General features: G+C 32.6%; 109 protein-coding genes, 8 tRNA genes and 1 other annotated feature (1 of these 118 running past the window's edge). Of the genes, 13 read left to right on the top strand and 104 right to left on the bottom strand.

All coding sequences use genetic code 11. The features are described from left to right. The 3 genes from PHS07_02020 to PHS07_02010 all read left to right on the top strand — a co-directional run. Positions 1–656, top strand: partial view of a [FeFe] hydrogenase, group A gene (locus tag PHS07_02020; protein ID MDD4607097.1) — the final stretch only. It extends 1060 nt beyond the left edge of the window; the window shows 656 of its 1716 coding nt (coding positions 1061–1716); the start codon falls outside the window, past its left edge; it ends in the stop codon at positions 654–656. Positions 657–739: 83 nt separating this feature from the next. Further along, entirely contained in the window at positions 740–1030 is a 291-nt protein-coding gene (locus PHS07_02015; protein MDD4607096.1) for a GIY-YIG nuclease family protein, read from the top strand. A gap of 173 nt (positions 1031–1203) precedes the next feature. Then, on the top strand, positions 1204–1716 hold the full coding sequence (locus tag PHS07_02010; protein MDD4607095.1) for an iron hydrogenase: 513 nt from the start codon (positions 1204–1206) through the stop codon (positions 1714–1716). A 67-nt stretch (positions 1717–1783) separates the two neighbouring features. Here the strand turns inward: PHS07_02010 and PHS07_02005 are convergent, their stop codons facing one another. Beyond that, on the bottom strand, positions 1784–2323 hold the full coding sequence (locus PHS07_02005) for a hypothetical protein (protein MDD4607094.1): 540 nt from the start codon (positions 2321–2323) through the stop codon (positions 1784–1786). 2 nt (positions 2324–2325) lie between these two features. Further along, a complete protein-coding gene (locus PHS07_02000) occupies positions 2326–3384 on the bottom strand; it encodes a DUF389 domain-containing protein (protein ID MDD4607093.1) in 1059 nt (352 codons plus the stop codon). Positions 3385–3688: 304 nt separating this feature from the next. Here PHS07_02000 and PHS07_01995 point away from each other — a divergent pair. Next, positions 3689–3760, top strand: a tRNA-Glu gene (locus tag PHS07_01995). Between the two features lie 11 nt (positions 3761–3771). Here the strand turns inward: PHS07_01995 and PHS07_01990 are convergent. The 7 genes from PHS07_01990 to PHS07_01960 form a co-directional block, all read right to left on the bottom strand. Then, entirely contained in the window at positions 3772–5100 is a 1329-nt protein-coding gene (locus tag PHS07_01990) for a UDP-N-acetylmuramoyl-tripeptide--D-alanyl-D-alanine ligase (protein MDD4607092.1), read from the bottom strand. Positions 5101–5104: 4 nt separating this feature from the next. Then, on the bottom strand, positions 5105–6865 hold the full coding sequence (locus PHS07_01985) for a penicillin-binding protein 2 (protein MDD4607091.1): 1761 nt from the start codon (positions 6863–6865) through the stop codon (positions 5105–5107). 9 nt (positions 6866–6874) lie between these two features. Next, positions 6875–7267: a hypothetical protein gene (locus PHS07_01980; GenBank protein ID MDD4607090.1), complete on the bottom strand. Its 393-nt coding sequence runs from the start codon at positions 7265–7267 to the stop codon at positions 6875–6877. Between the two features lie 23 nt (positions 7268–7290). Continuing rightward, positions 7291–8178: a 16S rRNA (cytosine(1402)-N(4))-methyltransferase RsmH gene (gene rsmH, locus PHS07_01975; GenBank protein MDD4607089.1), complete on the bottom strand. Its 888-nt coding sequence runs from the start codon at positions 8176–8178 to the stop codon at positions 7291–7293. A 4-nt stretch (positions 8179–8182) separates the two neighbouring features. Continuing rightward, entirely contained in the window at positions 8183–8614 is a 432-nt protein-coding gene (gene mraZ, locus PHS07_01970; protein MDD4607088.1) for a division/cell wall cluster transcriptional repressor MraZ, read from the bottom strand. Positions 8615–8819: 205 nt separating this feature from the next. Beyond that, positions 8820–9767 carry a sodium:calcium antiporter gene (locus tag PHS07_01965; protein MDD4607087.1) on the bottom strand — a complete coding sequence of 316 codons (948 nt, stop codon included), beginning with the start codon at positions 9765–9767 and terminating at the stop codon, positions 8820–8822. Beyond that, positions 9761–12448, bottom strand: a complete 2688-nt coding sequence (locus PHS07_01960; GenBank protein MDD4607086.1) for an HAD-IC family P-type ATPase — start codon at positions 12446–12448, stop codon at positions 9761–9763. Before PHS07_01960 ends, PHS07_01965 begins: the two co-directional genes overlap by 7 nt. A gap of 305 nt (positions 12449–12753) precedes the next feature. Here PHS07_01960 and PHS07_01955 point away from each other — a divergent pair, with 305 nt between their 5' ends. Continuing rightward, positions 12754–13443 (top strand): hypothetical protein, encoded by a 690-nt coding sequence (locus PHS07_01955; protein ID MDD4607085.1) that lies wholly within the window; start codon positions 12754–12756, stop codon positions 13441–13443. A gap of 63 nt (positions 13444–13506) precedes the next feature. Here the strand turns inward: PHS07_01955 and PHS07_01950 are convergent, their stop codons facing one another. The 20 genes from PHS07_01950 to PHS07_01855 form a co-directional block, all read right to left on the bottom strand. Further along, complete coding sequence (locus PHS07_01950) at positions 13507–14742, bottom strand: S1C family serine protease (GenBank protein MDD4607084.1); 1236 nt, start codon at positions 14740–14742, stop codon at positions 13507–13509. A gap of 18 nt (positions 14743–14760) precedes the next feature. Beyond that, positions 14761–15528: a hypothetical protein gene (locus tag PHS07_01945; protein ID MDD4607083.1), complete on the bottom strand. Its 768-nt coding sequence runs from the start codon at positions 15526–15528 to the stop codon at positions 14761–14763. 11 nt (positions 15529–15539) lie between these two features. Further along, on the bottom strand, positions 15540–15899 hold the full coding sequence (locus PHS07_01940; protein ID MDD4607082.1) for a hypothetical protein: 360 nt from the start codon (positions 15897–15899) through the stop codon (positions 15540–15542). Between the two features lie 12 nt (positions 15900–15911). Further along, positions 15912–16847, bottom strand: a complete 936-nt coding sequence (galE, locus tag PHS07_01935) for a UDP-glucose 4-epimerase GalE (protein ID MDD4607081.1) — start codon at positions 16845–16847, stop codon at positions 15912–15914. Positions 16848–16851: 4 nt separating this feature from the next. Continuing rightward, a complete protein-coding gene (locus PHS07_01930; GenBank protein ID MDD4607080.1) occupies positions 16852–17400 on the bottom strand; it encodes an epoxyqueuosine reductase QueH in 549 nt (182 codons plus the stop codon). Beyond that, a complete protein-coding gene (locus PHS07_01925; protein MDD4607079.1) occupies positions 17400–18251 on the bottom strand; it encodes a presenilin family intramembrane aspartyl protease in 852 nt (283 codons plus the stop codon). Before PHS07_01925 ends, PHS07_01930 begins: the two co-directional genes overlap by 1 nt. 519 nt (positions 18252–18770) lie before the next feature. Beyond that, the gene (locus PHS07_01920) at positions 18771–20018 is read right to left on the bottom strand and encodes a replication-associated recombination protein A (protein ID MDD4607078.1); all 1248 of its coding nucleotides are present in this window, start codon (positions 20016–20018) and stop codon (positions 18771–18773) included. Between the two features lie 283 nt (positions 20019–20301). After that, positions 20302–21324 (bottom strand): SPFH domain-containing protein, encoded by a 1023-nt coding sequence (locus tag PHS07_01915; GenBank protein MDD4607077.1) that lies wholly within the window; start codon positions 21322–21324, stop codon positions 20302–20304. A 96-nt stretch (positions 21325–21420) separates the two neighbouring features. Further along, a tRNA-Trp gene (locus PHS07_01910) sits at positions 21421–21494 on the bottom strand. 13 nt (positions 21495–21507) lie between these two features. Next, positions 21508–21756 carry a GIY-YIG nuclease family protein gene (locus PHS07_01905; GenBank protein ID MDD4607076.1) on the bottom strand — a complete coding sequence of 83 codons (249 nt, stop codon included), beginning with the start codon at positions 21754–21756 and terminating at the stop codon, positions 21508–21510. Between the two features lie 116 nt (positions 21757–21872). Continuing rightward, on the bottom strand, positions 21873–22028 hold the full coding sequence (gene rpmG, locus PHS07_01900; GenBank protein MDD4607075.1) for a 50S ribosomal protein L33: 156 nt from the start codon (positions 22026–22028) through the stop codon (positions 21873–21875). Positions 22029–22161: 133 nt separating this feature from the next. Beyond that, positions 22162–22237 (bottom strand) — tRNA-Thr (locus PHS07_01895). 1 nt (position 22238) lies between these two features. Then, positions 22239–22315, bottom strand: a tRNA-Val gene (locus PHS07_01890). 47 nt (positions 22316–22362) lie between these two features. Further along, positions 22363–22439, bottom strand: a tRNA-Ala gene (locus PHS07_01885). 86 nt (positions 22440–22525) lie between these two features. Further along, positions 22526–22611, bottom strand: a tRNA-Tyr gene (locus PHS07_01880). Between the two features lie 33 nt (positions 22612–22644). Further along, positions 22645–22720: transfer RNA gene (locus tag PHS07_01875), tRNA-Thr, on the bottom strand. A gap of 6 nt (positions 22721–22726) precedes the next feature. Next, positions 22727–23575 carry a hypothetical protein gene (locus PHS07_01870; protein ID MDD4607074.1) on the bottom strand — a complete coding sequence of 283 codons (849 nt, stop codon included), beginning with the start codon at positions 23573–23575 and terminating at the stop codon, positions 22727–22729. Positions 23576–23580: 5 nt separating this feature from the next. Next, positions 23581–24432 carry a class II fructose-bisphosphate aldolase family protein gene (locus PHS07_01865; protein ID MDD4607073.1) on the bottom strand — a complete coding sequence of 284 codons (852 nt, stop codon included), beginning with the start codon at positions 24430–24432 and terminating at the stop codon, positions 23581–23583. A 9-nt stretch (positions 24433–24441) separates the two neighbouring features. Beyond that, complete coding sequence (gene tpiA, locus PHS07_01860) at positions 24442–25218, bottom strand: triose-phosphate isomerase (protein MDD4607072.1); 777 nt, start codon at positions 25216–25218, stop codon at positions 24442–24444. Between the two features lie 11 nt (positions 25219–25229). Then, positions 25230–25703: a small multi-drug export protein gene (locus PHS07_01855; GenBank protein MDD4607071.1), complete on the bottom strand. Its 474-nt coding sequence runs from the start codon at positions 25701–25703 to the stop codon at positions 25230–25232. A 167-nt stretch (positions 25704–25870) separates the two neighbouring features. Here PHS07_01855 and PHS07_01850 point away from each other — a divergent pair, with 167 nt between their 5' ends. Then, complete coding sequence (locus tag PHS07_01850; GenBank protein MDD4607070.1) at positions 25871–26107, top strand: hypothetical protein; 237 nt, start codon at positions 25871–25873, stop codon at positions 26105–26107. 37 nt (positions 26108–26144) lie between these two features. On the opposite strand, the gene PHS07_01845 is transcribed toward PHS07_01850, so the two are convergent. Genes PHS07_01845 through PHS07_01835 form a run of 3 tightly spaced genes read right to left on the bottom strand, consistent with a single transcriptional unit; the run spans position 26145 to position 30181 of the window. Then, positions 26145–27068 (bottom strand): serine hydrolase, encoded by a 924-nt coding sequence (locus PHS07_01845; GenBank protein MDD4607069.1) that lies wholly within the window; start codon positions 27066–27068, stop codon positions 26145–26147. A 13-nt stretch (positions 27069–27081) separates the two neighbouring features. Continuing rightward, on the bottom strand, positions 27082–29649 hold the full coding sequence (locus PHS07_01840; protein MDD4607068.1) for a type IV secretion system DNA-binding domain-containing protein: 2568 nt from the start codon (positions 29647–29649) through the stop codon (positions 27082–27084). Positions 29650–29653: 4 nt separating this feature from the next. Next, positions 29654–30181, bottom strand: coding sequence for a hypothetical protein (locus tag PHS07_01835; protein MDD4607067.1), 528 nt, complete (start codon positions 30179–30181; stop codon positions 29654–29656). 312 nt (positions 30182–30493) lie between these two features. Here PHS07_01835 and PHS07_01830 point away from each other — a divergent pair, with 312 nt between their 5' ends. After that, entirely contained in the window at positions 30494–31435 is a 942-nt protein-coding gene (locus tag PHS07_01830) for a magnesium transporter CorA family protein (GenBank protein MDD4607066.1), read from the top strand. Continuing rightward, complete coding sequence (gene cysS / locus PHS07_01825) at positions 31426–32859, top strand: cysteine--tRNA ligase (GenBank protein ID MDD4607065.1); 1434 nt, start codon at positions 31426–31428, stop codon at positions 32857–32859. Before PHS07_01830 ends, cysS begins: the two co-directional genes overlap by 10 nt. A gap of 303 nt (positions 32860–33162) precedes the next feature. On the opposite strand, the gene PHS07_01820 is transcribed toward cysS, so the two are convergent. The 12 genes from PHS07_01820 to PHS07_01765 form a co-directional block, all read right to left on the bottom strand. Further along, complete coding sequence (locus PHS07_01820) at positions 33163–33384, bottom strand: hypothetical protein (GenBank protein ID MDD4607064.1); 222 nt, start codon at positions 33382–33384, stop codon at positions 33163–33165. 148 nt (positions 33385–33532) lie between these two features. Then, entirely contained in the window at positions 33533–34432 is a 900-nt protein-coding gene (secF, locus tag PHS07_01815; protein ID MDD4607063.1) for a protein translocase subunit SecF, read from the bottom strand. A 5-nt stretch (positions 34433–34437) separates the two neighbouring features. Continuing rightward, positions 34438–36471: a protein translocase subunit SecD gene (gene secD, locus PHS07_01810; GenBank protein ID MDD4607062.1), complete on the bottom strand. Its 2034-nt coding sequence runs from the start codon at positions 36469–36471 to the stop codon at positions 34438–34440. A 134-nt stretch (positions 36472–36605) separates the two neighbouring features. Beyond that, on the bottom strand, positions 36606–37208 hold the full coding sequence (locus PHS07_01805; protein ID MDD4607061.1) for a hypothetical protein: 603 nt from the start codon (positions 37206–37208) through the stop codon (positions 36606–36608). A gap of 113 nt (positions 37209–37321) precedes the next feature. Then, positions 37322–38419 carry a phospholipase D-like domain-containing protein gene (locus tag PHS07_01800; protein MDD4607060.1) on the bottom strand — a complete coding sequence of 366 codons (1098 nt, stop codon included), beginning with the start codon at positions 38417–38419 and terminating at the stop codon, positions 37322–37324. Positions 38420–38446: 27 nt separating this feature from the next. Then, entirely contained in the window at positions 38447–39571 is a 1125-nt protein-coding gene (gene dnaJ / locus PHS07_01795) for a molecular chaperone DnaJ (GenBank protein ID MDD4607059.1), read from the bottom strand. 18 nt (positions 39572–39589) lie between these two features. Beyond that, positions 39590–40726, bottom strand: a complete 1137-nt coding sequence (locus PHS07_01790; protein MDD4607058.1) for a hypothetical protein — start codon at positions 40724–40726, stop codon at positions 39590–39592. Positions 40727–40746: 20 nt separating this feature from the next. Then, on the bottom strand, positions 40747–41043 hold the full coding sequence (locus PHS07_01785; protein MDD4607057.1) for a DUF3467 domain-containing protein: 297 nt from the start codon (positions 41041–41043) through the stop codon (positions 40747–40749). 27 nt (positions 41044–41070) lie between these two features. Beyond that, entirely contained in the window at positions 41071–42996 is a 1926-nt protein-coding gene (dnaK, locus tag PHS07_01780; GenBank protein MDD4607056.1) for a molecular chaperone DnaK, read from the bottom strand. A gap of 110 nt (positions 42997–43106) precedes the next feature. Beyond that, positions 43107–43514, bottom strand: a complete 408-nt coding sequence (locus tag PHS07_01775; GenBank protein MDD4607055.1) for an Hsp20/alpha crystallin family protein — start codon at positions 43512–43514, stop codon at positions 43107–43109. Between the two features lie 451 nt (positions 43515–43965). Continuing rightward, on the bottom strand, positions 43966–44466 hold the full coding sequence (locus PHS07_01770) for a nucleotide exchange factor GrpE (protein ID MDD4607054.1): 501 nt from the start codon (positions 44464–44466) through the stop codon (positions 43966–43968). A 4-nt stretch (positions 44467–44470) separates the two neighbouring features. Continuing rightward, a complete protein-coding gene (locus PHS07_01765; protein ID MDD4607053.1) occupies positions 44471–45160 on the bottom strand; it encodes a hypothetical protein in 690 nt (229 codons plus the stop codon). 436 nt (positions 45161–45596) lie between these two features. Here PHS07_01765 and PHS07_01760 point away from each other — a divergent pair, with 436 nt between their 5' ends. Both PHS07_01760 and PHS07_01755 read left to right on the top strand, forming a co-directional pair. Beyond that, positions 45597–46007 carry a hypothetical protein gene (locus PHS07_01760; GenBank protein ID MDD4607052.1) on the top strand — a complete coding sequence of 137 codons (411 nt, stop codon included), beginning with the start codon at positions 45597–45599 and terminating at the stop codon, positions 46005–46007. 337 nt (positions 46008–46344) lie between these two features. Then, a complete protein-coding gene (locus PHS07_01755) occupies positions 46345–47919 on the top strand; it encodes a T9SS type A sorting domain-containing protein (protein ID MDD4607051.1) in 1575 nt (524 codons plus the stop codon). Positions 47920–47981: 62 nt separating this feature from the next. Here the strand turns inward: PHS07_01755 and PHS07_01750 are convergent, their stop codons facing one another. The 16 genes from PHS07_01750 to PHS07_01675 all read right to left on the bottom strand — a co-directional run bounded on the left by PHS07_01750 (position 47982) and on the right by PHS07_01675 (position 59608). Next, on the bottom strand, positions 47982–49022 hold the full coding sequence (locus PHS07_01750; protein ID MDD4607050.1) for a DNA recombination protein RmuC: 1041 nt from the start codon (positions 49020–49022) through the stop codon (positions 47982–47984). Between the two features lie 44 nt (positions 49023–49066). Beyond that, a complete protein-coding gene (gene pduL / locus PHS07_01745; protein MDD4607049.1) occupies positions 49067–49636 on the bottom strand; it encodes a phosphate propanoyltransferase in 570 nt (189 codons plus the stop codon). Then, on the bottom strand, positions 49633–50613 hold the full coding sequence (locus PHS07_01740) for a carbohydrate kinase family protein (protein ID MDD4607048.1): 981 nt from the start codon (positions 50611–50613) through the stop codon (positions 49633–49635). The genes pduL and PHS07_01740 overlap by 4 nt, the downstream gene beginning before the upstream one ends. A 31-nt stretch (positions 50614–50644) precedes the next feature. Next, a complete protein-coding gene (locus PHS07_01735; GenBank protein MDD4607047.1) occupies positions 50645–51148 on the bottom strand; it encodes a hypothetical protein in 504 nt (167 codons plus the stop codon). Between the two features lie 618 nt (positions 51149–51766). Then, positions 51767–51840: transfer RNA gene (locus PHS07_01730), tRNA-Gln, on the bottom strand. Between the two features lie 57 nt (positions 51841–51897). Continuing rightward, complete coding sequence (locus tag PHS07_01725) at positions 51898–52194, bottom strand: GIY-YIG nuclease family protein (protein ID MDD4607046.1); 297 nt, start codon at positions 52192–52194, stop codon at positions 51898–51900. Positions 52195–52403: 209 nt separating this feature from the next. Then, positions 52404–53492 carry a DNA polymerase III subunit gamma/tau gene (gene dnaX / locus PHS07_01720; GenBank protein MDD4607045.1) on the bottom strand — a complete coding sequence of 363 codons (1089 nt, stop codon included), beginning with the start codon at positions 53490–53492 and terminating at the stop codon, positions 52404–52406. Positions 53493–53536: 44 nt separating this feature from the next. Further along, entirely contained in the window at positions 53537–54262 is a 726-nt protein-coding gene (locus PHS07_01715; GenBank protein MDD4607044.1) for a hypothetical protein, read from the bottom strand. 32 nt (positions 54263–54294) lie between these two features. Next, positions 54295–54825: a class I SAM-dependent methyltransferase gene (locus PHS07_01710; GenBank protein ID MDD4607043.1), complete on the bottom strand. Its 531-nt coding sequence runs from the start codon at positions 54823–54825 to the stop codon at positions 54295–54297. A 4-nt stretch (positions 54826–54829) separates the two neighbouring features. Further along, the gene (gene scpB / locus PHS07_01705; protein MDD4607042.1) at positions 54830–55375 is read right to left on the bottom strand and encodes an SMC-Scp complex subunit ScpB; all 546 of its coding nucleotides are present in this window, start codon (positions 55373–55375) and stop codon (positions 54830–54832) included. 1 nt (position 55376) lies between these two features. Further along, complete coding sequence (locus tag PHS07_01700; protein ID MDD4607041.1) at positions 55377–56078, bottom strand: segregation/condensation protein A; 702 nt, start codon at positions 56076–56078, stop codon at positions 55377–55379. A gap of 1 nt (position 56079) precedes the next feature. Next, complete coding sequence (locus PHS07_01695; GenBank protein ID MDD4607040.1) at positions 56080–56727, bottom strand: YbaK/EbsC family protein; 648 nt, start codon at positions 56725–56727, stop codon at positions 56080–56082. Positions 56728–56747: 20 nt separating this feature from the next. Continuing rightward, positions 56748–57050, bottom strand: coding sequence for a hypothetical protein (locus PHS07_01690; GenBank protein MDD4607039.1), 303 nt, complete (start codon positions 57048–57050; stop codon positions 56748–56750). Between the two features lie 36 nt (positions 57051–57086). Then, positions 57087–57752, bottom strand: a complete 666-nt coding sequence (locus PHS07_01685; GenBank protein MDD4607038.1) for an HD domain-containing protein — start codon at positions 57750–57752, stop codon at positions 57087–57089. Between the two features lie 22 nt (positions 57753–57774). Beyond that, positions 57775–59163: an aspartate--tRNA ligase gene (aspS, locus tag PHS07_01680; protein MDD4607037.1), complete on the bottom strand. Its 1389-nt coding sequence runs from the start codon at positions 59161–59163 to the stop codon at positions 57775–57777. 10 nt (positions 59164–59173) lie between these two features. Further along, positions 59174–59608: an NUDIX domain-containing protein gene (locus PHS07_01675; GenBank protein ID MDD4607036.1), complete on the bottom strand. Its 435-nt coding sequence runs from the start codon at positions 59606–59608 to the stop codon at positions 59174–59176. Positions 59609–60320: 712 nt separating this feature from the next. On the opposite strand from PHS07_01675, the gene PHS07_01670 reads away from it, so the two are divergent. Together PHS07_01670 and PHS07_01665 are read left to right on the top strand one after the other, a co-directional pair. Beyond that, positions 60321–62750, top strand: coding sequence for an ATP-grasp domain-containing protein (locus PHS07_01670; GenBank protein MDD4607035.1), 2430 nt, complete (start codon positions 60321–60323; stop codon positions 62748–62750). A gap of 1 nt (position 62751) precedes the next feature. Further along, entirely contained in the window at positions 62752–63645 is an 894-nt protein-coding gene (locus tag PHS07_01665; protein MDD4607034.1) for a GNAT family N-acetyltransferase, read from the top strand. Positions 63646–64152: 507 nt separating this feature from the next. Here PHS07_01665 and asnS read toward each other — a convergent pair. From asnS to PHS07_01650, 3 genes are read right to left on the bottom strand one after another with little or no spacing between them, the layout of a single operon-like run. After that, complete coding sequence (gene asnS / locus PHS07_01660; protein ID MDD4607033.1) at positions 64153–65448, bottom strand: asparagine--tRNA ligase; 1296 nt, start codon at positions 65446–65448, stop codon at positions 64153–64155. An 11-nt stretch (positions 65449–65459) separates the two neighbouring features. Continuing rightward, entirely contained in the window at positions 65460–65870 is a 411-nt protein-coding gene (gene tsaB, locus PHS07_01655) for a tRNA (adenosine(37)-N6)-threonylcarbamoyltransferase complex dimerization subunit type 1 TsaB (protein ID MDD4607032.1), read from the bottom strand. Next, positions 65860–66438 carry a winged helix-turn-helix domain-containing protein gene (locus tag PHS07_01650; GenBank protein ID MDD4607031.1) on the bottom strand — a complete coding sequence of 193 codons (579 nt, stop codon included), beginning with the start codon at positions 66436–66438 and terminating at the stop codon, positions 65860–65862. The genes tsaB and PHS07_01650 overlap by 11 nt, the downstream gene beginning before the upstream one ends. A 57-nt stretch (positions 66439–66495) precedes the next feature. On the opposite strand from PHS07_01650, the gene PHS07_01645 reads away from it, so the two are divergent. Next, positions 66496–68655 (top strand): hypothetical protein, encoded by a 2160-nt coding sequence (locus PHS07_01645; GenBank protein ID MDD4607030.1) that lies wholly within the window; start codon positions 66496–66498, stop codon positions 68653–68655. A gap of 74 nt (positions 68656–68729) precedes the next feature. Here the strand turns inward: PHS07_01645 and rplL are convergent, their stop codons facing one another. From rplL to PHS07_01440, 41 genes are all read right to left on the bottom strand, one after another. Beyond that, on the bottom strand, positions 68730–69200 hold the full coding sequence (rplL, locus tag PHS07_01640; protein ID MDD4607029.1) for a 50S ribosomal protein L7/L12: 471 nt from the start codon (positions 69198–69200) through the stop codon (positions 68730–68732). 49 nt (positions 69201–69249) lie between these two features. Next, on the bottom strand, positions 69250–69774 hold the full coding sequence (gene rplJ, locus PHS07_01635) for a 50S ribosomal protein L10 (protein ID MDD4607028.1): 525 nt from the start codon (positions 69772–69774) through the stop codon (positions 69250–69252). A 275-nt stretch (positions 69775–70049) separates the two neighbouring features. Then, positions 70050–70180, bottom strand: a sequence feature (ribosomal protein L10 leader region). Positions 70181–70303: 123 nt separating this feature from the next. Further along, a complete protein-coding gene (locus tag PHS07_01630) occupies positions 70304–71965 on the bottom strand; it encodes a hypothetical protein (protein MDD4607027.1) in 1662 nt (553 codons plus the stop codon). 2 nt (positions 71966–71967) lie between these two features. Continuing rightward, a complete protein-coding gene (gene mltG, locus PHS07_01625) occupies positions 71968–73017 on the bottom strand; it encodes an endolytic transglycosylase MltG (protein MDD4607026.1) in 1050 nt (349 codons plus the stop codon). A gap of 7 nt (positions 73018–73024) precedes the next feature. Continuing rightward, entirely contained in the window at positions 73025–74101 is a 1077-nt protein-coding gene (locus PHS07_01620; protein MDD4607025.1) for a sugar phosphate nucleotidyltransferase, read from the bottom strand. Positions 74102–74107: 6 nt separating this feature from the next. Continuing rightward, positions 74108–74728, bottom strand: coding sequence for a protein-L-isoaspartate O-methyltransferase (gene pcm / locus PHS07_01615; GenBank protein ID MDD4607024.1), 621 nt, complete (start codon positions 74726–74728; stop codon positions 74108–74110). A gap of 32 nt (positions 74729–74760) precedes the next feature. Continuing rightward, a complete protein-coding gene (locus tag PHS07_01610; GenBank protein MDD4607023.1) occupies positions 74761–75267 on the bottom strand; it encodes a phosphatase PAP2 family protein in 507 nt (168 codons plus the stop codon). Positions 75268–75273: 6 nt separating this feature from the next. Beyond that, positions 75274–76134 (bottom strand): bifunctional DNA-formamidopyrimidine glycosylase/DNA-(apurinic or apyrimidinic site) lyase, encoded by an 861-nt coding sequence (gene mutM / locus PHS07_01605; GenBank protein MDD4607022.1) that lies wholly within the window; start codon positions 76132–76134, stop codon positions 75274–75276. Positions 76135–76142: 8 nt separating this feature from the next. Continuing rightward, a complete protein-coding gene (gene gpmI / locus PHS07_01600; GenBank protein MDD4607021.1) occupies positions 76143–77708 on the bottom strand; it encodes a 2,3-bisphosphoglycerate-independent phosphoglycerate mutase in 1566 nt (521 codons plus the stop codon). Between the two features lie 3 nt (positions 77709–77711). Next, positions 77712–79271: a 2,3-bisphosphoglycerate-independent phosphoglycerate mutase gene (gpmI, locus tag PHS07_01595; GenBank protein ID MDD4607020.1), complete on the bottom strand. Its 1560-nt coding sequence runs from the start codon at positions 79269–79271 to the stop codon at positions 77712–77714. A 10-nt stretch (positions 79272–79281) separates the two neighbouring features. Beyond that, positions 79282–80520, bottom strand: coding sequence for a phosphopyruvate hydratase (eno, locus tag PHS07_01590; protein MDD4607019.1), 1239 nt, complete (start codon positions 80518–80520; stop codon positions 79282–79284). Positions 80521–80617: 97 nt separating this feature from the next. After that, entirely contained in the window at positions 80618–81766 is a 1149-nt protein-coding gene (locus PHS07_01585) for a phosphoglycerate kinase (GenBank protein MDD4607018.1), read from the bottom strand. A gap of 15 nt (positions 81767–81781) precedes the next feature. Beyond that, a complete protein-coding gene (locus tag PHS07_01580) occupies positions 81782–83998 on the bottom strand; it encodes a hypothetical protein (GenBank protein MDD4607017.1) in 2217 nt (738 codons plus the stop codon). Positions 83999–84059: 61 nt separating this feature from the next. Next, positions 84060–85652, bottom strand: coding sequence for a 2,3-bisphosphoglycerate-independent phosphoglycerate mutase (gene gpmI, locus PHS07_01575; GenBank protein ID MDD4607016.1), 1593 nt, complete (start codon positions 85650–85652; stop codon positions 84060–84062). 295 nt (positions 85653–85947) lie between these two features. Next, entirely contained in the window at positions 85948–86367 is a 420-nt protein-coding gene (locus PHS07_01570; GenBank protein MDD4607015.1) for a response regulator, read from the bottom strand. A gap of 206 nt (positions 86368–86573) precedes the next feature. After that, complete coding sequence (locus PHS07_01565; protein MDD4607014.1) at positions 86574–88793, bottom strand: ATP-binding protein; 2220 nt, start codon at positions 88791–88793, stop codon at positions 86574–86576. A gap of 81 nt (positions 88794–88874) precedes the next feature. After that, the gene (locus tag PHS07_01560) at positions 88875–89753 is read right to left on the bottom strand and encodes a class I SAM-dependent methyltransferase (protein MDD4607013.1); all 879 of its coding nucleotides are present in this window, start codon (positions 89751–89753) and stop codon (positions 88875–88877) included. 109 nt (positions 89754–89862) lie between these two features. Beyond that, the gene (locus tag PHS07_01555; GenBank protein MDD4607012.1) at positions 89863–90465 is read right to left on the bottom strand and encodes a lysophospholipid acyltransferase family protein; all 603 of its coding nucleotides are present in this window, start codon (positions 90463–90465) and stop codon (positions 89863–89865) included. Between the two features lie 421 nt (positions 90466–90886). After that, positions 90887–91183, bottom strand: a complete 297-nt coding sequence (locus tag PHS07_01550; GenBank protein ID MDD4607011.1) for a GIY-YIG nuclease family protein — start codon at positions 91181–91183, stop codon at positions 90887–90889. A gap of 493 nt (positions 91184–91676) precedes the next feature. Next, positions 91677–93080: a L,D-transpeptidase family protein gene (locus PHS07_01545; GenBank protein MDD4607010.1), complete on the bottom strand. Its 1404-nt coding sequence runs from the start codon at positions 93078–93080 to the stop codon at positions 91677–91679. Between the two features lie 290 nt (positions 93081–93370). Then, positions 93371–96124: a preprotein translocase subunit SecA gene (gene secA / locus PHS07_01540; GenBank protein ID MDD4607009.1), complete on the bottom strand. Its 2754-nt coding sequence runs from the start codon at positions 96122–96124 to the stop codon at positions 93371–93373. Between the two features lie 408 nt (positions 96125–96532). Then, positions 96533–96883 (bottom strand): ribosome-associated translation inhibitor RaiA, encoded by a 351-nt coding sequence (gene raiA, locus PHS07_01535; protein MDD4607008.1) that lies wholly within the window; start codon positions 96881–96883, stop codon positions 96533–96535. 19 nt (positions 96884–96902) lie between these two features. Continuing rightward, a complete protein-coding gene (locus PHS07_01530) occupies positions 96903–98660 on the bottom strand; it encodes an alanine--tRNA ligase (protein MDD4607007.1) in 1758 nt (585 codons plus the stop codon). 79 nt (positions 98661–98739) lie between these two features. Continuing rightward, on the bottom strand, positions 98740–99024 hold the full coding sequence (locus PHS07_01525; protein ID MDD4607006.1) for a hypothetical protein: 285 nt from the start codon (positions 99022–99024) through the stop codon (positions 98740–98742). A 71-nt stretch (positions 99025–99095) separates the two neighbouring features. After that, positions 99096–100145: a tRNA 2-thiouridine(34) synthase MnmA gene (gene mnmA, locus PHS07_01520; protein MDD4607005.1), complete on the bottom strand. Its 1050-nt coding sequence runs from the start codon at positions 100143–100145 to the stop codon at positions 99096–99098. A gap of 6 nt (positions 100146–100151) precedes the next feature. Then, positions 100152–102104: a type IV secretion system DNA-binding domain-containing protein gene (locus PHS07_01515; protein ID MDD4607004.1), complete on the bottom strand. Its 1953-nt coding sequence runs from the start codon at positions 102102–102104 to the stop codon at positions 100152–100154. 7 nt (positions 102105–102111) lie between these two features. Continuing rightward, positions 102112–103605 carry a hypothetical protein gene (locus tag PHS07_01510; protein MDD4607003.1) on the bottom strand — a complete coding sequence of 498 codons (1494 nt, stop codon included), beginning with the start codon at positions 103603–103605 and terminating at the stop codon, positions 102112–102114. A 58-nt stretch (positions 103606–103663) separates the two neighbouring features. Continuing rightward, positions 103664–104788: a sigma factor-like helix-turn-helix DNA-binding protein gene (locus tag PHS07_01505; GenBank protein MDD4607002.1), complete on the bottom strand. Its 1125-nt coding sequence runs from the start codon at positions 104786–104788 to the stop codon at positions 103664–103666. Positions 104789–105038: 250 nt separating this feature from the next. Further along, entirely contained in the window at positions 105039–106616 is a 1578-nt protein-coding gene (gene gatB / locus PHS07_01500) for an Asp-tRNA(Asn)/Glu-tRNA(Gln) amidotransferase subunit GatB (GenBank protein MDD4607001.1), read from the bottom strand. 8 nt (positions 106617–106624) lie between these two features. Beyond that, positions 106625–107248: a dTMP kinase gene (tmk, locus tag PHS07_01495; GenBank protein MDD4607000.1), complete on the bottom strand. Its 624-nt coding sequence runs from the start codon at positions 107246–107248 to the stop codon at positions 106625–106627. Between the two features lie 11 nt (positions 107249–107259). Beyond that, a complete protein-coding gene (locus PHS07_01490; protein MDD4606999.1) occupies positions 107260–108699 on the bottom strand; it encodes an FAD-dependent thymidylate synthase in 1440 nt (479 codons plus the stop codon). A gap of 1 nt (position 108700) precedes the next feature. Then, positions 108701–109255 (bottom strand): AAA family ATPase, encoded by a 555-nt coding sequence (locus tag PHS07_01485; protein MDD4606998.1) that lies wholly within the window; start codon positions 109253–109255, stop codon positions 108701–108703. A 15-nt stretch (positions 109256–109270) separates the two neighbouring features. Further along, a complete protein-coding gene (locus PHS07_01480; protein MDD4606997.1) occupies positions 109271–109792 on the bottom strand; it encodes a deaminase in 522 nt (173 codons plus the stop codon). Between the two features lie 87 nt (positions 109793–109879). Then, the gene (locus PHS07_01475) at positions 109880–110065 is read right to left on the bottom strand and encodes a hypothetical protein (protein MDD4606996.1); all 186 of its coding nucleotides are present in this window, start codon (positions 110063–110065) and stop codon (positions 109880–109882) included. Between the two features lie 153 nt (positions 110066–110218). After that, the gene (rplA, locus tag PHS07_01470; protein MDD4606995.1) at positions 110219–110866 is read right to left on the bottom strand and encodes a 50S ribosomal protein L1; all 648 of its coding nucleotides are present in this window, start codon (positions 110864–110866) and stop codon (positions 110219–110221) included. 22 nt (positions 110867–110888) lie between these two features. Beyond that, on the bottom strand, positions 110889–111314 hold the full coding sequence (gene rplK, locus PHS07_01465; GenBank protein MDD4606994.1) for a 50S ribosomal protein L11: 426 nt from the start codon (positions 111312–111314) through the stop codon (positions 110889–110891). Positions 111315–111358: 44 nt separating this feature from the next. Next, positions 111359–111904: a transcription termination/antitermination protein NusG gene (nusG, locus tag PHS07_01460; GenBank protein ID MDD4606993.1), complete on the bottom strand. Its 546-nt coding sequence runs from the start codon at positions 111902–111904 to the stop codon at positions 111359–111361. Between the two features lie 7 nt (positions 111905–111911). Further along, a complete protein-coding gene (gene secE, locus PHS07_01455) occupies positions 111912–112097 on the bottom strand; it encodes a preprotein translocase subunit SecE (protein ID MDD4606992.1) in 186 nt (61 codons plus the stop codon). A gap of 140 nt (positions 112098–112237) precedes the next feature. Then, positions 112238–114280: a DNA topoisomerase (ATP-hydrolyzing) subunit B gene (gene gyrB / locus PHS07_01450; protein ID MDD4606991.1), complete on the bottom strand. Its 2043-nt coding sequence runs from the start codon at positions 114278–114280 to the stop codon at positions 112238–112240. Positions 114281–114427: 147 nt separating this feature from the next. Next, on the bottom strand, positions 114428–114784 hold the full coding sequence (locus PHS07_01445; GenBank protein ID MDD4606990.1) for a hypothetical protein: 357 nt from the start codon (positions 114782–114784) through the stop codon (positions 114428–114430). Between the two features lie 38 nt (positions 114785–114822). Continuing rightward, on the bottom strand, positions 114823–115343 hold a 521-nt coding region (locus tag PHS07_01440), incomplete at its 5' end, for a hypothetical protein (protein MDD4606989.1).

Below are 115343 nucleotides of genomic sequence, written 5' to 3'. Positions count from 1 at the left end.
AAAAATATGAAATTAAAAGACCAGAATTAAAAATCAATAATCTGTTCCCAGTTGATTATGTTTTAACCACCCGCGAATTAGCTTATTTATTTAAAAAACGTAATATAGATTTAACTAAATTAAAATCCCAATCAGCTGACAATCCGCTTGGCGAACCGTCTGGGGCTGGCGTGATTTATGGTGCCAGTGGTGGCGTCATGGAATCAGCCTTGCGCACAGCTTATTTTAAAGCGACCGGCCAACAACCACCTCAAATTGATTTTAAAAAAGTCCGCGGCCAAGAAGGTATTAAAAAAGCTACAGTTAAAATTGGTCAAACTAAAATCAAGATGGCAGCAGCTAATGGTATTGGCAATGCTATTAAAATTTTAGAAGAATTAAAAAAAGATCCTCAAGCTTATGCCGGAGTTGAAGTTATGGCTTGTCCGGGCGGTTGTATTGGCGGTGGTGGTCAACCAGTCCCTAGTGATGCACAGACTCGTCAAGCTCGAGCTGAAAGTTTATATAAAATTGATAAAAATAAAAAGCTCAAGTTTGCTCACGAAAATCCAGTTGTTAAACAAGTTTATCGAGATTTTCTAATTTCAGAGAAAAAAATTCATTCAATTTGTCATACTCATTATAAAACCAAAAAACGCGAGGTGAAGTTGAAATAATTTTTAACTCCTGTCATTCTGACCCGCCGAGTCGGCGGGGAAGAATCCCGTAGTCTAACGAACCAACGTCTTTAAAAACTACCATGACCAAACAATACTTTGTATATATCATGTCAAACCAAAGAAATACTACGTTGTATGTAGGCTTTACTAGTGGATTATTGAGTAGAAATTGGCAACATAAAAACAAGGTTGGTTTAAAAAGTTTTACTAAAAAGTATAATGTAGATAAATTAGTTTATTTTGAAATATACGATGATCCTAACGACGCTATTTATCGTGAAAAACAAATTAAAGGTTGGATCAGAAAAAAGAAAGAAAACTTAATTAATTCTATTAATCCAGAATGGAAAGATTTAAGCGATAATTTATAGGCAATTATTGATATTGTCGAACTGTTATCTCACGGGATCCTTCCCCGCCGACTCGGCGGGTCAGGATGACAGGGTTTAAAAATGTCATTCTGGGGACCCGCCTTGGGCGGGGACGAAGAATCCCGTAGCTTAATAAATTAACATTTAAAACTTATTAATTAAAAATAAATCATATGTCATTAACACAAATCTTAAAAATTGATAAAGTTAAAACCAACACTCTAGCGCAATTCTCTACTCTTTTAGCTTTATCTGCTATCTTACCATTGTTTCATCAACAAACCGTTACGGGCCCATTGGTTAATGCTATTTTATTCATCGCTACAATCATGTTAGGCGTACCAAGCGCCATGTTAATCGCTTTAATTCCCAGCGTAATTGCTTTAAGTGTTGGTCTTTTGCCAGCCATTTTAGCCCCGGCCATTCCATTTATTATGTTGAGCAATGTTTTGTTGGTTTTAATTTTTAATAGTTTAAAAAATAACAATTATTGGCTAGGTATTATTTCGGCTAGTTTAATTAAATTCGGTTTTCTGTTTATTTCTAGCCATTTTATTATTAAAACTTTAGTTCAAATACCGGTCGCTCAAAAAGTTTCTGCCATGCTTTCATATCCTCAACTTTTTACAGCTTTAATTGGTGGTATGTTGGCTTATATTATTTTAAAGTTAATGAAAAAAATATAATTCCTATTATAAAATCAATCAAAAAGAGACTCTAGCAAGAGTCTCTTTATTTTTATACTTTTTGTTTTTACATTCTCCTTTTTTTAATTTTTTTTACTATCTTAACTCCTCCCCAGACAATCAAGCCCAACGCGCTGATGATAATTATTGAACCAATAATTATATTGCTCGTCCTATTTTCTGCTGGTATAACTTGACCATCGTTTACCACATTGGCATTATCACTTTTTAAACTCTCAGCCGGCGAAATACACGGCTGAATTAAACACTCTTGAATCTTTTTTTCTAAACCAGTTTGAATTGATTCATCAAAACCTTCCACCATGTAATAATCGATAAAAAATGTCGGTAAGCTTTGAGCCATCCCGCCGTATTTTTCAGCCATTAAAGTAAATAATTGGGTATTCATGCTATTTTGGCTGACTTCGAAACGTCTAATTTTTAAATTCGCATATTGACTTTCCATCTCTGATAACCAAGTCTGCGCTTGAGCACAATATGGACAACTCTCTTGATAAAAAAAATAAACCTCAATCAAATTCGCTGCTGATGTATTTAAAATAGGCAATAAAATTAAAATTAATATCAATAAAAATTTAAACTTCATAATTAATTTGAAAAATGATTATTAATTATACTTGAACTTTCGTGCAATAATTGAGTTGGAATGATTGACAAACTTAGATCAACTGACTGATCTAATTCACTGGCTAAAATTTGACTTAAAATTTTAACATTCTGTTCGGTTAAATAATTTGAAGTGCGGATGACTGTTTCAATATATAAAACACCATCTTTATTTTTAATTTGATTATTAATGATCTCAACTTGATCAATGTTGTTTCTTAAAATTTGATTAACGTTTTCTTTTAATTTGTCATTGCGAATAATATCTTGTGTTAAATAACCTAAAGTCACGGTTATGATAATTAAAATAATTGTAGTCCAAATAATACCACTTCGACGACGAGTCTGAGCTTCTTTGCTGGCTGGTGGTTTAAAATTAGCTAAAATAAAAAATAAGCTCGAAGCTAAAATAATCGCGATTAAGTTAGTGATAACTAATAAAAATGCGCCGGCGGTTTGATTCAAATCGCCCTTGGCAATGGTAACGCCCATAACACAAATCGGTGGCACTATGGCCACTGCAATAGCCACACCGCCAATCGCTGAGCCTATTTTAGGATAACCAATAATAAATGCGCCAATAAAACCGGCTGCCAAAGCAATTAATAATTCAAAAATGCTTGGCTGAGTGCGCATTAAAATTTGATCACCTAACGTCTGTGCTGGTATTAATAAACCGATTAAAAAAGAAAAAAATAAAATTAATAACATAGCTTTGGCTAAAACTGTCAGGGCGTTCCATAAAAAAATCTTTTTACCCTCTACAATCGAGATGCCTAAACCCAACAAAGGCCAAACCAATGGCGCCACCAACATTCCGCCGATAACTACCGGGCCATTGTCAATAATTAAACCTAAGCTAATAATAATGGCCGAAAAAATCGATAAAGTATAAAAATCTAAATCACCCTCTGAGCCCTCTTTAAGTTGATCATAAACTTTTTGTTGGCGTTCCTGGTCTATTTTAAATAAACGTAAAAAAATTTTAGTCCCAGTTTTGATTATTGGTGCGGGATTTGATTTTGGTTTTTGAGTTGGCATAATTTTTAATTCAATACTTATATATTTATTTTAGCATAAATTTCAAAAAAATAAAAATTAAAAATGTCATTCCCACGCAGGCGGGAATCCAGGATTAATCACTTCTAACTTTTCTATAGGATTACCTTTTTAATTTAACGAAGTATATTTTAAAAATAAACTTCATCACATTAAACACTAGATCCCCGCTTCCCCGCCGAGTCGGCGGGTCGCTCCAGGATGACAACTTAAAAAATAAAAAATCACCTCTCAGTGATTTAAATCTTGTTTTTGCTTTTAAATTATGATAAACTAATAAAATCAAGGCCCCGTCATCTAATGGTTAGGATACATGGTTCTCAACCATGACACACGGGTTCGACTCCCGTCGGGGCTATTTAAAAAAATTTATAACAAAAAACCCGAAAAGGTTTTTTGTTTTTTTAACCACTTCTCTCCTTGTCTCACTAAAAGCTCTTCAGCTCGTAAGGGCTCAGCCATTAATTCTTTAACAATTTTTTCCATTCGCATACCTTGTGAACCTTTAATTAAAATCAAATCACCTTCTTTTATTTTATCTTGTAGAAATCGCCCAGCCTCTTCGGTTTTATCAAAATGAAATAAATTTTCTTCAGCCATACCAGCTTTTTTAGCTCCTAAAATTGTATCATTGGATTTTTCACCAACAGTAACTAAAATATCAACATGCGAAATAGCTACTACCCGACCAACGTCGCGATGACCTTCTTCAGTGAAAGACCCCAATTCCAACATATCACCCAAGACAGCTATTTTACGAGCTTGAACGGTTAATTCGCTTAAGGTTTCTAAACCTGCCTTGACTGAACGTGGTGATGAATTATAGGTATCATCAATGATGTAAGTATGTTTAATCCCTTCAATTAACTTCATTCTGCCGGGTGGCGACTGATAATTGCGTAAAGCCTCAGAAATTTCAACTAAATTCATATCGCGATAAATCCCCACGGCCGCGGCCGCTAATATAGAATAAATTTGGTGACGACCTAAAACTCCAGGTAGAAAAACCGGCACGACCGAACCACGATAAGTTAATTTAAAACTAATACCACCGACGACATTTTCTAGCTCTTGACTGCCATGATCTAACTCCTGACGAATAGTAATTTCTTCCGCCTTAATATCACTAATATCTGAAAAACCATAAGTTAAAATCTGTGCCTGTGTTTTTTCCCTAAACGAAAAAACATGCTCGTCATCGGCGTTTAAAATCGCTAAACCCTTTTTATCTAAAATTTCAATAATTCTTCTTTTTTCACGAGCTACTTTTTCAATAGTTTTAAAATATTCCAAATGGACTGGCGCGACCGTTGTCACAATGCTAATTTGGGGCTTACAAATTGACAATAAATAAGCAATATCACCGGGATGATCGGCTGCCATTTCTAAAACCAAAATTTCTGGAAAAGTAGAACATTTTATTAAATTTAAACTGATAGCTTTAAATAAAATTTTTAACCAAGCCAAAATTGATTTACCGGGCGCGTCTGTCCCTAAAATCGTAAAAGGCAAACCGAACTCATTGTTATAATTTTTTTCGCTCTTGCGTACGTTAAACTTGGAATTTAAAACAGTGAAAACCGCCTCCTTGGTCGAAGTTTTACCTACGCTTCCAGTAATGCCAATCACCAAAGGATGATGTTTTTTCACCACGCCCCTGGTTAAAATTTTTAAAATGTATTTAACTAATTTATTCATGTGTTTATTTGTTTATAGGTATCTGTAAATAGTTTAACAAAAATTTAGCGATTTGTCCAAAAACCGGCGCAGTTGACGAAGCTGCATATTTAACATTGGTTGGCTCGTCTAATTTTATCAACACGGCAAATTGTGGATCGTCAGCTGGACCAAATCCCACAAAAGTATGAATAGTTTTATTTGAATAACCGCCACGATTAGGATCAGGAACCTGGGCTGTGCCTGTTTTCCCGGCTAAATAATAACCTTCCACTCCAGCTTTTTCTGCATGACCATTTTCAATCACCGAGACTAACATACCCTTTAGCGTATTGGCGGTCGCTGGTGAAATAACCTGACGGACAAACTTAGGTTCATTAATTATCTCGGTTTGATCGGGATTAATTATTTTTTCGACTAAATAAGGTTGCATCATTTTCCCACCATTAGCAATTGTACTAAAAGAATTTAACATTTGGATTGGTGTAACAGAAATTCCTTGGCCAAAAGAAATTGTTGCTGTATAAATGTCTTTTTCTTCGTCTAAACGCGAAGTATTCCCCATTCCCTCACTCGGCAATTCAATCCCAGTTGATTCTCCAAAACCAAAATCTTGAATATATTGACGCATTGAGTGTGGTCCAACTTTTAAAGCTACATGTACCGAACCCGTATTTAAAGACTCTTCTAGTACCTCGGTCATGGTTTTCTGACCATGCGCTTTTAAGTCAGAATTTTTAATTGTGTAGCCGGCTATTTTAACCTCACCAGTGTCCTGATAAGTATCGTCGGGTGTAATTTTTTGAGTTTCCAATCCAATTGCCATGGTGATTGCCTTAAAAACTGAACCTGGTTCAAAAATTTTTGACACAGCTGAATTAATATACACATTAATATCATCGACTTGATTATATTCATTGGGATTAAAACTTGGCTCATTACACATAGCTAAAATTTTACCAGTTTGGGGTTGCATGATAATAATTGAACCGCTTTTAGCTCCGTAATGTTCAACTGCCTCCTTAAGTTGATTGCAAACAAAATGTTGAATTGGATAATCTAAGGTTAAAACTAAACTCATTCCATTTTTAACCTGTTGAATCGATTGAGAACCTAGGGCTATCATTTGCCCCAAAGCATCTTTTTCAGCTTCAATTGTGCCCTGTTGACCAGCCAATTCTTTCTCAAATTTTTCTTCTAAACCATAACGTCCCAAAATTTTATCATCGTCATGACCCACAAAACCCACCACCTGGCTAAACAAATCATTTTCTGGATAATAACGCTTAGTTTCTGATATAAAATGCAAACCTTCTAGATTCAAGGCCTGAATATCATCCTTTTGCTGATTGTTTAAATAATGTTGAATCGGTTCATAAATATCATCTTCCTTTTTAAGTCGCTGTAAAATAATTTCTTGATCTTCCGGAGTTAAATTTAAAACTGTGTTTAATTTTTCCAATGTCGCCGCTGGATCAATAATTGTATTCGGTACAGCATACAATAAATTTAATTCGACATTGGTAGCAATTGGATAATCCTTTTTCTGCTGACCTAAATTTAAATCATGATTATGAATATAAATCTCGCCTCGACGTGGTGAAACGTCTTGATAAAATTCATGCAAACCTGAAGCCATGGTTTTATAAAAACCACTATTAACAACTTGAAGTGAAAATAAACGGACAATAATTAAAGTTAAACAAAAAAAGATAACTATTTTAACAAAAGTTATCCGACTACAAGAATAATGTTTTTTCTTGCTATAACTCCTTTGATTTAACATAATTTAAAATTATTTAGCTGCCATCATTGAGCCAGAGATTGGTGTTAAATAATCAACGTTTTCCAAAGAAACCATTTTTAATTCTTGACTAATAGTCTTTACTCGACTAATTGATTGTAAATTCATCGCTTGTAATTCTAGCTGTTGATTATTTGTTTCTAATTTTTGAATATCTTGTTTTAATTCTTGAATTTTAAAACCGGCTGTAGCTAAAAAATTAACTTGCATTAAATAGACTACAAATAAAATTAAACTTGCCATACCAATTATAATTTTAAATTTGTGCAAATTAATTTTAAAAATGGACCAACTTTTAATTGCTTGAATTAATTTTTTAGAAAAACTTTGACACTCTAAGTTGGTTTGAAATTGATTGAATTTTGAGGCGTAAGTTTGGTACATATGTTTATTTTATATTTATGTTTTTATTTTTGTTTTTGAGCGACTCTTAATTTCGCACTGCGACTGGCTGGATTATTTTTTAATTCTTCTTCTGTCGCCTGAATTGGTTTTTTAGTTAAAATTTGTAAATCTGAATGATTTTTAAAAAAATGTTTGACTTGACGATCTTCCAGCGAATGAAAGGAAATAATTGCCAAACGTCCCTGGGGTTGTAAAATTTCAACCGCCTGCGGTAAAAACTGAATTAATTTGTTAATCTCGTCATTGACTTGAATTCTTAAAGCTTGAAAAACTTTAGTCGCTGGATGAATTCGACGTCTAAATTTGGCTGGATAAACTTGCCAAATCAAATCAGCTAACTCCTGACTGGTTTTAATTTCTTTTTCTTTTCTATTTTCAACTATTTGTTCAGCAATGCGACGGCTAAACCTTTCCTCACCATAATCTTTAAAAATTTCGATTAATTTCTGATCTGAAAAACGATTAATAATTTCTTGAGCAGTTAATTCTTGTTGTTCGGGGTTAAAACGCATATCTAATGGTTCATCTTGTTGAAAAGAAAATCCTCGGCCAGAAGTTTTAATTTGATCTAGACAAAATCCTAGGTCAACTAAAATTCCATGAATCGAAATATTTTTAAACTTGTCTGCCACTATTTTTTCTAAATTACTGAAATTATCATTGACCCACACGATTTGATTTTTAAATTCAGCTAAATTTTGCTGACTGCGTTGAATGGCTTGTGGATCATTATCAATGGCCAATAATTTTCCACTTGGACCAATCTTTTTTAAGATTTCTAAACTGTGTCCCCCATTACCGATAGTCACATCGATAAAATTTTGTCCTAATTGTGGATTCAAATATTCAATGACTTGATTTAAAAGAACTGGTTGGTGCAGAAACTCCATATTTTTAAACTCCTAACTCACCCAAAGCTTCGGCAATATCACCACTGTTTTTTTCGGTGCCTTGTTTATATTTTTCCCAAACTGTTTCATCCCAAATTTCTAAACGATTATATAAACCAGCAACAACAATCTTCTTTTTAACTTGAGCATATTTCCTTAAATATTCTGGCAAAATAACTCTCCCCAATTTATCCATTTGAACGTCCATGGCTCCAGCTAACATTAAACGACTAAAAGCCCGGGTATTCGCCTGGCTAATTGGTAAATTTGCTAATTGAGTAGCTAATTTTTCCCATTCGTTTTGTGAATATAAAAACAAACAATTATCTAAGCCACGAGTCACAACCGCTCCTTTAGATAATTCATTTCTAAACTTGACCGGAATTGCCAGTCTCCCCTTTTGATCTAGATTGTGATGATATTCACCAATAAACATAATTTTAATTAAATTGACTTATGCACACTTTAGATAACTTATCCCCACAATTATCCACATCAATCCACTATAAATATATTATAATCCATTTTTTTCCACCAGTCAAACCCATATCCCCACACACTAAAAACCTTTATTTAAGCCAAAAATAAAAAAACCAGCCGACTAATTAACGGCTGATTGTGGATAACTTTTATTTAAATTTTTAAATTGTTACATTAAAAAATAATTGAAAAATAACAAAAATTATATAAATAAAAATCAAGACTATCCCCTCTTTCCAAGAAAGCTTATTTTTGGTTTGCATTAAAATATCAAAAATAACCACAACTAAAATCATAAAACTTAGACTCAGAATATAACTATAAAAATTTTCAAAATAAATTGGTTGGATTAAAACTGTTATTCCTAAAATTAAAGTTATATTCGCTACCACACTACCCATCATATTACCTAGGGCCATATCGCCATGATCCCTTAAAGCCGCTTTGGTCTGAAAAATTAATTCTGGTAAAGAAGTCCCAATAGCTATAATTAGAATTCCAAACCAAATTGGTTTGAAGCCCACTATTGCTGTTATATTTAAACCCGATTTAACTAAAAAATTAGAACTTATTAATAGACAAACCAAACTGATCATTAAAATTAAAATTTGCTTATTGACTGTTTTTTTAGTAACACTAGAAACAACTTTATGAAAGGCACGCCGCTCACGATATAATTTAAACAAATAAATTAAAAAGAAAATAATTAAAGTCACCCCATCAAGTCGTGATAAATTACGATCTAAACTTAATATTAATGGTAAAAAACTAATCAACACTAAATATAAAGTATTGTCTTTAATAATACGACTTTCTGTTTTAATGCCACGCGCCAGAACCGCACTTAAACCAATAATTAAACTTAAAGCCACAATATTTGAACCAATCACATTACCCAAAGATAGAGTTGGAATTTTATCTAAAGCCGAAAAAACACCAATAAATAATTCTGGGATAGAAGTAGCTAGAGTAACGACAATAAAGGCGAGGGTAAATTCATTAATTTGAAAAGCAGCTGAAATTTTAGTTATAGCTTTAATTAAAAAATTAGCACTTTTGACTAGTACTAAACAACTTAAAATAAAAATTAAAATATTGAAAATTAACATTCGATTTGGTGGTGCTGTTTTTTATATTTTTTTAAAATAAAAATATACTTACCAATCTCAATTAAGATAATTTCAAATACACCCAACCCTAGAATAACTAACCAATCTTTGAAATCTAGAACAACTGTTCGTAAAATCATTTGAAAAAATGGTGCATAAATAGCTAACAATAGCATTACCAATCCAATTCCAATGCCACCGATTAAATACCAATTAGAAAAAATATTGGTTTGAAAAATCGAATAACGCAGACTCTTGCAAGAAAAAACATAAAATAAAGAATCCAAACCCAAGGTAGCAAAAATCATTGTGCGGACATATTGAATATCCAATCCTTGCTTAAATAAAACATAGAATAAAACAAATAAAATAACATTTGTTATCGTAGCAATAATTGAAATTAAAATTTTCATATCTCGATCTAAAATAGTTTTACTGTGTTCCTGAGGTTTAATTTGCATTACGTCTTTTTCAGCTGGCTCAAAGGTCATGGCAATACTCGGCAAGCCGTCAGCAACTAAATTAATCCATAAAATTTGCACAGCTAAAATCGGCAAGGGTAATTTTAATAACAAAGATCCAATCACCAAAACAACCTCCGAACTGCCATCAGAAATTAAATATAAAATAACTTTTTTGATATTATCAAAAATTACGCGACCCTGTTTGATGGCTGCCACAATTGTTTTAAAATTATCGTCAAGTAAAATTATGTCTGCCGTTTCTTTGGTTACTTCGGTTCCCGAACCAAGGCTGATACCAATATCAGCTGATTTCAAAGCTGGCGCATCATTAACCCCATCTCCAGTCATCGCTACAACATCACCTTGAGCCTGCCAGGCATCAACAATTCTTAATTTATGTCGTGGTTCAACTCGACTATAAATTATAATCTTATTAACTTTTTTCTTAAATTCTTGATCTGTTAAATTATCTAAGTCAGCCCCCTCTAAAACGTTTTCTTTTTTAACCTTAAGTCCAATTTCTTTAGCAATCGCTAAGGTAGTTAATTTATGATCACCAGTCACAATCACAATTTTAATTCCAGCTTGCTGACATAAATTAATAGTTTCTTTAATTTCTGGTCGTAAAGGATCTTTTAAAGCAATAAATCCAACAAAAACTAAACTTTGTTCTTTTTTAATTTTGTCTAAATTTAAAACATTTTTTTTACTTTCTTGATAGGCTAAGCCTAAAACTCGCAAACCCTTCTGAGTTAATTTTTCATATTCTTTTTTTAAACTTTTTAAACGCACACTAGTTAATTTAATTTTTTTATTATTAACATAAACGTAACTAACCATATCAAAAATTTTCTCTGATGCACCCTTAACGTAGATTTTAAAATTATTTTGATCTATTTGATTTAAAGTCGCCATAATTTTAGTCTCCGAAGAAAAAGGAGCTTCTTTGAGTCTTGGTTGCTGTTGATTTAATTCTGATCGATTTAAGCCCATTTGTGTGGCACCTAAAATTAAAGCTGTCTCGGTTGGACTACCAATTACCCGCCATTTTTTTAAATCATCTTGTGGATTTTCGATAACCGCATCGTTACACAAAACGGCTGTTTGAAAAATTAAATCTTTTTCTTTAGTAATCGCTGAAAAATTTTTAGTTTTAGAACTAGCAGTTAAAATTTCAGCTACTACCATTTTACCCTCCGTCAATGTGCCCGTTTTATCTGAACAAATAACTGTGGTGCTACCTAAAGTTTCAGCAGCAACCAGCTTTTTAACCAAAGCTTTATGTTTTAAAATCTTTTGCATACCAATGGCTAATACCGCTGTAATAGCTACCAATAAACCCTCTGGAATTGCCGAAACCGCCACAGCAATACTCACCATAAACATTTCAAAAAAGTTTTCACCTTCTAAAATTCCGATAATTAAAATTAAAACACAAATAGCCGATACGCTCACACTTAAAAAACGACTAAACTTGGTTAATTTAACTTGCAAGGGCGTTTGCTCTTCTTTAGTTTCCTTAATCATTAAAGTTATTTTTCCTAGCTCGCTTTCTAAGCCGGTTTGACAAACAACCGCTTGAGCTCGACCTCGAGTTACGACTGTTCCCATGTAAACCATATTTTCTCTATCAGCTAACGATGTCCCCTTGGCTAAAATTTCAATTTTTTTACTAGAAGGGACCGATTCGCCAGTTAAAGCCGCCTCATTAACTTGAAAATCATTTTCCTGAATTAAACGCGCATCAGCTGGTATTTTGTCACCAGCCTCTAAAAAAATAATATCACCAGGCACCACTTCTTGACTATTAATTTCAATCTCTCGACCATCGCGCATTACTCTAGCGGTGTGATGAACCATTTTACGCAATAGATAAACCGCTCTTTCAGCTTTATTCTCTTGTGCAAAACCCACTACTGTATTAATAATGACTGCCAATAAAATAACCCCCATATCAATATATTCTCCCAAAACCAAAGAGACTATTGCGGCAATTAATAAAATATAAACCAAGGGACTTTTAAGCTGATTAAGTAAAATTTTAAAACTACCAGAGGGTTTTTCTTCTGGCAATGTATTTAAACCATGTTTTTTTATTTTTTCCTCAGCTTGATTTGATTTAAGGCCACGTTCAGAGGTTTCTAAAATTTTAAAAGCCTGATCAATGTCTAAACTATGCCATAAATTACGCTGTGTGTTGTTTAAAAAAGAAATCATATTTAATTAATTTTGATTTAAATTTTCACTTAATTTTATTTTTATTTTACGCTCTTGTTTTATTTAAATTTAATAATCCTATACTCTTAGTATAGCAGAATAAAAGAAAATATAAAAATCAAAAATTTAAAATTTAAATAAAAAATCTAAAATTTTTTAATTCTTGAATCAAACTATAACTATATTATAAATTATCCACAATACAAAGCTTGACAAGAATTAAAATCTATGCTAAGATAAATATATAAATAAACATTGTACATTGATATTAATTATCGACAAAAAAAATATTCAAAGGAGAAAAAATGAGAAAGACAAATGTAGTTGTAGTTATTCTTCTGCTCGGGCTTCTGATTGGTAGTCTGATGGCAACCCACTACTATCTCGTGAATGGAGTAACCATGAACGAAGAGGAATATCAGAAATATAAAGCTAATAGAAAACCATACCTTGTGGATGGGGTGGCTATGAGCGAGGCTGAATATCAGGAATGGGAATCATACAAAGTCGCTGAAAACAAATCGCACATCATGCCTGATTATTGGCGAGAATTAGGAGAAGAAGAACGCATAAAAAGGATAGAAACCTTTCTCGCAACAGACAAAACAGATGAACATCGTTATACTTCCTCTGGTCAAAGACGGTCGTGTGGATGTTTTTCAGCTGAATTATATAAAGCTGGCTATGACCATGATATTCCTGTTTGTTTTGTGAAAGTAATGACAAAAGACAACAATTCGCATGAAAATCATGGCATAAACGCGGTCTTGATCGGGGAGGACTATACGCATTTTTCTTCTTGGTATTTTATTGAACCCCAAACTGACGAACGTGTTCAGATTGAAAGCTGGAGTATACCAAAAGATAGAATAGTCCACATAACTCGTATTATTGATTCACCCGGCGATAGATACGTGGCAACCGAGACTCTCATATCATACGAAATCTCTAACGATGGGGATGTCTCACTTCTTGGAGAGGCTATCGGTCGATAAATAACAACTCAAATCAAAAAGCCGGAGAAACCCCCGGCTTTTTAAAATTTAAATAATCTAATTTTATTCAACCGCGCCGAGTTTGATTTTAACTTTGCGTTCTTGCTCTTGATTAACGACAGTTAATTCAACTTCAGAGTTAGAATTATATTCATTAATTAATTTTAGAAAAGTGTGTTCATTGTTGATTGTGTCATTATTAATCTTTAGAATAATGTCTTTATTTCTTAAACCTAACGTATAAGCCAATGTTGTCTTGTCCGGATCACCATAAATTAAAACACCATCACGATATTCAACATAATCCGTGTTTTGTAAACCAGCCAACTGTGAAAATTCCAAATAATCAATTGCTATCCATGGTCGAATTAATTCGTCTCCTGAATCTAAATTTTGACCCGACTCTAAAACCTGGCCAAGAATATTTTTTAAATAACTTACCGGCACAGCTCGACCAGCCTGATCAATAATACCCAGAATTTTACTATCTAAATTAAAAATGGCCGAACCAACAAATTCTTGATTAAATTTATCACCCACCAACAAATACTCTGAAAAATCTTTTAAATTTTTAACTAAAGATTCAGTTTCTTTTAACTCTTGATAATTTAATTGTTGTAAACGACCGGTTTCCAAAAAGCCCTGTTGGCTAAAACTTAAAATAGCTTCACCCGGATTTAAATCTTCACCATTAATTAACATAGTAACTGGTAAATTCTCCGCCTGAATTTTCATAAAAACTATTTCCGTTAACGGATCAATCAAAATTTTATTCACATGGTAAATATATTTTTCCGTAGTTACCGCCACTAAATCTAAATTTTCTAAATTATACTGTTTTTCTAATTTTGGAAAAATATTCTTATGACTCACCAACCAACCATCACTAGACAAAATAAAAGCTCGACCCAAACTTTCAATTGGTAAATAAAAATTATCTAATAAATTTTGACTAGATGCTTTTTCTAAATAAATTTCAACCTGTTGTTTAATTAGACGATCAGCCAAGTCTTGAATTCTAATATCCTCGGTTACGGTGACTTTTTCGTGAGTTTGAATTGTAATTTCACGTTTAGGCAAGTGCTCCTCAATATCATATTCGCCTAGAAGTGGGATGGTAATATTTTTAGACGACAGAAAAACAAAAGTACCGACAAAACCACCAGCTAAACCTAAAATTATAGCTAATAACACTAACCAACCCCATCTAACCTTGATTGGCTGTTCAATTTTGGTGGTAGTATGTGATAAAAAAAAGTCTTTTAATTTATGTTGTCCTTTTTCTTTTTTATTTTTCATATTTTTATTTTTTAATTTTTAAAACCATTTAGCGCTAGTTAATACTAAAATTAAAATTACTAAACTAATTATAATATATTTTTTAAAATTATTTTTTTTAAGTTGATCACTCAAAAAGTCTAGACTTAAACCTGAAAATAAATAAAAAAACAAAGCCATCAACATGGCACCAGAATAAAAATTAATTGGCAATAAACTGACTATCCAAAAAAGTTCTATAAAAATTAAACCCAAAATCGGCAAAAATAAATAAGCTTTAACCGAAAAATCACACTGAATAATTAATAATTGATAAGTTAAAATAATAATTATAAAAGCTAATAAAAACTGGTTAAACCAAAATGGAACTTGTAATAAAAAGGTTATATTTAAGAACACAGCGGTGCTTAAAAAAACGCTAACTAAATTTAAAAATTGAAAATTGCCTTGCAAATAAGATTGATTAATTCTGGACCACAAAAACCAACGTTGCCAAATGCTACAATTCATACCTAAAATTATACTAATTAAAACCACCAAAGTATGTTTATAAATTGTAGCCGCCTGGGGCACAATTAAAATTAAAAATAAAAAAGAACTCACATAAAAAATAACCGGACTTAAAATTAGAATAATCTTTTTTTTAAATTCAAGTGTTTTAATTAATTGCTGATAAATAATTACTACCGCAAATACATTTAAACATAAAATCCACCAGACTAAAAATTGTTTTTTAAATAACAACTCTAAACTAACAAAAATAATTAATCCTAAAAATAAGCCTAAATATTTTTTAAAAAATTTCATTAGCTTAAAAATTAAAAAACAAACATCTCTTCTTGAATCTTAAGTTCCTGCCAGTCTTGTTGACCTTCATCCCATTGATAAACACTAAAAGACGCGACATGAGGTTGCTGAATATCATAAATATATTTAACATCAATTTGTCCGCCAATCCGTCGCGAGTAGTCAGCTTTTTTTTCTAGCAAAGGTGGATGTTGGCTAAAAACTAATTTAATTTTTCCCAAAGGCCCTTGAAATTCTATAATTTCTTTTTTAGCTTTAACGATTTGATTATGTTGATCTTGGCCAATTTCTTCTTCTACTTCTTGCTCATCTAAAATTTCAAATTTCTCTTTAATCCGTCCCTTAATGTCAATCCATTTTTCTATATTCATAAAATATATTAATTAAATTTTTAATTTTTGACTAAACCAATCAGCCGTTTCGTTCAGGCCCGCTTCCAAAGTATAATCTGGCTGCCAACCTAAAACTTTTTTGATTTTATGCGTATCGGCAATAAGTTGCTGAACATCGCCATCGCGATGAGGTAAATATTTAATTTTAGTTTCAACGCCCATAACCTTAAAAATAGTTTTTACTAAATTCAAAACTGATGTGCCCTTTTGCGAACCAATATTAAAATAATCAAATTTAATATCTGATTCCAAAACTAAAACATGTGCCTTGCTAATGTCTTTCACATAGACATAATCTCTAATTTGTAAACCATCACCATAAATTTGAATTGGTTCTTGTTTCAAAATTGCTTGGATAAATAACGGGATTGCATGAGTTTCTGGACAATGCATCTCGTTGGGGCCATAAGCATTAAAATAACGCAAGGCAATGCTATTTAAATTATAACTTTGATAGTAAGCGCTCAATAATTTTTCAAAAGCTAATTTAGATGCACCATAGGCGTGATTGGGATATTTGGCATCATCTTCTTTAATGGGAACATTATCTGGTTCACCATAAATAGAAGCTGTGGAAGAAAAAATTAATTTTTTAATTTTTTGTTTACGGCACGCTTCTAATAAATTTGCCCCTCCGGCTAAATTCTGTTCAATAGTAAATCTAGGTCGCTTAACCGAATACGGCACAACACTATGAGCGGCCAAATGAATAACCGCTTCACATCCTTCTAAGGCTTTTTTTATAAATTTAATTTGGCGTAAATCACCTTTAATAAACTCGGCCCGAGGTGAAATTAATTTTTTATAGCCAGTGCTTAAATTATCTAAAACCACGACTTTATATTGAGCGTGAATTAAATCATTAACAACATGACTCCCAATAAAACCCGCTCCGCCAGTAACTAATATTTTTTTAAACTTAGGCATAATTTTATTTATTTAAACTAAACACACAACCACAATAATTTTGACGATATAAATTATATTTTTGACTTAATTCAAGACTTTTTTTAAAACCATCTTGTTTTTTAAAGTCAGCACTATAAAATATAATATCATATTTAGATTCTAAATCCAAGCCAATTTCTTTAATTTTGGAAAAATTTTTATGGGGGCTGATACTCAAAGTGGTGGTAAAATTTTTAAATCCCAATTTCTTGGCTTGCTGAACTGTTTTTTCTAATCTAAATTTAAAACATAAATTACAACGTTCTCCACCCTCAACATCTAGCTCATGACCATTGATAAAACCTAGCCATTTTTCAATCTCATATTCGCCTTCAATTAATTTAATATTGTAAATCAAACAAATTTTACGTATATCTTGCAAACGTTTATTATATTCTTCTTTGGGTTGAATATTGGGATTGTAAAAATAAACCGTAATGTCAAAATCTGGTTTTAAAAATTCAATCACCTGACTAGCACAACCAGCACAACAAGCATGTAATAAAATTGTAGGCTTGTTTTTTTTAAACATTAAAATAATATACTTAAATTATAAACCAAATAACCCAGTACACAGCCCAAACCAATAAATGGTAAACCCGGCAAGGGACGATTATATTTTAGCAAAACATAATTGCATAAAGCTAAACCAGCCGTAGCACCTAACGCCACATAATAGCCACCCCACAAACCATAACGTGTTAAAACTGAAATGCTAAAAATAATTGGTATTGCCAAGTCACCAGTCCCTAGAAAAGAATAACGTCGATCTGGATTAACTAAATAAATCTTTAAATCTTTTAATCGATAATTTAAATTTTGCCAGCTATCCGTTATAATTAAAGCCATAATAGTTTTTTTCTCCGCCAAGCTGGTAAACATTTTAATCATTGATTTAATTTTAATTACCGCAATATAATCATAAATAGCTAAAATTAATAAAGCAATCATTAAATCTCTTGGCTGAAAATTGAAACCCAAGATACATCCGGCCATAATAATTGGCATAACTAATAAAATATTATGTAACCAAATTTTTTGATATTTAAAATATAAATAAACTCCGGCCACCGATAAAGCAATGCTGACTTCCCACGATAAAAATAACCCCGTAAATTTCATTGTTCCCCACCACAGCATAAAGCCGAAAAGAAATTTAAAAAAATGTCCGCGCTTAAAAAATTTAATAAAAACAATAATTAAAAGAGTGCCAATCGCAAAATAAATTATAAAAGTATACCAAGGTAAAGTCATCGCTTGATTGTTTCGAGTAGTAACTTTTTCTAAAATCGTTTGGCCAGAAAATAAAGCTAAAACTTGAATCAATAAAAAAGAAATTACACTAATTAAAAATAATCTAATTTTTGAACTCGCTCTTGACATATTTAAAAAATTACGCTAAACTAAAAATGAATTACTATGCTCATTACAAAAAAACATACAAAAGGAGAAAACATGGAAGAAATGAATCGTTGGGGGAAAAGGTTTCTGTTAGTTTCCACTGGAATAGCTATTCTTTTAGCTATATGTTATCACCTCTGGCCTAATCATGTAATAGGCATGAATCTACTTAAAAGGGTTCATTTAGCCTTTGGTTTCACTTTGGGCGTATTAAATGCCCTCTTTATGTGTCCCATGTTTCATTGGGGATTTTATAATAATACACCCTATATCCCCATCAAAAGATTTAAAGATCACTATCTCCTCAATCTGTATATTATTGGCGCAGGTAGCTTAATTTCTTTCGTAATCATTTGGATTGCCATAGGTAACATGCCCAAAATGATTATTATAAATATCCTAGCTGCTTTAACAACCTCTACCTTTCTGTCTGTCATAACTTCGTATATTTATTATCGAATAAAATACAGAAAATTCGGCCCGTCCTCGTGATGGGCCATTTTATTTTTTAAATTTATAATATTTTTTATTTTTTAATTTATCAGGCAAATACTGTTGATCAACTTGAGAATTTTCAAAGTTGTGCGGATATTTATAGTCCTTACCGTAGTTTAATTTTTTTAATAAATCTGTTGAGGCATTACGTAAGTGCAATGGCACGGGTAAATCTCCCTCATTTTTAACATCTTCTTTGGCAGCTAATAAGCCCAAATATGAAGAATTTGACTTAGGTGCGCTAGCTAAATATGTTGCAGCCTGAGCTAAGTTCAATTGTGCTTCTGGTAAACCTACATATTCCACCGCCTGAGCTGTAGCCGTAGCAACAACCAAAGCTGTCGGACAGGCATTTCCAATATCTTCCGAAGCTAAAATTACCATTCGGCGGGCGATGAAACGCGCATCTTCACCAGCTTCTAACATTCTGGCTAGCCAATATAAAGCTGCATCAGGATCAGAGCCACGCAATGATTTTATAAAAGCTGAAATTATATTATAATGCTGTTCGCCTTTTTTGTCATATATTAAAGCTTTATCCTGTAAGGCTTCTTTAATATTTTCTAAAGTAATTCCAACTTCACCTTGAGAGTTTTTCTGAGCTAAACTCACTGCTAAATCTAAAGCGTTCAAAGCTGTCCGAGCATCTCCCCCACTCATCTGGGCTAAAAATTCTAAAGTCTTTTTATCTATTTTAATTTTGTTTTTCCCCAAGCCCCGCTCTTTATTTTTTAAAGCTTGTTGTAAAATTTTTATAATATCTTGATCTAATAAAGGTTTAAAAACAAAAACTTTCATTCGAGACAATAAAGGACTAATAACCTCAAAAGATGGATTTTCAGTTGTAGCACCAATTAAAATAATTGTACCGTCTTCAACATACGGTAGAAAAAAATCTTGCTGAGCTTTATTAAATCGATGCAACTCATCAATAAATAGAATCGTACATTGCTGATAGGCTTTAAATTTTATCTGTGCCTGTTGAATAACTTTTTTAATATCAGCTTTATTTGAACTAACAGCTGAAAATTCAATAAAATCAGATTTGGTTAATTTAGCAATCAAGCGCGCTAAAGTTGTTTTACCACAGCCTGGCGGTCCCCAAAAAATCATTGAAAATAATTTATCATTTTCAATTGCTTGACGCAGTAAACGATTATCACCTACTATTTCGTTTTGACCTAAAAACTCGTCCAAAGATTGTGGACGCATGCGATCAGCTAAAGGTTGTTGCGAATTGATTTTTTGAGCCATATTCTTTTATTTTAGCATAGATTTAATATTTTAAAAATATGACTTAAATAAGTATCATTCTGAACTCTAGTCCGCCAAATCGGAGGATGTTTCAGAATCTAATAATACTTGTAACGTTTATTTAATAAAATGTTTATTCTAAATATAGATCCTGAAATAAATTCAGGATGACACAAATTTACAGAATTGCTTCCTTACTAAATCGGCTAGTCGCAATGACACCTTTACAAAAAACTCCCCGCACAACACGAGGAGTTTTTGATATTTAAAATTTTAATTTTTTTTAGTATCCAACATCCCTAAACATTGGCATGCCCGTGCTTGGATTAGTTGGCACATAAATTGTACCTTCGCGATTTTCTAGCTCTTTAATATATTGATAATATAAATAATTAGTGGTTAAACTTTGATTAATAATTGCCTGAGAGTCTCTCTGCCCTTCAGCTTCAATAATCTTACGTTCTTTTTCCTTTTTCTCTGTTTGCAATAAGAAATCGTATTTTTGAGCTTCCTGCTCTGCTTGAAGCTTTTCCTGAATTGAATTGGCTAAATTAGCTGGCAAAACCACATTTCTTAATAAGACCTCTTCGATAATAATCCCACATGGATTAATTTGAGTCTCTAAACTAATTTTAATGCCTTGCGTTGCCTCAGCTCTTTTTTCTGAATAAATATCTTTAGCTTCGTATTGTGCTATAACTTCACGAATGGTGCTGCGAATAGCTGGTCGAATAATTTTTTCCTCGTAATTTAAACCTACGTTTTTATAAACATCTGAAGCTTGATTTTCATTAAGACGATACAAAACTGTAATATCTAAATCAACGCTTAAACCCTCTTTGGTTAAAGCCGTAATGGCGTCTGCCCCAGTTTTTTTACCTTCGTTACTTATAATACTCATCGTATATTCTTCCGTCCGAATACCCATTTTTGTTAATTTAGCCAAGGGGATAATTAAATGGAAACCTGATGATCTTTCATTGTCGCTGACCTTGCCAAACAAAGAATAAACTCCCGTCTCGCCCGCATCGACAATTTGAATTGAAGCCAAAAACAACCATAAAACAAAAACAACCAGCACGGTTATCCATAAAATTTTCTTAGCATTTTTAAAACCCTTAAAATTGCTTATATTAATGGGTTGATTATCCATAGATTTGTTTTTTAATTTTTTAAATATTAAATAAATAATTATAATAGCAATTAACAGCCCAAGCAAAAATTTATTTTGTAAAAACATCGGCAAAAACGCCACCGCTAAAATAATCCAAATTAATTTTTTATTTTTATTGTCTAAGTTCAACATAAAATTTAAAATTTATTCTCATTACACAATGGCACGGGTGGAGGGAATCCCAGCTAGAGGCTGGTCACCCGCTGAGTGAGAACCCTTAAATAATTATGGCACGGGTGGAGGGAATCGAACCCCCGCTAGAGGTTTTGGAGACCCCTGTACTACCACTATACGACACCCGCAAATATTAACTAATTATTTTATATTTAATCTTTTAATTAATCCCCGATAAGATGAGCCAAATTGTTTTAATTTTCGTTCTCTTTCTTGTGCTAATAATTTATCATTATAAGCTTCATAATAAATTAATTCTAATGGTCTTCTATTTTTGGTTGATATCACCTTACCTTCTAAATGTTGAGTATATCTAGATTTTAAATCAAAAGTAGAACCTATATACAAATTTTTATCTTTTAAACTTCTTAATAAATAAACAGAATACATATAAACATTTTGTTTAAAATATTAAGCTGAGAATCGTCCCGCCTTTCGCGAAAGGCGGGATTGGAGACCCCTGTACTACCACTATACGACACCCGCACAAAAAGAAACTAAGCGTACTACTTAGTTTCTTTGTGTAGAGTATGTTTTTTACAATGCGTACAAAATTTATTTAGTTCCAAACGATCTTTAATTTTTTTCTTATTTTTATGAGAAAAATAATTAATTCGATGACATTCAGTACACTCCAATTTTATCAAACTTTCTTGTGACATATGTTTTATTAAATGTTAAATGTTAAATATTAAATATTAAATATTAAATATTGATTATTAATTATTAGTTGTTAGTTATTAGTTATTCTGGGGCCACCCGTCCGCCGATTTGGCGGGCGACCTACTGTTTTCTTGGAGCCACCCGTCGGACTCGAACCGACGACCTACTGTTTACAAAACAGTTGCTCTACCAGCTGAGCTAGGGTGGCATGGTGGGCATACGTGGACTCGAACCACGGACCTTCACGATGTCAACGTGACGCTCTAACCAACTGAGCTATATGCCCCAAAGAACTTTTAACCCACAGCTTAAGTTGTAAATCGTTAGTTATCTTGGTGGACCCAGGGAGACTCGAACTCCCGACCCCTTGCATGCCATGCAAGTGCTCTAGCCAACTGAGCTATGGGCCCACAATAACTTATAACCTATAACTATTAACTTACAACTTGTTTTAAACTTGAATTATGAGTTGTCAGTTGTTAATTATCGGTTAATTTGGTGGGCAGGGTAGGATTCGGACCTACGAAGGCGAAAGCCATCAGATTTACAGTCTGACCCAGTTGACCGCTTTGGTACCTGCCCCAATTAAAATAATTATTAATTAACAAAAAAATATGGAGCCCACTCGCGGACTTGAACCGCGGACCTACTCCTTACCATGGAGTTGCTCTACCAGCTGAGCTAAGTGGGCATAATTTTATTTTAATTTATTAACTTGATCTTGTAAATCCACTATTTTTTGATTATCGGGATTGACATCTTTTAAGCGAGCTAATATTTTTTGTGCCTGTTCTTTATCTTTTAAAATTATATACAAATTACATAAAAAGTCAAGGTATTTTGGGTTTTTGGGAGAAAACTCTAAAGATTTTTCCAAGTTTTTTCTAGCCAAATCGAATTTTTCTTTTAAATTATACATTTCGCCCAAGTCAAAATAAATTTTAGCTAATTCATTTTTAATTGCACTAATTGTGTCATCTTTTTTATCATTTAATGCTTTTTTAAACTCTTTCAAGTTCAAATCTAAAATATAATCAAATGTCTGCTTGGCGTGCGACAAATCTTTTTGCTTTAAATAAATTTCACCTAGATAACGATAAGCATTTAAATTGTTATTGTCTAAAGAAATAATTTCAATAAAACACTTTTCAGCTTCATTTAATTTTTCTTGCTCAATTAATTTTTTACCAGCTAAAATTAATTTATCAACTTTATATTTAAGTAATTTTGGACTCTTTTTTAAAAAATTCTTCTGACTATGACGATATTTTTTTTCTAAATTAGTTATTTTTTCATTCAATAAGCCCATTTTTTGATTCAAAAAAGAATTATTTATCTTTAAATTATCTTTAACTTTAATCCCCCATTCTTCCAAAGAACGTTTAAGTTTTTTCTGTAAAATTTCTTGCTTAACACGTTGATATTTTTCCGTCGGAATTTTATCTAAATTCACATTAGCTAAACGTGAAAATTTCTTAAAACAAATAAAAAAAATAATTATGAGACAGAAAACTATAACAGCTATCGGCAAAACATCGTAAATCATAACTTTTATTTTTTAAATAATTGAATTTTTTTACTAACTACTCGCTCAACCTCTTTGGCGCTTAAAATAAAATATTTACGCGGATCAGTTTCTTTTAAGTTACTACGCAAAGCCCGACGCAAGCCATTGGTAAATGCTATTTTTAATTCTGAATTAATATTAATGATGCGGATACCGTTTTGAATAGCAGCTTTGATATCTTTGTTGCTAATACCAGAACCACCATGTAAAACTAATGGGATTTTAATTTTATTTTTAATTTCTTTTAAACGCTGGATATCCAACTTAGGAACTTTGTGATAAAGTTTGTAAGTTCCGTGCACATTACCAATAGCCACGGCTAAAGTATCTACGCCAGTTTGTTCAACAAAATCTTGTGCTTGATCGGGATCAGTCATACCTTGATATCTTTTTTCTTGGCTAACTATACCTAAACGCCCAACAATCACTTCGCCCAATTCACCTTGTACCCAGACCCCACGCGCATGAGCAAATTGAACCAATCGTTTGGTTTTCTTAACATTTTCATTATAAGACAATAAAGAACCGTCAAACATCACCGAAGTAAAACCCGCTTGAATAGCTTGTTTAATTAAGTTTATATCCTTACCATGATCTAAATGAAAAGCTATGGGCACTTTTTGACTATTAGATTGAACAACTGTCTGAATTAAATTAGTTAATTCTGGCACACCAGTATAACGCAAAACATTTTCTGAAGTCTGAATAATTAAAGAAAAATTTTCTTTAACTGCTGCCGTCACAATAGCTTTAGTAAATTCTAAATTATAAGTATTAAAAGCTCCAATAGCATATTTATTTTTAACCGAAACAATGTTTTTAATGTGAGTTAACATAATATATTTTTATTTATTTTGACAAATAATTTTAACCATTTTTAACCATTCATCTTCTTTGACGCTCGCTCCCCCAACCAAAACACCATCAATCGTTGGTTGATCAATAAAGGCTTTAATTGTACTACTATCAATACTCCCGCCATAAATTATTCTAAAATTATTTTCTACAATTTCCATTGGATAAGTATCTATTAATTTTTGTCGAATAACTTTATGCGTATATTCAGCCTCTTCTGGGTCAACTGTTTGGCCAGAACCAATTACCCAAATCGGTTCATAACCAATGATAATATTTTGATTACTAATAACTGAAACATCTTTAATGGCTTTTTCTAGTTGTTCAATAATCACTAAATCTTTACGACCTTCGCGTCTTTCTTCAAAAGTTTCACCAATGCAAATGATCGGAGTTAAATTTTCCATCTGACAAGCAATTTTAACTTTGGAATTAACCATTTCGTTGCTTTCTAAAACATTTGCTCGTCTTTCAGAATGACCAATTATTACATATTCGCAACCGGTTTCTTCTAACATTTCTGGAGTGATTTCTCCGGTGTAGCTACCCTTGTTAGCCCAAAAAACATTTTGTGCGCCTAACTTCATGGGTGTTTTGTGAATTATTTCTTTAATTTCATCCAAAACCACAAATGGTGGGCAAATGATTAATTCTGCTTGATTGTTTTTAAAATGTTTTAATTCTTTACTGATTTTTTTAGTAAAATCTAAGCTTTCTTTTAGATTAAGTTTGGTTTTCCAGTTACCAATTAAAAATTTTTCTTGCATAATTTTAGTCTTTATTTAATTAAAAAATTTAAAAATGAAATTGTGCCAGTAGTAATCAAACTAACTATAATTCCAGCGATTAAAACGCCACTAGTAATTAAAACTAAACTTTTTTTGTACGGAATACCGAAAACAAAAGCCGCGACCGAACCTGTCCAAGCTCCAGTAATTGGCAAAGGAATGGCGACAAAACTAATTAAAGCCACAGCTCCCCAGCGTTCAAATTTCTGAGTATGTTTTAAACGAGTTCTTTCAAATAACCACTTAAAGAAACGTGCCATCAGTTTAGAGTGTTGACACAAAAATTTTGAAACTGGCTCCAATAACCATAAAATAAAAATAACGGGTATAATATTACCAATAACTGCTACAAAATAAGACTGCCAGATCGGCCAGTGATAGGCTCCGACCGCCAAAGGAATTGCTCCTCGCAATTCGCTAATTGGCGCCATGGCAGTTAATAAAACTTTAATTAATTCTGACATAGATACATTATATAAATTTAAGGTCCAAAAGTCAAAAAATTAATTTTTAAAACTAGTATTTATTTTATAATATGAACCACTAGCTCTTGACAAGAAATAAAATTTATATTAAAATGTAAGTAGTAACTTAATAACAAAAAAGAAATGAGGCGAGAAAGGAGGTGAAAATGTTAAAAATATTTACAGGAACTGGAGCAATAGGTACTATTGCCGAAGAGGTCGAAGAAAAAATAAACTTATGGATTGAAGAGGAGGGTAAAAATGAAAATACTATAATTAAAATCATTTCTGTATTACAAAGTGTGGGCACTAGTAAGCTTGGTGTCCCCATTCTCGTCATAACGATTTTCTATCAAAAAACAAAAAGGTACGTAGAAAAAGGTTCGATCATGCCCTACGAATAACTTCAACCGAAAGACCGTTGAAATATACGGTCTTTTTTTATTCCCACTCAAAATTTTCAAAGGTCCACCAAGCTAGCCCCTTCATTTCACGAAAACGTTCTGCGCTCGACCGATTTCCCAACAAAACAATTATTAAATCGTGTCCGCTGTGGTCTTGGACTTGAGTCGTTAAACAATAACCAGCTTCATTTAAAAAACCAGTTTTGCCACCAATTAATTTAAAATTTTGACCATCATTTAAAAAACTATCAATCAGTTCATCGGTATTTTTAATTGTATGTAAAACATTTTGATCGACTGTCCTGAAAGAATATTTATCTAGCAATACTGCTTGGAGAATTTTGGGTTGTTGAAAGGCATAACGCGTTAAAACTGCGATATCATAAGCTGTAGATTGGTTAGATGGATTTAAACCAGTTGGATCACTAAAATGAGTTTGATTTAAACCTAATTGTTTAGCTTTGATATTCATCCGATTAACAAATTCATCTGAGCTTAAACCGGTTGACCTAACCAAAGCTTTTACCGCATTATTGGCTGACCCCACTAAGGCACTATAAAACAAATCTTCTACTTTCAACTCTTCGCCATTATTTACAAAAACGGCCGCACCCTCAGCCTGATCTTGGGCTTGCATAGTAATAACCTGCGACCAATCAGGCTGAGTTTCTAAAAAAACAACCATGGCCATCAATTTAGTAATACTAGCTAAAGAATGTTTTTCTTGACTATTTTTTTCAAATAAAATTTTACCCGTAGTTTGATCGACAACAATAGCCGACCAAGCGTTTAATTTTAAGCCCAAGCTTTGGCTAGCTAGTTTTTGGCGGGGAAAAATTACATCTTTTTGGTTAATAGAAAAATGACCACTCTCAAGGGTGGTATTTAATTTGTCGACTGAAATTGTCGGCGAATAAATTTGAAACAGTAAAATAGCTGTTAGTAAAAAATTGACCAACATATTATTTTAAAAATTACAGAGTGCGCTCAGCAACCAGCGGTCCCTGTTGTGCGCTACTACCACCCAATTGCGAACGCTCTAAAATTTCTCTTTCAACAGTTTGGCGATCACGACCATATTTCAAGCGTGATAAATCTTTAATCGCCTGAGCTATTTTAACATTACCATCACTGGGTGGTGGAAAACAATGCATATTGAAAGCTCGCGAAGCTTGATTATCAATTAATAAACGTACGTAAGCATTATATCTTTCTAAATTTATTACATCATTTTCTGAACACACTGGCGCTAATTGCTTAGCCATAGTTTCAGCATCATCAACACCAATTCTAAAATTGACGATTGTACCAACATTACCAAAAACAGCGTCACGAATTTTTGCGTCCTGATTTTGAACTAATTGACCAATATACTGATGCGCAATGGTTAAATTTAAACGGTATTTACGCGCTTCAGCTAAAATAGTGGCAATTGAATCGGTAATAAAATTTTGGAACTCATCAATATATAAATAAAAATCTTTTCTTTCACTCTCTGATATATTAGCTCGTGCCAAAGCCGCCATTTGTAATTTTGATACAATAATTAAACCCAACAAATTACTATTAACTTCGCCGGTTGTACCTTTAGATAAATTAACCAACAAAATCTTTTGCTGATCCATAACATCTTTTAAATTAAAACCTGAGTGACTTTGACCAATAATATTTCGTATCATCGCGTTTTCTACAAACCGTCCAACTTTAGAAATTAAATAGCCCAACATTTCTGATTTATGAAAATCTGAGGTTTTAGCCATTTCTTTTTCCCAAAAAGATCGCACGACTGGATCTTTAACTTTAGCTACCCATTGTTTTTGAAAATCATTATCCGAAAACATGCGTGGAATTTCAGCAATTGTACCAGGCTGTTGTTCGTCTGACATTAAAGTCAACATGACGTTGCGCATATTATGTTCAAACATTGGCCCAATCATTTCTGGCGGGAATAATTTATAAAAAATAGCTATCATTTCTTGAGTAGCAAAATCACGCTCTTCTTCAGTTTTACCCTCTAGCATATTTAAACCTATTGGCCGTTCAATATCTGATGGATTAAAAACAATCACATCTTCAATCCGTTCTTTGGGTATGTGCGGTAAAATATCTTCAATTAAGTCACCATGTGGATCAATCACACAGACACCTTTACCATTTTGAATATCTTGAATAGCTAAATTAGAGATAAAAACAGATTTACCAACACCCGTCATACCGATAATGTATAAATGTCGACGCCGATCGGCTTCTTGTAGTTTAATTAATTTTTTTTGACCTCGATAGACACTCTCACCTAAAATCAAACCTTCATTAGGTAAATTGGCTGGTGGTGGACATTTTGTAGCTAATAGCCAACGAATGTTTGGTGTTTCGGTGGTCGGCAAAGGAAAATGATATAAACTGGTCATCTCTTCGGTGTTTAAAATCATTTTATTTTTTTCATTGAAATTTCGATAAATATAATCTTCCACTATTTGATCTAGGTTTTTACCAGAAACGTTGATGGCCTTAAAACCATTACCATATTCATAACCCGTATATTGAGAAAAAGAGTCTAAAATATTATGCAAATCAGCCTTAGCTTTTTCTAAAGTACTAGATGAAACAATCACTCGAATATTCACGTCAAAACCGGCTTTGCTAGTTTTATTTTCTAAAGCTTTAACTGTTTCTTCTTCCATGGGCGACAAACGATATTCTTTTTTAGGATCTTGCATTTTATCCTCTTTTTTCTGTGGCCATAAATAATCACTCAAATCACCAACTGTTCTTAGAATTGGATTCCCCATAACCTCTTTTTTGGCTTGTTTTAAACTTTTGCCTTGTTGAATTTTGGAAGCTAATTTAGCACCCAATTGATGCCAGGATTTATGAGCTGAACGAGCCACAATTTGAATAACTGCGCCATCTGACGGGTCAAATTTACTCATCACATTTGTTAAAGCATTTAAGGGATCTGCTCCGGTTTGAGTATAAGTTTTTAGAGGAAAAATAGAATTTTTGGTTAATTTTAAATAAGCCCCAGCCACCTGACCTTTTTCATGAAAAATATTATAGTCATCAACTTCTTCAATTTGAGCATTGTGATATTGAGCGTGAATTTGTTGTTCAAAAAATTGTTGTAAATACTTTGGCACAACCACATAGAATGAAATCAAACCTTCGCGATCAGCTACAATTTCAAAACTAAAATGATCTTGCCGTCCTAAAATTCTACTTTGGAAATTAACTGCTGGCGCCAAACCGCCCAGAGTTGAATACAAAGCCTCCGCCACCGCTAAAATATCTTGCATTTCTTTTTGCCCCTCTTCTTTATTATCTTTATCTTTTGGTACAGTTACTAATAGATAAACCCTTTTAAATATTGCCGACCAGCCATACATTCGCGTTAAAATCTTTTTTAAAATTAACCATGCTATAAACAAAACAAAAATTCCAAAAATTATTAAAAAAATAAACATCACCAAGGACGATGAGACATCTTGGCCTACACTAGGCACTTGCGTTAAATCAATTTGTACAGATGTTTGTAATAACCACATATTTTTATTTTTGCTTGTCTTTGGATGCTAAATTTAATATTTTTTCTGTTTTAATCTTGGCCTGTTTTTTAATAAAAAATTTGTTAACCCCAGGCAAAATTTTGAGCCACTCTAAAATTAATTTGATAATTTCTTTGATTTTAATTTTAACTGAACCTAAGATTTTTTCAATTTTATAAGCAGTTTCTTCTCCAGCCTGTTTAAATTTTTCTTGAGTGGGCTTATCTAATGACGCATAAATATCCTCTAAATCTTCGGATAAAATCTTTTCTATTTTGATTAAAGTCTCACTTTTGGGTGGTAAATCCGAAACCTTTGGAGTCTGAATTTGAGGCGCGCTATAGCCTGGCAAATCCTGTTCTTGACCAATAATCTCTTTTTCGAGTTGTGGTGTTTCTTTCGGAATTTCAACTTCTTCCCGGCTTTCTTTGTCTTTAGGAATTTCAGGTGTTTTATTTTTTTCTTCTTGTAAATCTAAAATAACCTCTTCTTCGGGTGATTCTTTTTTATTCTTTAAACTAGCTTCTAGCATATTTTTAAGTTTAAATTGATATGTCTATATTATACTATATTTAATGTGTATAGACAAACATTTTACAGTGTTATTGCAAACGTAGCGAAGCAATTCAGTAAATTGGTGGCCAAATACTATTTTATAAAATTACTTCATCAGTCTACCGACTAACCCACAACGATACTAATATGAATCATTTGCATTATTGGCATTAATTAGTGTATTAATATTATATTTAAATGTCTTTATGTTTAAATGTTTAAATGTTTAAATGTTTGTATATTTAAATGTTTTTATGTTATAATAAATTATTATCAATAAAATAAAAATATGTCTATTTTACCTAAAAAGGTCAAACAATTGACTAACCAAAATTTTACCTGGGTTGATATTAATTTTTGTGGCAAACCCCAAATGGAATTTCTAAAAAAAGAATTTAATTTTCATCCATTAGATTTAAAAGATTGTTTACCTCCACTTCAACGCCCTAAACTTTTAGAACGTCCTGACTACTTATTTATGATTCTACAATTTCCAGTTTACAATCGCCAAGAGCAGGCCCTCCGTGCAGCGGAAATTGACTTTTTTATCGGTAAAAATTTTATTGTGACTGTGCATAATAACGATTTAACACCAGTTATAGAATTATTTAATAATTGTCAAAAAAATACTGAATTAAAAAATAATTTATTATCCACCAACCCCGCTACCCTACTCTATGAAATTTTACATAATTTAATCGTCTATTGTTATCCAATTTTAAATCATATTAATTTAGATTTGGATGAAATTGAGAAAAACATCTTTTCCGGTCAACAAAAAACTATTTTAAATAATATTTTTAATGTCCGACGCAATACGATTAATTTTCGTAAAACCATGCAATCACACAAAACTGTAATTAAAAAATTAATCGACCGTTCAACCAACATTTTCATTATCGACCAAAAAATTGATATCTATTTCAAAAACTTAATCGAACACACCAAAGAAATTTGGGAATATTTAGAAAACTACAAAGAAACCATTGAAGCGCTCTATTCAACTAACGAATCCATGTTGTCTAATCGTCTCAACACTATCATGAAGACTTTGACTATCTTTTCAGTTATTGTTTTTCCTTTAACTTTATTGGCTGCCATTTTTGGTATGAATACCTTGGGTGGTATGCCCTTTGTTGATTCACCTTTCGGTTTTTGGGCTGTCGTAAGTATTATGATTCTGGGCACCTTAATTATGTTTTCTGTTTTTAAACACAAAAAATGGCTTTAAAATTATTTAATAGTTTAACCAACAAAAAAGAGGTTTTTAAATCTCTAGAATCAAAACACGTTCGCATGTACAATTGCGGACCGACGGTTTATAATTATATTCATCTCGGCAATCTGAGATCTTTTTTGTTTGCTGATGTCTTAAAACGTTATTTAGAATTTAAAGGCTATCAAGTCCAACAAGTAATGAATATTACCGACGTGGGTCATATGGTAGCTGATGCTGAAACCGGTGATGATAAATTAGAAACTAGTGCCCAAAAAGAAAAAAAGACACCCCAAGAGATTGCGACTTTTTACGAAAAAGCTTTTTTCGATGATATTGAAAAATTAAATATTCAACCAGCGACTGAATATCCCCGCGCCTCACAACACATTCCGGAAATGATTAAATTGGTTGAAACTCTAGTTGACAAAGGTTATGCTTATGAATCAAACCAATCTGTTTATTTTGATGTAACTAAATTTAAAAAATACGGCAAACTCTCTGGCAATACTTTAAAACAACTCCAAGCTGGTAAAAGAATTGAAGTTAATCCTGATAAAAAAAATCCTTGGGATTTTGCTTTGTGGATTTATGATCCTAAACATATTATGTTTTGGAAAAGCCCCTGGAATGACCATGGTTATCCGGGTTGGCATTTAGAATGCTCAGCCATGTCAATTAAGTATTTAGGCGAACAATTTGATATTCATACTGGTGGCGAAGATAATAAATTTCCTCATCATGAATGTGAAATCGCCCAATCCGAAGCTTCAACTGGTAAAAAATGGGTTAAATATTGGCTACACGTCAAACATTTAATTGTTGAGGGTGAAAAAATGTCTAAATCTTTAGGTAATTTTTATACCTTGAAAGATTTATTAAATAAAAATTATACTAGCCGAGCAATTCGTTATTTATTAATTTCAACTCACTATCGCCAACAATTAAATTTTACTTTTCAAGCCCTAGAAGCTAGTCAAAAAGCCATTGATAAAATTGATAATTTTACTAATCAAATTTGCCAAATTAAAAATAATGCTAATCAAAATAAGTCGAATATTCAAGAAATTAAAAAAATCATCAGCCAAACCAATCGAAAATTTATTTCAGCGCTGGATGATGATTTAAATATGTCTGAAGGTTTGGCGGTTGTTTTTAATTTTATTAATCAAATTAATAAATTAGATTTAAATCATAAAGCTGCAAAATTAATTGAAGAATTTATTTTTAATCTAGATCATGTTTTGGGTTTAGAAATTGCTAAAAATCTCCAAACCGACATTGATATTCCTAGAGAAATTTTAGATTTAGTTAAGGAACGCCAAGAAGCTCGCAAAAATAAAAACTGGGACCAAGCTGATGAATTGCGTGATAAACTTGACCAACTCGGCTGGCAGGTTAAAGATACGCCCGATGGCAGTGATGTGACGAGAAAATGATAAGACTGTCATTCCCGCATAGGCGGGAATCCAGTGTTAACTGCTACTAACTTTTCTATGGAAAAGTCTTTTTTTATTTTAAAAAATATACGCCTATCTGTGTCATTCTGAATTTGTTTCAGAATCTATTGATACTTTGTACTTTGTCCTAGCAAGAAACGTTTAGCTTAATTAAAGATCCTGAAATAAATTCGGGATGATAGCTACAACTCAGAATTACATTGTAAAAACGGTGTGGCCTTCTAAAAATAAAAAAGCCCCTTGTACAACAAGGAGCTTATTCGTGTTTTGAAATTTTAACACTTAAGGACAGCGAACCTTTCCAAAAGTTGCCCTGGTTAACATTTTACTTGGATGAGTTCGAATTTTACACGCTGTTTTTTTTGCTCTTTCATATTCAGGACTTCGCTCTGAAAAGGTTGTCATTATTACTTTACAGGCCTCTAGCGTAATTTCTTCTGGGGGGCGGTCAGCGCCAAATTCCCACCAAGCGTCAATTGTTTTCAATGCTTCTTCAGCGTCCATTTTTCCTCCTTTAGAAAATTTGTTTTTTCAATGAATAAAATCATTATCTTTATAGTAACATATATAAAAATCTTGTCAATATGAAAATAATATTAATAAAGGCGACATTCCAGAATGTCGCCTTCTATATGTTTAAATTTTTGTATGTTTAAATGCCTCTATTTCTCATCTTCTCCCAAACCACAACCAACGGACTAGCTAAGAAAATTGAAGAATAAGTACCTGAAATAATACCAACAATCAAAGTTAAAGCAAAATATTTAATTGACTCTCCACCAAAAATATAAATTGCTAATAAAGCCAATAAAGTTGTAATTGAAGTATTGACCGAACGTGTAATGGTCTGGTTAACACTCATATTGACTGTTTCTTCAAAATCTTCACCATAGTGTTTTAATAAATTCTCACGCGTACGATCAAAAACTACGATCGTGTCATTAACCGAATAACCTAAAATAGTTAATAAAGCCGCAATAAAAGCCACGCCAATCTCTATGCCAGTTGAAAAATGGGCAATAATGGAAATTACGCCCAAAGTAATTAAAATATCATGCGCTAAAGCTATGATAGCAACTATACCAAACTTCCATGAAGCCACCGGTTTAGACACGCGTCTGAATGCCCAAGCAATATATAAAATAATACAAATCGCAGCGACAATTAAAGCATAAATAGCTTTTTGTTTTAATTCGGAACCGATAATTGGACCAACTGATTCGAAACGTTTTTCTTCAACTCCTTGATAGGTTTGATTTATTTTCTCAATTACCCTTTGATGATCATCTTCGGTTGCAATTGACATTCTTAAAATCATATCCTGCTCTCCTGTTGGTTGAACCTGAATTTCGCCCAAACCTAAATCATTTAAGGTTTGTTTAATTTCACCGGTACTCGGTCGCTCGTCTTCGAAGCCAATTTCCAATAAGCTTCCGCCTTTAAAATCGATTGATAATGGCAAACCCCAAAAAATTAAACTTAAAATACTCAAAATTATTAAAACAATTGACAGGCTGAACCAAATTTTTCTTTTTTGAATTATTTTTATCATAGGAATTAATTAATTTCTAAATCTTTATCTTGTTGTTTATTTTTAACTCCATACAACCACAATCTTTTACCCCTACCACCAAATAATCTTAAAAATGTTTTTGTAATGACAATGGCTGAAAACATACTCAAAACAACACCAAGACCTAAAGTTAAACCAAAGCCCTTAATCATGCTCGTACCAAACCAATATAAAATTACACAAGTAATTAAGGTTGATAAATTACCATCACGAATTGAAGTCCAGGCTCGATCAAAACCATCCTTAACGGCTAAGTCTAAAGGCTTACCATCTTTAAGCTCTTCTTTTAATCTTTCAAAAATTAAAACATTAGCATCAACTGCCATACCAATAGATAAAATAAACCCAGCAATTCCAGCTAAGGTTAGAGTGATGGGAATTAATTCAAAAACAGCTAAAGTTATAACGCTGTATAAAATTAAAGCCAAAACAGCTAAGACACCTGGCCAACGATATAAAATTATCATAAACAAAGCAATTAGAATTAAACCGATCAATCCAGCTTTTAAACTTTTAGCCACAGAATCTTGGCCCAAAGAAGCACCAACTGTTTGTTGTGAAATTAATTCAATTGGTACTGGCAAAGCACCAGCACTTAAACGTTGAGCTAATAATTTAGCTTCAGTGATGTTAAATTTACCACTAATGACCGCTTTACCGTCAGGAATTTTTTCATTAACTGTTGGAATGCTAATTGCCTGACCATCTAAGAAAATCGCTACCGGCTGACCGACGTTGCGTTCGGTAATGGCCGCAAATAAATCTGCTCCCTCTTGATTAAATTCTAAAGCTATTTCTGGTGCGCCAGTATTGGGATCAAACTCAACTCGTGCGATTTGTAATTGTTGACCACTTAAACCAGTGTTTTGCCAAGGATCATAAGTAATACCAAAGAAAAGTGAACTGTAAACGATTTGATCTTCATAAGTTTTAGTTTCAGTCTCGCCTTTAATGTCAGTCACTTGAATAATATGATAGCCAAAATTAGTTTCAACTATATCTGAAATTTGATCTTTTTCTAAATTAAAGGCCGCCTCTTCAAATTCCGGCGCCATAGTTCCTTTACCAAAGAATCCCAAGTCGCCACCCATTTCAGCACTACTACAATCTGAATATTCTTTAGCTAAATCAGCTAAATTCTCGCCATTATTTTTTATACGATCTAACAATTCCTCAGCTAAAGTTTTAGCTTCTTCTTGACTTCTATCGGTTGTCGCTCGTTCAGCTCCTTGATAGGCAATTAAAATATGTGAAGCTTTTACCTCTTGGTCTTGATTTTCTTCAATTCTTTCTATGTTATATTTTTTATCGTCTATTTTTATAATGTAATAACCCGCGCGTGGCACCACATTCTGATCTAAAACCATATAGCCTAAATTACCCTCAATCACCTTTGAAATCTGTCCTTGATACATATTCCAAACCTGATCACGAATTGAAGCATCTATTTCATCTTTAAATTTTATTTGATCGGCATTAAATTCTATACCAGAATTTTCATCTGCGACTCGTTGAGCAATTTCATTAAACTGCGCTGGATTATTTTTGACTTCAGTTAAAATCTCTTGTGCTTGACTCTCAATTTTTAATTTTTCCTCAGCCTCGGGTGCGTCTTTTTGTTCTTTAAATTCTAATAAAGGCGTTTCTCCAATCATTTGAATCGCCTGTTTAACGTCTTTAACGCCTGGTAATTCTACAATAATTCGCCAAGTATTTTTAACTTTATTAGTTTGAACGACTGGCTCAGAAACGCCAAAAGTGTTAACCCGACGTTCAATCACATCTCTGACACCTTCAACAGCTGAACCCTTTTCTTCTGATTCGATATTGCTGACATCAGCTTGATAAACTAAATGCGTTCCGCCTTGCAGGTCTAAACCTAGATGAACTTTTTGATTGGTAAACCAATTAGCTACTTTATTATCCCAAGGTAATTTGGGATAATCAACAGCACCGCAAAAAAGGGCTATAATTAAAATAGCTGCAAAGCTTAACCAAATTTTTTTACGTTGTGACATGTGGATAAATATAAATAATATTTAATCATACTATCATAAATTAAAATCTAGGTCAATAAAAAAAAGAAGATCCCAATTACAGACCTCTCTTAAAAAAATTTTATTTAAAAAATAAATTTATTTAAATATATAATTTAATAATTTTCATCATCATCATAATCACGCTTTTTAGAGTGTTTTTTCTTTTTGCCGCCAACGATTGCCATTAATAAAACTGGCACACACAACCAAGCCAAACGCGCCCATTCGTTAGTAAAAATATTTTTAGTTAAATATGATAAAGAACTTAAACTCTCCTCTGGTAAAAAAGACAAAGTAATACTAATTAATAATCCGATATGTAAAAAACTAAAAACTACTGACTGAAACCAATTCGTTTGGCTTTCTGATGAAGCAATAGTTTTTAACAAAGCCGACCGCGACAAAAAAATAAACATTATAATAAACAAGACTAGAAAAAAGGTTACTTGAAAAACAAACTGTTGATCGCCAGCTCCTACCATCGCCGAAATATTCCCAACATTAGGAATAAATTTAGCGACCGCCGTGGCCATATAAATACTCACTAAAATTACCAGAACGCGATCACGTCCCAAAGAAATACCATAGAAAAAAGCCACAATTACAAAAAGTAAAATAATAAACAAATCCCAACTTGGATTGCTTAAATTAACTTTATCAACTAAACCAGCTAATTCTTCTGAATTGGCCTGCGCCAGGATAGGTGTTAAAAACATATAAAAATATTTTTGTTTTGATAATAATATATTATACTACATTTTTAAAAAAATAGAAAAGTGGATAAAGTAGATAATTTGTTTTTTATTTTTAAAAAACCAAGACAACAACCTTAACCCTTTTTAATATGCCATAGTTGACACAGTTTAAAAGCGATTTTTTCCTTTAAACGTTGCCAGTTTCCCCTTCTTTTCCAATTAAAATCTTCCAGCTTTTTAGCCGAACTTATCCAAGCTAAAATTGTTTTTTTAAGTTGTTGAATATTTTTCTTATTTTTTATTTCCAGATTAGCTTCATAATTATCATAAAAACTCGATTGATCTAAATTGCTACTTCCAACCATGGCCCAATCATTATCTTTAATTACGCCTTTACCATGCATCATTTTTTCAACTAAATGAACATTCACACCAATTTTTTTTAAAAAAGCAAACTTGGCATAAGCTGCATATTGAATAATTCTAACATCAGTTCTGAAGGGAATTAATAAATCAATTTTGATTCCTCGCTGACGCGCTTTCCAAAGCGCATATAAAAATTTTTTATCTGGAAAATAATAAGGTGAAAAAAGAATAACTCTTTTACGAGCCTTGAATAAGGCTTGAGTGTATTTTTTTCTAGCAAAAGATTTCTTATAATCGGCATCGTCAAAAACAAAATTAAATTTATTATTTTTAGTTCTAAATTTATACTTTAATAAATGATGAACATTTTTTTTATCTCCACCACATAGAATGTAAAATTTAGCAAAAGATCTTAACAAAGATCGCACCACCTTACCTTCAATTTTAATTTGGATATCCAGCCATTCTCGCATGTGTTTTTGAATATTAACTCCGCCGATAAAACCAACCTCTTCGTCAATAATTAAAATTTTACGATGATCCCTGTTGGTTATTCTTCGCCAAAATTTTAAAAAAGATTTTTTACTTTCATAAAAAAATCGAATATCCACGCCTGATTTTTTCAAACTTTGAATTCTTTTGCGTGACAACCAAAAACTCCCAGCTGAATCGACTATTAATTTAACATCTAAACCTTGACGAGCTTTTTGCTCTAAAATATCAAAAAAAGGCTGACCAGCCTCATCATCAACAAAAATATATAATTCCCAATAGATTGATTTTTGAGAATTTAAAATAGCCTGATACATTGCTTGCCAGGCCTCTTGCGAATTGGAATAAATTTGATAGTCAGACTGATTATTCATAAAATAGTTTTATTTTATAAATTAAAACTATTCTTCTATTTTTTGCAATTCTTCAAAAATTTTCTTTTGTTCTCTGGTTAAACTTTCTGGAGTTTTAACTATAATTTTAACCAAATGGTCACCCTTACCATAACCACGCAATTTGGGTACACCCTTATTTTTTAATTTAAAAATTTTACCACTCTGCGTGCCAGCCGGAATTTTTAACATCACATCTCCATGTAAAGTTTGAATTTTAATTTTATCACCCAAAGCTGCTTGTGAAAAATTAATTTTTCGTTCAGATAGAATATCATCGCCTTGACGATTAAAATCGGTATGAGGTTTAACTGCTATATGAATATATAAATCGCCGGCCGATGCCCTTTGTTGTCCGGCCTGACCTTGACCTGATAATTTTAAAATTTCACCATGATGAATGCCAGCCGGGACTTTAACTTCAATTTCTGATTCGTCTTTAACGATTCCCAAACCATTACACTTTGAACATTTCTTTTCCGGTACTTCGCCTTTACCCTGACAATCTGGACAAACGCTCACGCTTTGAAAAGTACCAAACATTGTTTGACGTGCTACGCGCACCTGGCCTCTCCCACCACATTGAGAACATTTTTTCATCTGACTGCCAGGTTCGACTCCTTTGCCTTGGCAGTGCTGACAAATTATATTTTTAGTAATTTTTATTTTCTTTTCTACTCCAAAAACTGCTTCTTCGAAATTTAAAGTTAAATCTATTTTAATGTCTTGGCCTCGACGAGACCGATTACTTGACCGCTGACCATCAAACCCAGAAAAACCAAAAGCTGACGATAAAATATCGCCCAAATCAAATTCCATGTCGTTAAAATTAAAATTAGCGCCATTTTGGCCAAAAGCATCAGTATAGGCGCTGAAATCACGAAAATCCCTAAAACCGTGTGTCCCGCCATGTGATTGAGCTTGTTCAAAAGCTGAACCAAATTGATCATATTGCTGACGCTTGTGCGGATTACCTAAAACCTGATAAGCCTCGTTTAATTCTTTAAACCTCTTTTCATCGCCACCCGGTTTATCAGGATGACACTCGTGCGCTAATTTACGAAAAGCTTTTTTAATTTCTTCCGGCGAAGCGTTTTTATTCACTCCTAAAATTTTGTAATAATCTTTACCCATTTTTATTTTAAATAATTTTTAATTTTTACCGTAACCTTGTTTATCAAAATAATCTAATAAAACTTTTTTAAATTCATCGTTCTGATTAAAATCCAAGGCCGAATCCTGAAAAATACCTGACAAAATTTCCATCAACCGCTGTGGCTTAAATATTTTTTCTGGACCACCGGATTTTTGGTGATCCTTTTGCCACTGATTATATTTATCCATAATTTCAGGATTGTCTACATCAACCGATAATAAAACTAAATCATCAATCGGCAACATTTCTTGGCTTAATCCATGCTGATGTAATTTCTTTTTAACGCTTTCGACTTGTCTCTTTTTATCATCAAATTCTTTTTGCCCAGATTTTTTAAGAGTTAATTGAATACCTTTGCGTTTTGTATCTGAACTTATCTCTTCAACCCCAGTTGCACGATGATGCTTATCTTCAATTTTTAAAATACAGTCAGTTTTAAATTCTACATCATCAACTACGTCAGCTTCAATATATTCTAATCCCCATTCTTCTCCCAGATCTAAGCTAATTTTTTTCAAAGTTGATTGAATCATTTTTTCAAAAACAAAACCAGCCTTGCGTTCATCTTTGCCTTCTAATAATGATTCATAAGCTTGGGCTAAATATAAATCTTGCTGACCAACATTGTCAACAAACAATCTTTGTAAAATAAGTTGTCTATCTTTTTTATCACGAACTAATTTATCAAAATAAGCTTGAGTATATTTTTCACGCCAAGTATTATATTTTTGATAAATTTCTTTTGAAACAATTTGATGATTTAAATCATAATAAACTCCCCACTCCATATCTGTAATCATTTCCGATTCAGAAACAACTTGTTTTTCGCCCTTTGAATTACGATATTCAAAATAAAAACCTTTTTTAGTTTCAACCAAATCTACTTGTCTGATATTTTCTTTTTCTTTAAAATCAACAAATCTTTCACCTTGCTTGGCTCTACGATCTTTAACGTTCATTGAATCTTGAGATTGAGTGTCTTGTTGTATGTTTTCCAAAGTTTGTGCTTTTAATTCTAAAATTTCTTGAATATTTAAACCTAAAGACTCAATTTCTAATTGCACTTTTTCTGGTGATAAATCTTTATTTTCAGGTTGATAAACTAAAAAAGATTTTTCATGGTTGTTTTCCATATTTTTTATTTTTTATAATTTTAATCGCGAGCGCCAAAGCCCATTTCAGTGTTGGGCGAATCAGCTTTTTCTATCTGACCAAAGCTGTCTTCATATTTTTTCAAATTTTCTTGCAAAGCCGCTACAATACGTTTCATGTGGCCAGGCGAAGTAATGACTTTACTTACAACTCTGCCAGATGGTCCAGCGATATTGGCAAACATCAGCATAAACTCTTCTTTGGTGTGCGAAACTTGCATAATGTTGGCATATTCCGCACCCGGAATATTGTCGGCTAGTTTAATTTGTTTATTCGGTTGTGGTTGTTGATTTTGCATATGGTAAATTTAATTATTTTATCTCTTTTATTTATTCTCCCCATCCTTCACCTCTTCAAATTCCCCCTCAACCGGTTCATCTTCTTTTTTGTCATCCTTAATATCATCTTTTTTATCTCCGTCTTGGGCGGATTGTTTGGCTTGCTCTTCTGCCTGCTGTTTATACATGGCTTCGCCTATTTTCTGAGCAGTCACACTTAGGTCGTCTAAAGCTTTTTTTATTTCATCCTTATTGTCAGTATCTTTAACTTTTTTCAAAGCTTCTAATTTTTCTTCGACTTCTTTACGAGTGACTTCTTCAACTTTATCAGCGCTATCTTTCAAAACTTTTTCTGTTTGAAAAATAACTGTTTCAGTTGTGTTTTTTAGATCAATTAATTCTTTTTTATTTTTATCTTCTTCTGCATGCAGGTCAGCTTCTTTTTTCATTTTTTCAATTTCATCTTTTGATAAACTAGAAGATGCTGTAATGGTAATTGTTTGTTCTTTGCCAGTACCATTGTCTTTAGCTTTAACATTTAAAATACCATTGGCATCTAAATCAAAACTAACTTCAATTTGAGGCACGCCACGTGGAGCTGGTGGAATACCATCCAACATAAACCTACCCAAACTTCGATTATCGCCCGCCATCGGTCTTTCACCTTGTAAAATATGAATCTCGACCGAAGGTTGACTATCAGCTGCGGTTGAAAAAACTTGCGATTTTGAAGTTGGAATGGTGGTATTTTTTTCAATCAAAGGAGTCATCACTCCACCCAAGGTCTCAATGCCTAAAGTTAGAGGCGTCACATCTAATAACAAAACATCTTTAACATCGCCTTGAAAAACTCCGCCTTGAATGGCTGCCCCCATAGCCACAACCTCATCTGGATTAACTGAGATATTGGGTTCTTTTTTGAAAAAATCTTTGACTGTTTTTTGAACCAAAGGCATACGTGTCATGCCACCGACTAAAATTACTTCTTCAATATTTTCAACTTTAAGTCCGGCTTCTTCTAAAGCTTTCTTGCAGGGCCCTAAAGTCTTTTCAACTAAATCGCCAACTAATTCTTCTAGTTTAGCCCGTGTCATTTTAATTAATAAATGTTTAGGACCTTCAGCGTCTGATGTCACAAAGGGTAAATTAACTTCCGTGTTGATCGCAGTTGATAATTCAATCTTAGCTTTCTCAGCAGCCTCTTTTAATCTTTGTAGAGCCAACTGATCTTTTGATAAATCAATCCCCTGCTCTTTTTTAAATTCTTCGATTAAATACTGTGTAATGCGTTGATCAAAATCATCTCCACCTAAATGCGTGTCGCCAGAGGTTGATTTAACCTCAACCACGTTTTCACCAATATCTAAAACCGACACATCAAAAGTGCCTCCACCCAAATCATAAACTACAACCTGTTCGCCTTTATTTTTATCAAAACCATAAGCTAAGGCCGCAGCGGTTGGCTCGTTAATAATACGTTTAACCTTAAGACCAGCGATTTCACCGGCGTCTTTGGTGGCTTGACGTTGTGAGTCATTAAAATAGGCTGGCACCGTAATTACCGCTTCTTCTATTTTTTCGCCTAATTTTTCTTCAGCATCAGCTTTTAATTTTTGCAATATCATAGCTGAAATTTCTTCTGGCGTATGTTCTTTATCATTCATGACAACTTTAACTCCATCACCTGATTTTACCATTTTGTATGGCATTAATTTTAAATCATCTTGAATTTCCTTTTCTTCCCAACGACGACCAATTAAACGTTTAACCGAAAAAATCGTATTAGCTGGATTAGTCACGGCTTGACGTTTGGCCAATAAACCAACTAAACGATCACCAGCTTTTGAAATAGCTACAATTGAAGGTGTGGTGCGATTACCTTCTTTATTTTCTAAGACCTTGGGCTTACCTCCCTCGACAATCGCCATGCAAGAATTAGTCGTGCCTAAATCGATACCTAAAATTTTACTCATATTTTTTATAAATTAATAATTAGTTAATTTTACTTCGGGTTAGTAAATTAAATTTTAATTTACTAGCCCAAAGTAATCCCATCAAATGAGATTACTTGGATAATGACAATTTATTTTTTTTCTACTTTAACTTTGATAGTTTTGATTTTGCTTTCAGGCGCTTTAGGAATAGCGATTTTTAAAACGCCATCTTTGGACGTAGCCTCGGCCTTATCTGAAATAACATGTGTTGGTAAAACTACCGAACGATGAAAACTACCAGTGCGCATTTCTTTTCGGTAATAATTTTTTTCATCAATTTCAGTTTCTTTTTTTGCTTGACCCTTGATAGTTAAAACATCATTTTCAATTGAAATTTCTACATCCTCGGGCTTAACTCCACTCAAAGCAGTTTCAACCACGACATCGTCTTTGGTCTGATAAACGTCTATGGCTGGCACAAAATTTTGAGCATTTGAATAAAGACTTGGAGTTAAGTCTTCAAAAAGCTTGTCTTCCTCATCCCAAAATGGGAACATGGGCCTCCATTTGATTATTGACATAGATATCATGATTCGACGCTAGTCTCCGACTTTAAATGTCTTTGAGCTAGTTCGAATAAAATTAATTTTTTTATTTATTAAAATATTATTAAAAATCCACCCTTTGTCGTCCTAAAATAACTCCTTGTCATCCTGAACCGACAACTGCCATTCTGAACAAACAACTGTCATTCTGAACTCTAGTCCGCCAAATCGGAGGATGTTTCAGAATCTGTTGGCACTTAGAGTGTCTTTTTTAAAGAAACGTTTATTCTGATTTCAGATCCTGAAATAAATTCAGGATGACACTTTTTAAACCGGTCATTCTGGAGCGGAATGAAATGGAGCGATAGAATCCCATTGTTTTAGAGATCTGCCCTCAGGATTCTATCGTTCCGCCTGCCGAATCGTCCGCCAGCTGGCGGATCCACTTTAGAATGACAGCGATTTATTTTTGATTAACAATCACCTTAGCTGGACGAATAACTTTATTTTTTAAAGTATAACCAGCTTGAATCTCTTTAACAATAATTTCATCTTCTAAATCCACGTGTTCTTCTTGACCAATCGCTTCGTGCAATTCCGGATTAAATTTTTCTCCCACCGATTGAATCGGTTCAACTTGTTTTTCTTTTAATAAATTTTGTAATTGATTTTTAATATGGGTAATACCAATCACCCAATCACTCGCTTGTTGCTCTACCGGAAGATGTTCCATGGCTTTCAAAAAATTATCATAAATTGGCAATAAATCCATAATCAAACCCAAATTGGCAAATTCGATTAAACTCGATTTTTGTTTATTAAAATCATTTTGTAAATTTTGATAATCTGCCTGAGCTCTTTTCCAGCCGTTTAAATTTTCTTCGACTTGTTGTTTTAATTCATTAATCTGCTGTTGTAATTCTTTATCCACTACCCCTACTGATAATTTATCTTTTTTTGACATAAGATTATTTAATTAACTCTTGGATATATTTAATTAAACCTAAATTTTTACCATAATCCATTCGCATCGGCCCTAAAATTCCCAACAAACTATCGTTGCAATTAAAATTATATTTTGTAATAATCGTACCGCAAGCCTCACCGAAGGGATTTTGATTACCAATTAAAATTTGTGGCTGTTCAGTGACCTGATCAAAAATATTTTCTAAAACTTCATCAAAGTGATCAATAACTTCTGATAAATTACAAACTAAATTATATTCTCTAAATTCGACTTGGCTAAATAAATTAGCGACACCAGTATAATAAAAATCTAAGGGTTTAAAAGCAATAAAGACTAAACCCTGTGAAAATTCTGCCAAACCCTTAGCTAAATTTTTTAAAATTTCCCGTTGATCTTGAAAATCTGTTTTAATTTTTTCCAAAACTTGTTTTTCTTTACTGGAAATTTTTTTAATTTCTAACAAATTTTTAATATAAAAATCATAACCCTTGATGGTCGGGATTCTTCCGCCTGAAGTATATGGATGAGTTAGATAACCTTCCTCTTCTAATTCAGCCATTCGGTTGCGAATTGTGGCTGAACTCATTTTTAAACCATACTTATCCACAATCAACTGCGACGCTACTGGTTTGGCGCTGTGAATATGTTCTGCAATTATTTGGCTCAATAAAGCCATTTTTTCTTGATCCATAATTTTATATTTCCTTTTAGCACTCTCTTACTTAGAGTGCTAATTATATTATAGCATAGCTTCAAAATAGGTCAAGAGTAGGAAAGTCATCCCACTTCTCTTTCCGTCATCCTCACGAAAGTGGGGATCCAAGGTTAGCTAATAGATATTTTGCTTTAAAAAATACTTTTTAGATTTAACAATACTTATTCTAAAATAAAATACTTATTTTTTACCCTGGATTCCCGGTCACCTGCCCGCCAGCGGGCGGGAGCCAGGAATGACGGCGAGAGAAACGTTTAACGCTGAATCCTGTCTACTGACGGGTCAGCTGGCAAACGATTCGGCGGTCAGAAGGGATGATCAAACTATTCACCCAACTCTTGACATGTTTACAACAAAACGCTAAGATGACAATACAAACAAAAAACAATCGCAACTTAAAAAAGGAGATATTGTGTTAGCTCTGGAAAAATTGATTGGCAAAATTCCAGCTTTAATTGCTCGTTATTTAGCTAATAAAATTACAGAAGATGAAATAAGAAAAAAACTAAAATCTTTCGACGATTGGTTAATAATTTGTGAAAAAATTTATCCATCTTCACAACTTGCAGCCGACCTCATAGCTCTAGCTCTTCGAAGAATGACCGAGAAAGCGGAAACCTTTAAACAATGGCATCTTATACACAAACATTCTAATAAAGGCTCAAGGTTCCAAAAAAGAGCTTTAGAAGAAATGGCCGAAAGGGCATCCTCTCTTGAAGAATGGGCTATACTTTACGAATTAGCTACGCCAAAGACTAAGTTTATGACAACGACTCTTCAGAAACTCGGCGAATTTGAAGATGCTGAAGCTTCGGACGAATAAATCGTCCTCAACCAGAAAGGGACTCCTTGTGGAGCCCCTTTTTTTATTTTCTATTTTGTTTTTTAGATTACTCTTCTTTTATTTTAGGTTTATCTAATTGTAAAGTTTCAAAATTACCTTCGCCGTCTGTTATTTTAATCACGTCTTTATCAATTGCCAGCTGGCAGGTGCGACCTGCCAGAATAACAATTTAACAACGGGATTGCCGCATCCTCCGCCTCTCGCAAGAGGCGGGGTCATCGCAATAACACCTCTACCCTTGACAAGTTCATAAACATGTACTAAGATAATAACACAAACAAAAAGTCAATTGCAACTTAAAAATTTGGGAGGAAAAATGAAAAAGATGTTGATCTTGGTGAGTTTTTTACTCACCTTTGTGGGCTTGTGTTTTGCCCAGACAACAATCGAATGGCAACGTTGTTATGGAGGAAGTAATAGTGACAACGGATCCTCTATCCAACAAACATGTGATGGTGGATATATCATATCAGGAAACTCCAATTCCAATGATGGTGACGTGAGCGGACATCACGGCATTACTGATTGTTGGATAGTCAAAATCGATTCATTGGGCTCAATCGAATGGCAGCGTTGTTATGGAGGAAGTAACCGCGATTATGGATCTTCTATCCAACAAACATGTGATGGTGGATATATCATATCAGGAAACTCCAATTCCAATGATGGTGACGTGAGTGGAAACCATGGTTATACTGATTGTTGGATAGTCAAAATCGATTCATTGGGCTCAATCGAATGGCAGCGTTGTTTGGGCGGAAGTAATATTGATGAAGCCTTCTCTGTTCAACAAACACATGACAAGGGCTACATCGTGGCAGGTCATACTTTTTCTAATGATGGTGACGTGAGTGGTAATCATGGAGCCTATGATTTATGGATGGTCAAAATCGATTCATTGGGCTCAATCGAATGGCAACGTTGTTTGGGCGGAAGTAATCACGATTATGGATCTTCTATCCAGCAAACACGTGATGGTGGATATATCATATCAGGAAGCTCCAATTCCAATGATGGTGACGTGAGTGGAAACCATGGTTATACTGATTGTTGGATAGTCAAAATCGATTCATTGGGCTTAATCGAATGGCAGCGTTGTTATGGTGGAAGTGATATTGATAAAGCCTCCTCTGTTCAACAAACATATGACAAGGGCTACATCGTGGCGGGTTATACTTTTTCTAATGATGGCGACGTGAACGGAAACCATGGTTATACTGATTATTGGTTACTTAAACTTAACTCATCAGGTTCGATCGAATGGCAGCGTTGTTATGGCGGAAGCCATAGTGAATTTATGCAATCTATCCGGCAGACAACTGATAATGGATATATTGTGATAGGTTATACCGGATCCAACGATGGCGACGTGAGCGGAAACCACGGTCATAGTGATTATTGGTTACTTAAACTTAACTCATCAGGTTCGATCGAATGGCAACGTTGTTTGGGCGGATATGGAGAGGACTTTGCATATTCTGTCCAACAAGTAGCTGATAATAACTATATTATAACGGGCTATTCTGGATCCGTTAATGGCGATGTAAGCGGAAACCATGGCAATAGTGATTGTTGGATAGTTAAACTCTCTTCAGAAACGGGAATAATCCAAAATATTAAACCACAAAAATTTTCAGTCAATACCTGTCCCAACCCATTTAACTCATCAATCTACATCTCCTACTCCATTCCAACCAATCAAGGAATATCTATCGACATATACAATGTTAGTGGTCGAAAGATCAAAGCCTTCAAAAACGCAAATCAACAAGGACAAATTGTCTGGAATGCGACCGATCAAAACGGTCAATTAGTTCCTTCTGGTATATATTATGCCGAAATCCAAACTGGCAATACAACAACCAGTCGTAAATTAGTGCTCATTAAATAAAAATCGAAAAAAGTGACTCCAGGTGGAGTCCTTTTTTATTTTTATTGTTTTAAAACTATTTTTTATTCCTCTTTTAATTTAGGTTTATCAAGTTGTAAAATTTCAGCTTGACTTTCTCCTCCCGTGATTTTAACCACATCTTTATCAATCTTTTGTAATTCCTTGTCAGCTGAATTATAAGCATTGACGGTTGTCGCTAAATTATTGCCAACTTTTTTAAAATACTCATCATAAGCTAAAAGATGTTTTTGTAATTTTTCAACATTTTTTTGAATTTCTTTAGCATCTTTTTCTATTTTTAAAGCCCGCAAACCCTGAAGTACAGTTTGTAAATAAGCAGCAAAGGTCGTTGGCGAAACAATAACAACCTTTCTTTCATTAAACGCATAATCAATTAAACTACGCGTATTGGCTTTAATTGAACCTACCTCATTAACTAATAAATCATAATAAATTCCTTCAGCTGGAATATACATAAAAGCAAAATCAAGTGTCCCCTCTTGTGGACGAATATATTTAGCAGTTTCATCAATGCGTTTTTTTAAATCATCTTTAAAAGATTTTTCTAATAAACTTTTCTTTTCCGGATCTGTCTCATCAATAATGCGCCGATAATTTTCTAAAGAAAATTTAGCATCAACTGGCAATAAATTATCTTTAATTTTAACAACCGCATCGACTGCTTCACCGTTTTTAAAGTGATACTGCATTTCAAAAGCTTGGGGTGGTAAAATATTATTTAAAATCATTTCTAATCCAGCTTCTCCCAAAGAACCACGATTCTTTGAATTGGTTAAAACCTTTTCTAAATTTTTTAATTGTTCAGTGAAACCCACAACTTGTTTATTTGTTTCCTGCAACTCAACCACCTTTTCAGTTACACCTTTAATTACATTTAAACTTTGGGTAAACTGATTCTGCATTTGACGACTTGATTCACTTAATTTACCATCAACTTCTTTGCGCATCTCACTTAGTTGATTTTGTAATAATAACATTGATTCTGGTTTTTCCTCTGGTTGTTGATTTTTTTTAAATTGCCAAAAAAGCGCTGTAAAACCAGCGATTAAAATTAAAATAATAATAATTGAAAATATATCCATAAATTTATAAATCCTAAATACTAATATTAAAAAATTAAATTAACTTATTCAACAATAATTCCCTCTCCGATTTTATCAATCCCAGCTGCATTGCCCTCATCAGTGTCAATATGCATTCGCAAAACATAACCCAAGCCTACTCTAATTTTAACATGATGAAAAGTTAAACCACGATTATTATAATTAACCATCACTGAAACTTCTTGACCATTTTTTAAATTATAATTTTCAGCATTTTCAACATCAGTATGAATATGTCTTTGAGCTATAATTACTCCCTCCTTTAATTTAACACTTCCCTTTGGTCCAATTATAGTGACGCCAGGCGTGCGCACTAAATAGCCCGACAAGCGTAATGGCGGATTTAATCCTAGTTTAATTGAATCTGTTCGCGAAACTTCAACCTGCGTTTGATCACGTAATGGCCCAATAATTCTGACGTTTTTAAATTCACTTTGATTCGTTTTAATTATGACTGTTTCTTTGCAAGTAAAATCTGTTTTTTGAGATAATTGTTTTAATTTGTGCAATTTATAACCATCGCCAAAAAGCTTGTTTAAATCTTTTTGACATAAATGAGCGTGCCGAGCTGAAACTTCAATAATTATTTTCATATTTTTAATTCTGCTTTAGTTAATAATCCGTTTTGAGCTCCCACTTGTTTTAAAACTGAAAAACTATTTTTCGTACCGGCTTGCAAAGATTTTTTAAAATTTACACCCTGAATATACTGACTCAAAAAACCCGAGGCCAAGGCATCTCCAGCACCAGTCGTGTCTTTAGCTTTAATTTTAGCAACTGATTGAAAATAAATTTCACGACCATCAAAGGCATAAGCGCCATTTTCTCCATCAGTAATAACAACAATTTTTGAGCCATGAATATACAATTCTTTAAATAATTTTTCAATCTCTCGTGTTTTTACTCCCAGAGATAAAACCAATTCTATGGCTTCATCTTTATTTAAAAATAAAACTGAGGTTTTTTCTAAATACTTCTTTATTTTTTTATAACCAGCAGAAATTTGTCGACTACCAGGATTCCAAGCTATTTGATATGTTTCTTTGGGGTTAAAAATTATTTTTAAAATATCTTGCCAATTATCACCGCTCAATGATGAAACAAAAACCCAACTGGGACTTATTTTTTTAAAAACATTTGGTGTGACTTGTAAATAATTATTTGCTCCGCGATATAGAAAAGCCACATGCTCTCCAGTTTGCTTTAAAGCTACAATAAAAGAAAAACCACTACCATATTTATTATCTTTTTGAATCCAATCTATTTTCACCCCCTGTTTTTTTAAATTTTGAATAATTTGCTGACCATAACCATCGTCGCCAACTCTAACCAAACAAGCCGTTTTTAAGCCTAATTTTTGAATACCAACAGCTACGTTAGTTGCCCCGCCACCAAAAGTAAAACAACTATCTTTAATACTAATCTTAGCGCCATATTCAAAACCCAACCATTGTTGACGAGTTAAATCTTGCGAAGTTTTAATAACTTTCCCCTCATTAGAATAAAAAGTGATGTCTAATGCCCCACCGCCAATAGTTAATAAATCAATTTTTTGTTTTTTTTGAGACATATGCTTTATTCTTTTTATCATATTATCATATTTAAAGCCCACACACATTTGTCATCGCCTCACAATCAAAAGCGCTAATCATACAATCAACCTTTTCTAAATTCCAAGCTCGACATTCTACCAAACACGATTCATATCCTTCATTAAATAAACTTTCAGTTGCGTTGGGAACTAAAGTTAGGCAAGCTGTAACATAATGACCACAAGCCGCCTCGCAATCATTAGTTGGCTCTGATAAATTTGGCTGTTCAGATTCTAAAATATTTTTAGATATAAATTCTAAAATTTCTGATATTTCTTCGCAATTATCAGCTTCTCTAATACTTTCTTTAGTTTCCTCTCGCCAATCAACACACTCATTCTTACATTCATTAATATCAATTAATTCTGGACACGTTTCTTTAATTTCTAAACATAATTCTTGACAATCTTCGTCAATTAAAACCTCAGTCTCTGGAATTTCAACTTTTTTACCGCAACCGCTGAGAGATAAAACTATAACCAACATAAATAAAACGAATAATAATTTTTTCATATTTTAGTAATTAAAAAATAATTTATATATTAACATTATACTATATTTAAAAATTTTAGAAAAGAAAAAAAGAACGTCTCGAAAAACATTCTTTTTTTATAAAAAACTACTTACTTTTTTTCTTTCTTTTTTCCTCAAGCATCTGTTTCTTTATTTTTAATCTTTTCGCAGTTTTATGAGGATGGGTTGTTTTAACACCACCAAGTGCTTTTGCTCTTTTAGCCATAAAATTAAATTTATATTTAGATTTAATTATTATACTATATTTAAAATTTTTAGGAAAGAAAAAGGGCGTCCTCGTGAACGCCCATTTTTGCAGAACCGATCGAAATCCAAGAATTAGGATAACTCCAAGGGAAGAGTTAACTTGATTCCTTAGCTTTCGATATCGACGGTTCCACTACCAATCCCTTTTTCATGTTACCTCCTTCGAAGGTTGTTAAAGGGCTTTGTTTTAAAAAATACATTACTTATTAAGTATAATATATATATATATAATCAAGTGGATAAGTTTATTTTAATAAAAAATTAATCACTCACCCAATTGAATAAATGTTTAAAAAAATAAAATGAGGTTTAATTTTAAAATTTAAAAAACGCTTGAAGCGTTTTCTAAATTGGCTCGGGGGGAGGGAATCGAACCCCCATTGACAGGACCAAAACCTGCTGTCCTACCATTAGACGACCCCCGAACGTATTGTCATTCCCGCGTAGGCGGGAATCCAGTGTTTAATTGGTATAATAAATTTTTAAAGTAAATCATCGTATAAATCTCTCCAGTGTGAATTAAATTCTTCAATTAATCTAATCTTCCAAACTCTACGCCATTTTTTAAGTTGTTTCTCGCGTTCTAAAGCTAAATTAATGTCATTATATTCTTCATAATAAACTAACCTATTGATTTTATATCTTTTTGTAAAGCTATCTACTACGCCTCGTTTGTGCTGATAAACTCTTTTCTTAATCTCTGAAGTTACTCCTACATATAAAGTACCATTGCGTTGACTAGCTAGTATATACACATAATACTTTTTTCTAAAAAACATTTTATATGACTAATTTTTGTTTTATTAAATTTTAAGCCTGAACTGATCTACCCTGGATCCCCGCCTACGCGGGGATGACACTTAGATTGATAATTGTAAAAGAAGAGAAGGTATTTTAAAAAAGTCTTTTGTAAATCTCACGGGATTCTATATGTTTCACTCACTACGTTCACCTGCTCCAGAATGACAGTTTTTAATTTTATCAAAAATTATTCTCCGGTTTTCAGCACCAACAATTCTAAATTTAGCTGTGGTATTAAACTATAATCTATTTTATTATACGTGTCAAGCGTTAAATCTAAAACTTTAATTAAATCCTCTTTTTGAATTTGCTGACTTAATTCTTTTAATTGTTCCTCTTTCTCTTTATCTAAACCGATGCCAAATTCTTTTAAATTATCATTTATTTGAATCAACATCATTTTACGTAAAACCTCAATCATGTCAGTTATAAAAGTTTTCAAATCAACCCCCTCCTCTACCATATGATTGATTAATTCAATAGCTGCTTGACTTTCTTTTTTAACTAAATGCTCCATCATTTGAATAACCAATTTAAAATCTGAGCGTGGCAAAACTAAATCTAACTGTGCCATACCAATTTCCTTCTCTCCTAAAGAAAAAACTTTTTGTAATAAACCAATTGCATCACGCACCGAACCCTCTGAATGATAACTAATATTTTCTAAGACTTCTTGATCTGTTTTAACTTTTTCAGCTTGGGCAATCGTTTGCAACATTTTAATAATATCTTCGGTTTCCACGCGCTTAAAATCAAAACGTTGGCAACGCGAAATAATAGTTTCGGGAATTTTATGAATCTCCGTGGTGGCTAAAATAAAAATAGCATAAGCCGGGGGTTCTTCTAATGTTTTTAATAAAGCATTAAAAGCCTCCGTCGTTAACATGTGAACCTCGTCAATTATAAAAACTTTATATTTACCATGACTAGGACTAAAACGCACCTGATCGCGTAATTCACGAATTTCATTAATGCCACGATTTGAAGCTGCGTCAATTTCAATTAAATCTAAAAAATTTCCTTGATTAATCGCCGAACAATTAGCACACTCATTACAGGGATTTGCTTCATTTTTTTTCCGATTTAAACAATTTAAAGATTTGGCTAAAACCCGAGCAGTAGTTGTTTTACCAACTCCACGCATTCCAGCAAAAAGATAAGCATGAGCTAATCTACCACTTTTAATTTCATTTTCAAGCGTTAATTTAATATGTTTTTGGCCAACGATTTCATTAAAATTTTGTGGCCGATATTGTCGATATAAAACTGCTGACATAAAAAAAATAAATAAATTTGTTTTTTAATTTTTTAAAAAATATATTACCAGTCCTGCATCAAATCACTAAAAATTGATTGTCCGTCTTTTAATGTTTCTATTTGATCTGACTTGATTAAATTCTCAGGCGCCGAATCTAGATTACCTTCTTCTTGAAGTTGTTTAAGTTTTTCATCTAAAATAACAGCTGGAATATCACCAACGCGTTCTAAAATGTTCTCTAAAGCGGCCCATTGACTGATTTTACTCTCTGGTAAAACTACAATGACTTCATCGCCCGTTTTAGCTTTAAAATAAGTTACACTCGCTGTTAAAATTTGATAAAGCTTGCCTTCAACTAAAACATAATAATCTCCAGTTTCTTCATCTTTAATTAAAGTGCCACGCAATCTAACTCTTTTTTGTGGAGAAATTTGTTTATAAATAAAAGTACCATCAGCTTCAATAGTTAATTTTAAAATATCACCTTCAACCAATTTTGATTTTGAAGCATAATTAACCGGCACGCTGTAATGTTTACCGTCAGGTCCAATCATTTCCTGTCCAGTAAAAACTCCTTCGATAATTTTATGATCTCCCTCTTGAATGTTTTTACCAATTTGTCTAGCTCGTTCAATGTGTTGATACAAATTCGAATCTAAATCGTTTTTTTGCGTATTTAAAACTGCCGAAATATCAGAAATATTTTTCTGCAGACTTTTGAGTAATTTTTTTAAGATAATGGTTTTATTTTCATCATTATCTAAATTGTAATTTGGCGTTTTGGCCATTTTTATTTTTATTTTATTTTTATTTTATTTTTTTATTTTTGATAGAGATAGATAGCAACTGCTTGCTCGTTGGGTTTGTCGATAATTTTGGGTTGCCAATCTAGTATTGGAAAAGCATAGGAAACAACTCGACCGCCAGATTTTAATTCTTTATCTAATTTATGAGATAACTTTTTCATGGCTTTGGCTGACAAAAAACAAATTATAACATCAGCTTCTGACACGTTTTTGTGATATAAATTACCTAATTTAACTTGGCTTCTTGACCAAACTCCGGCAAATAAAGTTCTAATCTGAGAAATTAAATATGGTAAAAGAGCAATTTCTATACCCACAACTTGAGCATCATATTTTTCAGCCGCCTCAACTAAAATTCGGCCATCCCCGCAACCCAAGTCATAAACTTTCTCATCGGGTTTAATTTGAGCCAAGTCTAAAATCCGTTTAACATCATTTTTCCACATTGGCACCCAAGGCGCTGCTGATAGACTTGCCAAGGCTGATGAGCCAACAATTAAAAAAATAGCAATCACCACCAAAACAAATAATAGATAAACCAGCATAATTTTATGAATTAGAATTTAAACCCTCTTGTATTAATTTTAGCAAATTCTCATCATTGTGCAACTGTTCAAAATCAGGTAAATTTTCGACTTTATTCACACCTAGATATTTTAGAAAATCAAAACTAATTTGATACTTAACCTGTTTATTTTCAGTTACCTCCTCTGCTAGACCCTTAATCATTAAATTCCGTAAAATTAAACTACAATTCACGCCACGGATTTGATCTAATTCTAATTTATCGATTGGCCCGCGATAAGCTAAAATACTTAAAGTTTCAATAGATGGCCAAGTTAATTCACTAGTCATTTCTTCTTTTAAAAAATCGTTCACTAATTGACTGTTATTGTTGTGAGTGACTAATTGCCATTGAGAATTGTTATTTAATAATCTAAGACCCCTATCATTTTCTTCATATTCTTGACTTAATTCATGAAGACTTTGATTTATTTTGGTTTCATCAATTTTCAAACTATTTTTAAAATCTTTTAAACTTAATGGCCGATTGGTAATAAAAAGTAAACTTTCAATTTGTGATTTAAGTGACATATTATTTTTTTCTTTTAATTAAAATTTCATCAAAAATTTCAGCCTGTTCAACTTCAATAAAACCTTGTTTATTTAATTCTAGAATAGCTAAAAAATTTACAATTGTGTCTAATTTTTCTTTAGCTAATAAATGGCTAAATTTTAGTTTAGTTTGAGTTAAAATAATCTCTTTAATGTGTTTAATTTTTTCTTGCAGAGAAATTAATTTTTTTAGTGTACGTTGAGGTAATTTAATGATCGGTTGAATATTTTTTAAAACCGATTCAAAAGCCATTTTTAATTTTGGGAGGTCAACGTTTTTGGGTGGATAAAAGCCCTGAATTTTAACATTGATTTTAGTGCGACTAAAGGCCAACTGACCAGTTTTAAGTATTTTATCAATCTTTTTAGCGGCCTCTAAATATTGCCGGTAAATTTTTAACTGTTTTTCTAAAGCCAATTCGTCTTCATCGTTTTCATCGCCATTTAAATCTAAGTCTGGTAAAATCAATTTTGATTTAATATATAAAAGTCTCGCAGCTACCATTAAAAAATCAACTAATTCTCCGGTTGTAATGTTGTCGGTTTGGTTGATGTAATTTAGATATTGATCAGTAACTTTAAATAACGACACCTGACTAATATCTAATTCTTCTTCTTCGATCAATTTTAGTAGTAAATCCAGGGGTCCCTGAAATTGCTCTATTTCAACTTGATAGGCCATATTATTTTTTAATACCAAAACTGCCCGAAACCGGCTCAATTAATTTAACAAAATCTTTAGTAGTTAAACGTAACGATTGATTAAAATTCCCCGACTGTAATAATAATTTGGGGTTCTGAATTAATTTTTTTTCTAAATATACTGGGGTTTTGTATAAAATACCAAAGGGTGTGATTGCACCTGGTTTGATTTTGAATTGTTTAACCATGTCCTTTTCTGTCGCAATACTAACTTTTTTTGCACCGATAATTTTTTTCAATTTGGTAAAATCTAATTTTTGATCACCGCCCAAAACAACCAAAATGTAATTTTTGTCTGCCTTAATCACTAAAGTTTTGGTAATTTCCTTGGGCTTAATTTTTAAAGTCTGAGCCAAGTCATAAGCCGTAAAAACTGTTTTGTGTTCTTTAATTTCATATTTAATTTTATGTTCATTTAAAATTTTAATCAATTTATCAGAAATTTTAGTTTTAGGCATTTTAACCTTAGATTTTTTATTACCAACCCTTTTTACCTGTTTCTTAATTTTAACTTTTTTATTAACCTTTTTAATTGGTTTCTTTTTTATTTTAACAATTTTCTTTTTAGGAGTTATTTTTTTCTTAATAGCTTTTTTTTTGATTGTTGTTTTTTTCTTTTTAATTGGCATAAATTTTTATTTTAAATTATTTAAATTTTAAACGGTAATTTTTTCTGTTCGCCAAGCAATTTCTTGGTTAATTTTCTACCTTCAATGGTTAATTTGATTTGCCGTAAATATAATTTATACTGCGTTTTCTCGCCAAAACCAATCAACAAGCCCTTATCAATTAAACGTTCAATGCTTTGAGTTATAATTCTTTGTTGATCTTCTGTTTTGGGCGCTAGCTGACAATTTTCATAAAACTTAACTAAGTCACATCGGGGATATTTCCCCTTTTTACTCAAATAACAATCTATCAAAATAAATTTTTGGAGCTTAGATAAGTACATAAAATTAACTCAAAGCTTAAAACTCAAATGTCAAATCTATAACAACTTGACCTTATTAATTTCCAAAGTAAAATCATAACCTAAATATTCTGCTGACTTACGACAATAAACCATGCGTTGAGTAAAAATTTCAAAATATTCCATAATCGGCACAATCTGCATATCAATTTTTAAAGATAATTTGATTTCTTTTTTCTTAGCATCAATTTTTAAATTACTTTGCGTAGTAGCATAATTAACCCGATCATGAATGTCATGTTTAATTTTATTTAATAATTTAGTCGTCACTCGCGAACGATGAACATCTGATTTATCTGCTAAAACCACAATGGCTGAAATTTTGTTTGACAATTTCATTTCGTCTTTATCATGATTCGCAATAGCTTGGATAATTAAACCTAATTCATGTGGTTCGGCTTGATTTAAAAATAATTGTGAAAATAACATCGCCCCCCAATAATGATGTTGCGTACGACCCAAAAAATTACCCATATCATGACAATAACCAGCAATAGCACACATTTCCTGCTCTGATTTTGATAAACCAATTACTTGGGCTACGGTTCTGGCTCGATCAGCTACTAATTTAGCATGACGAAAACCATGCTCTGTATAATCCTCAACATCTAAAACCTCTCCCGTGCGATTAATAAATTCCTGTACGTAAGGATTCTGTATAACTTGTTGTAATGTTAATTTCATAAAATTGTAAAATTAAATTTTTTTATTTTTTACTTTTTAAATTTAAATCTCCCCACTGTTTTTCATCAACTTCGCTCGGAGCATCCATCATTAAATCTTTAGCATCGGTAGTTTTGGGAAAGGCCATGACTTCGCGGATATTCGGTTCGCCAGCCAATAACATTAAAATTCTGTCCAAACCCGGGGCAATTCCGCCATGTGGTGGCGCACCATACGAAAAAGCTTCTAACATATGACCAAATTTTTCTTGAGCTTCTTGTTCGTCAATGCCAACTAATTTTAAAACTTTCTTCTGAATTTCAGCATTATGAATCCTAATACTCCCCCCACCCACCTCATAGCCATTACACGCTAAATCGTGTTGCCAAGATTTAACCTTGGCTGGATCAGTGTCTAAGAGTGGAACATCCTGTTCTTGTGGCATAGTAAAAATATGATGATGCGGGTCCCATCTATTTTCTTCTTTATTAAATTCAAACATCGGCCAATCTAAAATCCACACAAAAGCCATTTCTTTGGGATCGTTTTTATCTTTACGTAAATCTGGTTTATCAGTACCATATTTTTCCATCGCTTCTTTATAAGTTAAACGCTTGAACGGTTTAAAAGTTAAATGACAATCCGTTATTTGTTCAACTAATTGAGTAAATAATTCTTCAGCTAAATTTAAAATATCTTCTTGATTACAAAAACTCATTTCAATATCCAATTGGGTAAATTCTGGCTGGCGATCACCTCGCGAATCTTCATCACGAAAACAGCGCGCGATTTGAAAATAACGTTCAAAGCCCGCCACCATCAATAATTGTTTATACTGTTGTGGCGACTGTGGCAAGGCAAAAGCTTTACCCGGATATAATCTCGATGGGACTAAATAATCTCGTGCACCTTCTGGTGTAGATTTAGTTAAAATTGGTGTTTCAATTTCATAAAAACCTTTTTGACCCAAAAAATCACGAATAAATTTAATAACTTTATAGCGTAAAATTATATTGCTTTTAACTTTGGGACGACGTAAATCCAAATAACGATATTTTAAACGCAATTCTTCATTTACATCCTTAAATTCATCTTTATTAATTTCAAACGGCAGGGTCTGGGCTTTATTAATTAATTTAATTTGTTTAATACTAATTTCAACTGCGCCAGTCGCCGAATCTTTTTTAACTTGATTGTCTGGCCTTTGATTTACCTGACCAATTATTTCCACTACATCTTCGGCGCTTAATTTTTTAGCTTCTTCAAATGCTTCCTTATCTTCATGCCAAGTTACACATTGAACAATGCCCGTCACATCGCGTAATTCAATAAAAATAATTTTACCCTTATCGCGTTGAAAATGCACCCAACCCTTGAGTAAAACTTCTTGATTAATATTTTTTATTGTATCTATAATGTTTGTTCGTTGCATATTGTTAAATTTAAATTTTATTTCTAAAAAAATCCACCACTGGCTTAATATTCTCCGCGCAATTTGACGGTAAATTATCAATATCATGCCATTCAAATTCTGTAATATCTCGTCCTGCTTGTGGCTCACCATTTATAATCTCAGCTAAATAGTGAATTAAAATTAAAGTTTCTTTTTTATCCCCCACTTCCCTATTTAAAATAATTATATACGGCTCACTTTTTAATTCTACATCAACATTTAATTCTTCTTTAACTTCTCGAATGGCTGTTTGTTCAAAACTTTCATTAGATAAAACCTTACCACCGGGAAATTTCCAAAAATCATCATCGTGTTTATCTAATAAAACTTTATTATCTTGAATAATAACTGGCCCCGAAGCAATCGTAATTAATTCCTCTTCGCCTTGAAGATTAAAAATTTTTAAATGTTTAAATTCAGTCATATTTTTTTAATAATAACACTTTCATTATATCAAACTCTTTAAAAATAAAAAAGGGCGCAACCTGTGCGCCCCTATTAGCCTTGTCAGCACTCAAGTGCCTAGGCGGAGATAACCTCGATGCCCATAATTAGAATGGGCGGTGATCTTCTCATAAAGACCTCCTGGGTTAAAATGAACGGTTAACGATAGCCATCGCTTTTAAAGCAATTGCTATTTACAATGTTGCATCTTTGGGGTTCTCCTAATCGCAGGATACTATCCGATGCTAAGACCGTCTGAGACAAATAGAACCTTTTTCATACGAACCTCCTTGTTCAAATTAAAGAACTATACTTTGACACCTAGTGTCACCCAATACTAATCCATTCTTTTCTCATAATTTTCCTTTCTCAAAAATTAAAGAATAAATTAACGCTATTAATTTTATCATATCAAAAATATAAAAAATTTCAAGTGAATAAACATCTTTGCATTCTCTTGTTATTTTGTTTATATGTTTATATGTTTAGATGTTATTAACAATTGACTATTTATCTGAGTACGTTTATAATTATGTTAAGTTTTAATTTTATTAATGAATAATCAATCTTGTGTTGGTCATCCCAGCACTAACTCATTAACCGAGGCGGATTCAGACGACCCCGGGGATAATCAAATTTCAAGAACCTAAATTTTTATGGTCTAGGTTCTTTTTTAATTTTAATTTTTTAAAATGAACAATCATTTCAATCCAACATCTTATGCCGATCAAACTTTATTATTAGTTAATACTGGTTATTTTAGAAAAAGATTTATTGTCCAAAAATTAAAAAAACTCGGTCTCAAACTGGTAATTTTAAATAAAGAAAAAAATTGGGCGAGCCAATATGCTGACCATTGGATTTTGGCCGACACCAATAATCACACTGAATCCATTCAGGAGGTTGATAAGTTTATCAAAGAAAATCCTGATATTAAAATCAATGGCGTGATTACTTTTTGGGAAGATGATGTTCTATTGACATCTAAATTATCTGATAAATTTCAGTTTATTGGCATTCCTCATAATATCGCTAAAAAATTTAGAAATAAATATTTATTTCGAGAATTATGTTTAGAAAATAATATTCCCTCTCCTAAACATAAATTAATTCATTCAAAAGAAGATCTTGAATATGTAGCTCAAAATTTTAATATGCCATTGGTCATAAAACCAACCTATGGATCAAGTAGTGCCTTAGTAATTAAAATTGAAAATGTTGATGAATTAAAAAATATTTATAAATTTGTCAAAAAAAATATTTCAACTTCCGTCGAATCAGCTTTAAATAATGGCTTAGATATTTTGATTGAAGAATATATCGAGGGTGATGAAGTTGATATTGATATTTTATTACAAAATGGCAAAATAAAATTTTATTCTATCTCAGATAATTATAAAACTAACGAACCATTTTTTATTGAAACTAAACATACCATCCCATCAAGCCTGCCCGAAAATGATCAATTAGCCTTAATTCAATTAGCGGATGAAACTCTAGAAAAATTAGGCGTGCAAAACGGTTGTATTCACTTTGAAGCTAAGTCAACCCACAATGGTCCGGTTCCCCTGGAAGTTAACTTGCGTATGGGTGGCGATGAAATTTATTCTTTTATTAAAGAAGCCTGGCATGTAGATTTAATTGAAAATGCCGTTAAGATAGCTTTGGGAATTTATTTGCCTAAAATTTATAAACCCGAAGATCCCTATACTTATTTATGCGAACAAGATTTTCTGGCAGATTATTCTGGTGCTTTAGTTCAAATTAATATTGATCCAGAGTTAAAACAAAAAAAATATTTAAAAGAAATTAACTTTTTTAAACAAATTGGTGATCCAATTTTAGCTCCACCAGAAGGTTATGAAAATTTGGGATGGATCTCTGTCACCGGAGAAAATTTATTAGATGCTCAAGATAATCTAAACGAAGCTATTAAAATGGTTCATTATGAAATCGCCAAGTTTGACCCAGCTTCATCAATTGGTAAAACATCGCGTAAAAGTAGATTTTCATTTTCTGCTTTAAATAAAGATATTATTATTGGTCATAGTAAAATCGAAAAAATTCGGCGCATGAGTATTCAAAACCAACGCAATTTAAAAATTGGCATTGCTTGTAATCTGTTTGATGATAACACTAGTGAAGTTGAAAAAGATTTAACTTCAGTTGGAAAAAATATTGAAAAAACTTTATTAGAGCGTGGTTATCAAATTAGTTTTTTTGATTTTAATAATGTGGGTCAAGTGGTTAATGATTTAAAAAATAGCGAAATTGATTTGGTTTTTAATGTTTGTGAACGCATTAATAATTCCAGTTTATTAGAGCCTCACGCCGCCGCTATCTTAGATTCTCTGCAAATCCCCTACACCGGATCCAATCCCTTTACCCTATCTTTGTGTATTGATAAAATTCGAGTAAAAAAATTATTAACCTATCACAATATTCCCACGCCTAAATGGGATTATGTGTATGATTTAGAAGATGAAATTCGTGATGACTTTAAATATCCATTAATTGTTAAACCAGCTAACACCGATAACTCTATTGGTATTACTAATAATTCGGTCGTAACCAATCCTCAAGAATTACAAAAACAATTACGTAAAATTTTGATCGATATTGGCCGACCAGCTTTAATTGAAGAATATATTGAGGGCGATGAATATGATGTTTCAATTTTAGGGAGCGAAGAAGATGATCTTAGAATTTTACCACTTTCACGTTCAATTTTTGATAATATGCCTCAGGGTTATTGGCATATCTACCCCTTTGAAGCTAAATGGAATGAAGACCAAGCTTATAACACTATCATTCGCCAACGACCACCACAAAACATTAGTCATAAATTGGCCGATCTCTTGGGTGAAATTGCTTTAGATACTTATAATATTTTAGACTGTCATGATTATGGCCGAGTTGAAATTCGAGTTGATAAAAATAACAATCCTTACGTCTTAGAATTAAATCCCAATCCATCAATTAATTTTGGAGACTGCGTACCCGCTTCAGCTGAATTAGTTGGCATGGATTACGGCGACTTTTTGGAAGAGATTATCCGTCTAGCTATCAAACGCTACAAAGAACGTCCACCCTATTATCATCTCCAACCTAATATTATTTAAAATGTCTAAAATTAATTTTGAATGTATTCACGACTTGCCAACAGCCAAACAACTCTGGCTAGAATTCAGTCCAGATAAAATTATTTATGATAATTGGGATTTTCGCTATTGTTTTTATCAAGATAATCAATTTGATTTATATTTTTACGTTGGCCAAATTGACGGTAAAAATATTGGCTTATTGCCTTTACAATTTAATACTCGCCGTCATTGTCTAGAATTTTTTGGTAGTGCTTATATGGAAGATAATCAAGTTTTTATTAAACCCGAATATGAAAAATATATTCCTGAATTTTATCAACTCATCAATCAACAGACTCAATTAGAAGATATTATCGGTCGTGACAGCTTCACTCAATCTTTAGAATTGTTAGAATATAAGTATGTAGCTGACTTGTCTGATGTTAAAAATTTAGATGATTATTTAAAAAAATATTTTCGCAACAAACGTCGCAAAAATTTATTAAAAATTATTGAAATAGTCGAAAATAAACAACCCCAAATTTTTTACGATCAAAAAGAGGATTTATCAAGATTAATGGAACTCAATCGTAAAAATTTTGGCGAAGAATCAAGTTTCAGCGATCCACTCTTTACTAAAGTCTTTGACTATTTAATGTCGATTAATTTGAATTTTCATTTAATTACTATTGTGATTAATAATATTAAAGAGTCTGTTTCTTTAGCAGTTAAATATAAAGATACTTATACCTATATGAACGCTGGCACTAATAAAAAAGACCATCCGAATTTAGGGTCATATATAAATTTAAAAAATATTGAACTGGCTATTAATTTGGGTTGCAAAACGTTTGACGCCGGAGTTGAAGATTTAGGCTGGAAAGAAAAATGGCATCTAGACAAAATATCACAATATAAATTTTATAAAGATTAAAAATGCATAAAAAAAATTAAAGAATGGCTTTGGCGTTATCTACCCGCTAATTTGTCCGCAACCATCTGCACAACTTTAGGAGCCTCTTTGATTTATTTAATTACAAAGAATAAAATATTAGCCGCTTACATGGGAACTATCGGAGATAATCTTGGTTATTATGGTTTTATTTTTGTTCGAGATATTATACAATCCAGAAAACCTCAAAAACAGAATTGTCAGTATAATCTAAAAAGTTTTATAAAAAACATTAGAAACATAGTTATCGAATTTGGACCGGCTGAAATTATAGATAGTTTGTTAATTAGGCCAGCGTGTATGTATTTTTTTCCATTGTGAATTAATAATTATAGTTTAGGTATAATTGCGGGTAAATATGTGGCTGATTTCGTCTTTTATATCCCGACTATTACAGCTTATGAATTAAGAAAAAAATATTTGAAAAATTAATATTATTTAAATTTAAAAAGACTCCTCTTAAATTAAGGAGTCTTTTTTTATATATATTTACGGTCGCAATCTTGTCAACATCCTAGGGAATGGAATTGTTTCTCTGACATGTTTTAACCCACACGTCCAAGCTACAATTCTTTCTAAGCCATAACCAAAACCCGAGTGTGGCACTGAACCATACTTTCTTAAATCTAGATACCAACCGAAATCTTTCATTGGTAATTTATGATCTTGCATGCGCTTTAATAAAATTTCATAGTCATCTTCCCTTTGCGAACCACCAATAATTTCACCATAACCCTCAGGAGCTAATAAATCATCACACAATGCTAAATCTTGATCTTCTGGATCATGTTTCATATAGAAAGCTTTCATTTGGGCTGGGTATTTTTCAACAAAAATAGGCCGATCATATTGTTTGGTTAATAATGTTTCGTCAGCCGCACCTAAGTCCTCTCCTAATTTAATTTTTGAACCCAACTCCCCTAATTTTTTAATCGCTTCTTTATAGGTTAAACGGTTAAACGGTTTATCAATTTTTTCTAAAAAGCTAATGTCTCTTTCTAAAATCTGCAAATCTTCTATGTTTTTTTCTAAAACTCGTTGTAAGATATGATAAATTAAGTCTTCTTGGACTTTCATGTTTTCTTCATGTTCCGCAAATGCCATTTCGGCGTCCATCATCCAAAACTCTGTTAAATGCCGTCGCGTTTTACTTTTTTCAGCTCTAAAAGTTGGTCCAAAGTCAAAAACTCGATTATGACTAAAAATAGCTGCTTCAATATACAATTGACCACTTTGTGATAAATAGGCCTTTTCCTTGCCAAAATAATCTACCTCAAATAAAGTTGTCGTCCCCTCGCAAGCCGTAGGAGTTAAAATAGGTGCATCAATTTTAGTAAAACCTTGTTGATTAAAATATTCATATGTCGCGTTGATAATTGTGTTACGAACTTTTTGAATAGCCCATTGTTTAGATGATCTCAGCCATAAATGCCGTTGATCCATTAAAAATTCTGGACCATGTTCTTTTTTACCAATCGGATACTCTTCGGCAATTTGGATTAATTTTAAATCCTTAATTTCTATTTCATAACCATAAGGCGACCGTTTTTCTGATTTAATTTTGCCAGTCAGAGTTAAACTGGTTTCTAGGGTAATTTTTTGACAATCCTCCCAAACTTTAGGTGAAACGCTATTTTTAACTACGACACCCTGCACCAAACCAGTACCATCTCTGAACTGTAAAAAATAAATTCCACCGGATGAACGGTAATTAAAAATCCAACCTTTGAGAGTCACCTCCTGATTTAAATATTGTTCTACATCTTTGAGTAATATGTATTCCATAAAATTTTAAATTAGTGTTTAGTTTTTTTAATTTTTAAATCTTGGCCATATTTAGCCAAAACGATTATAGACGACTTTTTTTTAAATAATTTTTTAATATTATTAACTATCTTTGATAAATCTTTTTCCAGGGTACCAACGACTGGAATTTTTAAACTATAACCCAAAGCGTTGGCCAAACTTATGCCGACACGTAAACCGACAAACGAACCTGGTCCCTGCACAACAATAACACCCGTTAAATTTTGTAATTTAATTTTTTGTTGATTCAATGATTTATCTAAGTAAAATAAAATTTTGTCTGACTGTTTACCTTGAGATAAAATTTTAACCCGACTGACTATGCGCTGTTCGTCTAATAAAGCTAAAATTAAATATTCTCGCTGACTAGTATCAATAAATAAATACATTTTATTTGCCATTTAACTTATATTTGTCAATCAAAATTATCTTGCGTTGTTCTAAAATATTGAATAAAAATTTATCAGTTAAATCGCGTCGATATTTAAATTCATTTGGCGATAAAATAGTATAACGAATTTCTTGACCCACGTCTTTTTGAAACTTTTTCATTAAAAAATTTAATTTATTTTTGTTAAATTTACCCACAATTAAAACGTCAGTTGGACTATCACTGGAATTAACAAAAAAACCGCTTAAAACTAAAAGATTAGTTTGACCGATTTTATTTAAATCATTGATTAAAGGTTCTTGTAAGATTAAATGTGCTTTTTTTATTAAAGCCTTAATTTCCGGATATAAAACAAAGTCTCTATCAAGCTGATAATATTTTTTATCGTGTTCTCCCCGTAATTGACTTAAACTTTTTAATAAACCCAACTTTTCTAAATTATCTAATTCCCGCCTAACCGAATTAATGTGCAAATGTGTTTTTTTACCGATCTCTCTAACATAAAAAGGGCCCTCTTCATCAATGAATAGCTTTAAAATCTCTAAGCGCGCCTTTGAACCAAAAAGTTGTTCAAGCATAAATTTGAATTATTATTTTAAATATATTATAATATTAGAATATAAATATGTAAAGACATGTCTAATCAATTTTTAAATGATTTCGGTAAATTAGTTATTTATCACAAAAAAGAAAGCAAGGCTTTGGCGCAGGCTAATATTTTTTTACCGCCCAGCTCAAGCCAGTCAAAATGGGGACGTGTTTTTGTTGTTGCAAATTTATTGCTAGATAAAGAAAAAGACGTGGAAATTTTAAATGAAATTATTGAACAATTTAAAGACGACTATTACGCCTCAACCTTTTCTGATTTAGAAAAAACCTTTGAAAAGGCTTTACATAATTTTAATCAACGCTTGAGTCAACTCATTCACCAACACAATTTAACTTGGTTAAATCAAGGTAATTTTATTATTGGCGTTGTTAAGGGCAATATGGTTCACTTTAGCCAAAAGGGTGATATTCAAGCTTATTTATTACGACGCGGTATGTTTATGGATATTGTTTCCTCTTTAGGCGATAATGATAATAATGAACGAACGAATCAAACCATGTCACATTTAATTTCTGGTGATTTGAAGCTTGATGACAGCTTATTATTCTGCACTCAAAATTTATTTGATTATTTATCTCAAGAAAAAATAAAAAAATTCATCAATCAGTATACTGCCAATCAAGCCCTAGAATTAATTAAAAAAAGTTTAATTGAAATTAACAAGCAAATTTCTTTCGCTGCCTTGGTTATTAAACATCAGCCGCTACCTCAGACTGAAGAAATTTTTGATAAAAATGAAAACCCTCAGACCGCTTCGATGAAAAAACTAATTCATAAACAACAAAAAACCAGTGATATTTTACACCCGGGCTTTATAAATAATTTTGTTAAACCTAAAATATATAAATTTTTAAATCAATTTGCTCAATCTCAAGTGATTAAAAATTTTTACTCGCAAATTAAAAATTTAATCCAGAAAATCTCCTATCCAAAATGTTTAAAAAAATTTAAAAGAATAGCTTGGTTAGATAAAATCAAAACTAATAATTTTTTCCAGCATAAATTCTCTTGGTCATATTTAACTTTAATTTTTCAACCTAAAAAAATAATTCACCAACTTCAAAATAAAAAATTAAAACTTAAAACTTCGCCTCAAACTAGCAAAATTAGTTTATATATTACCCTAGGTTTAGCTTTAATTTTTATTGTTAGTTTAATTTGGTTAGGCACCAATCGTAGTTCAAATAATGTCGATTTTGAAAATATTATCCAGCAAATCGAAGAAAAACAAAATATCGCCGTTTCTGCTATGATTTATGACGAAGAAAAAGCTCGTTTACGATTAGAAGAGGTTGATCAAATTTTAAATGAATTGCCTGAAAAATTACCACGTAAATATCGCGACCAAATTCAAACTTTAAGCGAAAAAAATGCTGAACAACTTAATCAATTGCGTCATTTAGTTATCATCGACCAACCAACTGAAATTATTGATTTGTGGGCAACTGATCCATCTTTAGATAAAAATAACAAAATCGTTTTTAACGCTGGCCAACTTTATACTTGGCAACCTGAAAATTATAAAATTTATCAGATTAATTTAACCGATAATAAAATTAATCAAGTTGGTCAGGCAAATTACAATTTTAATTTAGGTATTACTGATAATAATCGCTTACTATTTTATAACGATAAAAAACTTAATCAATTTGATTCAACTAATCAACAATTAAATCAACTTGATTTTAACGCTGATATTCTAAGTGACCAAATACAAGACATAGGTTATTATCAAAATAAAATTTATCTACTTGATCCCGGTCAAAAACAAATCTTTAAATTTTATAAGACTGACACTGGCTATGGTAATGGCCAAGCCTGGCTGAAAGATGACATCGATCTTTCTACTGCCGTCTCACTAGCTATTGATGGTGCAATTTATATTTTAAATAACCAAAATCAAATTATTAAAATTTATACCGGTCAAATAGAAAATAATTTTAAAACCAATATTAAACCTGATTTAATTCAAGCAACTAAAATTTATACTCAAGAAAATTGGAATAATATTTATCTTCTAGATCCTGATTCGCAACGCTTAATTGTCTTAGATAAAGCTGGACGACTTAAAAAACAATACACTTCTAATAAATTTGACAATTTAAAAGACTTTGCGGTTGATGAAAAAAATAATAAGATATATTTACTCAACGGTAGTAAAATATATCAAATTGAAAATAAATAAAATTTTCTTAAAAAATAATCAATAAAAAAAAGACGATGCTCGCAAGCACCGTCTTTTTTGTTTGAATTCAATCTTTATTTTAAAGTCACCTTACCACCAGCTTCTTCTATTTTTTTCTTAATTTCTTCAGCTTCAGCCTTTTTAGCTCCTTCTTTTACTATTTGTGGAGCACCGTCAACTAAATCTTTAGCTTCTTTAAGACCCTTTTGGGTGATTTCGCGGACAACCTTAATCACACCGATTTTATTGTCACCAGCTGCGGTTAATTCAACGTCAAAACTGTCTTTTTCTTCAACAGCTTCAGCTCCCCCGCCAGCTACAACTCCCATCATAGCCATAGGAGCAGCGGCTGAAACACCGAATTTATCTTCTAAAATTTTAACTAATTCTGATAAATCCAAGACTGACATTTTTTCAATTTCCTCGACTAATTTTTTAAATTTGTCGGGAACTTCAACTTCTTTAGTTTCAACCTTGGACTCTTCTTTAACTTCTTCTTTTTTAGTTTCTTCAACTGGAGCTTGTTCGTCAGTTGGAGTTGTTATAGTTGTATTTTCTTCTGCCATAAGTTTATATGTTAATTATTAATTAAATTTAAGCTTTATTATCTTTAATTGCATTTAAAACGTAAACTAAATTACGTAGATTGCCTTGCAAGACATTCGCCAAACCAGAAATAGGTGCTTTTAAGCTACCGACCACTTTGGCCAATAATTCTGGTCGGGTTGGAATTTTTGCCAAGGCTTCGACCTTTTCAGCGGTGATAAATTGATTTTCAAAAATACCACCAACGATATTTAACTTTTCATGTTTCTTTTTAAATTCTGATAAAACTTTAGCTGTACTGACTTCGTCTCCATAACCGAAGGCTACCCCCAAACTTCCATTAAGTTCCTTAGTATTAACATTTTCAATCTTGTTTTCTTTAGCGGCTAAATTAAATAAAGTTTTAGGCGCAACCATGTAATCCGCTTGGTTCTTATTTAATTCTTGTCTTAATTCTTCTAATTCTTGCACGCTCAAACCATGATAATTCGAAAAAACAGCTGTTTTGATTTTAGCTAATCTATCTTGTAATTCTTGCAGAATATCTGCTTTTTGTTGTCTTGTTTTTGGCATAATATTTGTTTTAATTATAGTTTATTCTGTATTTTTACATTTTAAATATATATAATATCATTTTTTTAAAATAGATTTTAAATCCTAAATTCTAATATCCAAGTCCTAAACCTGGCCGTCATCCCCAACTTGATTGGGGATCCAGGGTTAATCCATAAATACTTTGATTAAAAAAATCTTTTTAAATTAAGTATATCCTATTCTAGGAAAAGTTTATCGCTTTCTACCCTGGATTCCCGCCTGCGCGGGAATGACAAAAAATTTAGAATTTAAGATTTAGAATTTAAAAATCTGTGGTTAAACCACAGACAGCTAGAATGAAATAAACAAAAAATAATTTTTGTTTTATTTGCCTCGGCGGGTCTTACTTTTTGCCCGCTGTCTGTGGTAATGTCTAAATTATAGCAGAATTAAAAATCCAGTCAAGTTTAGTTTTCCACAAGAAAAAACTCCAAAAATATCTAAGATTTATTTCTAAATTTGAAATTTAAAATTTCTTTGATATTTATAATTTGGATTTTGCAATTTACTAGTGTATCCCCTCTTTCTTTTCCCGAATAAAATAGCGCCATTGTTCTAAAATTTCCGCAAAAACTACAAACGGACTATCAACTAGAATCACAAAGAAAATGCCGATAACGTTATATTTTTGCCATTTACCAGCTAACCATTTGCCAAGATAAATGATTGGTAAAATAAACGGATCAGAAATAAAAGTCCAAAAACTTTCTCTGGGTGGACGCATATGTAATTCGCGCGATCGTTTACGAATAATGGAGCCAGTAAATAAAATTAAGGAAGCAAAAATAACAAAAATAAAATACGATGGCAAAGGAAAGTGTAATTTATTTAAAAACCAAATCATTCCACCTAAACAAACTACAAAACTTAATAAATACAGGAAACCAAAAATAAATTTTAAAATAATATTTTTCCCCTTATAACTTTCTACTTCAACTCGACCCAATTGATCGTTGGCATATAAAATTTTCTTAGTTTCTTCCCAAATAAGCTCAAAATTATTTGCTGGCGGTTTTTTAATAATGAAAACCAGAAAAGCCATCAATAGAGTTGGCACAAAAATGTCCGCCACCATAGAAATTAAATCGAATTTACCTAAAACCAATTTAGCGAAGGGAATTTCAATTGCGTATAATGAAAAAATGTTAGTAAAAAAAACCGAAATCGTACTATATAGAGCCGAGCGACCTAACCGTTTTTTTAATCCACCTAGGCGTTTTTCATAAGTTTGCCGCAATAATTCACGCATGTGATTTGGCTGAGTAATTTTTTGGTTTAACTCGTTGGGATCTTGAATAATAATATCTCCCAACAACACAAAGGGAGTATTATAGGACGAACATACATTATAAAATTTATTAGCTAATTTATGATCAAAGCGTTGTTGAATAGTATTATATAAATCAAAAACATGTTGATTAATATATTTAATATCTTGTTCTTCGTCGCTAAACCATTTGGCATAATATCTTTTTAATAAATTATAAGCCATAATCGGCCGATCAAGTTTAAATAAAGCTTGTTGAACTGCGATATAAATTTGAAGAGTTAATTCCTGACTATCTAATTGAGTTAATTGCCGTGTTTTTTCGTTGATATAAATTTTCTTTTTCATGATTTCTTCCATATAGCTCATTAAAATGCGTGCTTGGGCATAACTCCACGGATCTAATAATTCTTCTAGGTCGCAAGCAGCTATTTTAAAAATAAAATCATAAAACTGTGATTTAGTAATGCCTTTGGGTATAGTTGGTGTGTGAGTTAAAAAATAGTTATAGCGTTCAATTAATTGTTGTACTTGGTCAATTTTTGCTTTTTCAATTGAATTATTAGGAAAGTGGCCACCACGAATTAATTCTAAAACTAAGGGTTCGGCCGCTTGCTCAACGGTTTTTCTTAAAAAAAGACGGCGTTTGATAATTCTTTCAATCGCAATTCGACGCATCAAATGTTCTTCTTTCCAATCAACCACCTTACGAATATTTTCGTAAAAACTAGCTACTTTTAAACTAATTTCATCAACGTTAATTTTGGGTTTATCTTGACTAGCTTTTTGCTTACTTAATAAACCAAAATAACGCTCTAAAAATGAGCGCGTACTTTGATCAACATTTAAAATTTGACCATACGGATTAACTTTTTTAGATGAAGTAATTGTTTTTAAAAACATATTTATAAATATTTAGCCTTGTTAATTTTGTGTTCTTCAAAATTTCGGCTAAAAATTGCTTCTCCCTCTGGGGTGGTTAAAAAATATAAATAATCAGTCTCAGCTGGATAAATTGCGGCTAAAATTGAAGATAAACCTGGATTACAAATTGGCCCAGGTGGCAAGCCACGATATTTGTAAGTATTATATAAAGAATCAACTTCTAAATCTTCAATTGTTGAACGAGTATTTTGTTTGCCGGTAATATAATTAATAGTTGAATCTGCCTGTAAGCCCATGTTTATATTTAAACGATTATAAAAAATTCCAGCTACAATTTTCCGATCTTCATCACGCACCACCTCTTTCTCGATAATTGAAGCTAGGGTGATAATTTCATAAATTGACCTATTTTGTTTTTTAATTTCCTGACGCAACTCTGAAGTTAATTTAGTATTAAAATTATCCAAAGATTTACGAACAATATCTTCAATACTCGCTTCTTGATAAATTCTATAAGTATCTGGGAAAATATAACCTTCCAATCCATAATTTTTTGGCTTATCTTGTAAAAAATCATAATCCTCAGAAAAATCTTTAGGTCTAGACAAATCGTCATTAAAATTATAATTAATTCTTGGCCAACCAACTAATTCTAAAAATTCTTTTTTAGAAAACAAGCCTTGCTCTTCTAAATATTGACCAATATCATCCACTCTCCAGCCTTCAATTAGGGTGATTTGTTTTTCTTTGGCTTCAGTTGTGCTGGTTAATTTTTGGACTATTTTTTTATAACCCAAACCTGGCCTTAAATAAAATTCTCCTACCTGAAAATTAGCCTCGCTTTTTTTTAGATAAATATATACTTCAAATAAAAACTTGTTTTTAATCAAACCATCTTGTTTTAACTTAGAAGTAATTTGTTTAACTCCCTGCCCACTTTCAATAACAAATCTCTCTTGGTTTAAATTCGTGTTATTAGAAAAATAAATTAAACTAAAAAAATAACCAAGGTAAATTATTGTTAAAATAATAATTAGTAAAAAAATAAATTTGATTTTTTTAATCGACATAAAGTTTTTATAAGTAATTTTCTAAACCGCGCTTTTTTATTTCAGCAATAATTGATTTAACCTCTTGCGATCTTTCTTTGGGGCAAATTAATAAAATATCTGGCGTATCAATAATTACCAAATCTTTTATACCCAAAGTGGTGACTAATTTATTTGATTCACTGTAAACTAAATTTCCCGCGCTTTCTAGGGCAATATGTTTACCCTTAATGACACTGTCCTCCTGGCTAACACCCATCATTTCTTTCACTGCTCGCCAGTGACCGATATCTAACCATTCGAATTTACCAATCAACATTAATATCTCCTTGGTTTTTTCCATAATACCATAATCAATTGAAACTGGCTGAAGTTTGGCAAATTCTGTTTTTAAAACTTTTTTCTCATGGCGCGTACCAATGGCCGGCTGAATTTTTTTAAAAATTTTATATTGATCCGGTAAATAACGCTTAAATAAGTCTATCAGATAATCAACTCGCCAGCAAAAGATAGCTGGATTCCAAAAATAATCTGGATGAGAAAAATAATTTTCAGCCGTTTTAATATCAGGTTTTTCTTTGAATTTTTTAACTTTATAAATTTTCTCCTTACCGACTGTAAACATTTTTTCTCCCCGTTCAATATAACCATAGCCCACCTCGGGATAAGCTGTTTCAATGCCAACTAAAACGGTCTGTTGGGGATTATCTTTAACAACTTGTTCAACTTGTTTTAAAACGCGTATATATTCTTGACTATCTTTAATATAATGATCTGAATTAATTGTAATTAAAATTCCTGTTGGATCTTGCTGGTAAATTTTAAAAGCCGCTAAACCAATAGCTGCCGCCGTACCACGAGGCATGGGCTCTAAAATAAAATTAGACTGATTTAATTTAGGTAATTGCTTTTGAATATGCTTAACCTGCTGATAATTAGTACTAATTAAAATATTTTCACTTTTAAAACCTTGATTTAAACGTTCAAATGTTTGCTGAATAAGTGTTTTTTGGCCGAATAAAGCTTGCAATTGTTTGGGATATTTTTCTCGTGAAACTGGCCACAAACGCGTACCACCACCACCAGCTAAAATTAATGGATACATATTTTTTTAATTAATAATTAAAGGCACAAAAACAAAGCCTGGGTATCTTTTTTCTGTATATTCTTTTTGGTTTAATTTTTCAATTAATATTAACTCTGAGGATAAATTTTTTAATGGCATAACTAATTTGCCCCCAACTTTAAGTTGACGAAATAATTCAATTGGAATTTCGTTTCCGGCTGCAGCCACATGAATACGATCATAAGGCGCTAATTTTTTATAACCCCTTGAACCATCTGCACAAATAAATTTAACCTGTTTGTCTGAAAAATATTTTCTAACATTTTTTTCGCCAAATTCTTTTAACCCTTTTACTCTTTCAATGGCAACTACTCTACCATATTCACCTACAATTTCAGCGATTAAGGCGCTCGTCCAGCCCGAACCAGACCCAATATCTAAAATTTTATGTCCTGACTGTAAATCTAGCAATTCTAACATAAATGCCACCGTCAAAGGTTGTGAATTGGTTTGACCATCCCCAATTGGTAAAGGATAATTACCCGTCGCTTGTTTAACCAATTCCGCTGGTAAAAAATCTTGGCGTTTAATTTTGATTAAGGCTTGAATAACTTTTTTTGTTTTTAAATAACCTTGATCGATTAATTTTTGAATTAATTCTTTCATAAAATTATATTTTAAGATAATTAATTATTATTTTACAATTCAATAAAGCTACCAACCAACCAATTAGACCACCCATAATTATATCTAAGGGATAATGTACACCAACAAAAATTCTGGCTAAACCAATCAAAACCGCTAGAAAAATTAAAATATAGCCTATTTTTTTTGTTAAAAAAGTATAAACAAAAGGCCACTGTCATAGCTATAGCCGTGTGATTAGATGGCAATGATTTACTTAAATTATTAATTTGAATTAATAAATTAACTCCATGATCAACAAAGGGTCTGGGTCTAAAATAAAATAATGATGTCAAATAATTAATCGCCAAAACACTAATAATTGACATTAAACAACAAATTAAAACCCTCAAAATTATTCTATGTTTTTGTTTATTTTTATAGAATAAAACCAAAACTATCAGTAAGATGGCAAAAACCCAAATCAAATATTTAGCATTAAAAATCCCCAGATAATCTAAAATTGGATTTCGTTCTGCTAAATCATTAATTATTTTAAAAATTTGATAATCTAAATTCATAAAAAATTATTTCTGGCATTTAGGACAATAACACGTACTACGTTGTTGTTGTTTGATTTTTTTAATTCTAGTTCCACAGCAATAGCACTTTTCATCTGCCCGGCCATAAATTTTTAAATAATCATTCATTGAACCTGATCTCCCTAAAGCATCTACGTAATCGCTTGAAGAGGTGCCTCTTTTTTTAATTGCTTGCTTTAAGATCTTTTTTAAACATTGATAAAGTTTTTTTATTTCGCTTAGTTTTAAATTCTCAGCTTTACGGGTTGGTAAAATTTTAGCACAGAAACATGCTTCTTGCGCATAAATATTACCAATACCGGCAATTATTTTTTGATCCATTAGCAACGGCTTAATCGGTGTCTTGGCACGTTTTAAAATTTGATTTTTAAATTTAATTAAAGAAAAATTGCTATCTAAAGGTTCTGGTCCATATTTGTCTAAATTTTTTTCTAATTCTCGATCGGCGACCAATTTTACCCAACCAAATTGACGAGTATCATTAAAAAATAATTGCGAACCATCTGTAAAATTAAAAATAACGTGAGAATACTTGTTAGGTAAATTTTGCAAATCGTGTTTAATAGGATGCCCACCACCGGCGATTTTATTTTTATCAACGTAAATAAGTTGACCGGTCATTTTGAGATGAAAAACCAAGTGCCAATGATTATCTAAATCTAAAATTAAAATTTTAGCTCGCCGATGAACTTTAACCACTCGCCTATTTTTAACTTTGGTTATTAAATTTTTAGCTGAACCCTGAACTTGTTTAGCTAAATTAATTTTGATTGATCTGATTTTTTTATTTTTGATTAAATCAGCTAAATCTTGTTTAATTGTTTCTATTTCAGGTAATTCGGGCATAAAAAAAATTAAATTAAAGAATGGCCGGTCATTTCTTGGGGTGTTTTAATTCCCATAATTTTTAAAATTGTTGGCGCGACATCAGCCAAAATACCAGCTGGTTGAATTAAACTTAAATCCAATAAATTAACTAAACTATCATCCCTTTTCCAATCAGCACCTAAAAAAATCATTGGGACTGGATTTAAAGAATGTTCTTGATCAATTTGGCCAGTTTGTAATTTAATCATTTCTTCGGCGTTGCCGTGACTACCAAGAATAATAGCTCGACCCCTTTGTGATTGAATAATTTCAACCAAAATCCCCAAGGCTCGATCAATCGCTTCAATCGCTTTAATTGTCGCCTCTAAATTACCACTATGTCCCACCATATCAGCATTAACTAAACTTATAGCTATAAAATCATAAGTATTTTCCAAAATCAAACTAGCTATTTTTTTGGCTATTTTAACGGCTGACATTTGTGGATTTTGTTGATAGTCATCCAAATAAGGTGAGGTAACGGCTATATCTGTTTCGTTATTAAAAGGTTCTAAGCGCCGACCATTTAAAAAATACGTTGTATAAATATATTTTTCCGTCTCGGTCAAATGTAATTGTTTTAAACCTTGTCGGCTAATAATTTCGCCTAGAGTATTTTTTATTTCCGATCGATCAAAAACTATTTTAGCCTTGAATTCGCTTCCATAGTTGGTTAAAGTAACTAAATTAATTTTTTTAAAAAAATGATTACGTTGAAACAAATTAAAATTAGACTGACAGATAGCTCTCCCTAATTGATATAAACCCTGTGGATTAAAATTAAAAAATACGACCCCATCCCCATCCTGGACACCATCATAATCACCAATAATCAATGGCGGTATGTTTTCATCAAAAATATCTTGAGCATAGAAACTATTAATAGCTTTATCAACTCGATTGTAAACTTTTTCACTTTTGCCTTCAAAAATGGTCGTATAAATTTTTTTAGTTTTTCCCCATTCCTTATTGTCATTTAAAGCATAATTTCGACCACTTATTGAACAAATTTGACCTAAACCTAACATATTTAATTCGGTTTGAATTTGATCAATTAATTGCAGAGCATTCTCTTGTTCAGCTTGATAAAAATCTAAAATTAAATGCAAATTAACTTTAGCCAAACCTATTTTCTGGGCCATGATTAATAAAGCATATAAGTGATCTAAAGAACTAATTTTTCTTTGTGCTGAAATAACACCAATCAAATGCAACGTCTGATTGTTTTTTTTTATATCTAAAAAAGCTTTACGTAAAATTTTGTGAACAAAAAACGATTTATTATTAATAGCGTTATCAATTTCGATCAGTGGTTGATAAATTTTCCTTCCAGCGCCAATATTTAAATAGCTATACTCGGCTGTGCTTGGTTGACCATTTAATAAACCCACATCTTCGCCAGCTGCATTTAAAGTCAAAGTTTTATAATTTGCTAGTAAATAATCAAAATTAGGTGTTTGCGCTAAACTAATCGCATTCCCCCTAGAATCAGGAGCTATACCCCAACCATCTAAAATAATTAAACTTACAAAATTATTTATTTTTTTATTCATAAACTATATTAATAAATTTTTCCCGGTCATTAATTTGGGTTGTTCGACATGCATAATATTTAAAAGTGTTGGCGCAATATCGGCTAAAATACCAGCATTTAACTTTTTTTTCTTAAAATTTTTATCAACTAAAATAAACGGTACTGGATTAATCGAATGTTTTGTGTCAATTTCACCCGTTTCTAAATTTATCATTTCCTCAATGTTACCGTGATCGGCGGTAATAATTAAACTTACATTTTGTTTCAAGGCTTGTTTAATAATATCTTTTAAACACTTATCCACACTCTCAACAGCTTTAACCCCTGCCTGCAAATTGCCCGTATGACCCACCATGTCTGGATTGGCAAAATTGACAGCCGTGAAATCATAGATATTTTTTTTCATAACTTGAATTAAATAATCCTTAATCTCAAAAGCGCTCATCTCTGGCCGTTGGTCATAGCTTGATACATCTGGCGAAGCGATTCTAACTCTTTTTTCTCCAGCTACTGGCTCGGCATAGCCGCCATTGAAAAAATAAGTCATATGTGAATATTTTTCAGCTTCAGCTAAATAAAGTTGCTTTTTGTTTTTTAATAATACTGGCAAAGTTTTTTGTAAATCACGACTCGGAAAAGCAGTTAGAATATATGGCAAATCTGGACCAAAATCAGTCATCGCTACAAAACGGATATTGCGAGCAATTCTTTGGCGCTTAAAACTGTGTGGATTAATTTCCTCAAAGTTCGGCTGAACAAAAGTTTTTGTTAATTCACGAGCACGATCTGACCTTAAATTAAAGAAGATAATAATATCATCATCTTGAATTAAACCCAATGGTTTATTACGCTTAACAATTACACTTGGCAAAATATACTCGTCTGTTTGCTCCCGATTATAAGCTTTCGTAATAGCCTCTTGAGAATTATGCACCCTATCTCCCCGACCTAAAACTAAAGCATTATAGACTAACTTAATATTATGCCAATTTTTTTTACGATCCATAGCATAATAACGTCCAGTAATCGAGGCAATTTGTTCGTTAGGCTTTAATTCTTTTTCTAACTTTTTTATTAAATTTAAGGCTTCATGTTGTGACGAATCACGTCCGTCAGTAAATAAATGTAAAAAAGTATTTTTAACTTTATTCTGCCGTACTAATTCTAATAAAGCTTTTAAATGACCCGGGTCAGCATGGGCGCTCTCTGAAGCAGATAATAAACCCATAATATGACAACGAGTTTTATATTTTTTTAAGTGCTTTAAAGCTTCTTTGAAGGCTGTATTCTTAAAAAAAGTTTTATCCTTAATTGCCCGATTGATATAAACGGCATCTTGTTTAACTATTCGACCAGCGCCAATATTCATGTGCCCCGCTTCGGAGTTACCATCTTGATTGTCAGGCAAGCCTACCCGTTGACCATGCGCTATGAGTTGTGTATAAGGAAAATCACGACTAATTTGATCCATCGTCGGTGTTTTAGCTAAACTAATGGCGTTGCCCAGACCGGCTGGAGCAATTCCCCAACCATCCAGAATAATTAAAACCGCTTTTGATAATTTTGATTTTACGATTTGCACAATAAAAAAATTAATAATTAAACTCTATTTCTAATAAACGATTATATTTAGCTACTCGCTCACCTCGATTAGGCGCACCAGTTTTAATAAATTCCGCTCCACTAGCCACCGCCAAATCAGCAATAAATGGGTCTGTTGTTTCTCCTGAACGATGCGAAATAACAACTTTATAATTATTTTTTTGAGCTAATTGAATACACTCAATGGTCTCTTTAAGTGTACCAATCTGATTAGGTTTAATTAAAATTGAATTGGCCACATTCATTTCAAAACCGTGTTTTAATCTATCTACATTCGTGGTAAAAATATCATCACCAACCAACATAGATTTTTTAGTTAATTTTTGCGTTAATAAATGCCAACCCGTCCAATCATCTTCAGCTAAACCGTCTTCAATGGAAATAATCGGATATTTTTTTAACCATTGGGTATAAATCTCTATTAAATCACCACTATAAATTTTTTTGCCTTCAAAACTATATTTATCGTTTTGATAAAAAGCTGAAGCTGCCACATCTAAAGCAATAAAAATGTCTTTACCCGGTCGATAACCGGCCTGTTTAATTGCAGTAACTAAAATATCTAAAGCTTGAGTATTGGTTTTAATTTTAGGTGCAAAACCACCCTCATCACCGACCGCTGTTCTTAAATTTTGATTAGCTAAAACCTTTTTTAGAGTATGAAAAATTTCACTGCCAGCTCTAAGTTGTAAATGATATTTTTTAATACCAGCTGGCACCAACATAAATTCCTGAACATCTAAACCAGAATCAGCGTGCTGACCACCATTGATAACATTAAACATTGGTATGGGTAGTGTAGTTTTATTTTTAAATTTATAAACCTGGTTGATATATTGATATAAAGTTTTATTTTTAAGTCTAGCGGATAAACGTGCACTAGCTAAAGATATACCCAAAATAGCATTAGCGCCGAGTTGGGATTTATTGTCTGTTTTATCTAATTCAAGTAAAATCTTATCTATTTGATCTAAAGATTTATTTTTTAATTTAGGCGCTATTTTGGTTTCAATATTTTTAATCACTTTGGTTACGCCTTTGCCATGATAACGTTTTTTGTCGCCATCTCTTAATTCAACGGCTTCATGTATACCAGTTGAGGCACCAGAAGGCACACAAGCCCGGGCCTTTTCTTTACCGCTAAAAACAGTGACTTGAACAGTCGGATTGCCCCTAGAATCTAAAATTTCCAAGGCTTTAATTTGAGTAATTTTGTTATTTTTTGCCATGTGTTTTTAATTTAGTAATTATTCATTTATTATAACATGTTTTGATAAATAAAAAAACGCCCAGTTAGGAACGTTTCTTTAAATTAAATAAGAAAATTTATTTTATTAAAGGCTTAATACCTGGTAAAACCTTGCCCTCTAAAAATTCAAGCATAGCTCCGCCACCAGTTGAAATGAAAATTTTTGATGTGTTTTGCTTTGATTCTAATAATGAAACTGTTTCTCCCCCGCCAATAATGATATGAGCTGATTTATTTTTTAAAATGGCTTTAACAATTTCCTGACTAGCTTGTTTAAATCTGATATCTTCAAAATAACCTAATGGCCCATTCCACACAATGGTTTTAGCTTTTTGAATATCTTTTTTAAAATTTTCCACTGTTTTAGGTCCTAAATCTAAAATTTTATCTGTTTTACCAACCTCATTAATATATTTAATTATCGCTCGATTGTTGGCAGTTTTAACTTTAACATCAATCGGCAAAATTAATTTTTTAGAATCATATTTATTCATTTTAACTTGATAATCTGTATCAACTATTGACTGACCAACTTCATAACCAACTGCTTGAATAAAATTATTGACCAAAGCGCCACCTAATAAAACCTTATCAAACTTAGTTAATAAATTATCAATTAATTTAATTTTGGTTGAAATCTTGGCTCCGCCTAGAATAGCCACCGCCGGATGTTGTGGTTTTAAAGCTTGATTTAAATTTTGAATTTCGTCTTGCATCAATAAACCGGCATAACTTGGTAAATATTGTGTAATCGCGCTGACTGATGAATTTGCTCGATGAGACACGGCAAAAGCGTCGTTTACATATATATCAGCTAAACTAGCTAATTGCTTGGCTAAACGTTGACAATTTTTTTCTTCGCGCGGTTGAAAACGAATATTTTCTATAACTAAAATTTGACCTGGCTTTAATTCTTTAATTTTATTTTTAACTTCTTGACCAATATTTTGATTAATAAAAAAAACTGGTTGTTTTAAAAGTTGAGACAATTTTTTAGCCGTCGGCTGTAAACTTAATTCAGGTTTAATTTGACCATCAGGTCGACCCAAGTGAGAAACTAAAACTATTTTAGCTTGTTTTTTAATTAAATACTGAATCGTTGGTAAGCTCATTGCAATTCGATAATCATCTTCAACTCGACCATTTTTTAATGGTACGTTAAAATCAGTTCTTAATAAAACTGTTTTATTTTTTAAATTTTTGACTTGCTGAATTTTTTTTAACATTGAATTAAATATTGATTATAATTTAACATTTTTGCCTAAAACATCTTTCATATTAAAACCAGTTGCACTAACTTCTTGCCGGCCACCGGTCGATTTTTTTTGTTTTCTTGAAGTTGAAGATGGCCGTTCTTTTTTATTAGATCTGCCATTGTGTGATTTAGTCTCAGTCACTGGTTGTCTTTTTTGACGTTTATAATTTTTAAATCTCATTTTTGCGACCTCAGAATCTTCCTCTTTAATTTTTCTTTCCTTAGGTTTTTCTTCTGATTTTTTGGGCTGTTCGGACTTAATTTCCCTTTCTAACTCGTCGGCTATTTTATCCAACGATTCAAAGACTTTATTTTCTTTTGGTGTTAAAACTTTTAAAAAATAAACACCTTTTTTCTCGCCCGGATGAGTATCTTGAACAATTTTAACATCATAGGTCTGCCCTGGATTATATTCTGTTGTTGGCGGAAAAATAACTATACCCGTTTTATATATGCCAGCTGAATTTCTAGCCTTAATTCTATATTCCAGTTTTTCTTGATTAACTTCTTCAATTTTAACCCCTTCGATTTTTGGAGTTTCGAGCGATAAATTTTCCTGCTCAATATATTCTTTTAACTTACCAGTTGATTTAAAATCTTGACCGGCTATACTGCTTAAAACTGTTTCTAAGTTTGCTAACATTATATTGTCAGTCGTAACCGGCTCATAACGATCAAGAGCTGGTTTAATCATTTTTCGACCATTCGCCACCACCTCTGTGCTATCTAAATTTTTTTCAAGGGGCTGATCGGTTGAGGTTTGTTCTATATAAATATTTTGTTTGACTGGATTATAATTAATATACACATCACAACCATAAGCCATTGCCCCTGTCATTTGTGAAGCCATGCGACGACCAATATCTATCACAGCTTTGCCCCGAGGCGTATCAATAATAAAACCATCTTGCCCAAACTCAGTCATTAATTTTTCGGTTTCTTTGATAATTTTATACTGCAATTCCTGCGCAGATTCTAAATTTAATTGTTTAATTTCTTGCGGAGTCAATTCGTCACCGAAATCTTTGCCAGTGCTTTTTGTAAAATTTATCAATTTTTCTCTAATGTTATCTATGGTTTTATCATTTTTGTTTTGTCCACCCAAAAAACGATATAAACCAATTAAAGTTTTATCGCTTTTTTTGAATTTTTCTAAATTTTTTAAATCCGGATGGTTTAATTCATACATCTGAGTTAAAAAAGTATCAACTTTGTCAGCTATGGTTTTTTCTTGATCTTCAGATGATTCAATTTTTTGAACATTTTCTTCTTTGGAAATTTCTGATTTTTTCTCTGCCCCTGTTTCTGGTTTAATTAAATTTGGTTCCATATCGTAAGGATTTTCTGGCACACCTGCTCGTTGTCTTAAAACACTCATTCTATCCCCGACTTCTTCATAAGAAAAACCAAAATAATTTTGAGTTTGGTCTTCTTGATTTTTTAAATAACTTAAAAAATTTAAATAGCTTTTTAGTTTATAATCGGGCTGACTTAAAAATCTTTCATACGCCTCAAATAATTTATCTATATTGGGTTTAACTTCGACAAATGGAATTATTTCTTCTTCCTTTTGATCTAATTTTATATCTTTAATGGGTAAATTTGATTCTTCTATTTCTTGTGTTGAAACTAATTTTTTTTCTGAAGCCACCTCAATTGGATCAAATTTTGGTTCCAAATCTAATTCGCCAACATCTATTTTATCAGGAGAAGGCTCTATCACCGATTCAGTTGTTTTAGGTGATTCAATCTTTTCTGGCGGTTGAGATGATTCAGAATCTAAGTTTTTAATAATTTGGTCTAATTCATCACTCGTCATGTCTTCTAAATTCTCAGTCGACAATTCTGCCAAAATATCATTAATTTTTCCTTCTGACGCATTTAATATATCCTCTTCCGATTGATTCGTAAAATTGTGTTGCTCGGTTAATAATTTACCGGCTTCCAACCAATCCCACTCCTGATAGGCTTGATCACTGGCTGAATTAAATTTGCCAAATTGGTTATCAATATTTTTAACTTCCAATCCTCTGTTCATTCTTTCTTGAAAAATATAATAAGCCACCTTTTGCTGGCGCTTATATTCATCCTGCTCCTGAGTCACATCGGGATTATTTAAAATTTTATAAATAGCCTCTCGGCCTAAAACATCTATTGCTGATAAATTTTCTGGCGATGGTTCGCCTTCGCGATGTTTAAACATAGATTATTTTTAAATAAATTATCTTATCTTTTATATTAGCATATTTTAAAAAAAATGTCAACTACATCACTTCTGGAATCTCGTCGGATTTTCTTTTGACCAATAAATTTCGGCCGGTCATTTCTTCTGGCACTTTTAGACCCATAATATTTAAAATGGTTGGTGCCACGTCAGCTAAAACGCCCTGTTCTATCACATTATCTTCACCCAATTGAGGTTTTTTATCTTCATCGACGACCACAAAAGGTACTGGATTATTAGAATGTTCAGCTAATTTTTTGCCACTTTGTAAACTAATCATTTCTTCACAATTACCATGATCAGCTGTAAAAAATATTTTAAACTCATGAGCCTGAGCGACTGGGATTAACTGGCTAAGACACTTATCTAAAAATTCCAAAGCCTTGACTGTAGCTTTAAAATCAGCTGTATGGCCAACCATATCACCATTGGCATAGTTTACCACTATAAAGCTATAATCGTCTTTTTTAATTGCCTGAATTATTTTTTCTGTCACTTTGTCGGCTGACATTTCTGGCTTTAAATCATAAGTTGCTACTCGAGGCGAAGGAATTTTAACTTGATCTTCATTTTTAAAAGGTTGATGCTGACCACCATTAAAGAAAAAAGTCACATGAGGAAATTTTTCAGTTTCAGCAATATGCAATTGTTTTAAACCAGCTCGAGAGACAACTTCAGCTAATGTTTCTTTAACAATTTGAGGCTCAAAAACCACATTGACTGGCAAATTATCATCATATTTCATCATGGTTACAAAAAATAAATTAGAAATTTTAGATCTTTCAAATCCCTTAAAATCATCTGAAACAAAAGCTTTGGTTAATTGTCGAGCGCGGTCAGCTCGAAAATTGTAAAAAATAACCACATCATTTTTTTCAATCTTAATGATATCTTTTTCTTTTTTAGCAATCACTTTGGCTGTCACAAATTCATCCGTAATTTTTTGTTCATAAGATTTTTTTAAAGCCTCTTCGCCTGTCTTAAACATTTCACCTTGAGCTTGAACTAATAAATTGTAAGCTTGAACGGTTCTTTCCCAACGCTCGTCTCTATCCATAGCATAATAACGTCCAATTAATGAAACTAATTTACCAATTTTAACTTCTTTAAACATGTCCTCCAATTTACGCAAAAACATCAAACCACTGTCTGATGGTGCATCCCGACCATCAGTAAAACCATGCACACACACATCATCTTTTTTAATTTTACTTTGCTTTAAAAATCTTAATAGAGCATGCAAATGTTCGATAGTACTGTGCACCCCACCTGGACTCAATAAACCTATCAAATGAATTTTTGATTCATACTTTTTAGCATGCGCTATGGCTTGCATCAAAGCTTCATTGGTAAAAAAAGTTCCATCCATAATTGCCCGATTGATTCTAGGTAAACTTTGATAAACCACCCGCCCCGAGCCAATATTCATATGGCCAACTTCCGAGCCTCCCATTTCACCCCAATTCAAACCCACAGCCTCACCTGAGGCTTGTAAGACGCCATGTGGATAATCACGCCATAAATTATCCCAAAAGGGCGTTTTGGCTTTTTTGACGGCATTGCCTTTGGTTTCTTCCGAAATGCCCACTCCATCCATGATCACCAACATTGCTTTTTTATATTTTTCAGCCATATTTATAAATTACTAAGTATTTTTTAATCTAAAATTAATTTATTTAAATTTATTCAAGAATTTAATATAAAAATACTCAACATCTGTTATCCTAAAATTTTGAGTTGTCATCCTGAATTTATTTCAGAGCCTGCCCTGAATTCAGTTCAGGGATCTAAAATCAGAAAAAACGTTTTTACAAAAGAGATGTCATAAGCACCAATAGATTCTGAAACAAGTTCAGAATGACAATTTTAAGTTCAGAATGAGATTTTGTTGTTAATTTATCGATAAATAAAATCTAAGATTAACAACTCTACTTATTCCCCAAATATTCCGCCAAATATTTTTTTACCTTACTGACAATCTGATCTGGATCATAATCAGATTTAATTAAATATTCATCCGCTTTTAAAATTTCGGCTCTTTGCTTGTCTTCGTCGTGAGCTAAATTTGTGGTAACTAAAACCGGGATCTGAGCAGTTTCTTTTCTTTCTTTTATTTTTTCTAAAACCGCAAAACCATTCATCTTGGGTAAAATTAAATCTAATAAAATAATATCTGGTTTTTGTTGCTCAATTTTTTCAATCCCTTCTTCACCGTACATAGCTGTGTCAACGTTTTTAAACCCATCAGCCTCAAAACGTTGTTGATAAAATTTTAACAAAGAAACGTCGTCTTCGATAATTAAGACGCGAGCATTTAAAATTTCTTGCTCGGAAATTTGTTTAGACATAATTTTGATAGTTAAATATTAAGTTATAATTTTATTAATATATGTCATCCTGGAGCGGAGCGAACATAGTGAGCAAAGCGATAGGATCCCGTGAGATAACAAATCAACATTTTAAAACATTCTCGGCAAATTCTACGGGATTCTATCGGTCGTCCGCCCTAGGCGGACTCCCTCCAGAATGACGGGGTTTAATATTAAATTTATACTCACTCTCTCAAACTCGACCCAGCCGACACCATACTTTTTAATTCGCTTTCGGGTTGATGGACTGGCAAAGTAAATGAAAAGGTTGAACCCTTGCCTTCGCCTGGTGAATCAGCTTGAATCTCCCCACCTTGGGCTTCTAATAAACGTTTACAAACATACAAACCTAAGCCCGAACCCCAAGGATAAATCTGACTAGTGTTTAATCTAGAAAATTTGTTAAATAATTTTTCTTTATCTTTTTTACTAAACCCAACGCCCGTATCCTTAACCGAAATATTAATAATCTCATCTTTATTATTATAACTCAAATCCACAGTAATACCACCCTTGGGAGTATATTTAATGGCATTGTCAATTAAATTAGTGATAACTTCACGTATTTTTTCTTGATCAAATTCAAATTCTGGAGTTAAAACTTTAGGTTGGTTAAATTTAACAAATAACCCCGACTTATCGGCAAACACCATCAACTCTTTGATGACGCTTTTGATAAGATCTTCCACGCGACCCTTTTCTTTTTTTAATGTTAATTTACCAACTTCAATATGCGCCACGTCTAAAAAGCTGCCAATTAATTTAATTTGGCGCACCGTACCATCATAAATGTCTGTGATAGTTTCTTTTTGTTTTTCATTTTCAACTGGACCATATTGACCTTCTAACAATCCTTTTGAATACCAACGCAAAGCGGTCATCGGCGTCCGTAACTGATGAGACACTATTCGTAAGAATTCCGACTTGGCTTCATCAAGTTGTCTTAGCTCTTTATTGGCCACGCGTAATTCTTTGGTGGCCTGTTTAACTTTAGTCTGTAATTCTTCGGCAAACCTTTCTGTTTTTCTAAATAACAAAGCATTTTCAATAGTAATTGAAGCCTGATTAGCTAAATTTTCTAACAAACGAATATCTTGAACTGAATAAGCATCACCTGAAGCTTTTTCGCCCAATAAAATTGCCCCAAAAACTTCTCCTTTACTCATCAAGGGTAAAGCCAAAATAACGCCGGTTTTTTGAGTATAATCCAGAATCATATCCCTTTCTTTGTCTTCTATCGGCAAGGACTTAACCTCTTGAAATATTAAAGTTTTCTTAAGTTTTTTAAATAACAAACGCAAGGGATCATTAATCACCTGACCACAATTTATTTTCTGACATTCTTCAGATTCTTTTAAAATTTTAAATCTTTCTTCATCCGGTTCCTTAGCTAAAACAACGATTTTATCAACATGCAATGTTTCATAAATAGTATTAAAAACTAAATTGACCGTATCATTTAAATAAAAAGTTTTAGGTAGTTCATTGATAACTTGTTCTAGCTTGCGTTGCTCATTGTATAAAGTAGCAAAAAAATATTTATTGGCTAGTTTTTCAAAAAATGAAACTAAGGGTATAAAAACACCCATAACCACTAAAATGGCTAGGGTATTTAAAAGTAGAAATAAACCATTTACCTGATGACCAAAAAAACTATTTAATAACCACATGATCAAGACTCCCAAACCACCAGCTGAGATGATAGATAAACCATAGACTGTAGTTTTTTTGATGACTACGCGGATGTCCATAAAACGATAGCGGATGATGGCGTATGCCGCTAATATAAGATAAAAAGAAGTTGTCCAATTTCCAAAAGGATTAATTGGTATATCATACCATAAGAAAAAATTTGTAAGTCCGCCCAAATAACCAACTGTTATACCAATCAGTGTATACTTTATTTGTATTTGCTTAATCCCTCTATTATATTTATATCCTTTAAATAATAAAAAAATTGTATATAAAGCATAACAAAACCAAAAAAATAAAAATGGTGAATAAAAAATGCCTGCATTTGGCCAAAAGTCAAAATTTAATTTAGGACCAACACTCTCTACAAAAAGAGGCGTAAAATTCAATAAAAAAAATAAAGAAAAAAGTATATAGCCAAAAATAATCACCCCTTTTCTTTTTTTTGTTTCTCCTATTAATTCAGAAACAAAATGTAAGTAAACTACCGGCAAAAAAATAGCACCCATCATTAATGCCCTAGACCAAAAAAGAGCCAATTTTTCAGTGGTAGAAATTTGCCATATAAAATAAGAATAACTCCAAACAGCAGCAACCAAACAAACATAAACAAACCTTTTGTTTAAAGTCTTTTTCTTTCTACTATATACAAATATTCCGAGAATTGTGCTAACCAAAGCATTCAATAAAGCCATTAAGGCATAAATATTCATAAAAATATTTTTATTAAATTTTAAATAAAATATAAAAAAACCTCTAGATATATTTTAACATATTTCTAGAGGTCAATCAATTCATTTTATTGCTATGGCTAAACCGTGCACTCCAAGAGGTTCATATAAGATGTTAACTCTATCAATGGAAAAACCCGCAGAAACAAGAATATCTCTTATTTCCTTAGGCTCACGATAAATCATCGGCCATCTGAGAGCTTTTGTTACAAAAGCTCTTTCAATATTAGGAGAAATATTACAGGTTATTAAATGCCCACCATCGGGTAATGTTTCATAAATTGCACGAATTAACTCAACAGCTTCGTCGAAAGGATAATAGTCTAGAAGACCAACCATTTCAACTATATCTGGCTGAAACCCATTACAAATTTTTGAAACATTTTCGGCTCGCGATCTATGCCATTGTAAATTTAAACTTGTGATTCCTTTTTCCGAAGCCAATTCCTTACTAAAATTTATAGCATCTCTACTAAGATCAATGAAATTGGCTCTAACGTCTAAATTTAAATCTATTTCTGCTAAAGCTTCTATAACAGCACGAGCACTTCCGCTACCCAAACTAACAATATTTATATTCCGTTTATGTAGATAAACCTGCTTTATTATTAAACTGATTTCTTTTTTGGTTAGTTTTAGTCTATTTCTAATTGCCATGGCGTTTCTTAAAAATTTTTGCCAGAAACAATCAGCAATACTTCTATCACTACCCTTAAAGGTATACATTGTTTCTAGGGCTGGATATTTTGTTGGGTTATTTAAGACAATTTGCGTATCACTATCTCTTTTACTAAAAATAGTAAAGATTATCCGACTTAAAAACCCAGGTAAAATATTAATTAAAAAAACCAAAGGAAATCTTAATAACCAACCCCAAAAACCAATATTCTCGTAAAAAATGTTTTTATCTTTATCTACATATGATTCAATGTTTTTTCTCATTTTTTCTCCCTGTTTTTAAGGTGCATTTTTGTTAACTAATTAAATTAATCTTATTATATCTAACTTATTTTGTCAAGCCCCTTAAAAATAAAAAAGCCAAAACTGAAAATCAATTTTGGCTTGATGTATCTCTTAAGAGTTCTGCCATTTTTTGCATGGCTAGCTTTTTTAGCTCTTCTTTGCTTTGCCTTTCATCATACGGAATCGGTTCACCAACTCTTATGATTATGCGAGTCAGTCTGGGAAAAATTTTGCCTTTTGGCAAAAAAGCGCCAGCGCCCAAAACGGCAATTGGTATAATTGGCACTTTTCCAGCTTTAGCCAGAAAAATGAAACCGCCCTGAAAGTCTTCAAGATGCTCCCTTAAGCCACCTTCAGGGAAAAGAGCAACTGGCTTGCCTTGTTTTAAAAGCTCTAAAGACTTTTTTAACGAAGACAATGTTGCCCCTTTTCTAACTGGCAACGCCCAATCAAGATTTTTGACCAGCCAACCGATAATTGGCCAAGAAAAAATTTCTTTTTTAGCCAAAAACCACATCCGACGATTTAAGTTCACACCTATTAAAACCGGATCGGCGTGACTACGATGGTTAGCAATCACAACAAAGGCTCCCTCTTTTGGCAAATCGCCTTCAACTTTGATCCGCCAAGGCAATAAAATAATTCTAATCAATCGCTGGAAAAGCCAATACCATCTATCATACTTATCCACAATTCCTCCCTATTGTTATTAATGAACATTTTATAATATCTTAGGTTATTTTTTATATTTTGTCAATCCTAGAGTGTCATTGTAAATAAAACGTGGCAACCCTACACGTCAACCTTGCTGTCATCCTGAATTTATTTCAGGATCTGGAATCAGAAAAAACGTTTTTCTAAAAGAAACATCATAAGCACCAATAGATTCTGAAACAAGTTCAGTATGACACCTCTTGCTTTAACAGATGCTGAAACATCCTCCGATTTGGCGGACTAGAGTTCAGCATGACACTTTAAGTATGTGTCATTGTGAGGAGGAGTCCGCCGACTCGGCAGACGACCGCGGCAATCCCGTCTCCGTGGTGTCATTGCGAGGAGGAGTCTGCCGACTCGGCGGGCGACTGTGGCAATCTCGTAAATCAACACCTCAACTACAATTCAAGACTCAAATCTCTCCAGCCTGGATTATATTTTTTAATAAACTGGAGTTTGTTTTGTCTTGAACCTGCTTTAATTTGTTTTTCACGTTCAATCGCTTCTCGGATGTCTTGATATGTTTCATAATAAACCAACTTATTAAGGTTATACTTTGAACTAAAACTTTGAAGATTAATTTTTGTTTTATGTTGAATAATACGCTCTCTTAAATTATCTGTGACGCCTGTATATAGAGTCGTATTACCTTTGTTAGTTAAAATATAAACGTAATTTTGTTTTTTAGAAGTCATAAGGATATTTTTACGAGATTGCTTCGTCCCTCTCCTTTAGTAAAAGGAGAGGGCTCGCAATGACCCTGAAAAAGTGTCATTGCAAAAGAATCCACCGATTTGACGGTGACGCCTGCCCGCCGACTAACAGAAACGTAATCCCGTCCCCGAGGTGTCATTGTGATTATTTTTGTCATCCTGAATTTTATATTGTCATCCTGAATTTATTTCAGGATCTGTTGGCGCTCACTCCGTTTATTTAAATGAAACGTTCAACTTGATCACAGATGCTGAAACATCCTCCGATTTGGCGGACTAGAGTTCAACATGACACTTTAGATATGTGTCATTGCGAGGAGGAGTCCGCCGATTCGGCAGACGACGACGCGGCAATCCCGTCTCTATGGTGTCATTGCGAGGAGGAGGTAATTCGACGACGTGGCAATCCCGTAAATCAACGCTTCAATTATAATTCAAGTGAAGGCGACGTATCACCTTCGATAAAAATAATTATTTATTCCACCACCCTCACCTTATCCCCTGGATTCGCCCATTCATACAATCGCCCAGCTGCATCTAATGGTAAGCGCACACAACCATGCGATACGCGCTGACCAAGGTGATTTACCCCTTCGTGTACAATCCCCCAAGAATATTTCCAAAATGGCAAACCATGCAATCCCACGCCCGACCAAGTAATTTGCATCCAATGTGGCATGTATAAATTGTAAGCTTGAGAATATTTTTCTAAATCTTTATTTAAAATCGAAAAATCACCCAAAGGTGTTGGCATACTAATTTTGCCACTCGAAACTGGTTGTTGCTCAATCTGCAAACCTGTTTGAAAATATGTTAATTCTTGATCTGAAATATCAACTTGAATTAATTTATTAATAATCTCGTCTGTCTGAATAATTGTTTGATTTGGCAATGATAATAATTCTAAACCGGCTTTTGTTTGAACTGGTAAAATTTTAACTCCGGTTTTTAAGCTTTGATCAGCACCCCAAAAACCAGCATTAATTTTAGGTTGGCCATAACCATCTAAAATTCTGATATGCGGTGTGCCTCCAAAACCAGCGCTAGTGATAATTTCCTCTCGCCCATCTCTGTCCAAATCCGCTCCCCTAACCTTAACACCCCCTCTAAAACCTCGCGGATATGCTAACCAAGAATTAATTAATTTGCCATCAGCTTGAAAAATTTTAACCGCTGGATCTTGATTTATACCAGCACCAATTAAAATCTCATCTCGCCCATCACCACCTAAATCAACCGTGCCTATATTAAAACCTAGGTCTGTAATATTTTTGAAAGCTATAAATTGTTCTACTTCTTGCGCCCAAGCATTAAAAATTTTAATAACAAAATTATTATCTTGTTTAAAACCAGTTATAATTTCATCACGTCCATCGCCATCTATATCACCACCCGCCAATTCTACTCCCCATTTATAATCCTGATCTGTAACAAAAAAACCAGCGTTAACTTTAGGCTGTCCAAAACCATCAAAAACCCTAACGTGCGGTCCCCCGCCGATGCCTGGAGCAGTGATGATTTCTTTCAAACCGTCTTTGTCTAAATCAGCCGTCGCCACGTTAACACCGCATTTTAAGTGTTCGGCATACGCCAACCATGAATTAATCAAAGATCCATCCTGACGGTAAATTCTAACCTCTGGCTGACCGCTTAAACCCTGAGTGACTATTAATTCATCAATTCCATCGTTGCCCAAATCTAAAGTGGCTATATCTAAACCGGCTTTAAAATCTAGTTGCTGTAAAATAGTTGATTTAATTTTTTGACCAGCTAAATTAAAAAATTGCAATTCTGGTTGAATTACAATCTCAGCCCTAGTTAAGTTAGGTAAAGTTAGAATTAAAATTATTAAAAATAATATGGTTAAAATCTTTTTCATGGTGTAATCTTATATCTTTTTGATTAAGTCAGTCAAAGAGAAGGGAATGTGGGGATCCAGGACTTTGTGTCATCCTCACGAAAGTGGGAATCCAGTGTTAATACGAAAATATTCATTTTTAAAATAAGTTTTGTTGGATTTAGAAGACTTTTTTAGAGAAAAGTTAAAAGCGACCAACCCTGGATTCCCGCCTACGCGGGAATGACAACCCAGTCCCTACCACCTAATCCCTAATCCCTACAACCTACCCCCTACCACCTACAACCTAATTTCTAATACCTACCACCTAGTTAAACAATATACCCTTCTGCTTCATCTTTTTGCATGCAACACTTTTTATATTTTTTACCAGACCCGCAAGGACATTCATCGTTGCGCCCAATTTTACGACCATATTTATGTTTGATATCTTTTTTAATATTTTGTGATCGACCTGAAGTCTGAGTAGTACTTTGAAATTGATTATTACCTTGCTTATCTGGTGCCTCTAACTGTATTGACTGACTAGCTTGATCTAAAACACCCGGCGCAATTTCATCCGCTAAACCAATTTTATAAATACTATAGACGACTTGATTTTGAATACTATCCAACAAATGATTAAATAATTTAAAAGATTCTTTTTTAAACTCTACCAACGGCTCACGCTGACCATAACCACGCAAACCAATACCGGTTTTTAAATAATCAATAGCTTCCAAGTGTTCAATCCATAAAGTATCAATCGAACGCAATAAAATGCCCGCCTCCAACCGTCGCATTAATTTAGAATCATTAACTTTCTGCTCTAAACGTTCATAGGCTTTTTCGGCAAGTTGATATAAATAAATTTTTATTTTTTGAATTGAATCAACCTTGTCTGCAATCTGATTAATGATTTGAGTCAAATTAATCTGTTCTGCATTTTTTAATGGAAAAATTGTGGCTATAACTTTATAAATTTCATCTAGCTGGTGTTGACTCTTGTGATCATTTACTAGATGTAAATTTATAATTTGATCTATTTCCTGTTGAATCATTTTAATAATTTCTTGGCGACTATAATTTGAATCTACATCTTGAGATCGTAAAATTTCCCGCCGTTTACGATAAATAGTTTCGCGATGCTTATTAACAACGTCATCATATTCTAATAAATGTTTACGAATATCAAAATTTGAACCCTCAACTCGTTGTTGAGCTTTTTCAATTGATTTGGCAATTAACCTATTTTCTACCGGCATATCATCTGGTACACCCAAACTATTCATAACTGATTTCATCCGTCCCGAACCAAAAATTCGCATTAAATCATCATCCATTGAAACAAAAAATTGTGAAGAACCGGGATCGCCCTGGCGACCAGCTCGACCACGTAATTGATTATCAATTCGCCGAGCCTCGTGTCTTTCAGTGCCTAAAACAAATAAGCCACCAGCTTCTAAAACCTTTTGTTGTAATTTTTCATCAGGCGGATTGCCACCTAAAATAATATCCACTCCCCGACCAGCCATGTTGGTTGCAATTGTCACCGCTCCCGGCTGACCAGCCTGAGCAATAATTTCACCTTCACGTTGATGATTTTTGGCGTTTAAAATGTTGTGTTGAATACCTTCGCGCGCTAAAAGTTCCCCTAAAATTTCATTTTTTTCAATTGAAACTGTACCGACTAAAATTGGTTGACCTTTTTGACTGCGTTCTTTAATTTCTTTAACAATCGCTTGAAATTTACCAGATTCATTTTTATAAATCTTGTCAGTTAAATCCTGGCGTTGAACAACTTGATTAGTTGGAATAACCACCACTTCTAAATTGTAAACTTTGTCAAATTCTTCCGCACTCGTCACCGCCGTCCCCGTCATGCCAGCTAATTTAGTGTACATACGAAAAAAATTCTGAAAAGTAATTGTCGCCAAAGTTACGCTTTCGCGTTTAATCTCCACACCCTCTTTAGCTTCAATGGCTTGATGTAAACCTTGCGAATAACGTCGACCCGGCATCAAACGTCCCGTAAATTCATCCACAATCATTACCTCACCATCTTTAACAATATATTCTTTTTCTTTGTTAAATAAAGCTTTGGCTTTTAAGGCTGACTCTAGCTGATGAACAGTTAAGATGTCATTTTGTAACCACGGATCATCACCCAAAAAATTAACTATTTTTGATTGACCATCATCAGTAAAAGTCACTGACTTCATTTTTTCATCTACATTGTAATCTACATCAGGAATTAAGTTTTTAATTAATGAAGCAAATTTATAATATCTATCAGTTGATTCTTCGATTGCGCCAGAAATAATTAATGGTGTGCGCGCTTCATCAATTAAAATTGAATCAATTTCATCCACGATTACATAATTTAAATCTCTTTGAACCATCTCTGATAAACCTTGAACCATATTATCCCTTAAATAATCAAAACCAAATTCATTGTTTGTGCCATATACAATATCAGCTTGGTAAGCTTCTTGGCGAGTGACTGGTCGTAAAAATTCATCTTCAACTTTAAAGCTCTGGATAGCTGTTTCTTTTTTATCATCTAAATCGTCTGGCGGTTTTTGATAATTTGGATCATAAACAAAAGCTGCTTCATGCACAATACAGGCGGTGTTTAAACCTAGGGCATGATAAACCTTACCCATCCACACCGCATCACGTTTGGCTAAATAATCATTAACTGTCACCAAATGACAACCCTTGCCGGTCAAAGCGTTTAAATACAAAGGCAAAGTCGCAGCTAAAGTTTTACCCTCACCAGTTTTCATTTCAGCAATCTGTCCGCGATGTAAAACAATTCCACCAATCAATTGCGCATCATAATGCCGTTGTTTTAAATTTCGTTTGGCAGCCTCTCTAACGCAAGCAAAAGCCTCCGGCAAAAGATCGTCTAGTGCCTGACCATCTTTAATTTGTTGTTTGAATTTTTGAGTTTGATTTCTAAGTTCATCATTCGAAAAAGCCTCGAATTGAGATTCGAGTTGATTAATTTGATCAACCAAAGGTTTTATTTTATCTACAATTTTTTGATTTGGATCACTAAAAATTTTTTTTAACAATGACATAAAAATTCTATCTAAAAATATATATCTAAATTTATACAAACAATTAGTGTCATCCTGAACTTGCCTTAGAGCCTTGCCCTGAGCTTGATTCAGGGATCTTTAAACGCTCATGACGCTTATTTTAAATAACAAATTTTATCCAGATCACAAATGCTGAAACATCCTCCGATTTGGCGGACTAGAGTTCAGCATGACACTTCTTGCGCTAACAGATGCTGAAACAAGTTCAGCATGACATTTTAGGAGGTGCTAATAAACGCTAAAATAAATTCAGTATGACAGAATTGTGTCATTCTGAGCCCCCGATGTCATCCTGAGTTTTTGTATTGTCATCCTGAATTTATTTCAGGATCTGTAATCAAGTAAGACGTTTTAATTAAAAATCAACGTTACAAAATTAACCGTGTTTTATCTACCGAAAAATTCTCCAATTTTACGCAAATAACGGCGATGGCGATTGCGATTATCTATTTTAGTCTTATATTTTCTAACTTCACGTAATAATTTATTAATCACTTCATCAATCGCTGTCCATTTATTACTAGCTCTTTCAACGGCTCTTAAAATTTGTTTGGGCACGTGTACATTAATTTCCACTCGATAAATTTCATCTTTTTTGTGAGCATCATTAGTGCTTAAATCGACATGCACGTCAATGACTTGTTCAAAATGTTTTTTGACTAATTTTAACTTTTCCTCGATATAATTTTTAGTCTCTTGGTCTAAGTCAAATTTACGAGTGTAATAGTGGATGTTCATAATTTTAAAATTTAATTAATTATTTTAGAATTGCCTTAATCCGCCTAATCCCGGCAGATGAAGACTCTTCTTTAATTATTTTAAACTCACCCAATTCGTTGGTATTTTTAATATGCGGACCACCGCAAATTTCTTGACTAAATTCTCCCACCGAATAAACCTTAACTTTATCGCCATATTTTTGTTCAAACAAACCAATCGCACCTTGTTGTTTAGCTTCCGCAACTGTCATTTCTTCGCACTTAACTGGCAAACCTTTTTTTATTTGTTCATTAACTATATTTTCAACTTGTTGAATTTGTTCAGGTGTCATTTTATCTCCATGTGAAAAATCAAAACGTAAACGTTCAGCTGTGATATTACTCCCCTTTTGTTCAACATGCTCACCCAATACTTGTCTTAAAGCTTGATGCAATAAATGCGTCGTTGTGTGATATTGAGTGGCTATTTCTGAATGATCAGCCAAGCCACCCTTAAAACGTTTTTCTGCACCCTGGCGAGAAAGATTTTGATGGTGTTTAAACTCTTCATTAAAGTCTTTTGAATCTATATTAAATCCTTGCTCGTTGGCTAATTCTTGTGTCATTTCAAAAGGAAAACCATAAGTAGAAAATAGAATAAAGGCTTCATGACCGGATATTTTTTTTTGCTGAGCCATTTTTTCAAACTCTTTTATGCCCTTTTCTAGAGTTTGATTAAATTTTTCTTCTTCTCTAACTAATTGTTCAATTATAAAATCTTGATTCTTTTTTAATTCAGGATAAATTTCAGACATTAATTTTATTACTCTTTCAGCTACCTTAAAACAAAAAATACCTTGAATTCCTATTTGATGACCATAACGAATTGCTCGTCGAACCAATCTACGTAAAACATAGCCCTGATCAACATTGGATGGCTCAACCCCCTTTTGGTCGCCTAAAATAAACGTAGCTGAGCGTAAATGATCAACAATAATTCGCATTGATTTTTGAATCACTATATCTTGATTATATTTTTTATTACTTAATTTTTCTACTTCTTCAACAATTGGCCAAATATGCGGACAATGATAAGCATCGTCATAATTATTCAACACTGCCACTGTTCTTTCTAATCCCATGCCGGTATCAATATTACGTTTTTCAGCTTTAAGATATTTTCCATCTAGCGTCTTATTATATTCCATAAAAACATCATTCCAAATTTCTACCCAATTGTCATTATCGTCATTAAAACTATCTGGTATCTGACCTTCACCAGTCCAATAAAACATTTCTGTGTCTGGACCACATGGGCCGGTCTGACCAGCTGGCCCCCACCAATTATTTTTTTTGGGTAATCTAGCAATGCGTTTTTCAGGTATACCTAAGTTTTTCCAAATTTCAAACGACTCGCTATCAAAGGGTGCATCTTCATCACCAGCAAAAACCGATACGGCTAATCTATTTTTGTCTAATTTTAGTTCTTGGGTTAAAAATTCCCAACTCATTTCAATGGCTTCCTTTTTCCAATAGTCATCTAAACTCCAATTGCCCAACATTTCAAAAAAAGTTAAATGCCAAGCATCACCAACTTCATCAATGTCGCCAGTCCGAATACATTTTTGGCAACTGGCTAAACGGGTACCTTGGGGATGTTTTTCACCCATTAAATACGGCACCAACGGATGCATCCCAGCAGTAGTAAATAAAACTGTTGGATCGTTTTCAGGAATTAAAGAAGCTGAAGGAATAATACTGTGTCCCTTCTGCTTAAAAAATTCTAAATACTTTTCACGTAATTTTTCAGCTGTCATATTCATATATATTGATTATAGCTTAATGTCTATTTTTTTTCAAGATAAAATAAAAAGGGGCGCATTGCGCCCCGTATCTCTATATGCCAACAATTTTTTTGATGGCTTCCATCTCCTCCTTTAACGCTTGATTTTCATCTCTCACCGCCAGAAACATTGGCAATACTTTTTCTATCCATGCCATAATTTCGGCTAGACTATAAGTCGAACCCAAACGTGGATATTTAGAGTTTAGAGCAGGATTAGATTTGTTTTCACTAGGCCTATTCTCGACTTCTCGAGCCACACTTGCTAGTTTTTCATAAACCTCCAGTAAGGACATTTTTAATTCTTCCATTATTGCTTTTACTTGTGATTCCGACATACATCCTCCTTTTTAAAGAGCTGTTTTGATTTCTACGAATTATATGCATTTTACATCTATCGTTTTTTTTGTCAAGCTTTTATCTCTCCCCCACCCAAAACTTGTTGCCCTTGATAAAAAACCGCTGACTGACCGGGCGTAACTGCGCGTTGTGGTTTATTAAATTCAAGTTGATAGCTTTTTGTTTTAGAAATATATTTTAAAATTGCCTCAGCCGGTTGATGACGATATCTGATTTTAACTTTAATTTTGATTGGCAACTTTGGACTAGTACCACTTATCCAATTGATATTTTTAATTTTAACCTTTTGAGAAAATAAGACTGGGTCATTTTTAAAATTTGTCACCAATAAATCATTTTTAATATTTTTAACTACATACCATGGTCCACCAGCTAAACCGATATTTTTTCTCTGACCAATAGTATAAAATTGAATACCATTGTGTTGGCCTAAAACTTGGTTTGAATTAATATCAATAATTTTCCCTGGCCTAAATTCAATTTTAGATTTTAAAAATTTATCTAATTTAGTATTAATAAAACACACTTCCTGACTATCAACTGTATTTTTAAAAATTAAATTATTTTTTTGAGCTATTTTTTTTATTTCTATTTTAGTGTAATCCCCAACTGGAAATAAAATGTGTTTTAATTGAGATTGACTTAATTTATATAAAAAATAAGATTGATCTTTGTCTTTATCTTTTGCTTTCAATAATTGAACTTGATTATTTTGATATTTAACTTTAGCGTAATGACCAGTCGCAATATAATCAAAACCTTGTTTTTTTGCCAATTTAATAAATTGACCAAATTTAATTTTTTGATTACACACCACACATGGATTAGGTGTTAAATTTTTATCATAGGTTTGAATAAAATAATCCACTACCTGTTTTTTAAATTCTGCGTGCATATCCCAAACCTGAAAATCAATTTTTAATTGTCGACAAATCTGTCGGGCGTTCTTTTCTGTTTTTTTAAAATACGCCTCTTGTGATCTGACATGCCATAATTTAAAAAAGACTCCCGTTATTTGAAAGCCTGCTTGTTTTAATAATAATCCGGCGACCGCCGAATCAACCCCTCCTGACATAGCTAAACACACTTTTAAGGACATAGATACTTAATCTAAATTAACCACTTCACCCGGTTTTAAAACTTGCCGACGCGGTCGAGATTGACAACTCTGATCAACCTGAGGTTGCGCAACCGGCGAGGATTGATTAATAATTGGTTTAACTTCTGTTTTAGCTTCAACTTCTGCGGGTTGCAACTCAGGTTGATTTTTAACAATATTTTCATTCTGATTTTTATTTCCCCCAACTTCTGCTGGCTGACCATTAAAGTTGACCGGTTGTTTTTGACTTAATTCTTTTAAAGAAATAGGCCGACTAGCTTCTTTAACTTCCTGCTGTGGCTGAGTTAAAAAATCCTTTTCGCTAATAATACCTTGTTTATATTTTTTTAAACAATCTTTACAAAAAATTGGCCGTTTACCATCCGGTTCAAAAGATACGTGTGTTTTTTTGCCACACGCCCAACACTTAGCTTCATGTTGATAAGGAGTAAAATTAGTATTTTGATGTTGTTGAACAGGGTTGGTATTTTGATATTTTAAAGCATTAACAACTTTAGCTGATGATTCAGCTGGCCTATCTTTAAAATTTTGACGTTTAAAATTGGAGTTTGTATTTTGATTATCCGATTGAAATTTGTTATCTTTTTCATCAGGAATAACTTCACTCCAACGACTAATTTTATCTTCGATTACGGCGCGATCAGTTGAATATCTCTCACGCGATACCCGAATAATTTTATCAACTTGACTTTTTTCTTCTTTAAGAAGCGGTGGTAATGTTGTAGAACTAAAGGCATCGCTGGCTACACCATTAATCATTAATTTTAAATACGTATTATATTTAGGCAAATTAACTAAATCATTGGCTGTGAAAACCGGTTCAAATTCTTTTTCTAAAAATTCAGCATCGGCTGCACCAACTCTAAAAGTAATCAAAGTGCCTACGTTGCCAAAAACCGCATCGCGGACAATTTCTTCCATTTGAGTAATATACTGATGAGCTAAAGTTAAACATAAATGATATTTACGCGCTTCAGATAAAATATTAGCAAAAGACTCGGTAGCAAAATTTTGAAATTCATCAACATAAAGATAAAAATCATTTCTTTGATCTTCGGGCATATCAACCCGGCTCATAGCAGCTAATTGAATTTTGGTAATCATCATTGCACCCAATAAATGACTCGCATCCTCACCAATAGCTCCCTTAGATAAATTCATAATTAAAATTTTCCGCTGATCCATCAACTCACGAATATCAATTTTTGATTTGGTCTGACCAACAATATTACGAATTAGCGGACTTGATAAAAATTGACCTACTTTGTTTTGAATTGGAGCAACTGCTTCCGTTTGAAAACGATCTGGATAGCGCGAATATTCGTCTACCCAAAAAGATCGCACCACCGGATCACTTAAATTAGCAATAACTTTTTTACGAAAAGCTTTGTCGGTCAACATCCGCATAATTCCCAATAAAGTTGAGCCTGGATATTCTAATAAAGCTAAAATAGCATTACGTAAAACATATTCCAAGCGCGGACCCCACGAATCGGCCCAAATTTTTTGGAAAACTCCCACCAAACCTGAAGCGACCAAATGTCTATGTTCTAAAGGAACCTGTTCCATCACATTAAAAGAAATTGGAAAATCAATATCTTGAGGATTAAAATAAATAACATCATTAATTCGACTAGACGGTACAAATTCCAACATTTTTTCAGCATATTCGCCGTGTGGATCGACTACGCCAACTCCATGACCATTTCGGATATCAGCTATGGTCATATTTTCCAATAAAACTGTTTTACCCATACCAGTTTTACCAATTACATACATATGTCGACGGCGATCATCTTTCTTAATTCCAAATTTTACCCGTTGATTACGGAAATTGGTTTCAGCAAAATAAGTCACTTCATCTTTTAAAACTTGGTTGGAAGTTTCTTCGTGTTGTGACGTTTCGTTTAATTTAATTGTTTGATTGTCCGTTTCCATAAAAAATTTAAATTGGTAAATTTGCCGGTGGCACGTCAGATTTTTCCTTTTCGTCTGTCGGCTGATCAGAAGTAGGTTTATCTTTCACCGCTGTTGATGACTCTGAAATTGGTAAAAACGCTGGCATAGCTTCTTCTTTAATTACTCCCTGCAATTCTGGCAAATCGACTTCAGCCTGAGTTGGTAAACTAAATGGTGCTTCAGCTCGACGCATTTCAGTTGTTTTTAATAATGGCGCCTTAACACCCTTCATTGGAAAATGAAACAAAGTCGCTAATTCTTCAATATTTAAAACATAGCCCTTTTCGGTATCCATCCAGGCTTTGCGTTTTTTATAATATTTTAAAATATTTTTTTTCTTCTTCTCTAATTTTTTTTCTTTTCGAAAACCTTTAGCTGAAGTTTTTTTCTTACTATCTGGCTTAAAACCGTTCATATCTAAAGTGTTAAATTGTTTGATAGCTCCAACCAAGGAACCAATCACTCGCGCTTTGGAAAAAATATCTTTTTCAGCTAAATAAACAACCCTAAATTTAACCTTGAAAGGAATCTTTGATAATTTGTGTTGCATAGCTTCTAGTACATGTTTTTCTCCCGGAGTTAGATATTGTAATTTATTGGGCGAATCTTCTTTTTTTTGAGGACTATTTTCAAACTGTCCAAAAGTTTCAAAAGTTAAACCAGCATATGGAATTTCTACCGCCGTTCGACCGACATCACCAATTAAACTTAATGGCCACATGTACCAAGCATTTTTAGCTTTTGGCTTAGCACCAATTAGCTTATTAATCGATCTACGACCACGATCTTGCCAATCTTTGCCATCGGTTGTGCTGACGACCCATTGAACCCATAATTGTTCGCCTCGACCAACCTTACCTAAAGACTCAAGCAAGGCGGCCATTGAATCTTTAAATTGATCTTCACTGGTTTTATCTTCAAATTCTGGATAAGTTCTGATCGGGTAAGCATCTTCGTTATATAAAATAAATTCAGTTCCCCAAAGATCATAATTAGAATTATTGGAATCAAAATCATCAGGCAAATATTGGATATAATCCTCCACCTCAGTAATTTCTGCATCTGAATATTGAGCATAAATGGCCGCTTCCACTAAATCACGATAATCTTCGGGTGTGCGAATTAAAAATTGAATATAACCTTCTAAACTAATAATTTCTAAACTAAAACGTGGTTGATGATAACCACGTAAATAGCGATCTTTCCAAGACCCCTCGTCTTCCACGCCAGCTAAATGAGCAAAAATCTGCTCAACTGCTTTTGGGCCTTGTTCGTTTAATTTAGGCACGTCGATAGCCAATAAAACATATTTAATACTGGATTCGTATTCTCGTCTAACTTTAATTAAATGATGTATCCAAATAAATCCAACTATAAAAGTTAATATAACCAACCAACCCCCATATACAAAGAATAACCAGGCTAACTCTGGGAGCGACATTGCCAATAAATCACCAATAAAAGTTAAATCAATGGTCATATTAAAATTATTTTTGTGTCTTTATTTTTATTAAACTAAAACAAACTGCGAATACTCTCTATTTATTTTTTTTAATAACATAATGATCTTTGTCATGCTTTTGAAAACGATCATTATTCATTAAAACACTTAAAACAGTTTGTTTTTTTATTGCTTTATGTTTCAAAACTTCTTTAATTAATTCTTCTTTATGAACTGGGCCACCACTTTCTGATAATATTTTTTCAATTACTTCTGCCGTAGTGCCAGATAAATAGCCCCATTCAGTTAATGCATAAACACCCCGACCCAATAGCATAAAACGACTATCAGCAATTAATTCATTGTGCACCGTGGGCGCGTGTACGCGTTTATTATCTAAACCACGGTCATTAATTAAAGCAGTTAATTCTCTAAAATGTAATGGCTTATTAGTTTCTTGCAAAACCACATAAACTTTATTACTGACACGTTTTAAATTTACCATTCCCCAAGAGACTAAACCCCATTCACCAAAAACAGTTCGATCTAAATATTTACTTACTCGCATATAAGACAAAATAGCATCTTGAGATAAATTCTGACGATTTTTTTTATAAATATCGGTTTCACGAAAATTATCCCATACAGCATCAATTTTCAAAACCCTGTCTTTATCTTTAAATAAATTAATAATGCCCTTGGTAATTTCTTCTAAATATTTAATTTGTAAACTTTTTAAACGCCAACTCTTTAAAAAATTACCAGTTGGCTTAATATCGATTATTCGATCATCGAACATTTTAGTTAAAACAAAAATTAAACTGCGACGATTTTCAGGAGTATCCTCTTTTTGTAAAACTTCTACCAATAAATCATTTTCTAATAAAACGCCATGATATTTTTCTAAAACCTTAACTACCATGTCGGCAATTGGCAAAATTGATTTGTGATATAAATCGGTTTTCTTAATTTTATCCACAGCGCGCTTCTCTATTTGACGAATACGTTCTCGAGTCAAACCATAAGACTTACCGATTTTATCTAAAGTTAAAACCTTATTTTCTTGAGATAAGTTTTCGTCTTTTTCTAAACCAAAATGTCGGACTAAAATGTCCTTTTCTTGGTCAGCTAAACCACTATTTAAGGCCTTTTGAATGTTGGCAAAAAGCATTAATTTGCCATTAGTTGAGGCTGTTGAGCTGGATATTTTCTTTTGAGTCATATTTTTAAATTAATAATTGATAATTTTTAAAAAATAAATCTTAAAATTATTATAACATATTGTTTTATTATATAACATAGCTAATTTTATGTCAAATAATTATAACATATTATATATAGCATATAGTAAAAATCTTGTCAAGCAAAAACTGGTGATATCAATCTTCGGATTTTTAAGTTATTTTGTAATTTTGTAATTTAAAAAATAAAAAAACTGACAAATATTGAGAGTTTAATTTATAAAATTTTATTTAAATTTTCAATCTTTCCTTCAAAAGATCCTCTACCACTTTTGGATTAGCCTTGCCTTGTGTCTCTTTCATTACTTGACCAATAAAAAATTTAATCAAAGGTTCCTTGCCTTGGCGATATTCTTCTGTTTGTTGCGGGTTATTTTTTATTACAACATCAACTATATCTAGTAAGTCCTCTGTTTTGCTAATTTGTCCAAGTTTTTTATCTTTCATAATGTGTGATGGGTCCGATCCGTTTTCAAACATTTCTTCTAAAATCGATTGCGCACTCGTACTATTAATTTTATTTCTGTAAATTAAGGTAATCAATTCGGCCATATTTTCTGGTGTAATCTGACAGTTTTTAATTTCAACTCCTCGATCATCTAAAATCTTTTTTAAACGAACAATAGACCAACCCGAGACTAAACGTGCTAATTTATCTTTTAATTCTGGCTTAATTTCATTTTGCTCACTCTTTAGCTCTTCCGTAGCAATTAACCAAGCTTTTAATTCCGAAAAAACTTTTTCAATATAATGAGCCAATTCTTCATGATTAACTAAAATTTCAACGTCTTCTAAATTTAAATTATATTCCTGGATAAAACGTTTCCTTTTGGCGAGAGGCAACTCAGGTAAATTATTTTCAAAATGTTCAACGTTTTTCTTTTTAATTTCTAAGGGGGGTAAATCTGGCTCTGGGAAATAACGATAATCTGATAAATTTTCCTTGCGACGTTGTTTAACTGTCACATTTAAATTTTCATCCCAACCGCGCGTTTCCTGTTGTTGTGGAATTTTATTTTTTTGCCATAATTCCGTTTGGCGCTTAATTTCATATTCTAAAGCCTTTTCAATTGATTTAAAAGAATTTAAATTTTTAATTTCTAGTTTAGCGTTTAAATCTTGGTTTAAAATTATTTTATTCTCTATTTGTGTCACCCAAGTCTGTTTTTGATCATGTTTATCTATTTCGATTAATTTATCTGTATCAATTAAAGAAACGTTCACGTCGCATCGCAGTTGACCCTTTTCCATATCAGCATCTGACACATCTAAATAGCGCATAATTAATCTTAGCTCTTGCATAAAAATTTTAGCTTCTTGTGGTGTACGAATGTCGGGCCTAGTGACTATTTCAACTAACGGCATACCGGCACGATTAAAATCTAATAAACTTTCTTCGCCAGCAAGTGGATGAATTAAACGAGCTGAATCTTCTTCTAAGTGGACTCTTTCAATGTGGATTTTTTTTAATTGACCGTCAATATTAATTTCCAAAAAACCATCTTCGGCCAAAGGCACATCATATTGACTAATTTGATAACCCTTGGGTAAATCTGGATAAAAATAATTTTTACGGTCAAATTTATTCCATAAATTAATTTTACAATTTAAAGCTAAGGCAATTTTAATTCCCCAATCAATCGCTTGCTGATTCACTACTGGCAAAACGCCTGGTTGACCAGTGCACACGGGACAAATATTAATATTTGGATTATCTTCATCTACAACATTTAAACACGAGCAAAACATTTTTGACTCGGTTTTTAATTGCACATGTGTTTCTAAACCAATAATGGGCCTTAATGTCATAATTTTATTTATTTTTTTATTAATAAATTATCAACGATTTTAATAATATCTTGACTAATATTTTCAACCTCTTGATTAGCATCAACAATTTGCCAATTATTAAGTTTTTTTGATAATTCTAAATACCCCTCTCTTACTTTTTGATGGAAATCCATTGTTTCAGTATCAATTCTATTTAAATCTTTACCACGCCTTTTAATGCCAATAATCGGATCAACATCTAATAAAATTACTAAGTCAGGTTCTAAATAATTCTTTGCCCAATCGTTCCACTCTTTTATTTTATCTAAATTCAAGCCACGCGCAAAATGCTGATACGCAAAAGTTGAACCATCAAAACGATCACACAAAACTATTTTTCCGCTTTCTATGGCTGGTTGAATAATTTCTTTAACATGCTGAGCTCGAGCTGCTAAAAACAGAAAAAGTTCAGTTTTATTATCAATTGATTTATACTCTGGATCAACCAAAATATGACGAATAGCTTCTGCTAATGGACAATTTACTCCACCAGGTTCACGTGTTAAAATAATTTGATATCCTTTCTTTTCTAAATAATATTTTAAAAGTCTAATTTGAGTGGTCTTGCCACCACCCTCACCACCTTCAAAAACTATAAATTTACCTGACATAAAAAATTTAATTAAGTATGAGCGCCAATTCCCTCTAAATTGACGCGAATATATTTAGCTAAAAAAGGATGAACCTTTTCAATTTCTTTAAAACACAATTGAGCAATTTTACGATAAGACGCATGACCAGCTCCCCCACTCCGCAATTTTATAAACCAATGTAACTCCCTTAAATTCCAAGTATACAAAGTTCTTTTTCTAAAAGCTAATGGTAAAATATATTGTGCTTCTAATCTATATTTTTCTTGTAATTTTAAATTTAAATCTTGAGCCTTTTCCATAGCAGATATATATTGATCTTGTAAATTCGCCTCTTGGATTTCTTCTGGAATATCATAACCATAATCAGCAGTTAAAATTTGATTAGTCTGGGTACACATCCGATGACGCTGAATATCTCGAAACGCTCCATAGTCAATTAAAATATCAAAAGTATAAGCAATATGTTCCAATTCACGAATTGGCCAGTCATGTTCTGTTATTTGATTTAAAGCTTGATCAATAATTAATTGTTTGTCTTGATCTGACATATTTTTAACTTGCTGTTCAATCTGCCGATAGGATAAATTAGCATTTTTATATAATAACGCAATGGCCAATTTAATTTCGGCTTGTGGGTCATAATTAACCAACGCTACTGGTTGTTGATCAATATCTTGTGGTTTTAAATTTGACTGACTAATTTTTAAAAGTTGATCTTGCGTTTTTTGTAAATAATCATTTTGATCGGCATATTTAATCAAAGTTGGAACCTCTAATTGAGCCGCTTGTTTAAGTTCTTCGCCGATGTCTTTAATTTCTGTCAAAGTTTGTGACTTCATTTTACAAATAGCATGTTCTAAATTACGCGCATTAACCGTCATACCTAAATTAGTTAAAGTGGCGACCGGCAAAAGATAACGTATATTGTCAAAAACTCTTGCTTTGGCAATAGAATTATATACACCCTCGATGATTCCGTCTTCACGCGGATATTTATTTTTAATAAATTCCGTCATGGGCGCTAATAGATTTTCATAGGTTTTAAATAAATTATCTAGAACTTGAATATATTCATCTTTAAATTCGGAATTAATAATTTCCGGTGGGCAATAATAACGATAAGGAGTTAAAATATTTTTTTGACCTAATAATTCTGGATGAGCGCTAAAATCTTGATAACGGGTTGATTTTTCAGTATACGAAGCCAAACGATTATCTTCAATAAACTTTGACGCTAAAATTGACACATTTTCAAAAGCAATCGACAAAACTGCGTGCTCGGCCACTGAAGAATGACCATAGCCTACCACCCACTTTTCATGAAACTCGGCCGATTTTTCTTCGGTTAATTCGGTGGCAATTTCTTTAAAAGATTTTGGCGAACGACTGCATTTAGCAAAAGTTACTGCTTTAACTTCTGGGGTTAAATCTTTTAATAAATAAATTTGACGTTGATTATAATTTTGCATATTAATTTGATGAAATCTTGTTTAGAATCTGATCAATTTGTTGATATAAATTTTCAAAATCATCATTATTTTCTAATTTAAAATCAGCCAATTTTATGCATGCTTGTAAATTTTGTTTATTAGGATCGTCTGACTTCATCTCTCGTTCTTCGTCTTCTAAAAATTTTTCAAAACTAATATTGTCAGTTGAACTTTGACGCTGAAAAACTCTTCTGTATCTAATTTCTGGATCAGCGTCAACAGCTAATAAATAAAATTCACCTTTATTTTTTAAACTTTCAACCTCACCAACTGTACGCAAACTTTCAATAATCGCCGGTTGATTTAAGGTTTGAGCTTGTTTAAAAAGTTGTTCAGCTAAATAACTAGGTGAATTTTTTTCTCGCAAGTCATTAGCGACTTGTACCATACTGTCGCGATTAATTTCTAAACCACGTTTTTTTATTTCTTCAGTTAAATAAGCTCGCACCGAATAGTGCTTAAAACCTTTTTTTAATAAATATTCAACAATTGTGCCTTTGCCAGCACCCAAGGTGCCAGTGATACCAATTATCATATTATTTTTATTTAATTATTTTTGTTTAAAATCGGGAACTTCTCCTCCCCACAATTCATCTAAATATGTTTGACCATTAATATTTCTAAAATCTAAATCTTGAATTGATTTAACTAATCGCGTGACTGCTTCCTTGGCATCATCTTGAACTCCATTACCCAGTGTACCACTTTTAACCATCACATTTTCATAAATTATAGTTCGAATGCCAGTTTGTAAAATATATTTTAAACAATTTTCACAAGGCGCAACAGCCGAATAAAGTTTGCAACCTTTTAAATCCCTCTTGGCAAAAAGAATAGCATTAATTTCCGCGTGTAAAACTAGATGATATTTCATCGGACGTTCCCATGTCATATAACTTTCATCACAATCAGCCAACATACCATTATAGCCAAAAGAAATGGGCTTATTTTTTCCATCTACAATCACACAACCTACTTGCGAGGATGGATCTTTTGACCGCTTAGAGACTTCTTTGGCAATGTTTATAAAATATTCGTCCCAAGAAGGACAGTCTTTTCTTGCTTGTTGCATATTTTTAAAATTTAAATATTAGATTCTTTTATTTTAGCAAAAAAACATTAAAAAAGCAAAAAAACGAGTTGCTCTTCAACAACTCGCTTATGGTTTTTTGTTTCTTCTTTGAAGGTCTTCAATAATGACGTCGAAAATGAATTTTGGTAGTCCCCTAAATTCATCCAAGACTTGTTTTGCCACCTGACCCAAAGGGCAGTCTTGCTTAGACAACCACTTTAATGTCAGAATTGCTATACCCAAAAGAAAAAATATGGAAATTAAATCTTCCATTTTTACTCCTTTTATAAAATGTGCTTGTTTTGTTCTTATATTAATTTTAGCACATTTAAAATAAAATGTCAAGAGCAAATTTTTAATCACACAAATAAGAAAGCGACACGTCGACGTGTCGCCTTCTATTAAATAAAATATAATCAACTCTATCTACATCTCTACTTTTAAACTTTTGCCCATAGTTGAACACATGGTAATTTTTTTAATATAATTACCCTTAACACCAGCCGGCTTAGCTTTAATAACAGCTTCAATAAATTTCTGGGTATTTTCAATTAATTTTTCTTTATCCCATGACATTTTACCAACTGCCTGATGAATTATACCTGAATCATCATTTTTAAAATTAATTTTACCTTTTTTTAATTCTTCAATCATACCAACGACATCATCACTAACTGTGCCATTTTTGGGGGCTGGCATTAAACCACGTGGACCCAAAACTCGAGCAACTTGTGCCATGTCTTTCATTAAAGCTGGTTCAGTAACTAAAACATCAAAATCACATTTTTTGGTTTTTTTTATCTCTTCAATCAATTCTGGACCGCCCACTATATTAGCGCCAGCCTTTTTAGCTTCAGCTTGTTTGGCAGGGTTAACAATAGCCGCAATGGTTAATTTTTTACTAGTGCCATGAGGCAAGACTACGTTTCCGCGAACCTGTTGTTCAGTTTTTTTAACATTAATACCTAAACGTAAATGCAACTCAATTGTTTCATCAAATTTAGCTACTGGATTTTTTTTAATTACATCCACTGCTTCTTCTAAGGCATAAATTTTATTTGTATCGATTTCCATATTAAAAATTTATTTATTAATTTTAATCTTTAACTTCTAAACCCATTTGTCGAGCCGTGCCCTCAATAATTTTCATTGCTTGGTCAACGTTATTGGTGTTTAAATCTGGTAATTTAGTTTCAGCAATTTGTCTTAATTGACTTTTACTAACTTTAGCTATTTTTTCTTGTAAGGGCTTGCTGGAACCCTTCTGAACTCCAGCTGCCTTTTTTAATAATTCAGCCGCTGGTGGAGTTTTGCAAATAAAATCAAAACTTCTATCTTCATAAACCGTAATTTCAACTGGAACCACATCACCCATTTTGTCACGTGTTTTATCGTTGAATTGTGTACAAAAATCTTGAATATTTAAACCATGTTGACCCAAAGCTGGACCAACGGGAGGAGCTGGATTAGCTTGTCCACCTGAAATTTGTAATTTTATAATTGTCTTTATCTTTTTTGCCATATATTTTAATATCATTAAATTTTAATAATTCATCTGTGAATTAATTAAAGTTTTTTAATTTGTAAATAATCTAGTTCAACTGGCGTTTCTCTGCCAAACATATTAATTAAAATTTTGACTGTCCCCTTTTCTTTATTAATTTCTGAAATTTTGCCTTCGGAATCTTTAAATGGACCATCGACGATTCTAACTGGCGTTCCTTTTTTAATATCAATTTTATATTCTGGCTCTTGAACGCCCATTCGCTTTTGTAGTTCAGCAATTTCTTCATCAGAAACTGGCGTTGGAACCGTCCCCGCACCAATAAAACCGGTGACATTGGGAGTGTTTCTAACTACATACCATGAATCATCGGTCACTACCATTTCAACCAAAACATAACCTGGAAAAATCTTTTCTTCAATAATTGTTCTTTTACCATTTTTAATTTTAATTTTTTTTTCTTTGGGCACTATAATATCTAACACCTTATCTTCCATGTCCATGGATTTGATACGCTGTTTTAAGTTTTGTGCGACATTTTCTTCATAGCCCGAATAAGTATGAATAGCATACCATCGTTTACCTTCCTGTGATGTTTGTTTAGGCATATAAATTTTATTTTAATAATATTTCCAATAGTTTAGTTAAACCAAAATCTAACAGACCTAAAAAAGCGGCAGCAACAAAAATAACTACCACGATCATTACAGCATCCTTAGCGGTTTTTTCTTTGCCGGGCCAAGTTACTTTTTTAAGTTCGTGTTTAGATTCCTTAAAATAATTAAATAATTTGTTAGACATAAATTTGGTTTTTAAAAAGCCCTTTTCGGGCTAATCTATATTATTAATATAAATCAAAATTAAAAATAATACAAGTGGATAACCCCAAGACATGCAAAAATTTAAATATACAAATTTTTAAATAAATTATTTTAAAACTTTTAAATGTCTAAATTTTTGACTCGTTTAGCGTGAGTTTGAATAAAAATTTTTCGAGGCTGAACTTCCTTACCCATTAAAGTTTCGAAAATATGGTCGGCCTCTTCCGCGTCTTCAATTTTAACTTGTTTCAAGACACGATGGTCTGGGTTCATAGTAGTTTCCCATAACTGATCAGGATTCATTTCGCCCAAACCTTTATAGCGCTGAATATCTAATTTTGCTTCTAAATCGACCTTATCTTCTATTTCTTCATCATTAATTTCTTTTTTACTAAATCCGGTCTCTGCGTCCTGTTTTAGATTTTTAATCTCTATTGGTGTTTTTGTTTTAGCTAACTTATTTTTAAAACTAGTTAATTCTTCATCTGAATAAATATATTTTGATTCTTTACCACTTTTAACCTTATATAATGGTGGTTGAGCAATATACAGATTTCCCTGAATAATTAAATTTTGAAAATAACGGTAGAAAAGAGTTAATAAAAGCGTTTGAATATGTGATCCGTCAACATCCGCATCGGTCATAATAATAACTTTGTGATAACGTAATCTTTCTACTTCAAATTCCTCGCCAATACTAGTCCCCATGGCAATAATCAAAGATTTGATTTCTTCGTTAGCTAAAATTTTATCTAAACGTGTTCTTTCGACATTTAAAATTTTACCCCTTAGTGGTAGAATGGCTTGAAATTCACGATCGCGACCCTGTTTGGCTGAACCGCCAGCTGAATCACCCTCGACTATAAATAACTCACATTTTTCTGGTTCTTGATTAGAGCAATCGGCTAATTTACCAGGTAAAGTCATACCATCTAAAACGCCTTTACGTAAAACAGTTTCACGTGCGCTCTTGGCTGCCTGACGCGCTCGCGAAGCCAATAAACATTTTTTTATAATATTATTAGCGTCGGCTGGATTTTCTCTTAAAAAATCATTAAAAGCTTCAGCAAAAACAGTTTCAACAGCTGTTCGACCCTCGGGGTTGCCTAATTTACTTTTAGTTTGACCTTCAAATTGTGGATCCGGAACTTTAACACTAATAACTGCTGTTAATCCTTCACGAATATCATCACCGCTTAAATTATCTTCTTTATCTTTCAAAATCGCTTTTTCTCTGGCAATAGCATTAATGCTCCGCGTTAAGGCTGCTTTAAAACCAGACAAATGAGTACCGCCCTCAACCGTGAAAATATTATTAGCGAAAGTAAAAACACTTTCTTTGTATTCGTCAGTATATTGTAAAGCTACTTCAACTTTAATCCCCTCTGACTCTTTTTCAACGTAAAAAATGTTTTGTTGCTCTTTTTTATTATTATGATTTAAATGTTTAATATAGGAAATTAACCCACCTTCAAAATAAAAATTATATTCTTTAATTTCGTTTTGATTGCGTTCATCTCTGATTTTTATTTTAACGCCCTTGGTTAAATAAGCTTGCTGTCGTAAGTGAGTTAAAATAGTTTTAAAATTAAATTCTGTCGTTTTAAAAATAGTTTCATCTGGTTTAAAAATAACCGTTGTGCCATTTTCTGAAGTTTTGCCAATACTTTTAACTTTGGCTTGCGGTTTGCCAATTTTATATTCCTGAACATAAATTTTACCATCTCGACGAACTTCGGCCCGCAACCAAGTTGATAAAGCATTGACACAAGATATACCTACACCATGTAAACCGCCCGAAACTTTATAGGCGTTATTGTCAAACTTACCGCCAGCATGTAGTTTGGTCATGACTAATTCTAAGGCTGATTTTTTGGTTTGTGAATGAATATCAACTGGAATACCTCGACCATTATCACTAACACGAATTGCATTCTCGGGTAAAATTGCTACTTCAATAGAATCACAATAGCCCGCCATGGCTTCATCAATGGAATTGTCAACAGCTTCCCAAATTAAATGATGTAAACCTTCAATACCAGTCGAACCAATATACATCGCCGGACGTTTTCTAACTGGATCTAAGCCCTCCAATACAGTAATATCTTTGGCACGATAATCTGATTTTTTACTGATTTTATTTTCGGTTGATTGGTTTGACATTGTCGCTTCTTTGTTTGTTTTAGTCATATTAAAATATTCTCAATTATCTTTAAATTATAGCAATTTTTTAACTTAATTACAAGCCTTAAATCTAATTAAAAACAGACTTTGATTTTTTAGAATTAAGCCTGTTTTAAAAATAAAAATTTATTTTTTCCTAGTTTTAATTTTAGTTTCTGTTTTAGTTTTAATCTTGTCTTGTGGTTCTTGAGGTTTATCTAATTCAATTTTTACTCCACCAATCCAAGGCGCAACCAGATTATAAATCCAAGCACTCACGCCACCTAGAATAAAGCCACTTACCAAGCCAATGACAATCGCTAAAATGATTGTACTTAAAATCGACCAAACGGTAACTCCAGCCTGGCTAACCCAACTGAAACCAGAACCAATCACTGCTAGGATGATTAAAACTAAAATACCTACTAAATAAATTACCCCCAAAATTAGAGCGTAAATTTTGGCCGTAGATAAGGCGTTGATTTTTTTGATTTCTTGAATCATATTTTTTTGTTATTTATTTTTAAATTTTAAAATTAATTTTATTGTCGCCTCCACCACCGCTTCATCTTCTTTCCCCAATCCTTTTGCCAGAATAAAGCGATGAATAAGATAACGGCTAAAGCATACATATACCACGGCATAAAAGACATTAAGCAACCCACGGCACCAGCTAAAACACCCCAGGTGGTAGTTTCTTCGTCATCGTCGTTCTGAACTTCACTGGCTCGCGTGACAACCACACTTTTGGTAAGTTTTAAATAAGGACGTGGCGCTTGGGTTAAAATAATGTCGAGGGTGTCATCAAAGATGTCGGGATACTCAGGCGCTTGGGCTGACAAGATTAATTCCAAGGGTAAGTGGCCTGAATTGTAAAAAGTGTTAGCCTCGCCTTGATCGTTAGTCGTGACAATTGTTTGAGTTAAATAACCCATCTCGTCATCATCGTAAGTCAATCGTTCCATCTCTGGTGTGGGAATTAAATCTAAATGGATTTCAATGTTGGGTTGTTTTAATACGTCGCCATATTGATCAAATAAGGTGATACTAATGCGAGATCGTG

The sequence above is a fragment of the Patescibacteria group bacterium genome, from assembly GCA_028707495.1.
Classification (GTDB): Bacteria; Patescibacteriota; Patescibacteriia; order UBA2591; family JAQWAS01; genus JAQWAS01.
The sequence above is the reverse complement of the archived record's forward strand: the minus strand, read 5'-3'. Positions and strand labels throughout refer to the sequence as shown.

What these genes read in the sequence shown, in the direction of transcription:
- gpmI (MDD4607016.1), bottom strand. Translation starts at nt 85,652, where the DNA reads ATGGCTGAAAAATATAAAAAAGCAATGTTGGTGATCATGGATGGAGTG.
- PHS07_01610 (MDD4607023.1), bottom strand. Translation starts at nt 75,267, where the DNA reads ATGAATTTAGATTATCAAATTTTTAAAATAATTAATGATTTAGCAGAA.
- mltG (MDD4607026.1), bottom strand. Translation starts at nt 73,017, where the DNA reads ATGTCGATTAAAAAAATCAAATTTATTTTTTTACTAATTATTATTTTA.
- aspS (MDD4607037.1), bottom strand. Translation starts at nt 59,163, where the DNA reads ATGCAACGAACAAACATTATAGATACAATAAAAAATATTAATCAAGAA.
- gatB (MDD4607001.1), bottom strand. Translation starts at nt 106,616, where the DNA reads ATGACATTAAGGCCCATTATTGGTTTAGAAACACATGTGCAATTAAAA.
- PHS07_01830 (MDD4607066.1), top strand. Translation starts at nt 30,494, where the DNA reads ATGTCTATTTTACCTAAAAAGGTCAAACAATTGACTAACCAAAATTTT.
- PHS07_02010 (MDD4607095.1), top strand. Translation starts at nt 1,204, where the DNA reads ATGTCATTAACACAAATCTTAAAAATTGATAAAGTTAAAACCAACACT.
- PHS07_01955 (MDD4607085.1), top strand. Translation starts at nt 12,754, where the DNA reads ATGAGAAAGACAAATGTAGTTGTAGTTATTCTTCTGCTCGGGCTTCTG.
- PHS07_01960 (MDD4607086.1), bottom strand. Translation starts at nt 12,448, where the DNA reads ATGATTTCTTTTTTAAACAACACACAGCGTAATTTATGGCATAGTTTA.
- PHS07_01695 (MDD4607040.1), bottom strand. Translation starts at nt 56,727, where the DNA reads ATGCCAATTAAAAAGAAAAAAACAACAATCAAAAAAAAAGCTATTAAG.
- PHS07_01515 (MDD4607004.1), bottom strand. Translation starts at nt 102,104, where the DNA reads ATGGAAACGGACAATCAAACAATTAAATTAAACGAAACGTCACAACAC.
- PHS07_01525 (MDD4607006.1), bottom strand. Translation starts at nt 99,024, where the DNA reads ATGTCGGAATCACAAGTAAAAGCAATAATGGAAGAATTAAAAATGTCC.
- dnaJ (MDD4607059.1), bottom strand. Translation starts at nt 39,571, where the DNA reads ATGGGTAAAGATTATTACAAAATTTTAGGAGTGAATAAAAACGCTTCG.
- mutM (MDD4607022.1), bottom strand. Translation starts at nt 76,134, where the DNA reads ATGCCCGAATTACCTGAAATAGAAACAATTAAACAAGATTTAGCTGAT.
- PHS07_01925 (MDD4607079.1), bottom strand. Translation starts at nt 18,251, where the DNA reads ATGTCAAGAGCGAGTTCAAAAATTAGATTATTTTTAATTAGTGTAATT.
- PHS07_01565 (MDD4607014.1), bottom strand. Translation starts at nt 88,793, where the DNA reads ATGAATATTTATGCCTTAATGGCTTTATTGAATGCTTTGGTTAGCACA.
- PHS07_01950 (MDD4607084.1), bottom strand. Translation starts at nt 14,742, where the DNA reads ATGAAAAATAAAAAAGAAAAAGGACAACATAAATTAAAAGACTTTTTT.
- PHS07_01785 (MDD4607057.1), bottom strand. Translation starts at nt 41,043, where the DNA reads ATGCAAAATCAACAACCACAACCGAATAAACAAATTAAACTAGCCGAC.
- gpmI (MDD4607021.1), bottom strand. Translation starts at nt 77,708, where the DNA reads ATGAATAAAAAAATAAATAATTTTGTAAGTTTAATTATTTTAGATGGT.
- rplJ (MDD4607028.1), bottom strand. Translation starts at nt 69,774, where the DNA reads ATGCCAAAAACAAGACAACAAAAAGCAGATATTCTGCAAGAATTACAA.
- PHS07_01505 (MDD4607002.1), bottom strand. Translation starts at nt 104,788, where the DNA reads ATGACTCAAAAGAAAATATCCAGCTCAACAGCCTCAACTAATGGCAAA.
- PHS07_01775 (MDD4607055.1), bottom strand. Translation starts at nt 43,514, where the DNA reads ATGTTCCCATTTTGGGATGAGGAAGACAAGCTTTTTGAAGACTTAACT.
- PHS07_01710 (MDD4607043.1), bottom strand. Translation starts at nt 54,825, where the DNA reads ATGCTGGTTTATCTATTATTTGTTTTGGTGGTGATTGCTATTTTTTTA.
- secF (MDD4607063.1), bottom strand. Translation starts at nt 34,432, where the DNA reads ATGATAAAAATAATTCAAAAAAGAAAAATTTGGTTCAGCCTGTCAATT.
- PHS07_01980 (MDD4607090.1), bottom strand. Translation starts at nt 7,267, where the DNA reads ATGTACCAAACTTACGCCTCAAAATTCAATCAATTTCAAACCAACTTA.
- pcm (MDD4607024.1), bottom strand. Translation starts at nt 74,728, where the DNA reads ATGAAAGAATTAATTCAAAAATTAATCGATCAAGGTTATTTAAAAACA.
- mraZ (MDD4607088.1), bottom strand. Translation starts at nt 8,614, where the DNA reads ATGTTTATTGGTGAATATCATCACAATCTAGATCAAAAGGGGAGACTG.
- PHS07_01530 (MDD4607007.1), bottom strand. Translation starts at nt 98,660, where the DNA reads ATGACAGCTGAAAAATTACGTGAAAAGTATTTAGAATTTTTTAAGCAG.
- PHS07_01645 (MDD4607030.1), top strand. Translation starts at nt 66,496, where the DNA reads ATGTCTAATCAATTTTTAAATGATTTCGGTAAATTAGTTATTTATCAC.
- PHS07_01870 (MDD4607074.1), bottom strand. Translation starts at nt 23,575, where the DNA reads ATGATTTACGATGTTTTGCCGATAGCTGTTATAGTTTTCTGTCTCATA.
- tsaB (MDD4607032.1), bottom strand. Translation starts at nt 65,870, where the DNA reads ATGGCAAATAAAATGTATTTATTTATTGATACTAGTCAGCGAGAATAT.
- dnaX (MDD4607045.1), bottom strand. Translation starts at nt 53,492, where the DNA reads ATGTCAGCAGTTTTATATCGACAATATCGGCCACAAAATTTTAATGAA.
- PHS07_01790 (MDD4607058.1), bottom strand. Translation starts at nt 40,726, where the DNA reads ATGGAAAACAACCATGAAAAATCTTTTTTAGTTTATCAACCTGAAAAT.
- PHS07_01740 (MDD4607048.1), bottom strand. Translation starts at nt 50,613, where the DNA reads ATGTCTCAAAAAAAACAAAAAATTGATTTATTAACTATTGGCGGTGGG.
- rsmH (MDD4607089.1), bottom strand. Translation starts at nt 8,178, where the DNA reads ATGGAGTTTCTGCACCAACCAGTTCTTTTAAATCAAGTCATTGAATAT.
- PHS07_01560 (MDD4607013.1), bottom strand. Translation starts at nt 89,753, where the DNA reads ATGAGAAAAAACATTGAATCATATGTAGATAAAGATAAAAACATTTTT.
- asnS (MDD4607033.1), bottom strand. Translation starts at nt 65,448, where the DNA reads ATGGAATACATATTACTCAAAGATGTAGAACAATATTTAAATCAGGAG.
- PHS07_01765 (MDD4607053.1), bottom strand. Translation starts at nt 45,160, where the DNA reads ATGGATCAAGAAAAAATGGCTTTATTGAGCCAAATAATTGCAGAACAT.
- PHS07_01675 (MDD4607036.1), bottom strand. Translation starts at nt 59,608, where the DNA reads ATGACTGAATTTAAACATTTAAAAATTTTTAATCTTCAAGGCGAAGAG.
- rplA (MDD4606995.1), bottom strand. Translation starts at nt 110,866, where the DNA reads ATGGAAATCGATACAAATAAAATTTATGCCTTAGAAGAAGCAGTGGAT.
- PHS07_01965 (MDD4607087.1), bottom strand. Translation starts at nt 9,767, where the DNA reads ATGTTAATTTTCAATATTTTAATTTTTATTTTAAGTTGTTTAGTACTA.
- rpmG (MDD4607075.1), bottom strand. Translation starts at nt 22,028, where the DNA reads ATGTCACAAGAAAGTTTGATAAAATTGGAGTGTACTGAATGTCATCGA.
- PHS07_01570 (MDD4607015.1), bottom strand. Translation starts at nt 86,367, where the DNA reads ATGTCTAAACAAATTTCCGAGCAAGAAATTTTAAATGCTCGCGTCTTA.
- PHS07_01920 (MDD4607078.1), bottom strand. Translation starts at nt 20,018, where the DNA reads ATGGCTCAAAAAATCAATTCGCAACAACCTTTAGCTGATCGCATGCGT.
- PHS07_01930 (MDD4607080.1), bottom strand. Translation starts at nt 17,400, where the DNA reads ATGTTTAAAAAAAACAAGCCTACAATTTTATTACATGCTTGTTGTGCT.
- raiA (MDD4607008.1), bottom strand. Translation starts at nt 96,883, where the DNA reads ATGAACATCCACTATTACACTCGTAAATTTGACTTAGACCAAGAGACT.
- PHS07_01630 (MDD4607027.1), bottom strand. Translation starts at nt 71,965, where the DNA reads ATGTTTTTAAAAACAATTACTTCATCTAAAAAAGTTAATCCGTATGGT.
- secA (MDD4607009.1), bottom strand. Translation starts at nt 96,124, where the DNA reads ATGTCATTGTTAAAAAAAATTTTTAGTGATCCAAATCAAAAAATTGTA.
- PHS07_01690 (MDD4607039.1), bottom strand. Translation starts at nt 57,050, where the DNA reads ATGTACTTATCTAAGCTCCAAAAATTTATTTTGATAGATTGTTATTTG.
- galE (MDD4607081.1), bottom strand. Translation starts at nt 16,847, where the DNA reads ATGCCTAAGTTTAAAAAAATATTAGTTACTGGCGGAGCGGGTTTTATT.
- PHS07_01750 (MDD4607050.1), bottom strand. Translation starts at nt 49,022, where the DNA reads ATGGATATATTTTCAATTATTATTATTTTAATTTTAATCGCTGGTTTT.
- rplK (MDD4606994.1), bottom strand. Translation starts at nt 111,314, where the DNA reads ATGGCAAAAAAGATAAAGACAATTATAAAATTACAAATTTCAGGTGGA.
- secD (MDD4607062.1), bottom strand. Translation starts at nt 36,471, where the DNA reads ATGTCACAACGTAAAAAAATTTGGTTAAGCTTTGCAGCTATTTTAATT.
- tmk (MDD4607000.1), bottom strand. Translation starts at nt 107,248, where the DNA reads ATGTCAGGTAAATTTATAGTTTTTGAAGGTGGTGAGGGTGGTGGCAAG.
- PHS07_02000 (MDD4607093.1), bottom strand. Translation starts at nt 3,384, where the DNA reads ATGCCAACTCAAAAACCAAAATCAAATCCCGCACCAATAATCAAAACT.
- PHS07_01670 (MDD4607035.1), top strand. Translation starts at nt 60,321, where the DNA reads ATGAACAATCATTTCAATCCAACATCTTATGCCGATCAAACTTTATTA.
- tpiA (MDD4607072.1), bottom strand. Translation starts at nt 25,218, where the DNA reads ATGCAAGAAAAATTTTTAATTGGTAACTGGAAAACCAAACTTAATCTA.
- PHS07_01945 (MDD4607083.1), bottom strand. Translation starts at nt 15,528, where the DNA reads ATGAAATTTTTTAAAAAATATTTAGGCTTATTTTTAGGATTAATTATT.
- cysS (MDD4607065.1), top strand. Translation starts at nt 31,426, where the DNA reads ATGGCTTTAAAATTATTTAATAGTTTAACCAACAAAAAAGAGGTTTTT.
- PHS07_01715 (MDD4607044.1), bottom strand. Translation starts at nt 54,262, where the DNA reads ATGGCCAAAACGCCAAATTACAATTTAGATAATGATGAAAATAAAACC.
- PHS07_01685 (MDD4607038.1), bottom strand. Translation starts at nt 57,752, where the DNA reads ATGAAATTAACATTACAACAAGTTATACAGAATCCTTACGTACAGGAA.
- PHS07_01620 (MDD4607025.1), bottom strand. Translation starts at nt 74,101, where the DNA reads ATGTATCCATTAATTTTAGCTGGTGGTGGTGGTACGCGTTTGTGGCCA.
- dnaK (MDD4607056.1), bottom strand. Translation starts at nt 42,996, where the DNA reads ATGAGTAAAATTTTAGGTATCGATTTAGGCACGACTAATTCTTGCATG.
- PHS07_01800 (MDD4607060.1), bottom strand. Translation starts at nt 38,419, where the DNA reads ATGAATAATCAGTCTGACTATCAAATTTATTCCAATTCGCAAGAGGCC.
- PHS07_01985 (MDD4607091.1), bottom strand. Translation starts at nt 6,865, where the DNA reads ATGTTAAATCAAAGGAGTTATAGCAAGAAAAAACATTATTCTTGTAGT.
- eno (MDD4607019.1), bottom strand. Translation starts at nt 80,520, where the DNA reads ATGGCAAAAAATAACAAAATTACTCAAATTAAAGCCTTGGAAATTTTA.
- PHS07_01490 (MDD4606999.1), bottom strand. Translation starts at nt 108,699, where the DNA reads ATGCAAAATTATAATCAACGTCAAATTTATTTATTAAAAGATTTAACC.
- PHS07_01735 (MDD4607047.1), bottom strand. Translation starts at nt 51,148, where the DNA reads ATGAAAAAATTATTATTCGTTTTATTTATGTTGGTTATAGTTTTATCT.
- PHS07_01905 (MDD4607076.1), bottom strand. Translation starts at nt 21,756, where the DNA reads ATGTATTCTGTTTATTTATTAAGAAGTTTAAAAGATAAAAATTTGTAT.
- gyrB (MDD4606991.1), bottom strand. Translation starts at nt 114,280, where the DNA reads ATGTCAAACCAATCAACCGAAAATAAAATCAGTAAAAAATCAGATTAT.
- PHS07_01855 (MDD4607071.1), bottom strand. Translation starts at nt 25,703, where the DNA reads ATGTCAGAATTAATTAAAGTTTTATTAACTGCCATGGCGCCAATTAGC.
- scpB (MDD4607042.1), bottom strand. Translation starts at nt 55,375, where the DNA reads ATGTCACTTAAATCACAAATTGAAAGTTTACTTTTTATTACCAATCGG.
- PHS07_01550 (MDD4607011.1), bottom strand. Translation starts at nt 91,183, where the DNA reads ATGACTTCTAAAAAACAAAATTACGTTTATATTTTAACTAACAAAGGT.
- PHS07_01805 (MDD4607061.1), bottom strand. Translation starts at nt 37,208, where the DNA reads ATGTTTTTAACACCTATCCTGGCGCAGGCCAATTCAGAAGAATTAGCT.
- PHS07_01545 (MDD4607010.1), bottom strand. Translation starts at nt 93,080, where the DNA reads ATGAAAAAGATTTTAACCATATTATTTTTAATAATTTTAATTCTAACT.
- PHS07_01840 (MDD4607068.1), bottom strand. Translation starts at nt 29,649, where the DNA reads ATGTGGTTATTACAAACATCTGTACAAATTGATTTAACGCAAGTGCCT.
- nusG (MDD4606993.1), bottom strand. Translation starts at nt 111,904, where the DNA reads ATGCCTAAACAAACATCACAGGAAGGTAAACGATGGTATGCTATTCAT.
- PHS07_01485 (MDD4606998.1), bottom strand. Translation starts at nt 109,255, where the DNA reads ATGATAATTGGTATCACTGGCACCTTGGGTGCTGGCAAAGGCACAATT.
- PHS07_01510 (MDD4607003.1), bottom strand. Translation starts at nt 103,605, where the DNA reads ATGACCATTGATTTAACTTTTATTGGTGATTTATTGGCAATGTCGCTC.
- PHS07_01770 (MDD4607054.1), bottom strand. Translation starts at nt 44,466, where the DNA reads ATGTCAAAAAAAGATAAATTATCAGTAGGGGTAGTGGATAAAGAATTA.
- PHS07_01755 (MDD4607051.1), top strand. Translation starts at nt 46,345, where the DNA reads ATGAAAAAGATGTTGATCTTGGTGAGTTTTTTACTCACCTTTGTGGGC.
- PHS07_02015 (MDD4607096.1), top strand. Translation starts at nt 740, where the DNA reads ATGACCAAACAATACTTTGTATATATCATGTCAAACCAAAGAAATACT.
- pduL (MDD4607049.1), bottom strand. Translation starts at nt 49,636, where the DNA reads ATGAAAATAATTATTGAAGTTTCAGCTCGGCACGCTCATTTATGTCAA.
- PHS07_01915 (MDD4607077.1), bottom strand. Translation starts at nt 21,324, where the DNA reads ATGTTGAACTTAGACAATAAAAATAAAAAATTAATTTGGATTATTTTA.
- PHS07_01445 (MDD4606990.1), bottom strand. Translation starts at nt 114,784, where the DNA reads ATGATTCAAGAAATCAAAAAAATCAACGCCTTATCTACGGCCAAAATT.
- PHS07_01845 (MDD4607069.1), bottom strand. Translation starts at nt 27,068, where the DNA reads ATGTTGGTCAATTTTTTACTAACAGCTATTTTACTGTTTCAAATTTAT.
- PHS07_02005 (MDD4607094.1), bottom strand. Translation starts at nt 2,323, where the DNA reads ATGAAGTTTAAATTTTTATTGATATTAATTTTAATTTTATTGCCTATT.
- PHS07_01990 (MDD4607092.1), bottom strand. Translation starts at nt 5,100, where the DNA reads ATGAATAAATTAGTTAAATACATTTTAAAAATTTTAACCAGGGGCGTG.
- PHS07_01580 (MDD4607017.1), bottom strand. Translation starts at nt 83,998, where the DNA reads ATGTTTAAACATCGCGAAGGCGAACCATCGCCAGAAAATTTATCAGCA.
- PHS07_01820 (MDD4607064.1), bottom strand. Translation starts at nt 33,384, where the DNA reads ATGGACGCTGAAGAAGCATTGAAAACAATTGACGCTTGGTGGGAATTT.
- PHS07_01835 (MDD4607067.1), bottom strand. Translation starts at nt 30,181, where the DNA reads ATGCTAGAAGCTAGTTTAAAGAATAAAAAAGAATCACCCGAAGAAGAG.
- secE (MDD4606992.1), bottom strand. Translation starts at nt 112,097, where the DNA reads ATGTCTAACAAATTATTTAATTATTTTAAGGAATCTAAACACGAACTT.
- PHS07_01480 (MDD4606997.1), bottom strand. Translation starts at nt 109,792, where the DNA reads ATGCAACAAGCAAGAAAAGACTGTCCTTCTTGGGACGAATATTTTATA.
- PHS07_01475 (MDD4606996.1), bottom strand. Translation starts at nt 110,065, where the DNA reads ATGGAAGATTTAATTTCCATATTTTTTCTTTTGGGTATAGCAATTCTG.
- PHS07_01940 (MDD4607082.1), bottom strand. Translation starts at nt 15,899, where the DNA reads ATGAATATAGAAAAATGGATTGACATTAAGGGACGGATTAAAGAGAAA.
- PHS07_01585 (MDD4607018.1), bottom strand. Translation starts at nt 81,766, where the DNA reads ATGTTAAAAAAAATTCAGCAAGTCAAAAATTTAAAAAATAAAACAGTT.
- PHS07_01725 (MDD4607046.1), bottom strand. Translation starts at nt 52,194, where the DNA reads ATGTTTTTTAGAAAAAAGTATTATGTGTATATACTAGCTAGTCAACGC.
- PHS07_01650 (MDD4607031.1), bottom strand. Translation starts at nt 66,438, where the DNA reads ATGCTTGAACAACTTTTTGGTTCAAAGGCGCGCTTAGAGATTTTAAAG.
- PHS07_01850 (MDD4607070.1), top strand. Translation starts at nt 25,871, where the DNA reads ATGTTAAAAATATTTACAGGAACTGGAGCAATAGGTACTATTGCCGAA.
- mnmA (MDD4607005.1), bottom strand. Translation starts at nt 100,145, where the DNA reads ATGTCCTTAAAAGTGTGTTTAGCTATGTCAGGAGGGGTTGATTCGGCG.
- PHS07_01700 (MDD4607041.1), bottom strand. Translation starts at nt 56,078, where the DNA reads ATGGCCTATCAAGTTGAAATAGAGCAATTTCAGGGACCCCTGGATTTA.
- PHS07_01865 (MDD4607073.1), bottom strand. Translation starts at nt 24,432, where the DNA reads ATGTTAACTCACATTAAAAACATTGTTTCGGTTAAAAATAAATATGCT.
- PHS07_01665 (MDD4607034.1), top strand. Translation starts at nt 62,752, where the DNA reads ATGTCTAAAATTAATTTTGAATGTATTCACGACTTGCCAACAGCCAAA.